Below are 105,730 nucleotides of genomic sequence, written 5' to 3' on the forward strand. Positions count from 1 at the left end.
AAAGCTCTTCCTGCGCCTCGCCGAGCAAGCCGTAGCGGTGGGACCAGCGCCGTACAAGTCGATGGTGAAGGGCTTCGCTAAGGCGACGACGGCCAACCACAACCTATAGGGGCTACCTGAGTGAAGTAGATACCCCATTATGTTCGATTCTCGCCAGGACTCGATTGCAAGCCCCAACAACAACTGGCCAAGCCCATCTCCAGGTGGCACTACCACTGGCGGCTACGATTCTGATGCCGCAAAGTTCAAGGATGGATTCTGTGCTGCTGACTCTAGCCTCAATCCGGCGTCATTCACCCCGTTTGCCGGGAGTTCACAACTGGTGTTCACTATTCATCAGACGTGGTACTCCGGAAGTGCAACCCCTGGACAAGGTGGTGTCATTGTCAACTACGAGAATATTCAGTACTTCAACAACTATGCAACCGTTAGTCAAACAAGCCATTAAGCTTGTCACATTCACCGTTCGTTTCTGGTCGTGCCTTCTGCTGTGCGTCGTCGTTTCGTTTGGCACAGTTGCTGGATGTGCGGACATCGTCAGGCCGCGGTTTCCGCAAGACATCTCTCGGAGTTTTGATGCCTCTGACGTTGTTTGCAGCGGAAAGGTTCTGCGAGTAACCGTGAAGGCCACTGCGTTCGAGGAACGGTACGGCCAGCGAATTCGGCACCGAACCTTAGTAATGGATCTCAACGTTCAAAGAGTATACAAGGGACCGCCGTTACAGAGTATTGCGCTCGAATGGACTATACAAGACATCGCGCCGGCAAATCTCTCTGGTGCTTTGGGTGTCAACGCAGGCGAATATGTTCTGGTGTTTCTGCAGCAAACAAAGGAGGGATATGTCTCCACCGCCAATACCGATCATTATTTCTCGGTATCTCCTATTCTGTCCCGGTCGCAAGCGTCAGGGTCGGAACTATTAGAGGCAGATCTACGGGCCGGATTGCAGGACAGAGAGAATCGTTACGCACAAGCTAATCTTGAACTTCTCATGAGCTATCCACTATTAACATCAACGGCCGAAGTCGCTGGATTGATCAAGCGGAGCGACCCTTCGATCGATGCGATGGTGTTTCCAATTCTGTTGAACAACCGGGATTTTTCCCATTTACGAGAGATGCTGGATTTTGCCAGTCGCATACCCGACGACGCCGTGTTGAGCTTCGATGATTCTCCGTTCTTGTCGGCAATATCCAATATTCGCGATGTGAATGCTACTACATTTCTAACCGACTTCTTGCGGGTACAGAATCGTTATTTCCGGCGCAGTGCATTGCAAGCGCTGCGTGCGATTAGAAACGAAAGGAGTATTCCCGCACTCGTGAACAGCCTGAACGACGGCGATCAGTTTGTTCGTTTCCAAGCAGTGAAGACACTCGCCGAGATAACGGGTATCACTGATGCAACGCATTCCCCTTCGCTTCCTGAATTCGAGAAGTCCGGAGCTCAGTACACTCAGAACTGGGAGGACTGGTGGCGCGATGAGGGAAAGGCCAAGTATGCCCCGACAACCGGTAAATAGGAGACCGAGCAGGTTTAAAGACCGCCTTTGACGACCCCGAGTCCCCTTGCTCCTGAAATGGGGGGAGGGGGGTGGGTAAACACCAACTTGACGCTAACTACTCACTCCTGACTCCTTCAAAGCAGCGACAGAGCGTCCACGTCCACAACCACATTGGTGCGCGGGATTTTCTGCGCGACGGCGTAGGCCAGCATGGCCCGCAGCAGGCCATTGAGCTTGGCGCGGCTGGCGGATTTCAGGACAAAATGATAGCGGTACTCGGTCATGAGGCGCGAAAGCGGCGCCGCGGCCGGGCCGAGTGCGCGGATGCTTTCGTGCGGCGTCTTCTCCAGCCATTGCCCGAGCGTTCCCGCCCATTGAAGCGCGTCGTCCAGGCAGTCGCTACGCACCAGCACGTTGGCGAGCGCGCTGAAGGGCGGATAGCGCATCCAGTTCCGGTAGCGGAGTTCCTTGTCGTAAAACGCCGAGTAGTTGTGCTGCGCGGCGAACTGCACGGCGTAGTGCTCGGGGAAATAGGTTTGCAGGATCACCTTGCCGGGAGCGCTGCCGCGTCCGGCGCGTCCAGCGACCTGTGCGAGTAACTGAAAGGTGCGCTCGGCGGCGCGGAAGTCGGGGAAGACGAGAGCGAGGTCGGCGCCCACCACGCCCACCAGCGTGACGCCGTGAATGTCGTGGCCCTTGGCGATCATCTGCGTGCCGACAACCATGTCCAACTCGCCGGCGTGCAGGGCGGAGAGCACGCGCTCGAAGTCGCCGCGGGCGCGGACGGTGTCGCGATCGAGCCGCGCGATGCGCGCCTGCGGATACATGGCGTGGAGCTGCTCTTCCAGCTTCTCCGAGCCGGAGCCCAGGAATTGCACGTACTCGCTGCCGCACTTGGGGCAGGTCTGCGGCACCGGGCGGGTGTAGCCGCAGTAGTGGCATTCGAGCGCGCGGCGGCGCTTGTGGTGGGTCATGGCGATGGCGCAGTTCTTGCACTGCACCGTGTCGCCGCAGGTACGGCAGAGGACGAAGGCGGAGTAGCCGCGCCGATTGAGCAGCAGCATGACCTGCTCGTTGCGAGCCAAGCGGTCGCCGATTTCCGCCGCGAGCTTGCGGGAGACGATCTGCTGGTGGCCGGTTTCGCGGAACTCTTCACGCATGTCGAGGATTTCGACCTCGGGCAGCGGGCGGCTCTCGACGCGATCGGGAAGTTCGATCAGCGTGGACTTGCCGGTGCGCGCGTTGTGGTAAGACTCCAGCGACGGCGTTGCCGAACCCAGGACGATCGCCGCGCCCGCCATTTTCGCGCGCATGATGGCCACATCGCGCGCGTGGTAGCGCGGCGTTTCCTCCTGCTTGTAGGAGTGATCGTGTTCTTCGTCAACCACGATCAACGCGAGATCAGTCACCGGCGCGAACACCGCCGAGCGCGTGCCCACCACCATGCGCGCCTCGCCACGCCGGATGCGATGCCACTGCTCAGCCCTTTCCGAGTCGCTCAGAGCGGAATGCAGGATGGCAACCTGTTCGCCGAATACCTGGTGCAGGTGCGCGGCGGCGGCGGGGGTGAGGCCGATCTCCGGGACCAGCATGATCGCCGAGCGTCCTGCATTCAGCACCTCCTGCATGGCGGCGAGATAGACCACGGTCTTGCCCGAGCCGGTCACACCGTGCAGCAACGTAACCGAAAATTTCCTGGCGGCGACGGCGGCGTTGATGTGCTGCAGCCCGGAATTCTGCTTGGGGCTGAAGATGAAGTCGAGGCCGCGCGTTTTCAGCGACGACCTGCGAAGCTCCGCCGGCTGGTTTTCGATCATCACCAAGCCACGTTTGAGCAGCGTGCTGAGCGTGGTGCGCGGGATCGGTAATTGGTTGAGCTGTGCGACGGCGAGGCTTCCGCCGGCCTCTTTGATGGCGCGCAGTAAGGCGCTTTGATTGGCGTTGAGGGCGCGGCCTTTGGTGGCCTCGGCGCAGCGCGGCTCGAGGGATTCGTTCAGCACGGCGACGCGGATGGTGCGAGTGGCGTCGCGAACGGCGGAGAGGTCGAGGCGTTCGATCCATTTCTTGCGGACGAGCGCATTCAGGGTTGTTCGCGTGGCGTGCGTTGCGGAGCGCAGCGATTCCTCGCGTACGAGGTCGCGGTCGAGAAGATGATTTATAACTGCGATCTCCGATGCCTGGTCCTCGGCCGATTTCGGGGAACGCAATGACGAGCCGAGCGTCGCTGACTGGTGCAGTGCTTCCATGCCGCGGTCGGTGAGGCGATAGCCGCGCGCGCGGCGGAATTCGGCGCCCAGCGGCAGCATGGTGCGAAAGACCTCGCCCAGCGGCGCGACGTAGTAATCGGCAATCCACTGGCCGAGCTTGAGCAGATCGGAATCGAGCACAGGCGCGGAATCGAGAACGGTGAGGACGTTCTTGGCCGTCATCCTTGGCGGCGTGTCGTGGAGTGCGACCACAATGCCCGGCAGGCGCTGCTCGCGAAAGGGCACGATAACGCGCCCACCGATGACCGGAGCGGCGCCATTGAGCCGGTAGGTAAAGTTCGCCTCCAGCGGCACGGGCAGCGCGACGTCGCAGAATTCAGGCATCGTGTGGGACTTCAACGTTTGTGGTTGCGACATTCCTTTTGCAGCACATTCTCATTATTTACGGTCATAATTTTGAGTGGATACTTATTCCCCGGAATCTCCTCACCGCGAGCAATCTTGTCGGTATCCTTCTTCGGAATTCTTGCGTCCCACCACACGGCACCGCGGCCGATCATGAAACCGGAATAATTGCCCCACACATCCGCCGTGTCGGCGTGGAGGATGGCGCAACGAATTGGGCCCGTGAAGATGTTGTTGTACTCTCGGACAAATTGAAGCCGATTGCCGATTAGCGTTCTGCGTCCGTGGAGACTCGTGCTCAGGGGATACGAGACAAGGATTGCGACTCGGTCTGGCGAGCCGGACTTGACGGCGACTTGAAGTTTTTTCAAGAACGCGATGGCTTGGGAACAATCGGGCCTGGATGAAATGTCAGGCGTGGTGCAGTTACCATCACCATGTTGGCCGAATGAGGCGGAGGCCATCCAACATCCGAGCAGCAAAATGGTTATCGCGCGCATTGTCGGTCAACTGCTTGTCCTTTGCGAAACCTTCAGTCCCATGAACTTCATCACCTGCTGCAGGTCCTTCCACGCTTCCGACTTCTGGCGCGGGTCGCGCAAGAGAAACGCGGGGTGGTAGGTGACGAAGAGTTTCGAGCCGCGGAAATCGTAGGAGCGTGAACGCAGTTCGCCCATGGACGAATTCATCTGCAGCAGGTTTTTGGCGGCGACGGCGCCGAGGGCGACAATCACCCTGGGATTGATGGTTTCGACCTGGCGCAGCAGAAACGGCATGCAGGTTTCGCATTCGTCGCGCTCCGGCGTGCGGTTCCCCGGCGGCCGGCACTTGACTACGTTGGCGATGTACACGTCGGAACGCTTCAGGCCCATGGCCTCGATCATCTTGTTGAGCAACTGCCCGGCGCGGCCGACAAAGGGCTCGCCTTGCTGATCTTCGTCGGCGCCGGGGCCCTCACCGATGAACATCAACTCGGCGCGCGGGTTGCCGACGCCGAAGACGATTTGCTTGCGGCCTTGCTTGTGGAGCTTGCAGCGAGTGCAATCGCCCAGATCTTCACGGATGATGCGCAAGGCGTCGGCGGGATCGGCGGCAACTTTCTCCGGCAGCTCGGGGGCAAACATACTGGGTGCGGGAGTGTTGACGACGACACCGATGTCGTGGTCGGCGAGCGCTTCGGGCACACGCGAAGGCGCGTGTGCCGCAGCTTCCGCGGGCGAGGGCGGCCGCGCCACGTCGGATTCGCGGCGGTAGAAATCGTAAATGCCCAGCTCGCGGTAGTAATTCACGCGAGCAGCGAGGGCGCGCTTCTGGTCAGGCGTAAGGTTTAAGGGCATGGAGCTGAGATTATCGCAGACAATTTCAATTTCATCACAGAGGCACAAAGGAATAAAGAATGAAGAATGAAGTATCAAGAAAGCAGAATTAAGAATTTAGCTTCTTGTGGCGGGAGAAGTGCGCTTAGCGCGCAGGCGGAGGATGACGTCGAGAATGCGCTGCGCGACTTCCGCCTTGCTCGCCTCCGGCACGTCCACGACCTCGGAGGCGGTGATGATGGTCACAGCGTTGCGGTCGGAATCCATGCCGATGCCAGGCTGCGAAACGTCGTTGGCGACGATCGCATCCAGCCCTTTGCCAACCAGCTTCTTGCGCGCGTTCTCCAGGACATTTTCAGTTTCCGCGGCGAAGCCGACGATAATTTGGTCCTTCTTGCGCGCGCCCAGTTCGGCGGCAATGTCGGGCGTGGGCTCCAACTCGATCTCGGCATAGCCGGGCACGCCCTCGCGCAGGAAATCGTGCCGCTTGATTTTCTGCAGAGAAACCTTTTTCGGGCGGTAGTCCGCCACGGCGGCAGCCTTGATGATGATGTTGGCCTCGCCGGCACGGGCCATCACCGCTTGGTGCATCTCAGCCGCGCTTTCGATGAAGACGATCTCCGCACCATCCGGCGGCTTGAGCGCAGTCGGGCCGCCGATCAGCAACACGCGGGCGCCGCGCCGCAGGGCCGCTTCCGCCAGCGCATACCCCATCTTCCCGCTGGAACGATTGCTGATGTAGCGCACCGGGTCAATGGCCTCGCGCGTGGGTCCGGCAGTGATGAGCACGGTTTCACCGACAAAGTCCTGTGCGGCGCCCAGCAGCTCGAGCACGGCCGCGACAATGGCCTCGTTCTCCGCCAGGCGGCCCGGCCCAATCATGCCGCAGGCCAAATATCCGCTGCCGGGCTCGACGATGCGGACGCGGCGGCTGCGCAGAGTTGCCAAGTTCGCCTGCGTGGCCGGGTTGTGCCACATGTTGGCATTCATGGCCGGCGCGACGATCACCGGCGCGGTGGTAGCGAGGAAGAGCGTGGAGAGGAAATCGTCGGCGATGCCATTGGCGAATTTGGCGAGGATGTCGGCCGTAGCCGGCGCGACCAGCAGGGCGTCAATGCGCTCGGCGACGGCGATGTGCTCGATGGCGGATTCGAGGTTGGGCTCGCCGTCCGCGCGTGCGAAAATCTCGGTGATAACCTTTTCGCCGGAAAGAGCAGCAAAGGTCAGGGGACGTACAAATTCCTGGGCGGCGCGGGTCATGACGACCTGCACCTTGACGCCGCGGTCTTGCAGGAGGCGGAGGATTTCCGCCGCCTTGTAGGCTGCAATTCCGCCGCTGACACCCAGCGCGATTCGCATGGCCGCATTCAGCTTTCAGCCGTCAGCTATCAGCCCAAGCCGACTCACTGCGGCAACTGGCTCGCTTACTTCGATGCGCAAGCAGGAGAAGCCGATCCTTGGCTGCGCTCCGGTGATCGCGTGCGGCCCAGACGCCGTGCGAATGCGATCACTTTTCCGCTGCCATCGCCTTATTGAGGAGTTCTTCCGCCACGGTTACAGGCGACTTCGGCGTTTCCGGGATGAACCACTTCACTTTCCCCGCCTTGATCTCGTCCTGAGCGATGCGGCAGGGCTTGCGCGAATGGGTGCTGATGATCGGCCGGGCGCCGGACTGGATTTGGCGCGCGCGGCGCGCCGCCACCAGGATGAACCGATAGTTACTGTCGAACCCGTCCATCAACTTCATTGTACTTTCTCCTCGTGTCCACGCCCGGCCGTTTCGAAGGAAGCCAAAATCTGCTCGGCACGCTGACGAGTGCTGGGCAGCAAGCATTGCTCGGCTGCGGCCAACACTCCAACGTCCTCCGCGGAAGGCTTCGCACCCGAGCGCCTCAGGCGCTCAGCCGCCACGATGGCCTTCAGCAGGGCGATGGATGGTTCCAACCGGTCGTTTACAAGTATATAGTCATAGTTCCCGTAAGTTTCAATCTCTTTGCGCGCGCCCTCCAGGCGGCGACGGATCACCTCCTCAGAATCCATATGTTCCGATTGGCTGCGATTGCGGAGCCGGAACTCCAGAACCTCCCGCGAGGGCGGCAAGATGAAAATGCTGACCGCCTCCGGCATTTTCTCCTTCACCTGCGCCGCGCCCTGCACGTCAATGTCGAGCACCAGGTCGCGTCCGGTCTTGCGCGCGTCTTCCAGGAAGCGCTTGGCCGTGCCGTAGTACTGGCCGAAGACGCAAGCGTGCTCCAGGAACTCGCCGCGTGCGATCATGGCATCGAATTCCCGCTGGGAGATGAAGAAGTAATGGCGGCCATGCTGCTCGCTGCCGCGCGGCGGGCGCGTGGTGTAGGAGATGGAGAATTCCAGCCCGGGAACCAGGGTCAGCAGTTCGTTGGTGAGCGTGGTTTTGCCGGAACCGGATGGCGCCGAAATGATGAACAGGATGCCGCTCATGCCGCACCCCAGCACGCGCAAAACCGGCGCGCGCCGGGAATCCCGGCGGAACCATAGCTGGGCAATAAAAGGCTATTCGACCCCGGTAATTTGCCGCTGCTCAAGGTCATTCGACGTTCTGCACCTGTTCCCGCGACTTTTCGATTTCCGCCTTCATACCCAGCCCGACCTCGGTAATGCGCAGGGCTTCGCCGGCCACGCCGGAAGTTTTCGACAGCAGCGTGTTGGCCTCGCGTCCCATCTCCTGCAGCAGGAAATCCAGCTTTTTCCCGACCTCGCCGCCCTGGTCGAGCAGCCCGAGGAAATGCTGGACGTGGGTATCCATGCGCACCAGTTCTTCGCGGATGTCGCTGCGCTCGGCCAGCAGCGCGGCTTCCTGCAGGATACGGTCGCGGTCGGCGTGGGCCCCGATCAGCTCTTGCATGCGCAACTGCACTTTCTCCAGATAGGCGCGCGAGACCGCGGCGCGATGCTTTGCGATTTCCTGCGTGGCCTCAAGCAGGCGCTGCATGTGCCCGCGCAACTGGCGGTCAATGCCCTTGCCCTCTTCCGCGCGCATGACGTCCAGGCGCTTGACAGCCTCGTCGAGCTTAGCCAGCACTGCCTGTTCCGCCTCTTCGCCGAACTCGCCGCCGGCGCCGTCCAGCGCGCCGGGAATCTTCAAGATGGCGTTCAGATCGGGCTCGCCGGTCAGGCCGAATTCCTTGGCGGCGCCACGAAACGCCTTGATGTAGCCGCCGACCAGTTCGCGATTGATGGCGATCCCCGGCGCGTCGGCACGCTCGATGGAGAGCGTCAGCTCGACGTGCCCGCGCGCCAGCTTGCTCTTGAGCGCGCGCCGGAGTTGCATCTCCAGCGCATCCATTTCCGCCGGCATGCGCAGGTGCAGATCGAGAAAGCGGTGGTTCACCGCCTTCAGCGACAAGGTAAACCCGAGGCGGTCGTGTACCTGCCCTCTCACCTGCGCGTAGCCGGTCATGGAACGGATGGCCATGGGAATTGGTGGTTTGGTACTTAAGTAAGTTGGTAATTTGCGGATCGTGAGTCCGAGCAGCGACTCTGCGATCACGCGGACGCAAGGATTACGAAATTACCAAGTTACGAAATTACCAGTCATTTCGTCTCGCTCGCCGATTCGGCCGCCACCTTGGGCGACTCCAAGTCCACGAACTGCAAATCATACAACCTGCGGTAGGTTCCGAGGCGCGTCATCAAGTCGTCGTGCGAGCCGACATCGCTGATGGTTCCATTTTCGAGCACCACGATGCGGTCGGCGCGGCGTACGGTGGAAAGCCGGTGGGCGATGACGACGGTGGTGCGGCCGGCCATCAGGTTCTGCAGCGCCGACGCAACCAAGGCCTCGCTTTCGGTGTCGAGCGCCGAGGTGGCCTCGTCGAGAATCAGGATCGGCGCGTTCTTCAGCAGGGCGCGCGCAATCGCAATGCGCTGGCGCTCGCCGCCGGAAAGCCGCACCCCGCGCTCGCCGATGATGGTGCTGTAGCCGTCCGGCAGTTCGCTGATGAAGGCGTTGGCCAGCGCCGCTTCCGCCGCCGCCTTGACCACGGCCAGCGGCACGTTAGGCTGGCCGTAGGCAATGTTATTGCGCACGGTGTCGTTGAACAGGATGGTGTCCTGGGTAACGATGCCGATCTGCGCCCGCAGCGACGCCAAGCTGAGCTCGCGCACGTCGCGGCCATCAATGGACAGACGGCCGCCGCTCACGTCGAAAAAGCGCGGGACCAGGTGCACCATGGTGGTCTTGCCGGCGCCGCTGGAGCCGACGATGGCGACGACTTCGCCGGCTTTGACCTCGAGATGAATGTCCTGCAACACCGGACGCGGCGTGCCGTCGCCGTTTTCGTAGGCAAAGCTGACGTGCTCGAAGCGAATGGCATCGTGGAATTTCGGCAACTGCACCGGTTTAGGCTGCTCCTTGACGTCGTCCTCCGCGTCCATGAAGCTGAAGATCGCCGACGACGCCCCGATCGCCTGCTGGAAATTGTTGTAGAAAAGCGCGAACTTGCGCACCGGGTCATACAGCTTGAACACGGCGACGATGAAGGCCAGGAAGGTGCCGGCCGTGAACGCGCCAGTCTTGATGCGGTCGCGGCCCATCAGCAGCAGGAGCGCGATGGCGATGGCGCCGATGGCGTCCATCAAGGGCGAGCTGAGCGCGGCGGCGCGCACCGAGCGCAGGTTGGCGCGGAACAGGCGCTTGGCGGCGCCGCGGAAGCGGACCGCCTCCCATAACTCCATGCCAAAAGCCTTGACGATGCGGTTGCCGGTAATGGTCTCGTGCAGGATGTTGTGGATCTCGGCCAGCTTGTCTTGCCCGCGGCGCGTGGTGCGCCGCACGCGCCGCCCGATGCGATGCATCGACACGGCAATAAACGGTATGAACAGCAGCAGCACCCACGCCAGCTTCCCGCCCAGCAGGACGACCACAAACGCGGTGAAGATCAGGGCGAAGAACTGTTGCAGGAATTCCGCCAGCACCGCCGACATGGCCATCTGCACGCGCTCGATGTCGTTGATGAGGGTGGAGAGCAGCGTGCCCGTCGCGTGCTTGTGGAAGAAAGCCACCGAGCGGCGCAGGACGGCATTGTAGAGGTCGTCACGCAGGTCGGTGATTAGCCCGAACCCGGCGTAGTTCACCAGGTAGGTGCCGGCATAATCGAACAGCCCCTTGGCAACGGTGGAGGCGACGAGCGCGAAGGCCACGATCGTCCACGCGTTGTGGAAATGCTCGGGAACAAGTTGCTGGAGGTAAATTGACCGGTGTGACCACGGAATGGTAAAGAGCAAAAGGTTGCTCGACTGCGACGCCGGATGCAGCACCCGGTCGAAAATCGGCCCAACGAGCAGCACCCGGAAGGCGTCCAGCAGTCCCACCAGCGCCAGCAGCACCACGGCGGCGAGCAGTTGCAGGGCGTAGGGGCGGATGTAGCGCACCAGGCGCCAGGCGTGACGCATCAGCGCACCGCCCCGCGCGGCCGAGAAGTTGCTGCGCTGGTCGAGGTTATGGCCGGGAAAGGCAACATGCCTATTCTAAAGGAAATTGCCGAATTGCCGAATTTGAGAATTGCCGAATTGTTGCGGTGGGCTCGTCATCGCGGGGAATCGCGATGGATGATCTTGACCTGGTACCCGCCCTTGCGCAGACGCTTGCCGACGTCCTCGGCGATCATCACCGAGCGATGTTGTCCGCCTGTGCAGCCGAAGCCGATGGTCAGATAGCTCTTGCCTTCCTTTACGTAGTGCGGCAGCAGGTATACCAGCAAATCTGAAATGCGGTTGATGAACTCCTGCGTCTGCGGGAACGAGCGGATGAACTTCGCCACCTTGGGATGACGCCCGGTATAAGGCCGGAACTCGGGCACGAAATGCGGGTTGGGCAGGAAGCGGACGTCAAACAGCAGGTCGGCATCGTAGGGGACGCCGTGGCCATATCCGAAGCAGACACACGACACCAGAATATTCTTCTCGGAGCGCTCGCGCTGGAAGCGACGCATGATGTGGTCGCGCAGCTCGTGCACATTAAACTTCGTGGTGTCCAAGATCACGTCGGCGACCGCGGAAATGGGGCGCAGGCGGCGCCGCTCGGCGGCGATCGAGGACTTCACCGGGGCCGAAATGCCGAGCGGATGGGGCCGGCGGGTCTCGCTGAAGCGCCGCAGTAGCGCCTCGTCGCTGGCCTCGAGGAACAATACGGTGGTGTGCAGCAGGCGCTTGATCTGCTTCAGCACGCCGGGCAGGCGCTCGAGTTGGGCGCCTTCGCGCACGTCCATAACCAACGCCGTGCGCTCGACATCCGAGGAGCGTGCCAGTTCGGCAAAGCGCGGCAGCAGTTCCATCGGCAGGTTGTCCACGGCGTAGTAGCCGAGGTCTTCGAAGACCTTGAGCACCGAGGCCTTGCCCGAGCCGCTCATGCCGGTGATGATCACCAACTCCGGCCGGCGGTCAGCATCGCGCACACCCAAGGCCTTGCGATGCAGATTGGTGCGGCGTACGCGACCGTTGCTGGCGCGGGTAACGGGCATAGTTGAATCGTAACGTCAGTAGCTCAGTTTGTCAGCATGTCAGTTTGCCAGGCTTCGCTCGGTCTGTCAGTATCGGTCATTCAGTCGCTCGGTCGTTGGCCTGCCAGTATTTACGCGGCCGACGGACCGATACAGTCATGCAAAAGGGGCACATCGGCTGTGCCCCTCTCCAACCAGACAATTGAATCCAGAAACTGAGAACCGGTTTTACGGCGCTTCGATCAACTCCATCTTCCCGTCTTTGGTGCGGTGCAGGACTTTGACTTTGCCCTGCTTATCGCGGAAGACGAACACGTCGCGATCGCGGAATTCGGCTTCCTTGACGGCCTCCTCCACTGTCATTGGGTGCAGCGCGACGGCATCGCTGGACGGCACCACGTGCGCCTCCAGCGAGCGCGACGCGGCGGGGTAGGCGTGCACCACCACGGGAACCGCAGAGGTAACGCTGGCGCCCACTGCCATGCGGTACTTCTCCACCTGCACTTCCGCCGCGCTGGCAGGCTGCTTTTTGCGGGCCTTCTGCTTAATGGAGCGCCAGCGGGTGCGGTGCTTGATCGCCTGCCGCTCGATGCGCTCCAGCGCCTCGCCGACGGCGGCGATCATGTCGCCCGCTTCGGCCAGGCCGACAATCGGGTGGCTGCGCACCGTCACTGTGATCTCGGCCTTGCAGCGTCGCTTCTCCACTGCCAGGATCACCTTCGATTCAAAATTTTCGCCCAGGATTTTGATCAGCTTTGCGAGCCCGCGTTCGACCTGCTTGCGGTCTTTGGGAGTGATTTCGTACTGCCTGCCGGTGTATTCCACGTTCATCGAACGCCCCCTTTTTTGCCAGGATGCCCGCCGTCCGTGTCCCGAACGTCCCGGAGACCATCCTAGTGCGTTCCCATACGGAAACCGCGCGTCTCAAATCTGCCCACGCGGTTGATCCCCGGCCCTGGCCGGGAAAACCTTGCGCACCGCGGCGACTACGACGTCAGTTTTTCACTCTGCGTTGGTGGGTGCTCGGGATGTGCATATCCTCCCGGTACTTCGCGACCGTGCGGCGAGTGACCTGGATGCCCTGCGACTGGAGGATGCGGGTGATCTGCTCGTCGGTCAACGGCCTGGTGGGATCTTCTTCCTCGATCAGCTTCTTGACGCGCCGCTTCAGGATCAGCAACGAAGTGCTGCCGCCCTCGGGCCCGTTTACGCTTTCGCTGAAGAAGTAGCGGAGTTCGAATACGCCCTGCGGAGTATGCGCGTACTTGTTGGCCACGGCGCGGCTGACCGTGGAAGGATGCACGCCGATCTCTTCCGCCACTTCCTTGATCATCATCGGCTTCAAGTGGTCGATGCCGTGGTCCAGGAAATCCCTTTGCCGTCCAAGAATCGCATAGCAGACCTTCAAGATAGTCTGCTTGCGCTGCTCGATGTTCTTGATCAACTGGATGGCGGACTTATACCGCTCTTTCACGTAGTTGCGAACATCTTTTTCCGCCGTCTCGCGGCTCAGCAGCTTCTTGTAGGTGGTGTTGAGGCGCAATTGCGGGACATCGTCGTCGTTGAGGACGGCGAGGTATTCGTCGCCATGCTTGATGAAGGCCACGTCGGGCTCGATCAGCCGCGCCTCGACCTTGTTGTACCTGAGCCCGGGACGCGGATCGAGGGTCTTCACCAGGTCCAGGGCCGCCTGCACCGCCTCCACCGGACGCCCGATGGCCTTGGCGATCTCTTTCAACTGCTTGTTCTGCACCGCCCGCAAGTGGTCGCTGATGATGGCGATCGCATCCGCCAAGGCTGCGCCGGTTCCGTTGCCATTGGCGCCCTGGGCTTTATGTGTATGCTGCAGGAACTGCAACTGCGCCAGGAGGCATTCGCGAAGATCACGCGCCGCCACGCCCACGGGGTCCATCTGCCGTACCAGCAGCAGTGCTTCTTGCAGATCGTCGCTGGTAAACAGCGGTTTGACTCCCGAAGATGGCACCAGTTGCGGCCCGCGCTCCCGAGCGTGTTCTTGAACCGCCGCCGGCATCTCCGGCTGTGCCGCAGGCGGCAGAGCGACCTCGGAGGTTCCCAGGTCCCCCACCGGCTCGGCAATCGCGACCGACCCTTCTGGCTCCGCCGCCGCCCGCGCTGCTTCTTCCCTCAGGTCGGGCATCTGACCCAGAATGTCGTCCACGGCATCGAAGTTTGCCGTTTGCCCGTCAACGTGGTTGAGCAGCGCCTCAACTTCACCTGGCGTCTCTGGCTCAGGTCCGGGCTCAGCCGCCACTTCCGGACGAACACCGCTGACCGGGGGATACGCAGCCGCCATCAGCTCTTCGTCGCTGGCGGTAAGATAGCCGTCTTCGCTCAGGTTGCCAATGATCAGTTCGGCCGCCTCGCGCACTCCCGGCGAAACGCTCATTGCGCCCAGTTGCCACATCAGGTGGTCGGTAAGCGTGCTCGCCTTGCTGAGGAAGTTCTCGAAGGAAGGCTTTTCCACCGTCTCGGCTTCCGGGCTGCGGTACCCGGGGTCGAGGTAGTCCTGAAAGAACGAACCGAAATCGATTTCGTCGAACGGGTCCTTGGCGTCCGGGGCGGCGGCGGGATCGGCTTCCACATTCGCCAGCCGCTCACGCTCCTCTTCCTTGCCGGCGACTTCGTCCAGCAGCGGAACGGTGCCGTCTAACTCCTCCAAGACGGGGTTTTCCACCATCTCGGCGTTAATCATGTCCTTCAGCTCAATCCGGTTCAACGCCAGAACGCTGACCATCTGCACCAGACCTGGTGTCAGAATCTGCTTCTGCGTGACTTTCAGGTGGAGCCGCGGTGAAAGCAATGCCATGGATGCCTTACAAACACTTAGCGATTTGGTGATTGAACTGCATCAACCAATCGGCAAATCGCTAAATCAGCGAATCACTATCCGAAGTGTCTCTCCGAACTCGCCCCAAAAGCAAGTTACTGGTGTGCAAAAACGCACTAAACCAAAGAGAAACTCTCCCCCAAGTAAACGCGCTTGACTTCCGGGTCGTTGCCGAGCTGTGCCGGAGTGCCCGCGCGGAAGATGCGGCCTTCGTTAATGATGTACGCCCGGTCCGTAACGGACAACGTCTCGCGCACGTTATGGTCGGTGATCAGCACCCCGATGCCGCTCGCCTTAAGGTCGGAAATGATCTTCTGCAAGTCCAACACGGCGATCGGGTCAATTCCTGAAAAGGGCTCGTCCAAGAGAATAAATCGCGGCTGGATGCATAGCGCCCGAGCAATCTCCACCCGGCGCCGCTCGCCGCCGGAGAGCGCGTACCCGCGGTTCTTGCGGATGACCCCCAAGCCCAACTGGCCGATCAGCCTTTCCATCCGCTCGCGGCGCTCGTGCCAGGATAGCGGCTGCGCTTCCAGCACCGCCAGGATGTTTTCCTCGACCGTCAACTTGCGGAAAACCGACGGCTCCTGCGGCAGGTAGCTGATGCCGAAGTTCCTTGCCCGCAAGTACATAGGCGTGGAGGTGATGTCCTGGCCGTCAAAGGTCACTTTGCCGGAATCGGGAGGCGCGAGGCCCACGATCATGTAAAACGTGGTCGTCTTGCCGGCGCCGTTGGGTCCCAGCAAACCTACGACTTCTCCCTGCTTGACTTGGAGGCTGACAGCATTTACGACCCGACGCCCGCGATAAGATTTGCCAATTTCGTCTGTCGCCAGGGTCTGCATCTACTTGGCTACCCGCGTTTGGGTTACGGTCGGGGAGGCGGTGTTGGCTTCAACCACGACCCTATCATCGCGATTATAGAAAGTCAACGAAGCGCCGGTAATCTTGCCCCGTTCGGCATCAAAAATGCTGGGCGACCCGCCGGTCAGCACGAATTTGCCCTCAGACCCCGTATATACAAGCCTTTCGCCGGTCGCCCGCCGGTTCGGCTCCTGGATGTTCACATGGCCATCCGCCACAATCCTGTCAATTTGACTTGGCCCCGGCTGCCCGGCTGAACTGGCGCTTTGGCCCCTGGCTTGCAGATATACGTCCGCCTTGTCCGCGGTTAGCGTCGTGTCCGCACCGCGCACCACCACCCCACCCTCAAAGCTCCCTCGGCGTTCGCCATCCAGGTAGGTCAGCAGCGCTGAACGCACGCTCACCGGGGTCAGTTTTCCCTTTTGGTCCCGCTGGACAAACGTTGTCGTCACGGCGCCCGCGGCATTGCTCGTCAAGGACCTCGCCACCAGCTTGCGTGCATCGCGGTTGAACTCAATCACCGGCGCCCCCACGATGCTTGACCCCTGCCACAGCCTCGCGCCACCGGAATACACCGCCGTGCCGCCGCCGCGCACCGCGCGCATGGTCGGGGCGGTGACGTGGACAGGATCCCCCGACGCCAGCAGCGCCCCGCCGGCCTGCGGTTTCAATTCGCTGTACGTGCTCTTGACGTCGCCATTGGCCATTACATCGCCACTGCGGCGATCCAGGCGGATGGTCTCCGCTGTGGTGGTCAACCCGCCATCCACCACGCGCGGCGAACCAGTCAGCGTCAGCGCCTCTTCGCCGGGCGCGTAGCGCGCATGATCGGCCCACGCGGCGCGGTCATTGCTATTTCCGCCCGGCGGCGCCGGTTCCGAATAGTGAAATTGCCCATCCTGGAAAATGGTGGCGATTCCGCCCGCGGCATTGAACGTAACGTCCAGCCGGTCGCTGGTGCTGGTCTTCCGCGGCTGACCTGGCGCCAACGACACCACCTTGGCCTCTGGCGCTCCCGTCAGATGATCAATCCGGTTCTGCCGGTTGAAACGCGCCTCAAATCGTCCGGCGGTCGCCACCGTCTGTGCCGCGTCCTGCCCCAATGCTCCCGGCAGCGGCAGCACGGTGACCTGGGCCGGCCCACCGGTTACCGCCTGCTGCAGCGTCCGCCCGCTCTGGATCAGGAAATCGATGGTCGTCGCCGCGATTTCCACCGGATGAGCCGATCTTCCAGGGCGCGGCGGTTGCAGCAGTTTCACTCCCTCGCTCGCTACCACCTTGTCCGCCAGGTTCCGCGCCGCGAAGCTGACTGTTACCTTGCCCGCTGTTCCCTGCAGCGGATGCTCGCCGGCGGTATTCAGCGCCACGCCGCCGCTGAAAGCGGCCGTTCGCAGAGCGTTCTTTTCCGTAATCCAGGCTTCCGCCCGCGCCGAGCGTACTTCGGTCGCACTCTGCCCCGTGGTTTGCGCGCGCACGTCACCGTTGGCAGCGATGTGCGCGATGGTGTTGTCGTCCCGCAGGTACACCGTAAGTTCGTTCGACACCAAGCTGTCCGCGTCACGCGTGATACGAACGCCCTGCAGCACCGCCCGGTTCGGGCCCTTGGTGATCACACCGTGCTGCGCCGTGATGTTGGTCGCGCTGGGGTCGGTGGAATGGACCTGGATGTTGGAAGCGAGGGTCAGCGTCGCGCCCGTCGAGTCGTATACCGCGCCCAAGGCGGACCCGTTCGCCTGCGGCACGCGAAACTCGATGAGCTCCCTGGTGCCGGCCAGCCCGGTCTTGGCGTTGAACATCAGCCCGCTGGTCTTGAGATGGATGGGGTTCTTCAACTCCGCCGGCGCCGCCTGGTCGGGGTTGAGCGGCCCTTCGGCATTGCCCTCCAGGTCAATGCGTACCTCGCCTTTTGCGGTGACGTCGCCGGTGCGCGGGTCATACTCGAAATCCGCGCCGTAGATCTGATCGTAGCGGTTCGACTGCCGCCCGTACACAATGATGGTAACGTCCCGCAACTCCGCCTTGCCGCTCTCCTTGTACTGCACCGCCCGCGCCGCGTGCACCGTGAACAAGGTGCGCCCGCCTTCCGACTTGGAAAACGTGAACCCCTGCGTGCTCTGCTGGATGTTGACCCCAAGCTGTTGCGGAACTTCCTTGATGGCGCGCCGCATCCGCATCCGGCCGTAGAAATAAAATCCCGCGACCACGACGGCAAGCACGATGGTCGCGGTCGCAAACCACACCCTCAGCCGGGAAATATTGACGGGCATTGCTTTTGATTGTATCGCGAGCAGAAGTCAGTCCCGGTTCGCGAGTCCCCAGCATCGAACCATGCCGCGACTCGGGGTTCGGGACGATTCCCTGCTATTCTGTCTGACGCAGAATCTAAGAAACATGCCGCCCGCGAACTCCATCAACACTGCGATTCCCGCCGTCCGCGGCAAACTTTCGCAGGCGTTCAGCTCGCTTCGCCACCGCAATTTCCAGCTCTTCTTCGGCGGACAGCTCATCTCCCTGGTCGGCACCTGGATGCAGTCCGTGGCTCAGGCCTGGCTGGTCTATCGCTTGACCGGATCGTCGCTGCTGCTGGGCGCGGTCGGTTTCGCCTCGCAATTCCCGGTCTTTCTGGTGGCCCCGATCGGCGGCACCGTGGTGGACCGCCACAACCGGCATCGTCTGATCATCGCTACCCAAACTGCGTCCATGGCGCTCGCCTTCGTTCTCGCCTGGCTGACGCTCAGCCATCGCGTGCAGGTATGGCACATCTTCGTGCTCGCGGCACTGCTGGGAGTGGTCAACGCTTTCGACATTCCGGGCCGCCAGGCATTCCTGGTAGACATGGTCGGCCGCGAAAACCTGATGAACGCGATCGCCCTGAACTCCTCGATGTTCAACGGCGCGCGCATCGTCGGCCCAGCGGTGGCCGGCATAATGGTCGCCGCAGTGGGCGAAGGCTGGTGCTTTTTCGCCAACGCGGTCAGCTACCTTGCCGTGATCGCCGGTTTGCTGATGATGGACGTGCGCGGCTACGAGGCGCCCACGCGCACTGCTTCCGCGTTTCAAACCATGTGCGAGGGGTTCCAGTACGTCCGCCGGACTGCGCCCATCCGCGCCTTGCTCTTGCTGCTCGGCCTGGTCAGCCTGGTCGGCATGCCCTATAGCGTGCTCATGCCGATCTTCGCCGACCGGATCCTGCATTCCGGCGCGCGCGGGCTCGGCCTGCTGATGGGCGCCACCGGCGTGGGCGCTCTGCTCGGCGCGCTGACCCTGGCCGCCAAGCAAGGTCTGAAAGGTCTGGGCAAATGGGTGGCGGTCTGTGCCATCGGATTCGGCGCCAGCCTCATCTTGTTTGCGTTCTCGCGCACGCTCTGGCTCTCGATGGTGCTGCTGCTGCCGGTGGGATTCACCATGATGGTGGAGATGGCGTCCTCCAACACGCTCATCCAGTCCATGGTACCGGACCAGCTTCGCGGCCGCGTGATGGCCGTTTACTCGATGATGTTCATGGGGATGGCGCCCTTCGGCGCGTTCTTCGCCGGCGCGATCGCGGAACACCTGGGCGCGCCGCTCACTGTCGCCATCGGCGGCATCGCCTGCATCGCGGGATCGGCCATTTTTGCCGCCCGCCTGCCCGGATGGCGCACCGAAGCCCGCCAACTCATCATCGCCCAGGGCGTTGCCGGCGGGAATCCGGCGCAGGAAATGACGGTCAGGGGAATCTCGCAGCGGTAGCTGGTGGCTAGTAGTTGGTAGCTGGGCGTTCTTTCCGAGCTACCAGCTACGAACTGGCAGCTACCGGTTATTTCAACCCAGCCCTCTCTGCCGCCATTTTTGCCAGCGCGGCCCAGTCCTGCTCGCCCATGCCGCGCGCCACCGCCGAGAGAAAGCTGTCGTGGATAAAGCTGGCCACCGGCATGGGGACCGCCTCGCTATCCGCCGCCGCCAGCGCCAGACGCACGTCTTTCAGTCCCAGCCGCAGCCGGAACCCCGCCGGCTCCCACTGCTGCTGCGCGATGATCGTCCCGTAGGTCTTATACACTGGCGCTGCGAACAGCGAATTGGTGAACACGTCCAGCATCTTCTCCGCCTCCAGCCCGTACTTGCGGCCCAGCGCAAAGGCCTCGCCTAGGCATTCGATTACCGACGCGATCATGAAATTCCCGGCCAGTTTGGCGACGTTGGCCATCACCGGCTCCTCGCCCACCACGAATGTCCTTTGTCCCATGGCATCAAACAGCGGCCGGCAGCGCTCGATCGCCTGCTGCGGCCCGGCGGCCACAATGTACAGCTTCGCGGCTTCCGCGGCTTCCGGTCGCCCGAACACCGGCGCCGATACCATCATCTGGCCGCGCTCCTGGTGCATCTCCGACAGCCGCCGCGACAGCGCCGCGCTGATCGTGCTCATGGAAACGTGAACCCCGCCCTTCGCCAATCCCGCCAATAAACCCTGCTGCCCAAGCACAATCTGCTCCAGCGCGGCGTCGTCAGCCACCATGGTGATCGCCGCCTCCGCCGCGATCCCCGCCGGATGCTCGGCCACGAGCGCGCCCTCCTTCGCCAACTCCTCCGCCCGCGCACGCGTCCGGTTGTACACCACCACGTCATGGCCAGCCTTCAGCAGGTTGCGCGCCATCGCCCGTCCCATCGACCCCAGCCCCAGAAATGCCACCCTCATGGACTCTTCCCCTCTCGGAAAAACTCTAGACTACAACAAGCATCAGGCAAACACGGGTGTATCGCGCGCCCTCCGGGTGTCGGAGGACGCGCGCTGGGGATGCTGGGCTTGTTGGTTGAGGCTATTTGTCCGGTTCCGGCAACGGGATGGTTGCGCTGCTGTGAGCGTCGCTGTACTGCAGAATGTACTTCACCTTCTTCGCGCCGCTGACCGGGAAGTAAAGGTATCCAGCAACGGGTTTCTCGAATGTCCCGCTGGGCAGAGCCTTGTCCTTCAACTCGGTCTCCATGACGTGCCGGTCGGCGTCGGACTTCGGCTGCTTGGGATCAAGACCGACACCGATCCCGGCGCCGGTCGTCACGCCACTCTGGCGCTGGCCATAGATGTCGCGTCCCGATTCGTACCCGATGGTCGCCACCGGATAGAGGGTTACGTCGCGGCCTCCGGGCTTTTGCAGGACAGCGGCGATGGCCTGCGGGTTGGCAGCGTGGAGCACGGTCTTAGTGCCTTCGATGGCGAGGGTGAAATTGGCCGGATCGAGTTTGAGCTCGCCATTCTTCGGAAACAGGGCGATCTCGACGACGATATAGCCCTTACCGAGTTCGGGTGAGGCAAAGGTATGTCCCACTTGGGAAGCGGAGAGCTGTGCCGCGCCGATGTCTAGGGTTTCGGTTTGCGCCGAGGCGGGAAAGGCGGCGGAGTTGGCGCGCGGCTTGATTCCCTTCGACTGCGCCAAAGCAGAAGCAGCAAGCAACAGCACACAGGCAAACAACGCACGAGGCTTCATGGCTGTGAACTCCGCGTATCAATCTTCAGCGTCTTGCCGCTGAGCACGTAGATACGCCGCTCGAAATTGCCGCTGGCGGAACGCACTTCCAGGTTGTACACGCCGGGTTGCAGATGCAGTGACTTCAGCTTGCCGGCCTCCCCGGCATAAGCGCCTTCGATGTACACCTGCGCGTCGGCAGCAGCGTTTCGCAGCACGACTTTTCCGGCCTCGGGAACGTTCGCGTATCCCGGATAGATTGCCGGATAGGGTCCCCAGAAGGGGTCGTAGAACGGACCGTAGCCGTAATAGGGTGGATAGAACAAACCGCGGGCGTATCCGCCGCCAATGCCGATCCCGCCCAGCCGAACCCCTGCCGCAGCTTGCGGTGGCACGACGGCGATCACCGCCAGGATAAAGACCAAGCAGAGCAGCGCGCGTGGATGGCAGGTCATCGTTCCACCTCGAAACCTATTCTCTGATTCTGCCAACCGCAGCGCCAGGCAAAAGTTGCGGATAAATGGCGCGGCTCGCAAGGAAGTTTCTCAAAACGGGAGCAACTTTGGCCCTGCGCTGCCAGTTATTCGGCAAAACCGGGAGACTAAGTCGGCGCAGGCGCCGGCGTAACAACAATCCGGCAGCACGCAGGCAGCGGGAAGCTTCAACCCGACGGGCTCGGCGCGGGCGTTTTTCTCGCGTCACCGGATTGCAGAATATCGATTGAAGACTGAAGATGAAGTATCCACGGGAGATTCGACTGGCGGACATAGGGCAGGTCACGGCGGGCTGGAAGGCGCGAGTGGACAAAACCATGGCGGCAGTCATGCTCGCCGGCATGTGCACCTTCCTGAATGTTTATCCGACGCAGCCGCTGCTGCCGTTTTTTCGGCACCTGTTCCATGCTTCGGAGCTGGAAGTCAGCCTGACGGTGAGCGTGACGATCTTCGCGGTCGCGCTGGTGGCGCCGTTTGTAGGCGTGATCGCCGAACGCAAGGGGCGGAAGAACGTCATTGTTCCCTCTCTGCTGCTGCTGAGCCTGCCCACCGCGCTTTGCGGAACCGCCGGCAGCCTGGGTGCGCTCATCTGCTGGCGCTTTCTGCAAGGCGTGTTCGTGCCGGGCGTGATCACGGTGATGCTGGCCTACATCGTGGAGGAGTGGGAAGGGCGCGGCGTCGGCGGTGCGATGGCGGCCTACGTTAGCGGCACGGTCATGGGCGGATTTCTCGGACGATTCATCTCCGGACTGATTACCACGCATTGGAACTGGCGCGCCGCCTTCCTGGTTCTGGCGGGGTTGAACCTGCTGGGAGCGCTGCTGGTGCGCGCCTGGCTGCCGCCGGCGACCCGGTTCGTGAAGGCCGAGCACATGTCGCACGCCCTCGCCGATGCGCGCCGGCATTTGCGCAATCCGCGGCTGTTGGCAAATTTCGGCACCGGCGCGGCGGTTCTGTTTTGCCTCGTCGGCTGCTTCACCTATACCAACTTTTATCTGGCGGCGCCGCCCTATCATCTCAATGCGGCGCAACTGGGCAGCATTTTCTTCGTCTACCTGGTCGGGGTGGTGATCACGCCCCTGTCTGGCAAGTTTCTCGACCGCCACGGTTTCCGCCGCACCGCGTTTCTGTACTGCGCGATGATGATCGCCGGCCTGCTGCTGACCCTGGCTCCGTCGCTGCCCGTGGTGATAGCCGGACTGGCGATCTTTTCCTCCGGCGTATTCATCGCGCAAGCAGCAGCCACAGTCGAGACCGGCGCGATCGCTGGCCGCGCGCGCTCTTCGGCCGCGGGTCTGTACGTCACCTTCTACTACCTCGGCGGCGGTTTAGGCGCCACCGTGACCGGGTGGGTTTGGGAGTGGAAACGATGGCACGGGTGCGTGACGCTGCTGGCGTCAGTGGCGGTGCTGAGCCTGGCGCTGGCGCTCGTGAGCAGCCGACCGGGAGAGCAGTTGCATCCGGAAGAGGCGGAGATAGTGGCTGACTGACCTGGCAATTTGGTAGGTTGGTACTTGGTAATTTGCGATTTTCGATTGGTGCTTTTTCGGATGCGATTTGAAGTCGTCGTCCGCAAGTGCGGGCGTCGGTGTCCAGGATTTTATGAAACGCGTAATTGTCGCCGCGTCGTGGTTGCTGATCGGCGCGATGGCGTGCGCGCAGACGCCGCGGCTGAGCAAGCGCGACAAGCTGGCCATCGAGCGCGCAAAAAACGTGCTGGTCTCGGCCTTCGACCAACGCCTGCCGAAGGTCACACTGGAATATTTCCTGAAAAGTGAGAGCCATGACGGACGGATCGAGTGGGAGGTCAACGACTGCGGAGAGCAGACCGGCAGTCCCGCTACGGACCGCGGACGCGACTTCCCCATCTGTGCGCAGGCGACGGTGAGCGGGCGCGAACTGCGCACCGTCACGGTCATGGTCGGCGTGGGCACGCACAAGAAAGGCGTCACCGGCACCCCGGAGCTTGCCGGCGTGACAGTCAGCGACGAGAACGGCGACCGTTCCGTGCATCTGTTCGACGTGCCGGCGGAAATGCATCGCGGGCGGCTGAAGCCGAGGCAAAGCCCGCGCGACCCGCCCGACCGCAGTACCGGGAATCAGGTGCAATAGCGAAACCCTGCCGATGTTCAACTCGACAGGGTACGCGCGTTCCATTGTACTTCTGCCGTGGCTGGCTATAATACGCGAGCCAGGGGACTCGCGCGTGGATTCATGCTTTAAACCGTCCGTGGTGAGAGTCCGGATTCCTGCCGAGATCATTGGACCGTCGGCAGGAGTCGTTTATAGAATGCCGGCACGGCAATGGGCGGAGCAGCATGAATCCCTTTCTCCTTGGTCGAGCATCTCAGTCAAAGACTCCATGAATGTCGAGAAGACCATCGCCGAGATCGAGTATCTGGAACGCACCTACACCCTTCCCGACACCAGGCCACTCAAGCTGACTGACCGCTACGCGGCCAATCAAAGACACGACGAACGCTACGCGGACAACCCGTGGTTCAGGCTTTGGCAGCGGTATGGCATTCCCCGGTAGGCGGCAGTGATTACGAGGCATGGGACAAGCCAAGCCGTTGGCATCGAACTTGTGATCAAGCGAGCGTAATATCTGGACGGGCCACAGAACTTTGAAGGAGCGCGCTATGGTGCAGAAAGTAATCGAAGTCGTCGGCATCTCGAACGAGAGCTTTGCCAAGGCCGCGGCCAACGCGGTGGCGGAGGCTGCCAAGACGGTAAAAGGCCTGAAATGGGCGCGGGTGACAGAATTTGAAATGCAAATCGAAGACCAGAAAATCACTGAATACCGCGCCACCACCAAGATTTACTTCGACGTCAAACACTAGAATCCTCGCCGGTTGCTGCCAGAGAGACTCTACACATCGAAAAGGGAGAAGCCCCGCAACTATCGGCGGGGCTTTGATTTCCCACAAAAAGAGGAAAATCTCTCTGGACCTGGTGCCGAAGAAGGGACTCGGTACCGTGGCTCTGGTTCCAAGCACTTACGTCGATTCTAATGGACTTCCCGGTATCAGCGGATTTTCTTCCCAGTCTTAGTGGGGTTTTTCGTGCCCGTGTCGGGTAGCCGGTCGGGTAGCCGGGTTGCATTTTAACGTCCTCGATGCCGAGGTTGAGCGTAGTGGCGAAGAATGCGACGCACGATTGCCGACTGGGGAACGTTCCCAACCAGAAGGAGCCGTGCTCCGCACGGGCAAAGGCGACCGTCACGGGACGGCGGTCGCCTGAGAGATTATTTGGTTGCGGAGAAGTCACTATCTCACTTCTTCCTTCGCAGCCGGGGCGACGCACTTGCCAGACTTCAGAGCCTCTTGGAAGTGCTCCGCATCGACACCCAGAGCCGCACGCTCGGGCCAGGTTAGGTCCGGTCCCTTGGGGCCGTAGACCGCGACGATCTGTTCCTTGGTGGGGTTGCCCGCCAGTTTACGGAGCGCGGTGCCCGCAACCCGCTTCGCCATCGCTTCGTCAGCGGACATCGGCGCAACCACAGCCTTGGGAGCCTTCTTCGCCTTGACCACCTTGCCACCCGCCGCTTCGACGTTCGCTTCGGCGTGGGCTTCGGGGGTAGCGGGCTTCGGCTCTTCGGCCTTAGGTTTGTCGGCAACAAACTTCTCCACCTGCTCTTCGGTGACCAGGGGCTTGCCGTTTCCGCCGTGCGCTTCGCAGAACTGCCCGTGGTCCACAGCGTTTCCTTTGCAGCCGGGCATCCCGCACTTGCGACCGGCCTTGATAGCAGCCGCCGCAGCGATAACCGGGGCCGGGGCCGCTGCGGTCGGTGCTTCGGCTGCGCGTTCGCGGTTGAGGAACTTCAGAGCGGAGCTGCGGGCGATGCCGCGCTCCTTCATGCAATTGGTGATCTGCTTCTCGGTAAATTGCGATTTCATTTGCTTCTCTCCTGTGTACTAAGTAGTAACGAGCGAACCATACCGCTCGGAGGAGAGAAGTAAAGCGATATTCTTGGTAGCTGTGAAACTTCAGTAACCCACACCATCCCCTCCCCGTTCTGGGGCCGTAGAGAAGTCGGCTAGTACCGGCCCGAAACCGGGGCCGCTTGGAGTATTGAAGAGCCTAGAGTGCCGCTGATGGAAACGTCGTTTTACATGCAGAAGATCACTGCCGACCGCTCCCTCCTCTTGGAAGAGCAGGAAGCCTTGGAAGGCCAGACCCTGCTCTCCATCGAAACCTGTGATGACCTTTCCCAAGACGACTTCTACGTCTACTCATTGGAACATCCCGCAGAATGGCTCACTGTGCTCCGCTCTCTGTCCCTGGAGCAGCAAGAGATGCTTCTCAGCTACTACTGCCTGAGCAAGACACAGCTTATTCTCGGCAGAATCCTGGGCAGTACGCAGACCGTCTGCTCCTTCCGTATCCGGATGGCCATCAAAGTCGCCGGTTGCTTCGTGATGTTAGGCGGACCGCCCACGGTGGAATGGATGCACAAGATTCTGCTCAAGGCCGGATACGAGAACAAACTGAAGAAGGCACCCCTGTCAGAGATGATTGCGCTGTATGCCCAGTGCCAGTCATTTGAGCAGGTCGCTGGGAAATTCAAGGTCAAGAACAGACCAGACGTTCGCCGCACGATGAGCCGGGCCGCCAAGTACCTGATGCGTGGGGATAGCCTAGCGAAGAACAATTTCTTTGCTGATGGTGCACAGTTTGATGAAGGGATAGCTTTGCCGGAGGAGATAGCCTTGGGTGCTTACATCTTCACGCTAATAGACCGGGCCAACCCAAATGGGCAGGGCATAAGCAAGCGACAGCGGGCCAAGACAGCCCGGTTCGTCATGTTCCGCGATCCAAAGTGTGTGGGAGAATTCCGCTTGAGGGTTGAAGACCCCGGCTTTGACGCGATGTTCGTGAGCCAAGCGAATTGCTGATTACTTGCGGAGTGTGATGAGAGTGTCCACAACCCGGTTCGTGCCCGCGTTGACCGCTTCCACGATCTCTTTGTGGCCCTGCGTTTCCAGGTCCACGCCCTTCTGAACTTCCGTGATGATGTCCTGCTTGAAATGTGCCAGGTGGTTGTTGACGAGCCGGTCGAAGAAGCCGCGTGCCCGCCATGCCAGAATGAGAAGAGTCGGAGGGGTGACCAGCGGGAGGTAGGGTGTTATGAGTTGTGAGAATGTGACCGTCGTCTGAGGATTCATTATCGGCTCCGCACCTATCTACCTTTCGATCCGAAAGTTTAACCTTTGTCTGAGGAAGTGTCGGGAGCCGGGGCCGCGCTGTCCGTCTTGGTGGCGAAGTGGTCCTCTTTCGCGCTGTGGCCCAGGACGAAGCCCATAAGAGTGCCCATGAACGCGATGTAGGTGGCGTCCAGCCGGTGCAGGTAGTGGAGCACGTTGCCGCTGACAAAGAAGCCCAGGCAGAACGCGGTGGTCCTGCCCTGTGCCCATGCGAAGATTTTGCCCAGGTCCAGCCTCATTAGAATGTTGCCTCGGAATAGTGCAGAAGTACATCCACCGTGCCATTGCCTAGAGTGGCCACTGCACTGAGTCCGACGTAGAGTCCCACGCCGGTTCCATCACCCATGACGCCGAAGCCGGAAGACCCGTTGACGACGGAGTTCTGGTTGGTTGCTTGCGTGATGAAGCCATCTGCTGGGAAGTAGCCGATGTTGACGGTTCCACTCGCGGTCGAAGGACCGAAGACGAAGAAGGCTCCGGCTCCGATGGTGTAGGGTGTCGCCCCAGCCCGGTAGTACGCGGCCCCTCCCAGCGGAGTTAGGATCTTCCCGGATACCGCAGGCACGATCAACTTCGGCGTCGTGCCGATGGCGAGGATGTCGGCGGAACTCAGCGTGAACTTGATGGTCTTGACCACGAAGTCGGTTTCAACAACCGGGGTGAACTGGACTACGTTCGTGCCGTCGCTGTAGATGGCCATGACCGTTCCCTGGGGAATGATGACGCCCGTGGACCCGCCCGCCGTCGTCTTGACAGTGATCGTGTAGGTTCCGGTCGTCTGGTTGCGTACAAAGTAGGGCCGCTTGACGGCTGGGAGCTTCAGGTTGATGTTGCCGGTCAGCAACCCAGTTAGCTGGAGCACCATCCCGTTGACGACCGTGGACGCCGGGGTGACATCCGCGCTACCCGCGCAGTTGATGCCCAGTTGGTCCGTCAGCGCGGTATCCAGCGTGTCGAAGGCAGCGTTGGCCGTGACCTCCTTTGAGGTCTGGCTTGCAGCAATGTGTGAAATGCCCAGGTTAGGTGTTGACATGATTTCTCCTTAGTTTCTTCCCGTGGGATAAATCTGTCCCACCTTGTTGATACCGCCTCCGCTTGAACTTGCGCCCATAGGGTCGGTGTTAATTGAAAACCGCGTAGCCGTTGCCGCTAACAGCGGGCCTTGGGCAGCCGTTGCTGCCACTGTCGGGACACCCGCTGTCGTGCCGATTGACTGCACCTGAAAGGCAATCGCTCCGGCTTCCCAGGGGTTGCTGGCAATCGTAAAACCCGCCACCGCCGCGAAAGCAGTGGTATTGAACGCATCCTCAAAACCCGCTCTAGCCTGATTAGGACTACCCGCCGCCGTAGTGCGCATCGTATAGCCCGTTCCGGCTGTTACGGATGTGAGCGCCGCGCCACAATCAAAATAGCCGATCCACAATTCATTCTCATAGTTTGTTGCAAGTGCTGCGGACGAAGGCGTCGTGCTGGTTCCTGTGGCCGTGTGAATGTCTGTGTCTACAAGCACCACCATCCCCTGCGTAAGCGGCCCCGTGACCGGGTATTCGGCATCGAATAATTGGACGTTCGTGACGCTGCCCGTGAAATTTGCCGTCAACGTAGTAGCGACGTTGTGGCCATCCAGGCAATACCAGATTTGACAATGGTTTGAACCATTGTCGATCTGAATTTTACTGACCCAGGTGTTACCCGTGCCGCCTGATACTGAGACGGTTTGGGCACCAGCCCAAGCCACAAGACAGATCAACACCGAGTGCACAGCCGGGGTGCCCAGCGTGAGCGTCTTTGCGGATATTGGTCCGGCGTCAATCTGCGTCTGCTGCTTGTTAGTCGGTGCCGCCCATGTCGCCATTAGCTATACCTTGCCATATACCCCGATGATTGGCCGTTACTGGGAATCGCGCTACTGTTCACGTCGTTGGTGATGTATGTCTGCTGCACCCCGTAGATCGTGATATAGACCACCTGGTCGTCGGAAAAGTCATGTCCTCTGTAAACCATGATTCCGGTCAGCGGGTTGCCTATGCCTCCGATAAGAGGGAATATCGGGCTAACACACGTTGTTGAACCCACATTTCCCGTGGTTGCTGTCTTCACAACGATAGCCGCGAATCCACCCGTCTCAGTGGTTGTGCCTGCCCCTGTGGGAAAGAGGGATTGCTGTATGCCCGAGCCACCGTTTGGCCCGATGTGAGCATAGTTGTAGTACGACCCTGTTGGTGTCCCAGAATTGTCATAACTGCGCTCTAGGTTGAAGACGAAGACCTGATTGGTGTTCGCCTGGAACATCAGCAGCGTCATGCGCCCCGAATCTCCCGACAAGTGGCAAGGCAACACAGTAGTGACCGACGAGTTGGACTGTGTGGTCTGCCGGGTGCTGGAGTTTGTGAGGGAGCCGGAGCCGTTTGCACCCGTGCCGACGCTGAGGGCTATGGAAGCACGAGTGGCGAAACTGCCGTTCGTGCCGTACTCGACCTTCGCGTACACGTCAAAGCCGACGCTGTCCCCGGTCTTCCAGATTTCGTACACGTATGCGCCTGTTCCTGGCACAGCCGCTAGTGCCGTGGTAGTGCCGGAGCCAGAGTGGGTTTCGTTGGATTGCGTACTCAGCGCGACGGTGACCGTGCCGCTCGCCCCACCCGATACGGCGGTGAGTGTAGCGGTGACGTTGTTGCCGCCCGTACCGAATCCGGTTACAGTGACGGACATCCCGATACGCGGGTCCGGCCCGGTATACGATGAATAGGAATAGACCGCAGTTGCACCGACAGTCACCTGAGTTAGAGTGAGTACGGTTGCCGTCCAAACTACCTGCCCGGTGTCGCTGGTCTGTATCCAGCCGCAAGTAGCGAAGAAGGCGCTAATGGGAGTGGCCCAGGCTTTGAAGGTAGTTAGGGTTGTGTTGTCGGGTGCCAAAGAGCTTGTGTATGTTGCCATTATGCTTCCTCGATTTTCGTTACCAGAGTCACCGTCACAGTGCTTGGTGAGGCCGTGTTATTAGTGATCGTGTAATAGATACTGCTGGTTGGTGAGCCGTCACCATTCGCCCCGTATACCTCTGGCGAACAAATGAAGCCACTCAACGGCGCAGATGCGCTGCCATCTAGGACGAAGTCCATGATGACGCCATGGCTGGTGTTGATAGCCGGAAGCGAGTAGGTGCCTCGCGAGATGTCGGCATTCCTCTGGGCAGCCGTGCTATACAGCCGCACACGACAAGACCTATCCACCGTCACCGCGACGATGGCGAAACTCTTGGCGATCGTCATGCTGCCGGTCTCGTATGCGCCCGCCGCGATAGTGCCAGTGGTGTAGACGACGTTGGCCCGCGAAGCCACTGTGCCGTTCGTGCCGTTCGTGCCGTTGGCCCCGGTTGCGCCCGTTGCGCCCGTCGGACCAATCAGCGCAGTACCGGCTGGCCAGGTGCCCGATGCCTTTGGACCGAAGAGGTAATGTGAAGTTGTGTTGATGTAGAAGTCGCCGTTGTTGCCCTCCGTAGTGGGGTCAACTGTCCCGTACAGCACCAGGCTTCCGCCTGAATCAGCGTATGCCGAGACGGGTACTGGCTGGCTTGGGTCAGCAGGAACCGCACCCTTTTGCCACTTGACGTTCGCTTTGCCGGCTGGAGGGGCCGGATTGGTGTCGTTCAGGTTGATTATGTAAGCCATCCCTTAACTCCCGTTCACCACGAAGCCACCCGAAGACAGGTCAACTGTGTCAATAGGAGGTAGAGTCCCTATCGCGACTGACTTCAGCGTTGCGGTAGCCTTGAAACCACGGTCAACAATCGCGGAGACTTGATACACGTTCACGTATAGCGTGCTCTGGTGCGAACCGAAGTCTGTAACCTGGTCAGCCGCCGCGTATGTGGCGCGATTCACGGTAGCCGTTATGGTGCGCTTCACCGTCCCGCCCAGGCCGGAGAGAATCTCTACCACGTAGCTCTGCGAAGCCTCGTTCAGCGGTACATCACCTGTGCTATCCAGCCATGCGCCGCCGTACCGCGTGCGCCGGAGCCAACCGATGGTCCAGTCGTACGAGCTTCCGTCCTGGCTCCCGACAATCTGGCAAGGCGCGAAAGGCTTCAGGTCGTTGCCGCCTTGCGTGTAAGGGACGTTGCCGCTACTCGCGATGACGTTGCCCAGCGTGACGGCCTGGTAGTACCGAGGCGAGCCGATTGCGCTTGTCGCCATCGTTATCCGACCCGTGCTGCCATCCGACTCGAGCAGGATGAAGGCGTCGCCAGTTGCGTGATCCCCGCAATGAGTCTCCGTACCGTTGCGCCCGCGCATCAGGTATCTCAATGTGTAGCTGCCTCCGCCGTTGTCTACCACGTCGCGGAAGTTGACGGCCTCCCAGCGCCCCTCCGCTCCAATTAGGGCGAAATTCTTGCCGTTCAGGAAGTCAAGGTCGGAGACCGCCGCGAGCGTACCGTTCGCCATCTTCACCGTGATGGTGTTGGCGGTGTCTAGGGTCCAGGCATCTAGGGCCGGGGCCGCTAGGCTTGCCGTGAGGAAGCCGAACGTCGGCTCCACGACGGAGGCACCAATCTGTGTGTTGGAGATACCGTCAGGGGATTGTTCAAGCACAGCACCTGGCCAGGTTCCCGTGCCGCTAGGCGTCAACGAGAAGTAGAAGCCGGACAGCGTATCGTTCTCGTCGCTATCCTGAAGCAACGGAGTGTCCAAGACGTAGAGCGTGGTGCCGGGTGTATAGGCTAGCGTGCTGCTGTGGTCTACCAGCCCGCCGCTCGAAGTCGCAGTGCTCGTGAAGACCGTACTGTCCTCCGTCACCGCCGCTAGCTGTATCTGGAAGCCGAGTCCCAGCGTTGCCTTCACCAGCCGAACCGTGAAGGTGTATCCCTTGTAGGAGATCGTTCCCACGTCCAGCGGGTCGGCTAGCAGGTACTTCTGCGCGGTCTGGAGCGTGTAGCTGTTGCGCTGCGTCCAGAGCATGTAGAGCACCTTCTGCGCGATCTGCCGAGCTTCGGTAGCCGTTAGAACGACGGGAATTTCAATACTGAGCTTGTCGGCAGCCTTGGTGGTGCCGAACCGCTGCTCAAACTGGTTGCCTTGCTGGAAATCGTTGTTAACGTCCAGGTAGGTAATGTTCACCTGAGCCGGTAGATTGATTTCCTGCGTGCGGTCCTCTACGAACCGGACACCCTTCTCCACATCCATCAGGTCTTGTTCGGCTACCGCGAATGTGGCCGATTGGCCAGATGGTACAAACTTGAGTTTGAAGTCCGACTCTACTCCGCCGAACAGGAATGCCTGGGTTAGCTTGTCCAGCGCGGCGCGGCCCGTAGTCTGGTTGCCGACCAGGTAGCCACGAACGTCAATCCCGGCCAACTGGCTAACATCGATGTTGCCCACGTCAACCGTGGAGCGGGTGCAGATGTCCTGGACAATAGCATCCAAGCTAGCCGCTGTGCCTTGTTTGTTGATCCTGATAAAACTCCAACGATTGATCCCGTCGCTATGCTTGCCCGTGACCAGCGTTCGGCACCCGACGGCTGGCAGGTAGCGTCCGAGGTTATACGTCGTCGCGCCATGGGTGGTCACATCGTAACTTGCGATATAGTCCAGGCCCGCCACCTGAAAGACGTGGAACGATTTGCCGTCGTGACCCTGGAGCCACATTTGCCCGTTCTCGTCTACTCCGTCGTGAGCACATTCCATCATGGCAACGTCGGAAGCCGGGTTGCCCACATAGGAGCTAATATCTACCGCACTTGTGATGGTCTGGGTGCCGCAGTCCCACTTGATCAGGTAGCCGTAGCAAGTCACAAAGACTAGCGAGTTGTCGGTGTCCGATCGCCAGATGCCGAGAGGCTGCCCGTAGGTTGAGCAATCCATCTCGTAATTGTTGCTGCTCATGTACCAGCCCGTGATGTTGGAAGCTCCGGCGAGCAAATTGACACGAGTAATGTAAGCAACATCCGTGTTGCTAGAACCGACAGCAACACCTAGTGCCCAGAGCACCTGATCGCTACCAACTACAATGCCGAGACGGCTATGACCCATCGGAACCGAAGCACCATAGGCAGACAGCCAGGCTGAGCCATCCCCATCTAGCTTTGTTCTTCCAGCATAAAAGCCAGCCACCTTGTCGTCACTGATGGTGTAGACGCGACGGTTGCCCGCGTCATCGTGAAAGACGATTGTGTAGTTGGTCTCGTACGGGTACGGCGGCCACGAACTCATTTGGCAAACGGTGAAATCCGGGTTGTACTTCGTCAAAGTGTAATAGCCGTTGCCGGGGCCGTAGATGTAGCCATCCTCGTCAACGGCGAAACTGCCCGGACGCGCAGCATTGAAGGTGGGCTGCGTGACGGGGAAGGACGCATCTTGCACATCATAGGCGTGGGTGTTGATGTTGTACTTGGAGAACTTTGAAACGCCCGAACTTTTCTCTTCAAGGAAAATCTGCCCCAGGTTGGAGGCGTATCCTATGATAGTGTCGATGTTGACGTTGTCGTTTAAACAAACCGCAGGTGTGGGTGGAGCAGCAACAAACGCTACCTCCGCCGTGAAGTTTGGCAGCCGGTTGCCGAAGTTTGTCAGGTCGAAATCTTCGAGAACGACATAGATCAGACCACGATAGGCCGGGACGTTGGCAGCCCCGTGAAGCGCACAGAGGGCAGAGTCCGGTAGCTGGTCTTCGTCGCCCCGGTAGCAGCGCAGCATGAGACCCTTGACCGCCGTGACAGCCGAGGCTCCGCTCTCGTCATAGATGAGCTTGCCGTCCGCCCATAGCTTGATGATGTTGCCGACACCTTCGCACAGCGCAACAGCTGCTGTAGTCGTGTAGGTGTAGGTGATCTGCTTGCCCGAAGGCGCACCTTTGGCGCTGACCTCCTTGACGTTCTTGTGCTCTTGTAGACCGCTAGAGTCTATGACGTTGCCCGCTAGCCGAACTGTCCCGTAGCCGATGGGAATCGGGACACCATAGGTGCTGACTTGTACGCGGAGGTCGTTAAGGCGCGGCCCCTCCTGCGTTGGTAGGTGCCCAGGGAAAGCGATACCACCGATGATGCTGCCAGCCGTCATGCCCAGGCTGAAGCCGGTCATCGCGGAAGACAGGCCACCAGCGAAGCCAAGCCACCCTAGACCACCCGTGAATGCTCCTAGGATGCCAAAGCCGATCGCGATTGCAAATCTGGCCATTACTCAACTCCCTTGAAGGTGAAGCACGCTGCAATGTGTCGCCGCCAATACTGGTCGATGTAGTTCTCTACTACTTCGTTGTTGATCCGGTTGTAGGCATGGATCATGGTCAGGTGCCCGTTCAGCGAGGCAACCAGCGCGGTATGGCAGGGACTGTGGGGCAGTCGCAGGATGATTACGTCGCCCGGCTGCATCTGCGCGATAGGCTTCTCTACCATCCGTTCGCGTGCGCCATCCAGGACACGAGTACCCTCCGGCTCCCGTGTGTAGTTGGTCTCGTCCTCAACGGCGATGCCGAGTTCTTTGGCGACCATGATAGGCAGCCCGACGCAATCGCAAGCCTGTCCTTTCACCCGTCCTTGATGGACGAAGGGAGTGCCGATCCAGGACCGGCCCGCTGCCACGATTTGTTCGCGTGTGGGCATAGGTTAGGTCTTCGCATTCGGGTACTGGAGCATTGCGTCCATACCGGGCACGAACGGTTCGCTCCTGTTGTTAAGAACGTTGTTGAACTTGTTAAGGCAATCGCCCACCACGCCAAGCCCATTCGGGTACAGATACGCTGTGTCCCCGATGTTGATAGTGTCCGGCATGGCGTTGTACAGGACGATGTTCCCGCTGCCGTCCTGGGTGACGACGTACTCCACGACGCCCGCGTTGGTGCCAGTAACCCATACGAACTTGCCATTGTCCGACCAGTCGGCAGCCGGGGCCGGGGTGACGCGGAAGTGCTGGTTGTCCGGCGGTGATGCGTAGGAGACATCACTAACCGTGACCAGAACCTTCTGCGACTCTACATTTACCGCACCAACAATTAGCTTGTCGCAGCCGGGGTAGGCATAGAACGTATCGCCCACCTGTACCGGAAAGCCCATGGGCAGGAATAGGACCAGGTTGCCGCTCGCATCCTGCGACTTCACTTCCATCGCTAGGCCGGAGTTGTTGCCGCTCGTCCAAACGATCTTGCCGTCGCGTGCCCAGTTCTCCGGCTTGGCGAGTGTGGTCGCGAACGTCCGGTTGTCTGTTAGCGACGTGACCGAGGCAGCCATTTTCATGGCTTCAATGTTCACCTTGCAGCGGGAGTCTCCCAGGGTGGCCCGACACGAAGGCGAATACATCTGCTGGATGTGGCCGTTCAGGAGGTCGCTCATGCCGCGCAACTCCGCTTTCGCAACCACGTCCTTACAGGACACCTGACCCAGCAATCCTTTGGCTTGCTTGATCTCGCCCTGGGTCAAATCGGTCCAATTGACCATCCGGATTTCTACTTCGGCATAGTCGTACTTGCCTTCGCGCAGATCGTTGTCGGTTATAGCCGCGCTGTCCAGCAGGATGTCTACTTCCAGGTTGGCGACGGATAGGTCCGAGTTCTGCTCCATAGCGGTCCTGGTGAAGCCGGTAGCCGCTAGGTAGGTGCAGCCGCCGTAGGTAACGTCTTCATCGTGATCGGTGAAGGCGAGGACCGTGCCGTCCTGGCGAGTGATCTTCCACAAGGTGGCCAGAGTAGTGACCTCCTGAGCCAAGTGGTTCGTCAAATCTGTACTAGCTGTTTTCATTACTGGCGAACCTCGATCAGTTGAATTGAAGGCCAGGTAATCAGCGGGTCCGCGATGGTTGACTCTTCGATGGTTGGTTTGAACTCATCGCTGGCAAACCGTACCGGGTAGTGAAACTGGAAATCCGCGGTGATGATGTGGCCCGTGACCGGGGCCGTAACAAAAGAGATCACCCCAGTAGCCGAGGTCACCGCGTAGTGGGTCGTCAGCGTCTTCAGTGTCCCGTTGTCGTAAACCTTGACGGTGTTCGTCAGGTAGTTGCCGTCAAAATCCTTCACGTCTGCCTGTATGGGCTTCTTGATGGTCCGGTTGTAGGTGCGTCCGCCGATGACGTAGGATTTGATTAGCTGGAAGTCTTTGTTGCTCCCGTTGCCCGTGCCGATGGCTTGCGCTGTCGCGGAATTGTCTACCGTCCACCACAGCCGGAAGCCGTCCGCCTGGCCACCCGCAGCTAGGAAGAAAGCATGTAGCCGTTCCCAGTCGCCCGTACCGGGCCGGGCCTGAAAGTCTACCGTCCACTGGCCCCGACTCTGCGACCAGTTCTTGTTGCGCTGCTCATAGCCGCTGTATGCCTGGTTGACCGTCGTGTTAAACGAAGGCCCGCCCGACATACCAAACCGAACGTTGCGCGGAAACTCAATTTCCCAAAAGGACATAGGATTGCCTGCCTTATCCGTTGCGCCGGTACGCAGCCATCATGTGCCGCTGCGCGTCCGCCATGATTTGCGTCTCCGACTTCCGGAAACTATCTGCGTCCGAAACACCATTGACCTGGAAGATCAGCGTCGGAGAGAACGTCTTGTTATTACTGTCTATTGGTGCAAGAGCACGATTTGGGAAGACCGTGCCGCCACTGGCTCCCATCTTGAGGACTTCCGGCCCCTCTTCACCGACCATGTAAGTGCTGCCAGGCAGAGCCGAACCGCCGTCTGCTAGACCGCCCCAGTCACCCAAGCCGCTGCCTACGCTTCCCGTTGCGCCCGATCCCGCAGCAGCCGATCCCGTACCTCCGCCCATGCCGAAGAGACCACCCAGGAAGCTAAGGAAGCCTCCGCCGCCGCTACCCTCGCCACCCGTCAGGCCATTGAACAGCTGCTGAAAGAGCCGCTTCTCTATCAACTTCAGCATGTCGGTCTCGATAGATTGAAAGAAGGACGTCCAGTTGGCCTTGCCGGTCACCAGCATCTGGTTTAGCTGGTCACTAAACTGGCCCGTGATCTTTTCGTATGACTGCTGTAGCTTTTTGGAGTTGTCGTCTATCGTCTTTTGGTTGTCGCCTTCGAGTTTGGCCTTGGCCTTCAGGTACTCGCTGTCCAGGTTCTTGCGAGCCTTCACGAGTGCCTCATCCATGGTTAGAATTTGCCCGTTCTTGTTGGCCTCAATGACTAGCTCGGCAGCTGCGTTCTGTACCTTGGTGTTCAGCCGGTCGAGCTCCGCGTCGTACTCCTTCTTGTGTAGGTCTAGGAGCATGTCTAGCTCCTGCTTAGAGTCGATCTTGTGTAGGTCATACAAGACCTTGACGTGCGCTTCCGCGTTCTTGATGTCTTCCTGGGCCAGCGCGAGCTTGTCCTGGGCGATCTTCTCGCTTTCACGGATGGCTTGCTGCTGTGCCTGTAGCCGGGCCGCCATCTCCTGCTTGATAACCTCAAGCCGTTTGTTGGCCCCTTCTATGTCGGCCTTGACCAGCGCATCCTGGTGCTTGATGCCGAGCAGTTCTATCTGTGTGTTCGCGTTCGCCCGTATCTTCTTGTCCTCTTCGGTGTTCAGGGTGTGGTTGGCAATGATCTGGTTCCAGTAGTCAACGTCCTCTCTGTACTTTGCGTCCGCCGCGTCCTTGGCGGTCTTTACCTGCTCCGCGACATCGGCTAATGTGAGGTTGCGCACCTCATCCTGCCCGGTACGGATGGTTGCTTGTTGGAGCTTCTGCTGATCCTGTATCAGCGTGATCTTGGCGTCACCGATCTCCCTGCTAGCCTTGAGCGCAGCGTCCTTGTCGTTCTCGCCCCGCTGCGCCTCTCCGGTCTTTACGATGGTTTTCTTGTCTTTCGCGAGTTCGTTGCTCTTAGTCTCTAGCTGTACCTGTAGTTGAAGCAGTTCAACGAACTTCTGCTGCGCTTCCACTGCCTCCTTAGTGTAGGTGGTTGCGTACTGAGCAGCAGCCCCGGCCACATCACCAGAAAGAGCTTGTGCGGCGATGTCTTGCTTGCTCATGGGGTTTTGAGCCATGCGACCGTAACCCTGCGTGGCGGAGATCAGGGTCTTGTGGAGCAGGGCGGAGGCTTCGTCGCCCTTGCCCAGCATGAGGAGCTTGTTGTACTCATCGCGGAACTTCTCCAACTGCTTGGCAACGTCAGGAGCGGAACCGGCTGCGAAGACCTGTAGCCACGCGGTCTGCATCTTCAGCAGGTTGGTCAGGACGCCCTGGGAGAGCTTGTCGAACTCCGTGCGCAAGTGGTCCAGGGTCTGGTTGTCGATCTGCTGGAGAGCCTTCATCATGGCTCCCAGGTGGTTGCCGGTTAGTTCGTCAATCTTCTTCTGCGCGTCCAGGATCTCTTCACCGACTGAGCGCAGGGCCGCTTGGCCTTCGGTGTCTATCTTCTTCCAGGCGTCTGCTAGTTCCTGGGCCTTCTTTTGCCATTCCGTGATCTTCTCTATGCCCTTGACGATGACCTCGATCAGAGCGAGGACCGCGATGCTGGAGAACGCTGCCGACATGACCTTGGCGACGCCGGGTAGCTGTACGACGAAAGCCTGCAAGTGCCGCGGCATACGAACGCCAACCTCTTCACCGAGCAGCATGAGGGAGCCGCGAGCCTCTTGGGTCTCGCTGCGCATGGCCTGGGACATAGCACGGGTCTCGCGGGTAGCTACATCGGTGCCCTCGCGCATACCTTCCTTGAACTTGGCGAGGCCAGCTACTAGATCAATTTGGATTGCGCCAACGGTTGTGGCCATACTTACTCTCCCTGTGGCAGCTTACTTAGGCTGCGAACTGCCGAAATCAACTTGTCCATCCTGCGGGCTATGCCTTGCCCGAAAGCCTCCACCGCTGCTGTTTTGGCTGCCTGAAACGCGGGCCGCATGAACGGGTGGGCATCCATAAGACGGGTGCCGTACTCCACGAACTTCGCGTAGACGCCGGGGCTATGCGTGCGGGTCTTCTTGCTGTACCGGCCCTTGTCGTACTCCGGCCCGATGTGGGCAATGCCGTAGTTCTTGTCGGAGTAGACGCGAGCCGCGACTATGATGCTGTCGCGTAACTCGCCCGGCTCGCCTTCCAAGTGGGACTGCTGGGCTGCTACCGGGGCCGCTGCGCGAACCGCGTCCGCGACCACCTCACCGCCGTCCACAAGAGACTCGCGCAGGATGAGGTTGCTTAACTGAATCGGTATGATGTCTAGCGTTTCCGCCAGTTCTGGCAGCCCGGTGACCACTACATCGATGTCTTCAGCCATCCAAGTCCTCGTTGTGCAGCGCGAACCACAAATCCACTAGGAACTTCTTCTGTTCCTCTGCCGACATACGCGGGCCGCATTGGAAGAACTCGCGTAATTCCTCGCGCAAGGCCAGCCGGTGTCTCTCTAGCAGCCGTTCGGCTTCGTGTATCGCAGCCGCGATTTCAAGCACTTTTGAGCTTTGACTTGCCACGTTTGCCCTTCTTCCTCTTCTTCGGGTCGTACCCGAACATGTTGTTCAGGAAGTCCCTCTGTTTATCGGGCGATAGTGTCTTCACATCCGTGTGGGCGACGTTCCCAGCCTCATCGAACTGTGGCACCCGCTTGCGCGATCCCTTGGGGACCAGGTACGGCGGGATGAAATCCAGTTCGCTGAAGCCTTCGGGACACGTCTTAGAGTCACGATTGACGTTGGCCAGAATCATGGCTATCTTCGCGGATGGGTGGTACTTCTGGAACTCGTGATGCTCCAGCCGCTTAATCAGCAAATCCAAAGTCCTAGGTGTCTGCGCGAGGAAATCCTCGTCGCTGAGCCGTAGGTCAAATCTCGCTACCGACCAGTAGAAGTCGAGAAGGTCTACCGTTATGCCTGAACCGACGCTGGCTCCGCTGTCGGTTCCGTCTTGGGGTCCGCTTTAGGCCGGGCCGCTTGCCATGCCTCCAGAATCTTCCCTAGGACATCACCCCAAGTTGCGCCGAACGTCATCCCCTTGACCTCATCTAGCGTTATCGCTGGCTGGTATAGCTTCAGCCCGGCCCACACGATGGCCACAAATAGCTCGGGGTCTTCCTCAATGCCGTCCCACAGCTTGGCGTTTAACATGCTCTTGCCGGTGGCTGCCTTGACGTTGCAGATGGCCGCGAAGTCATAGGCCAGGAGATATGGTTTGTAGACCAGGTTGCCTTGGTCGTCTTTGTCCGCTGGGAGGCTGACCTCAACCGGCGGAGCGAGTACCTTTCTGAGTGTGTTTTGCATATAAGATGTCCTCGGAACTTGATACTGCGGGCGGGCGGTATTGCGAGGCACTACGGGCGGACAGGCTGTCACCGTTGATAGGTGCTCAAGGAGCCTGTCCGCCGCCTAGGAGAGAAATGACCCCCGATTACGGGGTGTCTACGAACGTGTACTTGCCGCTGATCTTCAGCTTGAAGGTCACGCTGATGCCCTTGTCCGGGGTCAGCGTCGCGTCACCGTATGCGTTCACGATCGCTTTAAACGACCAGTAGCCGGGGCTGCTGATCTCACTCGCAGCCGGAGGAACAACAATCTTCCAGTTGCGCCGTTCGCCGGAGTTGAAGAGACCCTCAACCTGACTCGCGACCGCATCGTCAACTACGAAGTTGACCGTGCAGCTTACTTCGCCAGCGTCACGGAGGCCGGAGATGAACTCGCGGAAGCCGTCGGGCGACTGCATGTTGGTAACGTCAACGGTGTCGGCCTTCGCGCCGGATTTGCCCAGCGACGTGATTTCACCGACTTGCTTGAAGGTTTCGGGAGATATGGGCGATAGGACCGCGTCATCCTGGCCAAGTTCTAGCGATAGGCCGAGACCTAGACGGGCTGCTGATTCTGTGTAACTCATGTTGTGTTTCCCTCGTAGGAGAAATGTGTTCCTGTAGAGGGGTAGAAAGTCGGCATACCGGGGGACGGTAGCGGGTGGGGTACTTGAGTAACTAGCTTTTTTCGTCCGGCTAGGTTATGAGGTACGACTAAGAGGCAATACCGATGAAACGCATCCTGCTAGTGCTCGCGATGTTGCTCCTGACCTCGTTGTATGGCTGGACTGACGAGCGTTCTGCTGCAATCGAACACGTAAAGATTCTTGTGGCAGAACTCAAGGATCAAATGCGTGACCCCGATAGCTTCGTCACGGAACGTGTACAGGCTCGCAAGAACAACAAGGAGCGTGGGGGGCTTTGTATTTGGTACCGGGCGAAGAACGGCATGGGAGGCTATAACCGGGCCGTGGCGTTCGTTTGGGAAGACAAGAAGGGGAACATGAAGTTCGTGTCGTCCACAAATCCGAACACATCATTCTGGGATTCTGCTCCCTTCGGGGAGTATATGGACAACCATATAGTGGGAGAGTGGTGTGGTGCCAAGTTCAAGGGGGACGTGCTCGACCTAACTAAAGACGTTCTCAGTCCTGTATACCCGGCTCCCGACGCATCGACCCCATTGACCCCTGTGCTCAGTGCGACGCCGATTCCCAACCCGCTGCCCAAGGCAGCTACATCATCGCCCGCTTCCACGTTGGCTCCGGCCCCGGTTGTTATACCGGCCCCGGCTCAAGAGGAGACTTTGGGTGAAGTTGCAAAGCGCAACAAGCAGCACAAGGCTTGTCTGGAGTTAGCGAAAGACAATCCCAGCGTAATGTGCAAGTGAGGAGGCTCACCCGAAGGAGGCGAAATGATGAAACGACTGAGCACGATTATGCTATTTAGCATCACGCTGATGACTTGTTCTTGCGCAACTCCGCAGACCCGGGAGCAAGCCGTCGCAGCACCTGTAAGACTAACAGCGGTGCAGCAGGAACAGGTCGCGACGTTCGTGACGTGGGCTCGCACTCTCGACATCGAGCGCCGGGCTTTGATGGACTCGCCGTACAAGAATGACGTGAAGATTCAGAGCTTGGCTGTGACGTCGGACAATTACGTGTGTGCTACCGTCTGGTTTCGTGGTTACAGTCAGTATCACCCAGAGAAGGAATACACGCACCGATACGTGTTGCCTCCAGACATGGCAAGGCCGCTTTTGCAACAAGACGACCATGGCTGGGAAGTATTCGGATGCAATACTGCCACGCAGGTAAAGGAAATGAAGTGATGGAACGGGAGAAGCTGATCGAGAAGGGTTAGACCGGAGGCGACAGGAACTCGCCCGGTGTGTACCAGACGTTGAAATCTACGGCTAGGCCCGCCAACTGTAGCTCTTCGTCTAAGAGGTCAACATCCCCGGCTGGCAAGCAACTGGCAACAAAAGTACCCTCGCTCAGCGTGCCCTTGTAGCTGTCAAGGAGATTGTGAACAGCCTGAGCCAAGTTATCCACTTCTTCAGGTGTATTGCCCCAACAGTCGATCTGCACGCGACGCATCTGTGTGGCGTTCGTGCCCTCCAGCGCATTAATGAACTCGCTGGCTACAAACTTGATGACCACGGTAGGGTAATCGCTCCCCTGGGGGATACGGCCCACGCGCACGCGGTTGCCCACGAGAGCCTGTATGCCCGTGTCTGCCTTCAACAGTGCCTTGAGTCCCTTCTTCAGCATTACTTGGCCTCGATTTCGTAGCAGAGCAGGTTCATCCAAACGCCATGCGTGGGCTTGTTGGGGTCCGTCACGGACTGGATGTAGAACGTCTTGCCTTCGGAGATCACCCGCATCTTTGATTGAATCGCTGCGTTGTAGCGCACGGTGACCACGTGCGTAGCCTTGTCCGCGATCATCTGCGCCCGGATAATGTCGAAGCCAGCCAGGTCGCTGACGTTAGCCGCGACGTTGGCGAGGACCGTCGTGGGCGAGCCGGAGTCATACCCATCGTCGGCATCTACGTTCGGCATAATGATGTCTACCCGGTGGCGGAGATCACCTGCCTTTGGTCCTTCATTTGCGCGAGAGAGCATCCGTTCTCCTTACTTGGGGATGTACAGCGTGCGGAAGCCGGTTAGCAGCCGACGCCAAGTGTGGGCGACTTCCGAAGTCGGGCTAAGAGCCACCAGACTGCGGTTCTCAAACCAGTGACCGGCCAGGAACTTGATGGCGGTCTTAGCGCGGGCCGGTACGCTGGCAGCCCTATCGCCGAAGCCGGTGGTGTACTCGATACGCACGCAGTTCGGGACAGGCATACAAGTGGGCCAGAAGTAGCCGTGGTTTAGGTTGATGGTATTGTTAAACAGATTGTAGCTCTCCGGGCCCAGAGTCTGCTCTTCGCCAGTAGGGTCAACATACTTGATAGAGAGCACTTCCTGTACCGGACGGCGGAGCAAGTCAATAGATGAGTTGCTGGGGTCTACCTGGTAAAAGGATGGCTCATAGAACGGCATGTAGTAGGGCACTGAAGGCAGCAATTCGCTGACGCCCGTGCTGTTAATCGGGAAGCCGGGGAAGCGATCCAGGCTAAGACGCCACGTCTGCGTGATCAGCGCGAACCGCGTGTCGTATTCAAACTGCTCGCGGGCCGCGAGTAAGAACGATTCTACCAGGTTGTATTCCTCGTTCTCCGTCAATGGCGACAGACTGACATACTGCTCCGGTGCGTCAAACCGACTGAAGGCAGCCAGTTGCGCGACCGTAACAGGCTCTACAGCCGGGCCTAGTACCGGAGGCGACCCTCCTAGGATTAGCTCTTCAAACATTATTTGCTCCTCGCGACTGCAATCCTCTTACGGTAGATGTCAATCAGCGGGTCTGCCTCTGCCTCTACTATCGGGGCCGGGGCCACCTCTGGTTCAGTCTTCGGTTCCGGTTCGGTCTTCGATAGTTCTGCCGGAGCGTTCTTGAACACCGACAGATCAAAGGACCGGGTTGACGCCATTGCCTGTGTCTTGGAGCAGGCATCGGCGAAGCCTTTCGTGCAGGCTTCCTCTGACCCCATCCACGTTTCAGCGGCCATCATGGCGAGGATCTTGTCCTTGGCCATTCCCGTCTTGGCGACGTAGATGTCCGCAGCAGAGTTGGTCACGGAGTCCAGCGTATCGGCCATCTTGCGCATGTCCGCGGCATAGCCCGCTTCTATGGCCATGGCCTCATGAAGCATGTACTGTGTCCCCAGACCCATGGTGACCTCGTCGCCAGCGCAAGCGATGAGCGATGCGGCTGACGCTGCCAAGCCGATAACTTTGGCGCTAACCGGCTTGCCGCAACCCTTGAGGATGTTGTAAATCGCGACACCTTCAAATAGGTCTCCACCAGGAGAGTTGATAGACAGGGTCACCCGGTCGAAGTTACCCGCCGCTGCGATGGCTTCGGATACCTGCTTGGCGCAGATGCCCTGACCAAAGCAGTCTTCGCCAATGATGTCGTATACCTCCAGCACCAGTTCACCTGCGTTTGCCTGTGCCGAGAACGACGTGTTGAGCAGCTGTTTGCGAAGCGATAGTGGTTTCATTAGTTGTCTCCTGTGGCGAGTGCTTCTAGTTCGGCGACCGCCCCTGTAAGGTCTTGAAATAGTTGTTCGGGTGGTACGGTGTTGAGCTTCTCTAACCGGACCGCGCAGTACCGCTTGGCTTCCTCTGCTGTAATCTTCAGATTGCCCGCGATGAAGTCTGCGTGGTCGGTGTAGAAGGCTGCAACAGCGTCTTTGCCCTTGGCCCAGAGCTTGGTGACCTGAGTCGATTCCTTCCGGACGCAGCGTTCCGCTTCGCCACGGACGATGGCCTTGAACCGGGCCAGCGTCTCCGCCTTGGGGCCAGCCGGAGCCGGGGCGTTTACCTGGGGCTGAGCAGCGGGTTGCTTCTCGGTCTTCTGTGCCGGCATGAACATCTCGCCCGTATCCGGGTCAAAGACGCCGGAATTGGCCGGGAAGAACAGCTTGTCCCAGCCGTCAACAGGGTCTACGTCGTCAGCCTCGCGACACTCGTTGGGGCTGCGCTGACCGTCTTTGATCAGGAAGCCGTTGGTCTCCGCCCGCTCCTTGGGTGAACCGCGTAGCGTGATGTCCGCGTTGTGCTTCGCGTAGACATAGGCCCGTTCTTCGGGTGGAATCAGGTCTCGCGTAATGGTCTGTTCAAACAGGGTAGTGATGGGCAGCAGAGACGTGCTGAAATAGGTTTCCAGGAAGGCTGAAGTAGCAGCAAACGTGCTGTTCTTCTCGCCGTAGCCGAGCTTCACCATCAAGGGTGCTCCGCCTAGAAGCCTGATGACTTCCTCTGCGTTCCACTTGCGCGACTCTAGCAACTGCGACTCTACAGCCGTGAACATCATCTTCTCGTACTTGATCGAACCGGGTAGGTAGGTGAAGCCACCACGGTTGATGCGGTTCTGGTCACGCAGCCGGTCTACGATCTTCTGTGCCTCAACGTCGGTGACCTCCATTTCCGGGTCGGTAGAGGTCAGGAAGCCCGACATGTTCAACCCGTTGGCGAAGAACTTAGCCGCCGTGCTGTCGGAAGCGATCAGGATACCGATGGCTTCTTTGCCCAGCGTGATGATGGCCTGTCCCTGAATGCTGCTAGCCGAAAGGATTGATCCCCACCAGAGTTCGTCCTTGGTGAAAGTCCTCTTGGAGTGCCCATCTTGGTAGTCAAAGAACAGTTTCGGGGCTTCCCGCCCCTGGGCATCCTTCCTGCGGTAGTCCCAACGCTGCGAAACGCACCAGGGGTTGAGCATGTAGAGACCGAGCACGTCACCCTTCTGGTTTTCAATCTTCTGCACGTAGTAGTTGCCGTTGGTCAGGAGCGACATCACCATGGCCCAGCGGAGTTGAAACGAAGTCGTGTAGGGATTCGGGACGTCCTTCAGCACGCTGTAAAGCGCGTGGTCCAAGGCCCGCTTGGTACGCTGACGCCCATCCGCCATGCGCCGCTCGTAGGTGATGAGAGGCATCACAGCGATGTCGTCGGCTAGCCGCTTCACGCCGGACAGGAAGGTGACGCAGCGCATGGCCGAGTCTTTGGTTACGATGGCGCCCGAAGCCGAAGGGAAGCCAATGAGGGACTGGACTAGGGCCGGGCTGGGTGAATCAAAGGTACTAGGATCGCCGTCGCCGAACTGGTTCTTGAACTTGATGTCCGAGAGACCGAGGGTTATCAATTCCATTTAGTCTTCCTCGCTTGAACTGACCATGAAGAACTTCTTTTTCGGCTTGGCCATGTTTTCCGAAGCCAACGCAAACGCCATAATCATTGCAACCACTCCGTCAATCTTCTCTCGGTTCCTACCCTTGTCCGGCATGATCAGGTTGCCAGCCGGGTAATACTTCCACCGAAGGTTTGCCACCTGCCAGCGGAGTACCGGGTTGTGGTCGTGCGCGATCTCTTTCCGGTCAACTTTCAACATCCAGTCACGACAGGGGCCGCTCATCTTGACGGGCCGCTGCGGAAAGACTTCGCCCTTCTTGTCGTTGGGAAATCCCTCTTCTTCCAAGACTCCCCACAGGGCCGCGCAGTGACTTTCGTCGTATGCAATCTTCTGGAGGTCAAACTGCTTGTTGATTTCCACGATCCGCCGCGCTATGTAGCGATGGTCAACAAAGTCCCCTGGTGTCTTCTCCAGGAAGCCCGCCTCTGCCCATCGATCGTACGGAACACGGTCCCGCTTCACCCGCTGGGCAATGTTCGTCTCCGGAACCCAGAAAAAGGGGAGAACGCGATACCTTTCGCCCTGTAATGAAGGTGGAAATACTAGAAACAAGGCAGACGTGTCATTCCTGAAGGCAGGGTCTAGGGCCGCGTAGCAGCGAAGGCCCGCCATTTCCGTGATGGTTTGCTCGCGAAGCGTCTTCGGATTCGGGTACTTTTCAATCGGTACACGACAGTTCTGATCCCAAATCTCGATGTCTATGGCCGGATCGTCGGCCTCTTGCGACCAGAGATTCAGGCAAAACCGCTTGAAAATGCCGATTTCGCCCGGTTTTCCCTGACTTTCCTTGAACTCCGAGCGTAATTTGTCAATTCCGAACAACCCACCTAGCGACGGATTGCTCTTAGGCCAGTTAGCCTCGTCCTTCCAGTCATCGTCTTGGTCCAGGACATACAGGAAAGGTAGGAACTCGTCATCCGTGGTGTCGTTAGCCGGGTCCAAGCACTTTAGGCCGTGCTCATACTCTTCCCAGCAAGGCAGAGTGCTGTTAGCAGAGTCGCCCGCCGTGCTGATTTCAATCATCAGGGGTTGCTTGCGGGTCCGCCCGCCGTACCGGAGGACTGAGTACAGGCCCGATTTTGTCTTCCAACGGTGTAGCTCATCTATGATGCAGTGGGAGACGATGGCACCATCTTCCGAGTCCGCATCGCGGGCCATTACGCTTAGGCGCGAGCCGGTCTCGCCCACATACAAGGCCAGGACTTGCTTGTCGTCGGTCTTCCCGCCCGATTGCCCGATAGCTCCCTTGAGTTCGGGACTCTTTTTGCGCATCAGCACAGCCTCGGTGAAGCAGACGCGGGCTTGCTTCTTCGTCGTGGCTGCCATAAACACGCGGGCCGACAATTCGCCATCCGCGACCAGGCAGTACAAGGCGAGAGCCGCTGCCAGGGCCGTTTTCCCGTTCTTCTTGGCCACTAACAGCAGAGTTCTCCTGTATCTCCTGGTGCCATCCTTCCTTTTCCAGCCAAAAAGCAGTGCTAGCCAGGTCTGTTCCCAGGGAAGCAGCACAATCGGATCATCGGATTCGGAGGCTACAATGAAGGTTTCTATGAAGCGGATGGGGTTTAGGGCAGCCTCTAGGTCGAAATAGAACGGGAAGTCTGGCTCTCCGACACGCCCTAGGTCAGCTAAATGACGCTGCAAGACACGTTTTATCTGCCTAGAGGCAGCGATCTGGCCAGACAGAATGCCTTCGATGTAGGAATCTACTGCGGGGTTGATGGCCATAAAACCTGATACTGCAAAAGGAAAAGGCCGCCCGGTTTAGAGCGGCCCTTTGTTAGTTGTGGTGAAGGTCTTAGCCAGTGATGGTCCAGATCTTCACAGCCTCCGACACGCGGATGCGCGAGTCGGTACGGCGGTATCCCAGGACGTCCAGGATGCCGTTCTTGATGGAGGTCTGGTCAAGCACCTTCACGTTGATGGCCGGGCCGCCACGGTCCCCGATTACCATGCACGTCTTGAAGTCGCCGAAAGCGACCGCGCCTTCTACCGCAGGAGATGCGCTGTAAACAGGCATCGCGCTGGAGTAGTAGACTTTGAATCCGTGCAGGAAATCTTCACGCCCGGTGGAGACCCAGTAGGGGTTGAACTGGTTGGCAGCGAGTTGCTTTTTGCGCATCGCGATACCAGTTTGGCGGTTCATCAGCCAGTTGGCGTTCGGGTAGTAAGCCGCACGCAGTTCGCCGGTCAGGTCCAGAGCCGCCTCACCGTACTCATCCATCGCGACAGACTGACCTGCGTCAGCGCCGTTCAGGATGCCCATCGGCTCGCCAGAACCGGAACCGTTGATGAACTTGTCCTCTTCGTAGTTCTGGATGCCGCGAGACAAATCGGCAGTCAAGAACGGCTGAAGGGCAGGCACATCCTGCGCCAGTTCCAGGGTTACGGGGACAACCACGCCCGCCATGTAGGCGGTCAGGGTGACCTGCGTGAAGCTAGGAGCTACGCCCGCGAAGGCGTGATCCGTACCACGCGATTCGGCCTTGGCAGCAGCCTGGGTCTTGGTCAACTGAGCAGGCAACTTGATGTCGTTGTCGGTCGGGATGACCAGGGCCAGCTGGCGAATTGCCAGTTCCTGCGGGGCCAGGGGCACGATGGTGCCGTCAACAGTGATAGGAACTAGGTAGCCACCGTCGGTGGTGCCACCCTCGCCTAGTGCGCTGTTGGACGTGTTCTTGAAGCCACCATTCTTGAAGGAGCCGTAGAAAGCCTCGGCATACTCTTCGGAGAAAGTCTGCTTGGAGCCGAACTTCTTCTTGGAGCCGTCGTTGACTACGGGCTGGCTGGTGGGTGTGTTGAGTTCCGCCTTGCCCTTGGCAATGGCGTCGATGCGAGCGACCGTCTGGTCGAGGTCAGCGATTTCGGCAGTGGCTGCCTTGAAATCGGCTTCCTCACCGTCGGTGAGCTTGCGCTTTGCAGTCTCGGCTGTGTTGAGGATGGCTTCCTGCTTGTTCAACAGGTGGGCCTTGCGTTGCTGGAGTTCTTTGCGATCCATATGAGCCTCTAAGTGAGAATTTGTTTGCCCAGTCCTGGATCGCTCGAAAGAGTGTGATTGCGGACGGACGCGCCTCGCGCACCTGTCCTCGAAAGAGTCAGGCTTGTTTGGCCAATCTACTTAGGGGTAGGAAGTCGGTTAATTAGCGAACCACCTGGAGCCGATGGTCACCACTGTTCCAGACTGTCTTCATAGGCCACATGGAAGAGGGGCGGATAGAGGTTTTAGCTGTCTTACGGGTTGGTGGGGTATAATGAGGACATGGCACGCCTAAAAGCAAGTGAAGTGGTCGTTAAGTTGGCAGAATTGATTAACCTGTATGGTAACTGGCCGGTAGTCACTGGCTCTGTAAATCCGGTTACTGACTGTGTAAGGTGGGTCGAAGACGTCATTGCAGCTAATGATCCCTCTGATCAGCGGTCGTTCATTGACGCTAATAAGGTGTTTTACGTCAAGTTTGTCGATTAACCGGCCCGGCCCTAGTTAGCTAGGTGCGCGGGCAGGGGCGGGCCGGGCTTCTTCTTTAGGAACTCCGCGAGCCTGTCTTTTGGCTTCGCATCAACGGCAATCTTGGCCCGGTCGCTCGGTGTCATACCGAACTTAGCACCCAGGGCAATCATCTGTGTGCGCTCTGCGGTCTTGATGGTGCCCTCCGCCTCCTTGGCAAAGAGCCGCACCAGGGCCAGGACATAAGGGAGGTCCCAGGCCGTGGCGACGTCGGGCGGACAGTGCTTCAGGAACCACCTGTACCACTTCTTCTGGAGCTTGGTGAAGTCTTCGGGTGGCTCGGCAGGGAGCGAGCCTTCGGGCTTTAGCTCGTTAGTGCGCTCACGCTCGGGATGGTTCAAGAATGCGCCGCGAGCTTCCAAGATTGCTGTCGGTGTTGATGGTCGGCCCATATAAGTACATTAGAAAGTGGCTTTTTTCGGCGGCATACGCAAAAATGAGCAGCGTAGGCTCTGAAGACAATCACTTACAAGGAATTGACCCCACGCCGGGTACACGTGCCAAGTGCCGCTCCTCCTTGGCAGTCTTGGCATTGTGGTCACTGACGCACATCCCCTGTAGGTTCGCTTCGTCGTAGAATGAGTTCACGTCTCCGTTGTGCAAGGAGACCCAGACCTTGGCAGCGATCTTGTGGTCCGCCACTGTACTGGCCCGGTAGCCGCACGCTACACACAGGGGATCACGAGCGAAGACGCGCTGCCGAGTCCTTGCCCAGCGTTCGGTCTGGTACTCCGCCCGGTAGGGATCGTTCACTCTGCGGTCCTTGTCGTATCCTCGACTATGCGCGACGCTCTCCCGGTCCCTGACCTCTTGGTGGCGAGGACAATATGGACCGGCAGATGTTGTGGAGCATCCTGCACGCAGGCATCGTCTTGCTGGTGCCTTAGGCATCACTTCTTGTCCTTGCGAGTGTCGTCTACCTTGAACTGCTTAGCAGAGTCCGCCAGCAGTTGCGCCCGGACCTCATGGTCGCCCGGCTTCTGCTTGGGCATCTTCTTGAACTCTGCCTCTGTGCGTATGACGAAGTTGCCTTCGCCATCGTCGTCCAGGACTAGACCCTTGCCAACGGATAGCGTCTTAACGACCACCATGTGGCTGGTCTTTTGAGAATAGGCGTGTGGGTTTGTCTCCAGCGCGGTTAGGGCCGCGTCTATAACATCCAGGTTGTGGTCGTTAACGACGCGGACGCATGTTCGTCCTTTGACCAGCCCGTAGTTCTGGCTCTTGTTTGGGTTATCCCCTACGATGTCCTGGGGCTGTCTACCGTATGCCATTGCTCTCCTCCTCTCGGAGTGCTGCTAGGAAGGCCGGTGGCAGTTGGTCGTGTGGCATCGCCGGGAAGCCTTTGTTTCCCAGGGGTGGTTGCCACGTGTTGTACTGGTGCGCCCGCGCTACCAGCAGCCCGCCATCGTGATAGGTCACCAGGCAGCCTTGCTTGGCAGCTGCGGAAGCGAAGGCGGTATCCGCTCCACGGCATACCTCCGCAAAGCGATTCTTCCGCCAGAACTCGCGACGGAAGAACTGCGACGATCCGCAGGCATACTCGCCTTTGCCCGAGTAGGTGTAGCGGTACGTTCTGCCATCACGCATGTCGTAGTAGGGGATGGTGTGGAAGCCGGTTACGCTAGCCGTACCTAATTGACGCAACTGCTCCTCTAGCCGGTTTTCGGCTGACCAATCGTCGTCATCCCAGGCACACAGGAACTCTCCCACGGACTGCTCGCAAGCGAAGTTCATAAGCCAGCCGTGGCCCGGTGTTGGCGTCCGGAAGTAGCGGATGTGGGGATGGAATGGCACAAGATGCTTGATAGGCTCGCGACCGTTGTCCACGACGATCAGTTCGCGGTTCTCGTAGGTCTGCCGCGTGAAGCAATTGATGGCCATCCCGATCAGCGCGGGCCGTTCCTTTGTGGGCATGATGCACGAGATAATAGGATTGCTCATTTCTGTATACCGTGTTCCGGATTTCTCCAAGCAACCAGGGGAACGTCGGTCTTGCGTCGGGCTATCGCCTTGCAAACGTCGCACACGGTCTGCATGAATAAGTGGCCAGGCGAGTTACTTCGGATGGGGTCATGGGGATAGATACCGGGCCAGGTAGGAGAATCGGGGTTGGCGGGAAACTTTATTTTTGGTGTTCGGGCCGCTCGGGGAGGAGACGGGACATGGCGTTCCCGTGAAAGACCCTAGCGGCCCGGACATGACGTGGATGCCCAATAACAGGCAAGGGAGTTAACCCTGCGCGGACGTCCTTGCGGATAGTCCCATCCACGAGTCAGCGCCATGAGTTGTATGAGTACCGGAAAGTCTTTTTCTTTGGAGCGGTCGGGAGGACTTGAACCTCCATCTCCGGGGTGGTGCCCCAGTATCCGACTTAGACGACGTCCGCAATATTGCCCACCATGTTGAACGGTGGCTTCAAGAGAATGGCGTATAGTTCGTCCCTGCCCAGCACGTGCGGGTCAAGCGCAGCGCGGGCCTTCTTGGGGATGCCCTCGGGCCAGTTGCGCGTGATCAACGGCTCGTCAACCACCAGGTGCCCTTGCTTCTCCACTCCCCAGAACTTGTGGCCGAGACCCCGGTGTAGGTAGTAGCCCAGGTCGCTCTGTACCAGGCTCTTCACGCGAAACATGCCGGCCATCAGTGCCTCTTGCATTACGTGGTTGTATAACAGCGTCGCGTAGCCGTTGCGCCGGTACGCTGGCAGAGTGTAGGCCAGATAGAAATTGGCATACTTTCCCCAGCCATCTGCCTTCTTGCCTTTGGCGAAGTAGGTTGCGTGAAAACTGACCGGCTCGCCATCTACGGCTAGCTGGTGCAGCCCGTCCTCGGCATACAGAGCGTAGATGCCCCAGTTCTTAGCCCACTCGCGGTCTTGCCGTGGTGATACCGCGTACCACTGTTCCTTGTTTAGCTGCGTGATTGCGATCATAGTAAGTTGACCAGTTGGCCCGTCCGCTTGTAGTGGTCTAGCCACTCCTCGCGGATGCCCTTCCTCGATAGATACTGTGCCGGGAACACTTCGTCGCGAATCTGCCATAGCGTTTCCCAGTGAACTCCGCACGACAACGGAAAGGCAGCGATCTTGTTAATCTCCTCCGCTTGGCGGTCTAAGTAGAAGCCGGGGTAGACGCGGCCCTCCACCAGTTTGCGGAAGGCGCAGCCGACGGTCTCCATATACATCGCATCAACCGGGACGTCCGGATACCGGGTACGCAGCACGGGCATTAAATTTCCAACTATCTCTGCTGCCTCCTTTGCCGAGACGGCATCCTTGCCTATTAGGTAGGCGTATCCTGTGTGCGATTCCTCCTCCGCGATGTTGATATAGGCATCCGGCTCTAATTTCAACCCGACGCAGCGGACCAGGGTTTCCACGTAGGCTAGGCCCGCGTGCCGCCCGATTCCTTTGACGCGGCGGATCCGCTTGAATGCTTCGCGGGCCGTAGTTGCCCCAGCCAGGTACTCCGCTTGAGGCCGGGGATGTTGCATAGTCTGTAGGTAGGACTCCACAAGAACCTCGAACTGGAACTTGGCCGGGTCGTACTTGGAGGTACGGGCATTCCAGCGTCGGTCTTTTTGAAACAGCGCAAGCCGCTGCTCTGGCGTGAAGTGACGAAACCAGCGCGACAGCCGTTCCCGGTCCACCTTCTCGTAATCAGGGAACTCCTGCATCACGAGAAACACTGAGCCAATGTGGTAGAACGCGGTGTAAAGGAACGTTGCCCACAGTTGCTGCTCGTGGCTTAGTTCGTACCGGCGGAAGATTTCGCGCAGCACAGGGAAGGCCGGGTCTATATCCACCCGCATGTAGGTGTTGTAGTAGGCGAAGAATGCGTCTTGGCGGTTCATAGGCTGTATGTCCTCAATGGGTTAAGCGGACCACAGGCTCCCTCAACGTCGGCAGCAAGAGCCGCCCGCCGAAAGATGTCCGCAGTAGAGCAGAAGCCGGTTAGCCCCAGTGAGGGGACCGAGAATTTGTAGAGCGGGCGAACGTCGTCACGGATTCCCACCAGGTGCCTTTGGTGGTCTAGGATGACCAGGGCGAAGACGGGGGTGGCGATCTGGTCCGTTTCCGTAAGACCCTTGCGAACGGCTCCGGCCAGGTCGTTGCCGAGATACTTGGCGATTTTGAGCAGCAGAATCTCGCTGTCGTTTGCCGTTGCTAAGTTGGACAGCCCATACTGTGGCCCATATTGTGCCGGGGTAGCTTGCGAGATGATGCCGTTGTGGGCTATGGCGATCAGCCCGTTTTCTAGGGGCTGGTTATTCCGCTTGTCGGTGTGGTCCCCGCTGGTGGAGTAGCGGTTATGGAACAGGCCAACCGAGCTAGGCTCCTCGAAGATGCTAGGGTAGCGGGCGATGAACTCCGCGGCAGAGACCGATTCCTTCACCGTGCGCAAGGTGTCGCTGTCCGGGCTGATGTCGGTGTAGCCGGTAGCGTGAAGCCCGCGTATGCTGCTCTCTAGAAGCATCTGCCGCAGGAAGGCTCCTACCAGGCCAGGTTGTTCCCCGTTATATCGGTATCCGATGATTCCACACATTGCTTATGCCTCGTGATCGCTTCCGCGCAGGATGATGTCCGTGGTAGGGACGCCCTCAACCACATAGACGTTGGGTTCGCCCGGCTCTACTTCGCCCGCGCACAGCGGGCACTCCGGGCTTAGGGCCGCCACTACCTGGTCCTGATCGGCGTCCATCTCGTCGTCAGGACAAGCGAACAGAATCTCGCCCTGGTGACCACAATCGAATAAGACGTTCATAGAACCTCCGTATCCGGCATGGTTGCCTGTTCGTTTTCTGCACGTTTCAGCCAGTAGTAACAGCGAATCCAGGCTCGCGAACGGCTGCTGGTCCACCCGTTCCACATGTTCTGGCAATAGCTGCGCAGTTCCAGTGGTAAGGCCCACCAGTGGTTCATGCAGAAGGCATGTGCCCGCTGCTTGCTATTGCCACAGATTTGACAGGTGGTGCTGCGGGCCACGTTATCCGCCATGCGTTGCAATTCTTGTTCGGTCATACCGCTCCTCCAGGGGCGGGGTTAGCCCGCCCGTCTTCAATACGACACATTAAGCAATCGCAGCTGGGCACGTAGCCACAGCGGCAAGGCTGTCCACAGGTGCACAAAGGCTTACGCGGTTTAGGGTTAGGGTTAGTAGTTGCCATGATTTTTGGCCTCCTAGCCCTTATTACTGACCGCCCCCCCGTTTTCCGAATATCCCAGCAAATTTATTTTTGCCCGGTTCAGGGCCGGGCCGTAGCAACCAGGTGGGTGGCTGTTGGGTCTGGTGCTGCGTTACGGCAGGTCCGCTGGCCCGATGGACTGCCGTACCCGCAGCCGCATAGCCCGCAGAAAAACCTGCCGTTGCTCGCCTTGATAGACCAGTCGTGACCGTTGGCTGGAACGGGGGGCTGCGGAATGGGGGGGAGCAGCGTAGCTGCGACGGGTAAACAGGAAATAGCTGCCGGGGGGTCCGGGGGCGAGAAGTCCCCGGTGGGGGGTTCGGGGGGCAAAGCCCCCTGAGGGGGTTCGGGGGTTTCCCCCGTCTGTCCTTCTGTGTCTCGGTCGTCGTCTTTCACAGTAGGCAGTACACTACGTGGGGCAGAAAAGGCAGTATCGGGCTTGTGGACGCCCGATATAGCATCGGAGACGCCCGATTTGGATACACTGCACGCCCGATTAAGCCCCTCGGGGGCGGGCAACCCGCTGGCTACCCGCTGGCAACCCGCGTCACTTGGGAAGATGTCTTCGATATCGGGCGCGTCGGGCTTCTGGACGCCCGATTTGGAAATATCCAGGGTCACGAAGTACTCCTTGGCGAGACCCTTCCCGTTGCTCCTCTTGCCCCGGTCCCAGTCCACGATCTCTAGGTTTTGGAGCCGCACCAGACGCCGGTATGCGCCCTTGGCGTCGGACAGGTGGCAATAGGCCGCTAGCTGATCTTGGGAGGCTACAGTGGTGAACTGAACCCAGCCGTTCCGCACGTCATCCGCCTCAAGGAACGTGTTGCTGTGAACGTATAGGGCGAGCACCATCTCGCGCAGATCGGACGGGACGCCGGTGAGGTTGGCAGAGATTCGCCGGAGCAACCACTTGGTGTTGACGTGTTCACGGGGTTTCTTCTTGGGTGCCATTGTGCCTCTCCTAAGGCAGTTGCGGTCGGGGAGCGGTGTAGGAGCACCGCTCCCCAAGCCCGCATTGAAGTGTCAGCCCGCGTAGCCGACACAACCTAATACCGCCCCGGACAGATTCCTCCGGTTTAATCTACCGGGGCCGGGTTCAGCTAACCTTGGAATTTCTTCCGCCGCGCTGGCCTCGGTTCTCCTGTTCCACCCTTCTCCAGCCTCCGCCGCGCCTTCCGCTCTTTCAGTGTTGCCTTCGCTATCCAGAGGACGGCACCAGCGTCCACTGCTGTCGTCGGGTGTCGCGGGATGTTCAATGTGTATCGGTCTCTGGCAGACGTGATACCTATTGGAGCAGGCACCGTTGCGGTTATTCGGCGGATCAACCCCTTCAACTTCGCGTCGGACTTCGCGTTGAAGTAGGAGCAAACGGCATCGTAATCCTCCTGTCCGATCCACGTGGTTCCACGGGCCAATCGCATGTGGTCATTCCGCTTGGGTCGGATGTTTTGTTTCCAATTCCAGCTCCACTCCTTTTCAGTTATCTGTGCCATATTCTTTTCAGTTATCTGTGTCATTTTCAAAGAGCCTCCTTTGGCCCCGGCATGCAAATACCGAGAGCCGAAGGTTTCCCGGAATTCGCAGTCGAAATTATTTTCGTGGACAGCCGAAAGGTAGAAGTCTTGGGGGGGAGACTTCTAAGACTAAGGGTGAGGAAGAGCGCGTCAGCTTTTCGGCTCTTGCTGGACAGTCTGTTCCCAGCGCGACCTGACAAAGTCTGAAGGAAGTAGGGTATGATCGACACATGGCACGCAAGCAATGTGGGGAGGAGGAGGGGTATGAACAGTGTTTTGAAGATTGGGGACATCGTGCAGTACGGGACGGATTGGTACAAAGTGGTCGGTTTTGACGAAAAAACCAAGCAATGGATTTTGGAGCCTGAAGACACCGCTGATCCTGTGCAAGCACTCGCGGACCGAATCTGGGTAGATCCGAAAGACCTCGCTTCAAGCACGCGGAGGTAGCGTGCTACAATTCCGCGCCATGCTAATCGAAAAGATCGCTAAAGAGATTCGCGCAGAAATCGACCGCCTACATGCGGCCCTCGCAGCATTAACCGGGAACAGCACGAAGCCAAGAGGCAGGCGCAAGTGGACCATGTCCGCAGCCGCCCGCAAGAAGATTAGTCTCGCGCAGAAGGCACGGTGGGCGAAGAGAGCGGCGAGACCGAAGCACAGAATGTCGGCAGCGGCCCGCAAAAAGATCGCGGCTGCGATGCGGGCAAGGTGGGCAAAGGTCAAGGCTGGGAAGAAGTAGCTTGGTGAATCCGAGGCGGTGTCATCCGCTAACTACAGCCCCTTCACATTAGAGCTGATCCCAAGACCGAAACCCGCCCGTTGTCAGATCATCTTCGAGCGCCTGGAATGCACCCCTGAGCGTCAGGGCTCGCTTCGCGCCGGGCCACCTAGCCACACACCACGCTATATCATGTTGATAATTATACAGTTAAAATGCTATGTGCCTTATGTAATGTAAGTTATATTACATACGTGCCAATCGGAGAGTCCGGGCGGGTCGTGCTGGAGATTGATCCCCTGCTAAAGAGGAAGCTCTATTCCGCGCTCGCTCTGGAGCATATGAGCCTGAAGGCCTGGTTCATAGGAAAAGCTGAGGAGTATGTGCAAGCTCAGCAGCAACCGACCCTGTTCGGCTCCGCGGCACCGAATGCTCAGGTCGACACGAAAGCATGAACTTGAAAATGAACAAGGTTGCAAAACGGATTCGCAAGGATGCAAGTAAAGCAAAAGTCATGTTCTTCGATACTGAAACGACGGCCAGCGTCGCGGCGAGGCCAGCGTACAAGACCCTCCGTGGTGTGATGTTCCATGGCGTGGCCGAGACCGTTCTGAGTTCGCGACGCGCCAAGAAGTATCAAGGGAAAGTTCAACTCATCTTTACGTCGCCGCCGTTCCCACTCAATCGCAAGAAAAAGTATGGCAATGCGCAGGGCGATGCGTACCTGAAATGGCTCACTAGCTTTGCCCCGATTTTCAAGAAGCTCCTCAAGAAGGACGGTTCCATCGTGATGGAAATGGGGAACGCTTGGGAGCCAGGATCTCCGGTCATGTCGCCGTTGGCCCTGAAAGCTCTGCTTGCTTTCCTCGAGGCGGGAAAGTTCCACCTGTGCCAGCAGTTCGTTTGTTACAACCCCGCCCGGCTACCAAGCCCGGCGCAATGGGTCAATGTGGAACGCATCCGAGTAAAGGATTCGTACACTCACGTATGGTGGATGTCCTCAACGAAGCGACCCAAGGCGGACAATCGTAAAGTCCTCAAGCCTTATAGCGCAGCAATGCTCGAATTGTTGAGCACGAAACGGTACAACGCCGGGAAGCGGCCATCAGAGCATAAGATCGGTAAGAAATCTTTCTTCAAGAACAACAATGGTGCGATCCCCTCCAACGTTCTTCTGGAAGACGACCAGATTCCAACGAACTTTTTGAAGCTGTCCAACACGGCGTCCATTGACGATTACCTGCGGTATTGCCGTGACCGCGAACTCGTACCGCACCCGGCCCGTATGCCGATCGGCTTGCCGGAGTTCTTCATCAAGTTCTTGACGGAGTCGAGGGATTTGGTGCTTGATCCGTTCGCTGGCAGCAACACCACGGGTGCGGCAGCTGAGCGTCTGAAACGACGGTGGATGTCGGTTGAAGCCCGGCTAGACTACATAACGGCTTCCAAAGGTCGCTTCCCTCAATTCTCCTCCGGGAAGAAGAAACGCCGAGCCGCTTAGCCATCAGCGCAAGAAACAGAGGCTAGGTCTTCCTTTCGTCGCCTCTTTGCCGAATGACTGCGAGTTCAACCTTGAATTTCTCCAACAAGACATTATGAACTTCCATCAAGCGTTTCAGGTCGTCCAGTCCGAAACCCGGCCCACCGTGCCCAAAGCTGCTTGTTGCCTTTCCTCGCAGTGCACCGCGAGCGGTGTCCACGATCCTTTCAAGATTCGCGGTTCGGCCTTCGAGTTCAATGGCTGAACTCATCGGCGAGATTCCCCAGAAAGCACACGCATCGTAGAACGTAATGTCGTCAACTCTATTGTTCTTTGCCTTCTCAACTGCCTTCGATGCGAGGAGCTTCTTGAGTGCCTCGATGGTCGGCCTGGCAAGTCCAGCCTTAGTCACGCGGCTTTCACTTGGCACGGCGGTGGTGGCGTTGAGAGACAGAGCGTGCTCTCGCCCTGCATCCGTGATCTGGTACATCTTGTTCCCGACCTTTGTGAGAAGACCCCGCTCCCGTATCGGCTTTGAACCCATAATCTCGGCAAAGACTCTATTGGAGTCCGGATACACGGGTTGGCCTTTCTCATCTAGATAGCCAGATAAGCCAAACACATCCGGAAACTTTCTCCACGCCGCAACAACTAGATCCTCTGCCGAAAAACTCTTTCGTCCGGCTTGCTCCAAATCATTTGCGGCGAGCAACAGCTTGTCCGCCACACTCAACTTGCCGTAGTGGCCCATGCGTCCTCCGGCGGTAGTTCACCTGTGGCAATGAACTCGCCCAAGTCGGCAGCTGCTGCTGCCTGAATCTCGGCTTCTTGCATTCCACCCTTCAGTATCCACTCTTGCGGCGATCCGGTATCGCCGTCGCTCGGACCTTGCGTCAGAGCAATTTGTACCATTACGTCTATGATTCGTTCGATGTGGTACATCCTCCACTCGCGAGATTCGTGACCATATCCCTTAGAGACCGCCAGGTACAGCTTCGCGAGGGGTGCAGAGCTATTGATCCACCAGACATTCCTGTCAACATCTTGAGGACGCTGAGCAACGGGTGGGTCTTCGTGGCTGAAGTTCACAAACTCGCTTGTGTCCGGGTCACGGTCAAATTCGCCGGATACCAAGACTCGCGGATAACCTTTCCCTCCGGACTTATCGCCCTTACCCCTGCCCTCACCGGGAGTAACGATCACAACAGCCGGGTTTTTCGCCATGCTCTTGTCATCCCCCGCTGAGACCTTCGTCTGACCAGGAGCGAAGCCATACACCAGCCCAGCGGAGCTAACGCTGGCTACGGCGGGAGTGTCCTCGGTCCATACTAAATAGACATCAGAGGTCTCTTCACCGTTTGCCAAGCGGCATACTGCGGTAAGCCTATCCCGTGTGCCAGCAGCCATCGTTACTTCGCTAGGTGAAATGTTGATCTCCACAATCCGGGCTACTTCCAGCGGCACCTCGTTGGACTTCAATTTTCCCTTCAAGGTCTCCGCGCGAATTGACGTCTCGCCGTATGTGAACGTGGTGATCACACCCAAGTCTTCATCTACCATTGCCACGTTGTTGTCGTCACTCACCCACCGGAACGGCACTGGACGGATGCGCTTACCTTCTGCATCAAAAAACTTTAACGATGGACGAAATGAAACTCCAAGTCCTGCTTTCCGGTGACTCAGCGTCAACTCGATCCGCACTGGAGTGCCCGTTGGTAGGATCTCGCGCTTCGGCTTACTCGTGCCCTCACCAGATCCCCAAAGCCCCTTCATTACTTCCGTCAGAAGGCGGTTCTTCCAACGATCTAAGGCTTCATTCATTTTGCTGATGGCATTCTTTTCCTCCTGGTCGTAGCGTCGTCTTTCTTTAGCCTCAAACTCTTTGGCGTACAGTTGAACCTGCTCCGAGATAAAGTGTTCAACTGCTCTTGGCAGCGGAGCCTTTGCCAACGGCCCTCGATCGTTTTGCTTGAAGGGCTCTAGACTGTCCAACTGGCATTCGCCGTAGATGCGATCCCTGTAAGGAGACTGAACATCCAATTGAAACATCGGAGTGAAGCCGATGTAACCGGACTGAGCTTTGTAGATGATGTTGTGCCGCCCCTTCCTGCTCCAGCGCATGCTGACGTCCGATGTACGCAGAGTCAGAGAACCAGCCGGCAACTTCCCGGCGTCAGTAGTTGACGCTTGCTGGCCTGAGACCGGGTCTTTGAGTGTCGCGGGTATCGCGATGACACGCGGGGTCTCCGCACCCTCCATTGGTTTAATGTCCGGTAGCGATAGCGGCTTTCCATTGTCCGCCACTTCACCGTTTGCGACTACGAACACCTTGCACAATTCAAGGGTGCGAATCATTTGGGCATTCTCTTGCAGATTAGAGATGAGATGCTGCACGTTGATTCGATTCCCGTAACCCTTCGGATCTACGCCCGTGATGAGGGTAAACCCGTCTGTCGCCTTCAACGCTGTGAGGGCGGCTGGGGGCAGAGACTTCATTGGACAATGGACAAAAAGCAATGCCTTCTCCAGTTCAGCCCGCATGTCCTTGACCAGGTAATCACGCCCCTCGTCGCGGTCGGGTATGTAACCAAATTTGATCGAACCTGCCACGACACCGTAGCAGCTTCCCTTCTTTTGCTTAACGGTCTTGATCATCGCGTAGCGATCAAACATCTGGGTCATGTAGCACTTTCCACCATTTCCATGACCGCCCTGGACACCAGCGGTGACGCCGCCACGTGTCGCCGCTTCGGGATCCGCCCAGATTCGAAAGTTCTTCTCGATAACGGCGGATGTCATGCCGACAAAATCAAGACATGAGATTGAACTGGGCGCGTTCCTGCGCCCGTGATCGAAAATGATCACGATCACTCGCCCGGATTCTGGCGTATTCTCTCGTGCATAAGCGTCCGCACCATTCTTCACCCATTCCGGCATCCCGTTCTCATGAGACTGAAAGGGTTTGCAGATGAGCTTGATAGCTCCTTCCTCGTGCACCCGAAGATCAGCATCCGGTGTATAGACAAGTTCCGGCATCTCGGCCTCCAAAGATTGCGTCGTTGAATTTCGCAGCCTCAACCGGGGGAAGGGCAACTTCATACCAACAGCAACTTCAGATCATTTCCTACAGACTCGAACTCCTTTTCTGCCGTAACAAACGTGGCCTTATGCGTCTTGGCGGTTGCTGCTCCTATGCAGCTCAGATAGGGTAATTTGTACTGGGCACTCAGTTCTGCTGCCAACTTGGTCACGGCACTGTCCACGTCTACAAGTTCAATGGGCAATTGCTCGAGTTCTTCGATCTTTCGATTGGCAGCCTCGCGCCCGGTAACGCGACAGATGGCCGAATATATTTCTCCCCAGTTAACAACTGACACTTGTAAGAACTGTTGGCTGCTGGCAGCTTTTCCGAGGAGATCCTCGACCACTTCCGCTCCGCCACGATCTTCCAGAAAGGCGATAACCGCAGATGCGTCCAGCATGTATCGCTTCATGCGACCTGTTCTCGCTTTCGCTCCTCGGCTAGACTCGTCAGAGCGGAGGGTTCTCGTTTCAAGGAGCCTCTTAGCCCGCGAATGAACTCAGCCGTAATCGGCTGCATCACCAGTCGCCCTTTCTCTTCCGTGATGACTACCGTCGTGCCCTCCTCGATGCCTAGAAGACGTCGGAGGCGGGCGGGTATAACCATCTGACCCCTTGTCGTCACAACCGCTGTGTCACGTTTCATCTCAATTTGGTCCGTCGTGTACTGGACTAGCGTACCGATGGACACGTAGTAAGTCAAGACCATAGATGACTTACTTTTTGTTGATTGGCGGAACAGCTCAGGGGGTCAGCCCATGGCGGGAAGTCTGAGGACGATCAAAAGGCGAAAATTATATTGCGTGCTAACGATTGTGGCGGGAATTCTTGTGGTGCGGCACCTGAAGACTGCCGATGACGGAAGCACCTTCCCTAATATTCTGACGGAAGAAGCACACAGGTACTGCTTCGGTCAGCCTCGGTGATAATCCAGAATCGCGTTCCGTTGCTCAAGCGGTAGGCCGACAGAATTCGCCAATCGTGTTCCAGACTGAGTTCGTTCTCACGGCGGTCGTGCTCGTCTAGTTCGCCCCAGTCGCCCGCAAGGTGCCGCCGTAGAAACGGGAGCGGCTCCTCACCCGATGCCCTGAACGCTTCCAAAGCAGCGGGTGTGGCGACGATCTGACCGGGACTGAACTTAACGCCGGACATAGGGCTACCGTTTACTCATACCTTGTTATTGACTGGATAGTAAACACTTAATTTAGTGACCGGATTGGCAAAACAAAAAGGCCCCCTGAGGAATTGCGAGGCCAAGGAAATTTTCTTGCTCAGACAGGCCAGAACGACAATCGGGGCCGGTCGAGGATTCTTACTGCACAGCCGCCATCACCAACACATCCTCGCCTAGATTGACGTTGAATGTCTGGTTGATGCCGTCCTGCGCGTAAGCGCCCTGACCCGGTGCCAAGTACCGTTCGGTCATCGTGATGCTGCTGTGACCCATCCAGTGCTGTAGGGTGCGCAGGTCCACCTTGCCCGCTCGGCAAGTCCAGGTGCCGAACGTATCCCGGAATTTGTGAAGCCAGAAGTTCGCCGGGTCCATGCCAGCCTGTTTCGCCGTCTCCACGCAAACCCGGTAGAAGTGCGAGTCCTCCTTGTCCGACGCGGTCCCGAACAGGAGCCGGGTGCCAGGGTACTTCATCTTCCACGCTGCCAGCTTGAGTGCCAGATTCTTCTCCAGTGGAATGGCCCGGCCCTTGCCAGTCTTGGTCCGAAACTTCAGATGGGGTTTCCGTGACTGGACAGTGACGGTGGGGCTGGCCCCTAGATTCAAGTCGGCCCACTCCAACGTCGTCATCTCTCGTTCCCGCAATCCGGTCTTGAGCAAAACCTCGAACGCCAGACGATCGCGCTCTCGCGTCAAGGCCGCGAAGAACCGCCGCATTTCCGCTTCCTCGTACGCTTCCGGCGTCCCGTCATCCGGGGTGGGCCTCTCGCTGTACGGCAGCAAATTCTTGTGGTCTACTCCGCAGAATTTCAGGAAGCACGCGATGCTGGTGTAGTTGTTACAGACTGAGCGATGCGTCAATCCGCGTTGCCGTAGAGCCGCCATGTACCGCCGTAGGTCCATCGCGTCCACATCAGCTGGGTACTCGTGCTGGCAAGCCTTCAGGAACTCCGTCACCTGCTGCTCGTAGGCGTCCACAGTTTCTTCGTCCAGCGGGGTGCCATCCTTCTTACAAGTGGTGCGCTTGAACTCCAGGAACCGCTCCTTGAGGTCGGACAGGGGCGGGTGGGGGTTCTGGGCCGGCTTCGGCTCAACCGTCGCTGGCAGTACGCCCATATCGATGTTCGCCTGCTCCACCAGGAGCGCGATCTGCTTCTTCTTGGCTTGGATTACAGCCTGATCGTAATTGGGGACGTCCAAGGTCTGCCAGACCCGTTTCCCGCGCTGCTTGTAGCGCAGGACGAAGATGGTGTCGGCTGAGTAGGTCTTGCGTGGGTTGGCCCGTTCGTAATCGCGGCTGCCGTGGCAGCGGACGTAGATGCTGACGGTGATTTTCTGCATGGCATTAGCTCCTTCGAGCTAATACCGGGTTGCGCCAAGAATCGCGGATTCGGGTAGCCGGGGCGGGTAGCCGCCCCGGAAGTTACTGGAACTAAAAGATTGGTGCCGAAGAAGGGACTCGAACCCCCACACCCTTGCGGGTACATGGACCTGAACCATGCGCGTCTGCCAATTCCGCCACTTCGGCGTGGCGCGGCTGCCGAGCGGCGCCGCGAAGGCTACACCGCAATCTATTTTACAGGCGTAAACGGGAGCATGGCAAACCGGCGCGGGCGTCGGTTTACGATGTCGATGCCGGATTGAGGTCGGCCAAGGCGATGTGAAAAGATGTGGTGGGCCAAACAACGTTACGTGCTGGAAACAACTCCAACTGAACACGGCACCAGTCGGTCACGTGTGCCAGGCGCCGTGGGCAAGGCAGGAGCATCGAATGCCGCCGCAGACGGGTGGGGAACAACCGAAAATGTCCCTGGAAGCGAGCACGAAGCTGCGCTCCCTGGCGCATGATCTGAGCAACTCGATCGAGACGGTGATGCAGGCATCGTACCTGCTGGCGCAGGCCAAACTCGACGATACCAACAAAAGATGGCTGGAGTTGATTGATAACGCCGCGCGCGATGCGGCGCGCATCAATCGCGAGATCCGCGAAGTGCTGAAGTCGCAGACGAAGTAGTTAGGCTCCAGGCTCCAGGTTTTGGGCTACGGCTTCAGGCGAACCCGCCGCGGAAGGTGCGCGGTTTTATTGTGTGGACGTCTATCAGTCCGTCGCTCTAAGCGCATCGGCCTTGCGCGCTGAGACGTATGGCACGAAGGAAGGTCGGAGTCAGAGACGGGCGACAGGAAAACCCTACTTCACCGCTCCCACCGTGAATCCGGCAATAAAGCGGTCGAGGAACAGGTTGTAGAGGATGGCGATGGGGACGCTGGCGATGAGGCAGGCGGCCATCAGCGAGCCCCAGTAGTAGACGTCGCCGCGGACCAGGAAGGTGGGCACGCCGACGCTGATGAGCTGGCTGTTTTCGGTCGAGATGAAGGTTAGGGCATAGACAAATTCCTGCGTCACCAGGGTAAAGGTGAAGATCACCACGGTCAGGATGCCGGACAGCGAAATGGGTACCACCAGCTTGACGAACGCGCCGAGGCGCGAAAGACCGTCCACCATGGCGGCGTCTTCCAGTTCGCGCGGGATGGACTTGAAAAAGCCCATCAGCAGCCAAACGGAAAACGGCACGGTAAAGGTCGGGTACACCAGCACGACCGCCCAGATGGTGTCCTGCAGCCCAAGGATGGCGACCACGCGCGACAACGGGATGAACAGCAGTGTCGGCGGCACCAGGTAAGTAAGAAAGATGGCGATGCCGATGCGCTGGCCCCAGCGTCCGGTCAACCGGGTGAGCGCGTAGGCTGCCGGAAGCGCCAGAACGAGCGTGATGGCGACCACGATTCCACCCACCAGCACCGTGTTCATCACCCACACCATGTACTTGGTCTCGTGGAACAACAGCTTGAGGTGCTCCAGCGTCGGCGCCATGTTGAACTTAAACGGGTTGTTCTGCAGCGTGTAGAGGTCGGCCGTCTGCTTGAAGGTGGTGATCAACATCCAGTAGAAGGGGAACGCCAGCAGAACGGCGAACACCACCAAAACAGCCCAGCGGGTAATTTTGTAGCCGACGGTGCGAGCGGCGCCGCGCTGCATCAGGCCACCTCCGACTTATACGCCAGACGCAACATCACGTAGGTCACCGCCACCATGATCGGCACCAGGAAGAGCGAGATGGCCGCGCCTTGCGAGAGGTCGCCGGCCAGAATGCCGGTGAAGAACGCCAGCGACGGCAGCACCTGTGTCGAATCGTATGGCCCACCGGCGGTGAGGACGTATACCACCGTCATGTCGGTAAAGGTGAAAATGATGCCGAACAGCACCGCCACCATGATGATGGGCAGCATCATGGGGATGGTGATCTGGAACAGGGTGCGCCAGAAGCCGGCGCCGTCTACCTCGGCGGCTTCCGGGATGTCTTGGGGAATGGCGGTCAGGCCGGCGAGCATGATGACGGTGGAAAACGGCAGCAGGCGCCAGGTGTGGACCAGGATGACGGAGGCCATTGCCAGTTGCGGTTCGCCCAGCCACATGGGCGCGCTATAAGGTTTATAGAAATGCAGCGCGACCAGCACCCAGTTGATGACGCTGTAGAGCGAATCCAGAATCCATTTCCAGCCAATGGCGCCCAGCGAGATGGGCGCCACCCACGGCAGCAGAATCAGAAAACGGACAAAGCCGCGCCCGCGGAAGCGGTCCTTCAGGGCGACGGAAAGAATGGTCGAGCCCACAATCACCAGCACCTGCGAAGTGATGGTGAAGATAAAGGAATTCACCAGCGCTTTTCTGAAGCTCGGGCTCTGCAGGATGCTGCGAAAATTCTCCAGGCCGACATAGTGCGACGCGATGCTGCCGACCTTTACGTCGGTGAAGGCGTAAACGAACGCCATCACGAACGGCACGCCAATGAGTACGACGATGAACAACACCGCCGGCGTGAACATGGCAACACCGAGCAGTTTGGCGCGGTTCTCCGGCGTGCGATACCAGGGAACGGTGACCGCTCCTTCATCGTGCTTCGGCGGCAGAACGCCGGCCGTCTCCGGTGGAAGCTTGGTGTTGATCGGCGAGTCGGCCTTCATTGCCACGCCAGCACCTTGGCCTGGGTCCGCTTCTCGGAGGTGCGATCAAAAAAGTGCAGGTCGGCTTCGCGCACGCCGAAGTCGTAGACCTCGTCGGCCTGAAACGAGACCGCCGACGCCAGCCGCGAGATCACTTCCTTGCCGTCGAATTTACCGCCGTTTACGGAACCGTAGAGGATCCACTCCGCACCCAAATACTCGGTAACCTTGACCTTCAGCCGGAACATGATCGCCGGATTCGGCGCCAGTTCGGTGGGCAGCAGGTGTTCCGGACGGAAGCCGACGATGAAGTCGCCGTTCTCCAGCAGGTTCATGGGCGGTGAGCCGAGGAAGGTGGCGACGAAGGTGTCGGCGGGCGTGTCGTAGACCTCACGCGGCGTGCCGAGCTGGCGCATGTAGCCCTTGTGCAGGACCATGACGCGGTCGCCCATGGCCATGGCTTCCACCTGGTCGTGGGTGACATAAATGGTGGTCGTGCCGACGCGCTTGTGGAACAGCTCCAATTCCTCGCGGGCGCTGGCACGCAGCTTGGCGTCGAGGTTCGACAGCGGCTCGTCCAGCAAGAACACCGAGGGCTCGCGCACGATGGCCCTGGCCAGGGCAACGCGCTGGCGTTCGCCGCCGGACAACTCGCGCGGCTTGCGCTGCAGGAGTGCGCCGATTCCCAGCAGCGACGAAGCCCACTCCACCTTCTGCTTGTGCAGTTGCTTGGGAACCTTTTGCGCCTTCAGCGGAAAGGCGATGTTGTTGTAAACGGAGAGGTGGGGATACAGGGCATAGCTCTGGAACACCATGGCGATACCGCGCTCGCGTGGCGTGAGGTGGTTGACCACCTGCCCGCCAATGCGAATTTCGCCAGCCGTGGGAATCTCCAGGCCGGCGATCATGCGCAACAGGGTGGTCTTCCCCGATCCGGACGGACCGAGGAAGACCAGGAACTCGCCCTCGCGAGTTTCCAGATTCACATCGTTAACTGCGCCGAGTTCTCCCTCTTTGAATACCTTGGTTAGTTTTCTGGTTTCGACTACTGCCATCGATCCCTCAACCCCTCAAACGGTTATTTCCATCTCTCGAAGATACGCTTGTACTCCTGCTCGGCCGCCTTGGCAGCATTTTCGGGAGTCTCGTCGCCGCGAGCGACCTTGGCGAACATGGTCGGGATGACCCAAGTGCGAAAAGCCTCGTCAATGGCGGCGGTGGCGTAACCCGGATAACCTACGTTGGTGGCCCAATCCAGCACGTCGGCCAGGACCTTATATTTGTCGTGCGGATCGGCCGCGGGGTCGTTCTGCACGATCTTCTTGATGTCCGGAACGGTGCTCGGGAAGCAGGGAAAGTTGTACCACTTGCCCGCTTCGAAGCCTTGCCTGAAGTTATCAATGTAGTCGATCAGGAACTGCTGCGCCCCTTCCTTGTTCTCGGCGAAGTTCCAGATCACGTAGCAGTCCATCACGTGCTCGGCGGCAATCCGCCGCACCGGCCCCTTGGGCGCCCGGCAGATCATGATGTGGCTGGAAATCGGCGAGTGCTCGCGCTCCGCCTGGCGCGTGACCGAGATGGCGTTGGCCACGTACGAGAGTTTGCCGGCCAGCATACCGCGGTTGTTGTTTGAGGGGTCCCAGGTAAACACTTCCGAGGTCTCCGACTCCTGGTACAGGGCCTTCATGTACTTGAGGGCCTCGATGGTGGCCTTGGAATTGATGGTGACGTTGCCGTGCTCATCCTGCTCGGCGCCGCCAAACGACCACAACAGGGCGCGCATCGCCATGCTGGTGTCGAGTTCCTGTGATAGCCCGATCCCGCAAGGGTTGCCGCGCTTGTCTTTGATCTTTTTGGCGCCGGTGCGGAGGTCGTCGTAGGTGTCGGGGCCGTTGGGGAAGCCCGCCTCCGCCCACCATTCCTTGTAATAGTTGCCCGGATCGGGAACGTAGGAATCGGAGAAGGCGAAGTATTTCTTCGTCTTCGGGTTGTAAGTGGACTTGTGCGCCAGGTCGATCTTCTTGCCGTGCTTCTTTTCGATTTCCTGGTACACATGAGTCATGTCCAGCGTTTGCTGCTCGTATGCCGCCGGCGGCGAGAGGAACATGAAAAGATCGTGGCCCTTCTTGGCCGAAACTTCGGCCGCCGCACGAGCGGGGATCTCGGTGAGATTGATGTGATCAACGATCACGTTCAGGTTGTGCTTCTGGCCCCATTGTTTGGTGTATTCGTTGTCGAACCACTTGTCGTACTCGGGAACGAAATGGCTCCACTGCGCGATCTTCAGCGTTTTCTGCTGGGCTTGCGCTCGCTCCGGAAAAAGGAAGTACGGTCCCGCTCCCGCCACCACCGCGGCAGCGCCGGTGGTTTTCAGGAAATCTCTCCGGGTAAAGCTCCCACTGCGCTTCTTGGCCATGGAAATTCCTCCTTGAAAGCCGAACAGCGATGAAGTTTGGACCGGCCGCGTGCCCCCACGAGCCACGAGAATTCGGCGCGCACATAATACTCATCGTGACGCGATGGGTCAAAACGAGGCGGCTCAAAACCAGCCGCCCGTGGCTACTTTGATAACGTCATGGGTGCTATGTACCGTTGGGGACCGCAGAATCAGCCGAACGGGTGCTCCATGGACGGGCTCGGAGTGGTGAACATCTCGGCGCCGTTCTCGCTGATGAAAATGTCGTCTTCCAGGCGGACGCCGAATTCGCCGCGGATGTAGATGCCGGGCTCGTCGCTGAAAGTCATGCCCGGCGCCAGCGGCAGCGCGTTGCCGCGCACCAGGTACGGCCACTCGTGACCGTCCATGCCGATGCCGTGACCCACGCGGTGTCCGAAGAACTTGTAGCCCGGACCATAGCCGGCGTCGGTAATCACCTGGCGCGCGGCCGCGTCCACCGCTTGGCACGCGACACCGGGCTTGGCCGCCGCCAGGGCCGCCCTCTGTGCCCGCTGCACGATCTCGAACACGCGTTTCTGCTGGTCGCCGGCCTTGCCGAGAACCCAGGTGCGCGTGATATCGGAGTTGTAGCCCTCGACGGTGCATCCGTCGTCAATCATGATGGGCGTGCCTTCGTGGATCACCTGCGGCGTTCGTGAGCCATGGGGGAGTGCGGTATATTCGCCGACCTGCACGCTGGCGCCGCCGCGAAACCCCACTTTTTCGTAGGCCGCGCTGATCAACGCGCCCACATCGTGCTGCGTCATGCCTGGGCTCATGGCCTGATATACGGCACGATAGACCGTCCACGTCGCCTGGTTCGCCAGCTTCATCAGTTCCAGTTCGTGCGCCGACTTCACCATGCGACAGCCGGCGGTGGCGGGTGTCGCGCTCACCATCTTCAAGGCCGGGACGGCCTGCGCCACGCCGTTGCTGAACACGAACGCCACCCGCTCTTCCATGCCCAGCGTACCGCTGGAGATGCCGCGGTCTTTGAGGCCCTGCGCGACCAGGCGGTACGGGTCCTCATCCTCCTGCCAGACGCGCACGTCGGCCGAGCTGTCGAAGGGCCCGTTCGCCAGTTGCTCTCGTAGCCGCTCTTCTTCAAATGCGGGCACGACAAAAAATGGTTCTCCCTTGGCCGGGAGAATGAGGGCACCCAGGCGCTCGCTGTTCCACCAAGACACGTTCGCGAAGTAAACGAGCGAGCTGCCGCCGATCATGAAGATGGCGTCCAGCTTGTTAACCGTCATCAACTGGCGGGCACGCTCGATGCGCTGCCGGCGTTCCTCGGCAGTGATGGGGCGCGCCAGCTCGCGCAGGGATTTGAGCGCCTGGATGGATGCCGGGAGCGTCGGTTCGGCATCGGCAGCCGCCGGCAAACATGCGGCGCCAGCGGCGGCGGCCGCGCCTGTCTTGAGGACTTCGCGGCGAGTAACCATGGGGTCAATGTATAGGAGTGGTTGAGCAGAACACAACCGCGACATGGACCCATTTGTCTTGTCATAATCAGCGGGATGAAATCTCCCGCCTATATCGCCGACCATGTCCGTCGCGTCATCAAGGATGGCGCCTCGGCGCCGCACGCGGAGGAAGTCCAGCGCTTTTTCAAGGAGGAGGTCGCCTCGCGCGGCTGGTGCACCGCCGAGCTGCGCAAGGTAGCCTATCGATTCCACCGCGTGCTGCTCAACGAACACGGGCTCGATTACCTGGTCTCCGTCGCCGACCAGCTTTTCCGTAACCGCGTCCTGGAAGAAAAGAGCATGGCCGTGATGCTGCTGGAAAAATCGGCGCACGACTTCGGCCCCAGGCAATTCCGCCTTTTTGACGACTGGCTCGACCGCGTGTCAAGTTGGGCGGACCACGATGCGCTCGTCTACTACCTGATCGGCCCGATGGTGGTTGATGATCCCGCCCACGTGCGCGTGGTCTTCCGATGGGCACGCTCGCGCAATCGCTGGCGGCGGCGCGCGGCCTGTGTTTCGCTTATCCGGGGCGCGCGGCAGCAGATGTTTCGCGGCGAAATCGCGCGTTTGTCGGAAATGCTGCTGCCCGATAGTGACGACATGGTGCAGAAAGGCCTCGGCTGGCTGTTGCGCGAGTATGCCAAGGCCGACGCCGCTTCCGCGATCAAGTTGCTCATGAAGCTACGCACGCGTGCCCCGCGCCTGGTATTGCGCACCGCTTGCGAAACGCTGGAGCCGAAAACGAGAGCGAAGGTGTTGGCGAAAGAAACTGGCAGCCGGTAGCCCGTAGTTCGTAATCCGGCACACCCGGGCTACGGACTACCGACCACGGACTACGACCATGAATGAAACTGCGATTTACGCACTCCTCCTCTCCCAACAAAGACAAATCCGCGAACTCCAGCTTCACCTGGAAGCGCTGAAGCGCATGATGTTCGAACACCGGCCGCCGTTCGTGCCCGCATTCGAGCACCAGATCGGGGCAGTCGAATCGTCGGGATTTCTACGCGATGCGGATGAGGCGATTCATCGCCTGGAGCGGGGCGCACAGGGGAAATCGTAGTTGTAGCATGGTAGCTGGAGACATCGGGCTACGAGCTGCCAACTATCAGCTACGCTTCCGAGGTCGCGAAAAATGTAACTCGTCCGCTACAATGGAGTTTTGCCCATGAATCTCTCTGCCATTCAGGCCGCGCTGCGCGAGCACAACCTCGACGCCTGGTTCTTTTACGACCACCATCACCGCGACGCGATTGCCTATCGCGTGCTCGGCCTGCCCGAGAACCTGATGGTCACGCGCCGCTGGTATTACGTCGTCCCGGCGCGGGGCGAGCCGCTGAAGCTGGTGCACCGCATCGAGGCCGGGCACTTGGATTCCCTGCCCGGCGCCAAGCGCGAATACTCCGCGTGGCAGGAGCTGTTCGACAGCCTGAAAGCGATCCTGGCGCCTTACAGCAAGGTCGCCATGCAGTACTCGCCCAACAACATCGTGTTCACCGTCTCGCTGGTGGACGCGGGCACGGTGGAACTGGTGCGCAGCTTCGGCAAGCAGATCGTCAGCTCCGCCGACCTGGTGTCGCAATTCGAAGCCACGCTGACCGACGAGCAGATCGAGACGCACTTCGCTGCCGGCAAGAAAGTGGATGCCATCACCGCCGCCGCCTTCCAGGAGATCGGGCGGCGCGTGCGCAACGGCGGCACCAACGAGTTCGATATCCAGAAGTTTTTTGCCCAGTGCTTCGAGCGTGAGGGTCTGGTCACCGATGACCTGCCCATCGTCGCCGTCAACGCCAACGCCAGCAGCCCGCATTACGGGCCGTCGGCGGAGCAACACTCGCCGATCCGGGAAGGCGACCTTGTGCTGCTCGATGTCTGGGCGAAGCTCGACCAGCCCGGCGCGGTCTATTACGACATTACCTGGATGGGCATCGTGGGCAAGTCGCCATCGGACAAACAGCGCGAGGTCTTCGAAGTCGCCCGGCGCGCGCGCGATGCCGGCGTCGAGAAAGTGAAATCCGCAATTACCGCCGGGCAGCAACTCGCCGGCTGGGAAGTGGACAAGGCGACGCGCGACGTCATCGAGAAAGCCGGATACGGCCAGTACTTCATTCACCGCACCGGCCACTCCATCGCCACCGAAGTCCACGGCAACGGCGCCAACATGGACAACCTGGAAATCCACGACGAGCGCAGGATTCTGCCCAACACCTGCTTCTCGGTCGAGCCGGGAATTTATCTGCCGGAGTTCGGCGTGCGCAGCGAGGTCAACGTAATGGTGCGCAAGGGCACGGCCGACACCACGGGCCGCGTGCAACGGGAGTTGGTGATCATCTGATGGCAGCTACGAAACCTCGTGTCGAGCGCGCCGAAGCCGCCGGCGAACCCAACGCGGTGATGGCCGTGGTGGCGCCCGCCGTCGGCTGGCTCATTCCCGGCGCCGGGCACCTCATCCAGAGGCGCTGGATTCGCGGCTTGCTGCTAATGCTTTCGGTGGTAGTCATGTTCGTGCTCGGGCTGCTGATGGAAGGCAAGCTGTACTCGCCCAATACCGGCGACATCCTCGACATCCTCGGCTTCATCGGCGACGTCGGCGCGGGAGCTCTCTACATCGTCAGCAAGGCGCTGAACGCGGGCACCGGCAACATCGCGCGCGCCACCGCCGACTACGGCACCAAGTACCTGATCGTCGCCGGGCTGCTCAATATCATCAGCGCGGTGGATGCTTACCACATCGCCATCGGGAAAAAGCAATGACTCCGCTGCACCTGTCCCACTTCACCTCCGCGCTGTTGTTCGCCGTCTTCGCCTCGGTGGTGTTCGGCATCACCCAGCGCAACCATCCGCGCGACATGCTCCGCTACGGCGCTTATTGCTTCACCTTGTTTGTGGTGGGCGTGATTGCGGCAGGCTGGGCCATGTGGCTGCTTAGACATTGACGGATTGCCGAATCGACGAATTGCAGAATTGAATTTCACAATTCGACAATCCTGAATTTCTACGATTCGACAATCGCTTCATCCTTCCCAGACGAACGCGTCGAACACTCGGGCCACGTGATAACCCAGGCGCTTGTAGAGGTCCACGGCGGAGCGGTTCGCTTCCGTCACGGTCAGCGACAGCATGGAAAAGCGCCGCCGCTGCAGCTCCTGCAGGTTGGCCGCCAGCAGCCCCTCGCCGATTCCTTTGCCGCGATGTTCCGGCAGCACGCACACCTGGGTGATGTGGCCAACGTCGTTCTTCACGCGCGAGCAGAGAATCAGCCCGACCGCGGTACGCGAGGCGCGGTGGTACGCGATGAAGGACGACGCCGCGTCGAACTGCCCGCATCCGGGAAAGCGCACGATGTTGTTGAGGAAGCGCAACGAGCCCGCGATGGTGCGGTACTGGTCGTTGATCTCGGAATCGATGTGGCCGCGATAGGCGGCGGTGATCACCGCGGCCGCTGCCTGGTAGTCCTGTTCGCTCCAGCGCCGGATTTCGATTCCCTCGGGAACGGCCGGAGTCTTGGAGCCATTCTTGCCGTTGGCCGCCAGCGGCAGCGCCATGAACAGCCGCGGATGGCGGTGGAATCCATCTTCCAAGAACGGCCGCACCACCGCGCCCGTGGGATGCATCAGCAGTTGCGCCTCGATGCGATGGATTCCCGGCGACTGCTGCAGCGTTTCGATGACGTGCGTCAGCAGGCGCGTTTCCACGGGGTGCTCGGCGGGGCTGGCGTATCGCCCGTTGTCGCCCTCGACGAAGAGATCTCCGATCACGCCTTTGCTGCCTTCGTACACGAAAAACGAGTAGCCGCAGATGCGGCCTTTCTCCATCGCCGCATAACCGGGCAGGATGCGCGCGTCAATGTAGCGCAGGATCATCTCCGCCGAGCTGCTGTAATCCCACGACAGCAGCTTCGACCACACCTGTGCCTCTTCGTCCAGCAGCGGACGCAGGTCCAACGACGAAAAGTGCCTGAGATCGAGGATCTCCACGCGTTCAGTCCGGTACTGGCTGCGATGCAACCCGCGTCAGCCGCGTTGGGCGCAACGTGGAAGTCTAGACGCGGGGCGCGGCGGAAGCAAACCGGAGGAATACTTGGCGTCACTGCGTGCGGTGCTGGTGCGCCGATCCCGACGACACCCAGTAAAACTCCAGCCGCTGCGGGGCAAAGCTGCCGACATGCGACAATCGCCGGCCGCCGAGGAATGGGTCCAGTTGCGGCTCCGATCCGGAGCGGGCGATCAGCAGGTGATCGCCCGCGGGGACCTCGCCGCGCTCATAGCGCAACAGGGGCTGGTTGCGGTAGAAATCCAAGCCGTACTCCAGCTCGCGTGAGACGTTGAATGCCGCCAACGGCGCGTGGCCCGTGTCCAGTCGCGAAAGCTCGTTGGCGACCGGGCGCGCCGATTGTGCGCGATCGATCACCGGCGCACTCACCCGCAGCACGAACGCCAATCCCAGCACGACCGGCACCAGCGTCACAAAGCGCAGGATGCGCAGCCCTTGCCAGCGCAGGCTGATTGCCATCGCCATGGCAATCACCGCGCCGGCGACAGCAGCGATCGCCGCCGCTTGGGACGGCGGATGCAGGCGTACGATGAAGTAAGGCGCTAGTAGCGCACCGCCGAGCAGCAAGCCGCAAACCAGCGCGTGCGCAATCGCTTTTGCCCTACTTGCGCGCTCTGCAATTCTTGTCCGCAGCCAGCCGGCAAGCAGCAGCGCGCACGGCGGAATTGCCGGCAGGATGTATCCCGGAAGCTTGGACCGCGAAATGGTGAACAATACCAGCGGCACCGCAATCCAGAGCAAAAGAAAGGCGCGCCAGGAACCATCCTGAGTGACGCCAGGTTGTGTGGCGCCGGTCTCCGACGCGCCGTTCTGCTGCACGGCTGTCTGATCCGTCTCTCCGCGCAGCGTCGCCGCAATCGACGAGATCACGTACACCGTCCACGGCAGAACGCTGAGCACGAAAACCGGCAGGTAAAACCAGAACGGCTGCTGGTGGCGGTAGAGGTTCGTCCCAAAACGCTCCAGGTTGTGCTGCAGGATGAACACCTGGAAAAACTGGTGCGTCTTCAATTGCACCGCGATGTACCACGGCAACGCGACTACAAGAAACAGCAGCACGCCGGGAACCCATAGCGTTTGCGCGATCAATCGCCAGCGTGTGGCGCGCGTCTCTGACCTGACCGTCAAGGCGAAGATCGCGGTGATCAGTCCCGCGAGCGCGGGCGCAACCGGACCTTTGGCCAACGTGCCCAGCGCCATCATCAGGTAGAAACCGGCGAGCCACAGTTTGCGTCCGGTATCCAGCCACGCGTACCAGGCAAGCATTGCCATGGTGAAGGTCGCCGCCAGCGGCATGTCGGTGGAGGCGCCGCGCGCGAAACCGATGATTGCTGCCGAAGACGCCGCCATCAGCGCGGCATCGAGGTGCATGCCGTGGAAGCGGCGCATGAAAAAGTAGATGGCCATGACCATCGCTGTGGCAAACACGGCAGAAGGCAGGCGCGCGGCCCAGTCGCTGACGCCGAAGACTCTGTACGAAAGGATCGCGCTCCAGTAGTACAGCGCCGGCTTTTCCAGCCACGGGACGCCGTTGAGCAGAGGAGTGATCCAGTCGCGGCGGGCGAACATTTCGCGCGCGATCTGGGCGTAGCGCGGCTCGTCGGCGCCGACCAGCCCGAAGCTCCCCAGACCGTAAAAGAACAGGTACGCGCAGAATCCCGCCAGGGTCGCGAGTTCGCTCCACACGACGTACTTGGCGCGGGTGGCGGGAGTGGCGACGGCCGTGTCGATCACCACCTCCTCGTCCTTCTCACAATGGGAAGCATGGAACCATTTTACCCATCGCGGCAGCGGCATCGCTGCGAGCGGGCCAGAAAGCATCCAAGTATCAGCGTGTCACGACGGGGAGAAATGCGCGTGCAAGCCGCTGTTTTGTGCGCGGCGGTGGAAAGCTGAGGTCGGCTTCCGTGACCCGGGATACGGCGTCGCCGGCGAGCAGTCGCTTGCAGAGTGCGCATTAGCTCCCTGGGCGATTTGGACAAGTATTTTAGGCAGCTTTCCCGGCGCTCACTTGCGGGGCTAGGTTCTGTCCGCCAATGTTTCCCGGAGGGCGCTAGATAGTCTTGCGTTCGAGGCGGAGTTGAGCCAGCACGCGTTCGGCAGCCAGGGAGACGGGACCGTCGAGGGCGCAGCCGGAGGCACAGAAGTGGCCCCCTCCGCCGAAGCGGGCGGCGACGTGCGAAACATCCACCGCGCCCTTGCTGCGCAGGCTGACGCGCCAGCGCCGGTCGGCGAGTTCGCGGAAAAAGACGGCGACCTCGACGCCTTCGATGCCGAGCGCATAGTTCACCAGGCCTTCGCAGTCTTCGTCGCGGGCGCCGCAGCGCTCCATCTGCTCGCGGTTGACCGCCATCCACGCCAGGTCGCCGTCGCGATGCAGGCTGGAGAGAGCGGCGCCAAGCAGGCGCATCTTGGAAATCGGATACGAGAAGTACACGCTCTGGGCGATGCGCGCGGGATCGGCGCCGGCGCGCACCAATTCCTGGGCGAGGGCGAAGGTGCGCTCGGTGGTCCCGACAAAGCCGAACGAGCCGGTGTCGGTAATGACAGCGGTGTAGAGGCAGGTGGCGACATTGCAACAGATAGACACGCCGGCGGCGCGCGCCAGGCGGTAGATCATCTCGGCGGTGGCGCAGGCACTGGGATCAATCCAGTTGAGGTGAGCGAAAGGGCGGCCGCTGACGTGGTGGTCAATGTTGATGAGGAACTGGCGCTCCAGTCCCTGCAGATTGGTGCGCTGGATGCTGTCGCACTCCAGCACGATGGCGGCTTCGTAGTGGCCGTTGATGCTGGGCGCGTCAATGACGGAGTCGGCAAACGGGAGCGGGCGGTAGACGCGCGGCATGGGGCCGTTGAGCACAACCTCGGCCTGCTTGCCCATTTTCCTGAGGATTTCGCGGCAAGCGAGCACGGAGCCGATGGCGTCGCCGTCGGGGCGTGCGTGGGAGGTGAGGACGAAGCGGTCGCGCCGTCCGATCTCGCCGAGAATCGTGTTCAGCATCTCTGCCACCGGCCGAATCTGCCTTGCATCCCGCCACGGCGCGGGTTACTTGCTCCGTTTCTTCACGCGCCGGAGTAGCTGGTCAATTCTAGTCTCGTACTGTTGCGACCTGTCCAGATGAAAAAACAGATCGGGCACATGACGAATCCGCAAACGGTCCAAAAGTTCGTGGCGGATGTAGCTGCGAGCGGCGTCCAGGCCGGCGAGGGTGTTTTCCGCGTCTTGCTCGTTGCCCGATACATGGATGGAGATGTGGGCGGACTTGCCGTCAGGCGACATCTTGACCTCGGTGACGGTGGCCAGGCCGATGCGGGGATCGGTGAGCTCGCCCTCGATCAGGGCGGCGATCTCCTCGCGCAGGACTTCGCCCAGGCGCTGATAGTGATGTTGTACGTTGCGACGTTCCATGGCAGCCATTAGCTATTGGCTCTTAGCAACTAGCTAAACCGGAGTTGTAAAGGGCGTCAGCCTTATGTGCGCGTTTTCACCGTGCCAATTCAGCCATTTCGCACTTGGCCGTCAGGCGAATTGCCAAGAACTAAAAGTATTCGATGAAGGAATCGGTAATCTCCGCTCCGGCATTATTGGCGATCCGGGTGGCCGAGCGCTCCACGTTTTCCATCAGACCGCGCAGGTAATCGCGGGAACCGGAAATACTTACCACACCGACCGTGGCGCGCTGCCACAAGTCGGCAGCGTCAAGTTCCGCCACCGAGACATTGAAGTTGGCGCGCAGCTTGTCCTTGAGGCTGCGCACGACCTGGCGCTTGTCCTTGAGGGAATGCGCCGCTTCGATGCGGAGTTCGAGGGTCAGAAAAGCGATCACGAAAGTTTCAGTTTCAGTTTCAGTTTCAATTGCTGAAACCCCAAGACTGAAACTGAAACTGTTTCTTACGCCATCATCTCGGCGGCGACGCGCTCGGTGGCGAAGGCCTCGATCACGTCGCCGACCTTGATGTCGCCATAGTTTTGGATGGCGATACCGCACTCCAAGCCGTTGCGCACTTCCGCCACGTCTTCCTTGAAGCGGCGCAGCGAGGAGATTTTGCCCTTGAATACGACGACGCTATCGCGCAGCAAGCGGACCTCGGAATCGCGCTTGATGGTGCCGTCCTGCACGTAGCTGCCGGCGATCGTGCCCACCTTCGGAATGCGGAAGGTGTCGCGAACTTCGGCGCGCCCGTGGTAGGTCTCCTTGATCACGGGCTCGAGCAGACCCGTAATGGCTTTGCGGATTTCGTCCTGCAACTCGTAGATGATGGAGTGCAGGCGGATGTCCACTTTCTCCTGTTCGGCCAGTTCGGTGGCCTTGCGCTCGGGGCGCACGTTGAAACCGATGATGATGGCATTCGACGCCGACGCCAGCAGCACGTCGGTTTCGGTGATGGCGCCGACCCCGCTGTGCAGGATCTTGACCTTCACTTTGTCGGTGGACTGCTTGGCGAGCAGGTCGCCCAAGACTTCCACGGAACCCTGCACGTCGCCCTTGAGAATGACGTTGAGTTCCTTCATGCCAGCGGTCTTGAGCTGCTCGGCCAGGCCTTCCAGCGAAACGCGGGAGCTCTTAGCCAACGTGGCTTCGCGGGCCTTCTGCTCGCGGTAATCGGAGATGCCGCGCGCCTTTTCGCGGTCGGCGACGACGACGAACTGATCGCCCGCCTGCGGCAAGCCTTCCAGTCCGAGCAATTCGACCGGTGTCGAGGGCGGCGCTTCGTCGAGCGCATTGCCATGCTCGTCGAACATGGCGCGTACCTTGCCGAAGGTGTTGCCGACCACGAAGTTGTCTCCCGTGCGCAGAGTGCCATCGGCCACCAGCACGGTCGCCACGCTGCCGCGGCCACGGTCGAGTTTGGCTTCCAGTACGGTACCGGTGGCGGAGCGCTCGGGACTCGCCTTGAGCTCTTGCAGGTCGGCCACCAGGCAGATCATCTCCATCAGCAGGTTGAGATTCTTCTTCTGCTTGGCGGAGACATCGACAAAAACGGTGTTGCCGCCCCAATCCTCCGGCATCAGGCCGCGATCGGCGAGTTGCTTCTTGACCCGGTCGGGCAAGGCGTCCGGCTTGTCAATCTTGTTGACCGCGACGATGATTGGCACGTTGGCGGCCTTGGCGTGGTCAATGGCTTCGAGCGTCTGCGGCATGACCCCGTCATCGGCGGCGACCACCAGCACGACGATGTCGGTGACCTTGGCCCCACGCGCGCGCATGCGGGTGAACGCCTCGTGGCCGGGCGTGTCGATGAACACGATCTGCCGGCCATAGGCGGGCGAGTTGGTGTCTGTGACGGTGACCTTGTAGGCGCCGATGTGCTGCGTGATGCCGCCGGCCTCACCCTCGGCGACGTTGGCGTGGCGGATGGAGTCCAGCAGCGTGGTCTTGCCGTGGTCCACGTGGCCCATGATGGTGACCACCGGGGGACGCGACACGGCGCCGACGCCTCCCTCTTCGGCGGTGGCCGCTTCGGCCTGCTCCATTTCCTTTTCGGCTTGCTGCTCGAAAGTGATGACGCTGGTCTCGGCGCCGAACTGGCGCGCCATCTCGGTGGCGAGGTTGGCGTCGAGCGTCTGGTTGACGGTGGCGAAGACGCCGCGCGCCAACAGACGTGTGATTAGATCCTTGGCGCGGACGCCCAGCTTTTCCGCCAGGTCCTTCACGCTGATGCCTTCCGTGATCGTGATCTCGCGCGTGATGGGAAGCGGCTCGTTGGTAATGCTGAGCCTCGGGGGGGGGACGAAGCCCTTCATCGGGCCTTCCTTCACGCCACGTGGAATGTAACGCTGGCCGGGACGGCGCGAGGGCGCGGGACGGCCGGTGGGACGTCCGCTCGGCGTCGCGGTCGGGGCTCCAGGACCGACCCCCAGCGGACGCGAGCCGGTCGGCGACTGACGCGTCGGGTGCATCGGGCGGCGTTCGCCCGGACGAAGCGGGGGACGCGCTCCCGGCGCGGCGGCCGGACGCGGGCGCTGGAAAATCGGCTGACCGGGCACCGGCCGGCCGGGCGCCGGACGCGGTGTGCTGGCCGCGGGACGCGCCATATGCGGCGGCGCCGTGTACACCGGGCGCGGGCCGGTCTGCGGAACTATCACGCGACGCGGCGGGGCCGCAGGCGGACGATGTTGCGCGGGCGGCGCAGCTTTTTCGGGCGTGGCAGGCGCGGCGTGCACGATCGGCGAAGGTATTGCAGGCGGAGCTGCCGGCGGCGGCGGCAGCACTATCGGCATGGGCACAGGTTCCTCGGCTACAGCTTGGATAGGCTCGGACGCAACTTCGGGAATATCGACCACCGGGGGAGTAGGAACCTCCGGCTCGGGTTCAGGTGGAGTCGGCTCCGGAACCTTGTACACGGGACGTACCGGTGCTTCGACGGGTTTCACCAGCCGCGGCGGCGCAATCGGCTCAGGCGGCGCTGCCGGCTTCGGCGGAGGAGGAACGGCGACCGGAGCTTTGGCGGCCGGCGTTTGGATGGCAGGCTTGGGCAGCTCAGGCGCGCGCGGCGGCGCCACCGTCGGACGCGGCGGAGCCGGAGCGGCCGCCTGCTGCTTCTGGTGCAACGCCTTCAGCACATCGCCGGGCTTGGAGATGTGCGAGAGATCGATCTTAGTCTTGATTTCGTCCGGCCGGGGGCGCACGGCACGGGCAGCACCACCCTGGCCGCCGTGGTCGGCTTGAAAGTGCTGGCGCACTCTCTCTGCTTCTTCCACGGTGATGGAACTGGAATGCGTTTTCTTTTCGGTGACGCCAGCCTTCGGCAGAACATCGAGGATCGCCTTGCTCTTGACTTCCAGTTCCCTAGCCAGATCGTTGATTCGAATCTTAGACGTGTCTAGCATCCAGCTCTTTTTTCCTCCGTGTGTCGCGCTATGTCTACATAGCTACCTCACGGTTTGAATTTGGTTCGTTCGTTCGTCGTTGATCGTTAGCCGAAGCTGTTCGCAAACCCATTCTGCGAACGACTAACGACGACCGGCTAACGATGCTGCTACTGCTCTTCCTTCCGAATCCCGTCTTCCTCGTGCTGTTTGTCCTGCGTCGTGCCTTCGGCTTCGTCGGCGGGCGCCGCGAGCTCGGTCCCGCTGACAACTCCCGATTCCAGGTTCTGGCCTTCTTTCTCCGGTGCGCTGGCGGTTTGCGTCGTGTCGGAAACCTGCGGCACGCCCTCGCTGTCACCGGACTCGCCGGCCGAATCAGGAATTGCACCCGGCTCGGCATCCACTGGCTGGTCTTCGGCAACGTCGAAGGCCGGGGCGGCCGACGTGGCTTCCCCGCCTTCCAGGCTGGAGAAATAATTATTGACCGCAATGCTGATTTTTTCCACCGTCTTGGGGCCGATGCCGGGTATGGCTTCCAGTTGCTCGGGGGTCATGTCGGCCAGTTGCTCGACCGTGGTGACCCCGGCGGCGGTCAGCTTCTCGACTAGGCCCTCGCCCAGATCGGGCACGCTGGCCAGCGGCGTAGCCTGGCTGCTGACCAGTGCGGACATCTGCTGCTCGACCTCCTGCCGCTTCTCTTCCTCGCTCTTGATGTCGATTTTCCAGCCCATCAACTTGGCGGCGAGACGCACGTTCTGGCCCTTCTTGCCGATGGCAAGCGAAAGCTGGCTGTCGTCGACAATGACTTCCAGGTGCTTCTCGGAGGAATCGAGGATGCTGACGCGGCTGACCTTGGCGGGCTGCAGCGCCTTCTCGGCGAAGGTGACCGCGTCCTCGTGCCACTCGATGATGTCGATTTTTTCACCGCGCAGTTCGCGAATGATGGATTGCACGCGCATGCCCTTCATGCCGACGCAGGCGCCGACCGCGTCCACGTCCTTGTCCTTGGACATGACGGCGATCTTGGTGCGCTCGCCGGCTTCGCGGGCGATGGCGCGGATGACCACCGTGCCGTCATAGATTTCCGGCACTTCGGTCTGGAACAGGTGCTGCACCAGCTTCGGCGCGGCCCGCGAGACGATGACCTGCGGGCCCTTGGCGGCTTTTTCTACCCGCGTGATCACCACCCGCACGCGCTCGCTGGGAGCAAAGGATTCCAGCCGCGACTGTTCCTTGCGCGGCATGCGGGCTTCGGTCTTGCCCACGTCAAAGATCAGGTCCGGACCCTCAATGCGCTTGACGGTGGCGTTGACGACCTCATCGACGCGGCCGATGTACTCGTTGTAAACCGTGTCGCGCTCGGCCTCGCGTACTTTCTGGAAGATCACTTGCTTGGCGAGTTGCGCCGCGATGCGCCCGAGCACATCGGTGGCCTTCGGGATGCGTAGTTCGCCGCCGACTTCGGCGCTGGCATCAAGGCGGCGGGCCTCGTCAATCGTGATTTGGTTGGTCGGATCTTCGATCTGGTCGCGGCCTTCTACTACCTGCTTGACCACGAACGCCCGGATCTGGCCGGACTCCTTGTCCAACTCGGCGCGCAGGTTTTCCTGCGTCTTATAGTACTTGCGGGTGGCGACAACGATCGCGTCTTCTACGGCGCTGACCACAATCTGCGGATCAATGCCCTTTTCGCGGCTGAGTGCGTCAATCGTGTTGTAAAGCTCGCTCGCCATAAAACATCCTGTCGTTCGTCGTTGGTCGGTGGCCAGAAAAGCCCGGTTGATCGAAGCCGCCTGCGACCAACGACTAGCGACTAACGACCAACGACCTCTTCAAAACTCGGGGACCAGGTTGGCCCGTTCGACGTTGCCCAAATCGATCTCGACCGTGTGGGCCGGAATTTTCCCGCTGCCGACTTCCAGCGCGACGCGTCCAGCCTGCAGGCCCTGCAACCGGCCCTCGAAGTGACGGCTGCCCTCCACCGGCTGGCGCGTGATCAGGCGAACCCGGCTGCCGGCGAAACGCTCGAAATCCGAGGGCTTCATCAGCTTGCGATCCAGCCCAGGCGAGCTGACCTCGAGCGTATACGACCCGCCCGGAACCGCGTCCTCGACATCCAGGATGGTGCCCACCTCGCGGCTGACGAAGGCGCAATCCTCGTGGGTGACACCGCCCGGCTTGTCAATGAACAGCCGGAGCAGGCGCGCCTTGCCGCCGCCCCGGAACTCGACATCCACCAGTTCGAGACCTTGGGATGCGGTGACGCGCTCGGCAATTTGCCGCACGTGCTCGTCGATCGCCATTCTCCTGCTCTGCCCTGGCGCGGTGCGGACAGCTCAAATAAAAAGTGGGCTCACGCCCACTGGATATCGTCGCCGAAGCTGTCCGACACAGCAGTCGCTCCTAAGTATACGCCTCGACAGGAAAAAGACCAAGACTCGGCGGGCATTCCAAACTGCGGCCTCCAAGCTAGGATGCGGCAGGCCGCGGGGAGGATTCAGGATTCAGGCTTCAGGCGCAAGGCACAAGGCGAAAAGGGACAAGACTGAGCCGGGCACATCGGCGCAAGTCCTGGAAGTCGGCAATGCAACTCTCGTCCCAAGGGACATTGCGGCGCTGAGATCGACCTTTCTTCTACGTGTCTCCGCGGTGGGCACAATGGCGCGTGCGGCGTTCGCGTGCCGAGCGAGCACCCGAAGCCAGAAGCCTGATTTTAGGGTTGACACCGTCCGCCTATAATGCATAAATATTCATTGGATGCATAATTATTCTTCCGCGAAGTTGCCCGCTTGCTCATGAGCGCAGAATTACAATCCGCCGTGGTCGGCGCGACCGGGTACTCCGGACAGGAGCTGACCCGCATCCTGTTCCAGCACCCGCGCATGAAGCCGCCGCTGCTGCTGTCGCGCGAGACCGACGACGGCAACGCGCCCGGCGAAATCATTTCTCCGGTGGACGGCACCGCCGTGCCCATCCACCCGTTCTCCTGGCGGCTGTTGCACCAGCGCGGGGTTGACCTGCTGTATCTGGCCACGCCGCACGAAGTCTCGCGCGAGTGGGTACCGCAAGCCATCGCGCGCGGGCTGCGCGTCATTGACCTGAGCGGCGCGTGGCGACTGCGCACGCACCAGTATGCCGCCGCGTACGGTTTCAAGGACATCGGCTCGCCTGCGTCCGACGCGCTGATGGAAAAGGCGCTCTACGGTTTGCCGGAACTGTGCCGCAACCGGCTGCCGGATGCGCAACTGGTTGCCAACCCGGGCTGCTATCCGACCTCGGCGATCCTGGCGCTGGCGCCGCTGCTGCAGGCCGGCTTGCTCGACGTGGAGCACGGCGTGGTGTGCGATGCCAAGTCCGGGGTGTCGGGCGCGGGCAAGTCGCCAACCCCGCAAACCCATTTCGTCGAGACCGCGGAGAATTTCCGGGCGTACTCGGCGTTCACCCATCGCCACACCGGCGAGATCCTGGAGCAGTTGCAACTGGCGCCCGCGCAGTTGGCGTTCAGTACGCACCTGCTGCCCATCCGGCGTGGGATTTTGTCGAGCATCTATGCCCACCTGCAACGCCCGGTCACGGCGTCGGAATTGGAAGAACTGATCCGCGACTTCTACGCGCGCAGCCCGTTCGTGCGCATTTTCGCGCCGCCGCGCCTGCCCGAGGTGCAACACTCGCAGCACTCGAACTTCTGCGATATCGGTTGGGTACTGGCGCCCGACGGCAAGCGGCTGATGCTGGTGTCGTGTCTGGACAACCTGATCAAGGGCGCGGCCGGCCAGGCGGTGCAGAACATGAACCTGATGTACGGCTGGGACGAGCGCGAGGGACTGGTGCCCGTGCCGGCGACGCGCAGCCGCTTCCCGCGCGCGGCCTACGTTTCGGCGGCCACGCAGGCCAGCTATGCCGCCGGAGCGATCCATTGAGGCTGGTGATCAAAATCGGGGGCGCGTTGCTGGACGACGCCACGCTGGTGGAGCGTTGCGCGCGCTGCATTCTCGAACTGGTTGCAGGCGGAGACCAGGTGGCCGTGGTGCACGGGGGCGGCATCGCTCTGACGCGGATGCTGGAACGGCTCGGCAAGCAGAGCGAATTCGTGGGTGGATTGCGCGTCACCGATGCGGAAACGCGCGACACGGCGCTGATGGTGCTCGCCGGCGGCATCAACAAGAAGTTGGTTGGGGCGCTGGGCAAGCTGGGCCAGCCGGCGATCGGCATCTGCGGCGGCGACGGTCTCAGCTTCCGCGCGCGCAAGCGCGTCAACGGCGGCGCGGACCTGGGATATGTCGGAGAGATTTCCTCGGTCGATCCGCGCTGGCTGCACGCCATCTGGACCGCCGGCGCGGTGCCGGTGATCGCCAGCCTGGCGCTCGGACAGGACGGCGAGTACTACAACATTAATGCCGACCAGATGGCGGCGGCGTGCGCGGTGGCGTGCCAGGCCGAGCGGCTCGCGTTCCTCACCGATGTGAACGGCGTGTGGGACGCATACCGCTGCGTCATTCGTGTGCTGCCGGCGAAAAATATCGCGGTGCTGCGGGAAGCGGGGATCATCCACGGCGGCATGCTGCCCAAGCTGGAAGCATGCGAGCGCGCTCTGGCCGGCGGCGTCGGGTCGGTCCACATTTTGCCGGGCGTCGAGATGGAAGCGCTCACGCGGAGTGAAATCCGAGTAGGAACGGAGTTGGTATCGTGAATCTCGAGGCGGTGGCGCAGGCGGAAGCCAGACTTCTGCTGCCCACCTACGACCGCAAGCGGGTGCTGTTTCGCCGCGGCCAGGGCTGCTATCTGTGGGACGACTGTGGCCGCCGCTATCTCGACTGGCTGAGCGGGATCGGCGTGTGCGCGCTCGGCTACAACCATCCCGCGATTGTGGCGGCGATTCGCAAGCAGGCGCCCCGCCTGGTGCACATTTCCAACCTCTTCTATCACGATTACCAGAGCGCGCTGGCGGAGCGGCTGACCAAGCTCTCCGGGCTGGAGCGCGCATTTTTCTGCAACAGCGGCAGCGAGGCGATCGAGGGCTCGATCAAGCTGGCGCGGGCCTACGCGCGTTTGCACGGCAAGAACGGAAGCAAACCGGCGTGGCGGATTCTCGCCATGGAGAATTCGTTTCACGGACGCACCGCCGGCGCGCTGGCGGCGACGGCGACGAAAAAATATCGCGAGCCGTTCGAACCGCTGCTGCCGGGCGTGCGCTTTGTGAAGTTCAACAGCGTCGCCGACCTGGAAAAGAAATTTGACGGCAGTGTGTGCGCCGTTCTCCTTGAGCCGGTGCAGGGCGAGGGCGGGATCAATCCGGTGACGCCGGAATTTTTCGCCGCCGCGCGCAGGCTTGCCGATAAGCACGGCGCGCTGCTGATCGCCGACGAGATTCAGTGCGGGCTGGGGCGGACGGGCGACTACTTCGCGTTTCAGAAGTTCGGCGTCATGCCGGATGTGCTGGCGCTGGCCAAGCCGCTGGCGTCCGGACTGCCGCTGGGCGCGATCCTGACCCGCGAGCACGTGGCAGCGGCGATGAAGCCCGGGCTGCACGGCACCACCTTCGGCGGCGGGCCGCTGGCGTGCGCCGTGGCCATAACTTTTATCGATACTTTGCGGCGCCAGAAGCTGCTGTCGAACGTGCGCCGCGTGGGCAAGTATTTTCGCGAGAAGCTGGACGCGCTGAAGGCGAAACATCCGTCGGTGGCGGAAGCGCGCGGTATCGGCCTGATGCTGGCGCTGCAACTGAGTGTCCCCGGCAAGGACGTGGTGGATGCGGCGCTGGCGCAGGGCCTGATCATCAACTGCACTCACGACACTGTGCTGCGTTTCCTGCCGCCGTTCATCATCAACGAAAAGCAGGTGGATGAAGGCGTGAAGCTGCTCGACCGCGCACTGAGCGAAGTCGAATCGAAGGTGAAGTCGCAACCTGCGGCGGTGGCACAGAAACCCTGATGGCATTCGGCAAAGGAAACATTCGGACCCGCAAAGCGACCCTGCCGGACGCGCCGGCGATCCACGCGCTGATCGAGGCATACGCGGGCTCGGGCATCCTGCTGGCGCGCACGATGGGCGACATTTGCGAAAACGTGCGCGACTTTACCGTGGTCGAGCAGAAGGGCAACGTGATCGGCTGCGGCGCGCTGCATCTTTATGGGCAGCACCTGGCGGAGGTGCGCTCGATCGCCGTCGCGCGGGCTGCGCAGGGACAGGGCGCGGGAAGCAAATTGGTGTCCGCGCTGCTGCAGGAGGCGCGCCAGCATCGGGTCGCGCAGGTGTGCCTGTTCACGCGCTCGCCGCAATATTTCGGGCGGCTCGGATTTGTCGAGGTACCGCACGCCGTGCTGCCCGACAAAATTTTCAAGGACTGCCGCAACTGTCCGATGTTCACCCGCTGTGACGAAACCGCGATGATCCACGCCGGCGCGGAGGCGCGTGCCGAGGCTTCCGAGAGCACGTGCGAAGTTGACCTCGTACTGCGTCCAGAGCGTCAGTCGGCCATCGCCACCCTGGTGCAGATCGGCCGCGCTGAATCATGAGGCTCGCCTCGGAAATCCTCGTTCCGCGGGGATTTGAATTTTCCGCTACCACCGCCGGCATCAAGGTTTCGGGATCGCCCGACCTGGCGCTGGCGCTCGCACCCAGCGGCGCCAACGCGGCGGCGATGTTCACCACCAACCGCGTGGTCGCTGTCCCCTTGCAATGCGGACGAGAACACCTGCGCCAGACTGGCGGGCGCGTGCGCGCGGTGGTGGTCAATTCCGGAAACGCAAATTGCGCCACCGGCGAAGCGGGCCGGCGCGCGTGCGACCAGGTGTGCCGCGCCGCCGCCAAGGCGATTGGCTGCGCACCAGAGGAAATCTTCCCGGCTTCGACGGGCATTATCGGCGTGCCGTTGCCGGCCGAAAAACTGGTCAGCGCCATACCACGACTGTTCGCCGCTCGTTCAGCCACCGTCGCCGGGGCAGAAAACTTCGCGCGCGCCATCATGACCACCGACACGCGCATGAAGACCGCCTCCGCTCGCTTCGGAAAGGCCACGTTGTTGGGCGCGTGCAAGGGCGCGGGAATGATTCATCCGCGGCTGGCAACCATGCTGGTGTACCTGTTCACCGATGCCGAGGCCGCTCCGCGCGAATTGGACCTACTGCTGCACGACGCGGTGCACGTCACCTTCAACCGCATCAATGTCGATACCGACACCTCGACCAACGACACCGTGCTGCTGCTGGCGAGTGGAGCGGCCGGCCCGACCAAGCGCAAGGATTTTGCCGCGGCGCTGCAGGCGGTCTGCGAGTCATTGGCGAAACAGATCGTCGCCGACGGCGAAGGCGTGAAGCACGTGGTGAACTTGCGCATCGATGGCGCGCGTTCGGACGCCGAGGCGTCGCAGGTGGCGAAGGCGATCGCGAATTCCATGCTGGTGAAGACGGCCTGGGCGGGCGCCGACCCTAACTGGGGACGCGTGCTGGCCGCAGTCGGCTACTCCGGGGTGGCGATTGATCCGGCGAAGGTGGACATTTTCTTCGGGAAACACCGCGTCTGCCGCAAGGGCGTGGCCGTGCGGTTCGACGAAAATATGCTGCACACCTATCTCAACCAGCCGGTGGTCGATGTTCGCGTCACATTGGGCCGCGGAAGAGTGGGCGCGACGTTCTGGACCTGCGACCTGACCAGCGAATACGTGCGCATCAATGCGGACTACCACACTTAAGATGGTTGGAAATCATTGAAGCTGCCAGAGACCGAACCCGCAGGGCTCCAGAACCTAGCCCGGCACGTCAGTGCCGGGAAAGCTCAGACAATATCTCAGAGTCCCGCAGGGACGACACGAATGCCCTAACGTGCGATAGGGCGATTTCACAACATCTATTGCTTTGACGGCTGTTGGGATGCTGACTTGACGCGCCGCAAGTGGACAAATGCCGCCCCGTCCTCCTTCGTCGTGATCTCAATTACAAAGGCGGAGTCCTCGATGTTGAAGAAGATCTGCTGCTTGTTTTCCGCGCCGAGATTGATCTGCTGTAAGCCAACTGTTAGGACTGCCCATTTCTGGTTAATTAAGGAACTGACTTTGTCCGGATTCTTCGGCGGTTCAGCAACAATAGACAGTCGGGAGAACAGTTCTTTTGCCAGCCGGACGGCATCTCCGTACAGCATTGGCCGCACATGAGCGTTGATCGAATCAACCTTGTTCTTAGAAAAACCAATTTCGTACCACGTACTGTCGGCCTTCGGTGTCTTCTCTTCCACGACCCCAACTTCTCTGTCCGGTGCTGGCAAGTCTTCTTTCTCCAACGTGTAGTCCACAGCAAGACCTACCAACACTTCGTTCTTGTCCATCCCAAGGTTGAGTAGCTCAACGCGAATCGGTTTAATCACGGCTGGCCGCGATTGAGCCGATGCCGAAAAGCTACCGACGGCTAGGACGACTATGATGATAATAAGCGGGATTCTGCCCAGACCAGTCATGACTGCCTCCACAAATGTATTGTTTCATCGGGGAACGCATTATGCGCCGATCTGATTGGTGTGAACAGGGCTGATCGTAACCGATCTCGAATCGGAACTCCCGGTGTGTCACTCTGCCGGAAGCGGGGTAATGAATGCTATGCTCGCTCGTAGGAGGGCGCACATATGCCAACGCAAGCGCCAACGATGGCGGATGAGGTTAGAAAGCTGGCTCGTGACCGTTACGTGGCTCCCGCGCGCACTGCTGGTAACCCCACAGTTGAGATAAACGTCGGAGCAGTCCACAAGGCGATGGGCTACAAGGATAGAATTCCACTTGTAGCAACGGCACTTTCGGCTATGAGGTTTAGGAAAGAAAATAGGCTTACCCTGGTGCGGACTGACGGGCCGGGACAAAGCACTACAACGACGTTTGTCTTCGCTCTAAATTGACGATAACGCCGATATCGTAAATTATTTTTTTTGCAGGGGATGTGATGCAACTCCAGCAGCCTAAATCACGGTGGAGGCTACTCCCCGCCCGCCGTTGCCGCTGCCTTCGCTGCTTCGCCCTTCACCAGCAGCGCCAGTCTCGGAAAAGCAAATGTCCCCGCCGCGTCGTCAATCACCGTTACCTGGCAGGTGTACAGCCCCGGCTTTAGCTGGTTGAGCGGCACGTCGAACTGGAACACCGCCGCTTTGCGTTCGGGCGCGCTGAGTTGGCGCGCTTCCACCAGCGGCGTCTCGAAGGCCTTCACCTTGCCCTGGAAAAACTGAATGCTGGTGAGCAGGCGGATCTGCTTCGACTTATCGGCGGCGCGCGTGTCTTTCACCGGCTCATACACTTCGTAATAGAAATAGAGGTGCTGGCCGGGCGAGAAGACGTGCAGCACGTTGGGAATCAACTCTGCGCCATCTTTCGCCAGAACGTTGTCCGATTTGCGCTTGCCGGCGTTTTGAATCTGCGTGCCCATCACCACCGAGCTGAGCTTGATGGGAACTTTTTCTTTCTTGTAATCCGGAATGACGACGTCGGTCTCAAACGAGCCCAGCCGTCCGCTCTGGTTTTCGCGTAGTACAAACTTCAGGTGGAACTTGCCCGGCGGCAAAGTGAATCCGGCCTGATACTGCACGTTCTTGCGGCGCACCTGCTGCGATTCGTCGAGGTTCAGCTTGACCGTGTCGCGCACGTTGCCCACGGGGCGTTGCAGTTCGTCGCGCACCACGCCGATGATGTCGAGCGAGGCCTTGTCCTTGTCGCCGGCTTGCGTAAACGGAATTTCCGAACCGGGCACCACCAGCGAAACCGGCACGTAGAAGCGATCTTGGCTTAGCCGGAAGTACGCCGCCGAGAGGAACACGTCGAGATCTGTCGAGGAGAGCTCGGAACTGAGTTCATCCACCAGTTGTTGCTCGCGGTCGTCCTTGTTGGAGTGGGCGAAATCTCGCGGCGCGTAGTAGCCCTTGCGAAATTCGATTTTGATGTTCGGCGCCGAGGTCCTGACGGTGATCTTGCGGAAGTGGCCGTCGCGCGCGGGATTGGTGCTGCGGTAGCCGAGCACGTAATACGCCGAAGTGTCTTCCTGCACTTTCTTGAAGACGGCATTGAAGTCGTTGGAATCGAGAAAGGCGCGCCCGCCGGTATCGGCCGCCAGCGTGACCAGCGTCTCCTGGCTGGAAAAGTTGGAATCAAACGCGTTGCGCACCGACGCGCCCGAATACGGAGAGGTGCCGCGCAGGCTGGCCTGCTGCGCTTCGCCGCCGGGGATGATCGCCTGCAGGCCGCGCATGTCCATGGGGTAAATGGCGACGTTGCTGCGCACGGCGCGATTGATGGCATTGCGCAACTGCGACTGGTTCTCGATCCCGGTCTTGTCCATGCCGCTGCTGAAATAGATGACCGATTTCTTCTGCTCGATGCGCGCCAGCGATTCGGCCAGCGACTGCAGCGCTTCCAAACGCCGGTCGGTGTTGAAGATGTTGTACTCGGTGTCGTCGGGCGTGAAGGGTTGCGCGGTATCGGCGGTGCCTTCGGTATCGCCAGTCATTCCAGCATCGAATCCCCCGCTGCTCGATGGGTTCAGCCGCGCCAGGGCCTTGTTCAATAAGTCATGGTCCGATGTAAGGTCCTGGTTGACCTGCAGCGAGGTTGACAGCGACATCACGGCGACCATGTCCGCGGGCGTCATCTGCCGGTCCACGAATTTCTGCCCCGCCTGCACCGCCCGCTCGATCTCTTCCGGCTGCATCGAGGTGACATCGAAGAAAAGCACCATGATGCGGCGGTCGCGGAATTCGAGTTTGTCGGTGGGCTTGACCGCGGGCACGGTTGGCCCGGTGTGCGGCGCCACCAGCACCGCCTGCGCGGGCTGCGGCACGGCCTGCGTCTCGGCCTGCTCGAAGTCGAAGCTGGCGATACGCTGCGGCTTGCCGTCTTCCAGCACGGTGAAATCTTCCTTCTTCAGGCCGCGCACGATGTCGCCGTTCTTGTCGCGAGCCACCACGTTCACCAGCACCACGTCGGTTTCGACGCGGAAGCGGTACAACGCGCCGCTCTGCTGTTGGGCGGGCAGCGAAGGCGCGAGCATGGCCGCGATCAGCATAACAACTGCAATTCGGGATGTGCGCTCTTGAACCAATTCTCTCGCCTCTCGGGTGGCGCTGGGCTTCAGCCCGGCGGTTGTTTAGCCCCTGGAGTACATCGGGACAGGTACCTCAGCGGCTAAAGCCGAGCCGTGCCAAACCCTTTCTGCAGGGCTAAAGCCCTGCTCCACCCGTTCGCTAAATCCCCGCTCCACCCACTCGCGCCCAATCGCAAATCCCAAATCACTCAATCACAAATATCTAGAACCGATACCTCGCCAGAACTTGCATTTTCCTCATGCCGCCCACGCCGACTACCCGCCCGAAGGTCGGCGAATTCACGATCGCATCAATGGTCGTGAACTGCGGCGCGTTAAACACGTTGGTGGCTTGCAGGCGCACTTCCAGGCCCTTGGTGTCGCCCATGGTAAACGTCTTGGCGATGGCCATATTCATGGAGAACGTGTGCGGTCCTTCAATCGTGTTGCGCCCCGCGTTGCCGAAACTTCCCGCCGCCGGAGTGGTAAACGCGGCGGTATTGAACCACTCCGCGACCGTGGGATCAGGCATTGAAATCGGCTGGCCGGTAACATTGGCGCGCAGCGTGCCATTGACCCCGCTGGCGACATCGCTGAAGCTGCCCAGCACGCGCGCGGTGAACGGCAACCCGGTGGCGAAGCTCAGATTACCGCTCCACTGCCAGTCGCCGAAGATGCGCGACGCCAGCGTGGTGGTCGAAAGCCAGCGTTTGTTGGTGCCAAACGGAAACTCGTAAACGTAATCCGCGGTCAGCCGATGTCGCTGATCGAAGCTGGAGAGCCCGCGCTCGGCGGCGAGATCGAGATCGTTCTGCGCCACCACCACGGCCCCGCCGCCGATCGACGACGCGTTATCAATCGACTTCGAATACGTGTAGCTGCCGCCAATCGACAGGCCGCTAGACATCCGCTTGCGCAGGCGAACCGTGCCGCCGTGCATGATTGAATCCGCGTCCGAAGTCTCCCACAGAAACGGCTGCACGCCCGCGATGCGCAACCCGCCCCCCGGCAGGCGGTTGGGCGCCCGCAGCATGTCGAGGTGCGTACCCTTGCTCCCGTTGTAGTCCAGATTCAGCACCATGGTGCGCGTCAGTTCGCGCTGGATGTCGAGGTTCCAGATCTGCACGTACCCCAAGCGGTAGTTGCGTGCCACGCCGTAATTGTTGGTGGTGGCATTGGGCGGCACGCCGCTGAACGCGTTCTGCAGCAGGAGCGGGCTGGTCACGGTGCCGATGTTGGTCTGCGTGACATCGAACGGCGGCTGGAACGACAGGTTCTGCACCATGGCGGCGTACTGCGTGGTGTTGTAGTTGATGCCGTAACCGGCGCGCACCACCGTCTTGGTCATCGGCTTCCAGGCGATGCCGAGGCGCGGCGCCAGATTGTTGCGATCGGGATTGACCAGCGTCGCCGGAAACGCCCCGCTGTACGGTCCTACCGCGGTGCAGGCGCCGAACGTGGCCGCGCACACCGGCGCCGCGGCGACAAACCCGGGCGCCACGTCGAGGTTGGCGAGTTGATGATTTTCTTCCGTAAACGGCGACACGTATTCATATCGCAAGCCGACATTAATCGTCAGGTTGCCTCGCACGCGCCAATCATCCTGGACGAAGAGGTCCCAGGAATTCGCCGCGAAGTGGTAGTCGTTGACGCCGTATTGGACCGACGCCTGTTGCGGCAGGCCCAGCAGGAAGTCGGCAAGATCGAAGCCCGTCCCCGGTACCGCAACGCCATTGACGTATTGCGCGGTGTACAGGCCGGTGAAGATGAAACTGCCGCGCGCGTTCTTGTCGGTCCGCGGGTTCTGGTGAATGCGCCGGAAATCGCCGCCCCAGCGCACGTTGTGCTTGCCGTGGCGCCAGATCGCCGAATCGGAGAGCGACCAGGTGCTGTCGCGGCGCGCCAGCGGAGTGATGTCGTTCACGCCGACGAAATTGGTGAATGAGAGCCCCGGCAAGCCCCAATCAAACGGATTTCGCGACACGCCGGTAATTCCCGCCTGGGCCGCGATGTTCTCCACCCCGGCGTAGAGGTTGTTAGTGGAGAAATTGCGGCGGTTGAAATCGAAACGCAGGATGTTGGTCAGGCGGCCTTTGCCGTAAATCCAGCCCACCGGCACGTCGAGTGCGCTCGACTTGGAACGTCCGCCGATCGTCGGCAGCGGATTGTTCTGCACCGCGTCGGAACGCTGCCAGTGGATTCCGAAGTTCAGGTTATTGCGCGGCCCGCGGGCTCCGCGCCCGCCGCCGCCTGGTCCCATCATGAAGGGCCCTCCCGAAGCTCCGAAATTGTGGATCAGGCGCAGATTCACATTGTCATTACTGTTCGCGGTGGAGGTGACGTAATGAAAATTCTGGAAATCGCCGGGCTCGTTGGGCAGCGGAATGAACTTGAGCAGCGCTTGCGCGGCGGAATTGATGACGGGCACCTGATTGTTGGGCAACGGCAGGTGCGTCACCGGGTCGAAAATCTGCACCGGGGCGCCGTTGCGCGTGGTCACGCCGGAAAAATCACCGGCGCGTTCCGCCGGCGTGGGTACGGTGGAGAAGACGTCGTAAGGATTGTCCGAGCGGTTGCCAAAATAATTGAGGAAGAAAAACGTCTTGGTCCCGCCGTCGTAGATGTGCGGAATCTTCAACGGCCCGCCCAGGGTACCGCCGAATCGTTGCTGCAGGTAATCCGGCTTGACCGTGGGCTGACCGGTCAGCGAGTACGGCTTGGCATCGAACACGCCATCGCTGGCGGAGTAGAACAGCGCGCCGTGCGGCTTGTTGAAGTTGAATCCGCGCCGCCCACCGAGGCGAATGATTTGCCCGCCGCCGGGACCTCCAAATCCGCCCGGTCCTCCGCCGGGACCGCCCATGCCGGGAGCCCCGCCCGGTCCGCCCATCAGGATCGGACCTCCTTCGCCGCGGGCCGCGCGTTCGCGCATTTCCTGGATGCGTTCGCGCAACTGCTCATCGTTGCCGCCGAACATCATCTCGTTGGTCTGCGCGGCGTTGTTGGAGGACGCAATTGCCACCGACTCGGTGGCCGTATCCGGATTCAGCGCCTGCGACGGCATCCCGCTCAGGTCGGTGGCATTGCCGATGTTGCCCTCACCGCCGGCTTGCTCCATGGCGGAGGCCGGATCCGCCGCCAACGAAAGATTCTGGAATCCGCGTGTTGCCAAGCCTGCGACCTGCTGCTGCGTTTGGCGCTGCTGCCGCTGCTCTTCGGCCTGCGCGCGCGACTGCAACATCATTTCCAGGTCGGCGCGCGGATGACAGTTCGCCGCGTTCACCACCAATTCCTTGGTCACGGGCGCGAAACCGGCAAGCTCGCCCCGGATCACGTATCGGCCATTGGACGGCGCCACCAGAATGTAGGCGCCGCTCACATCGGTTGACGTGGCTGCCTTCTTGCCGGTAAGCGAATTGGAGGCCGAGATGGAAACGCCGGGCAGGGGAACGCCGCCGGCAAGGACGCGTCCCGCCAGATCGCAGTTAGCGGGCGCCTGCGCCAAGGCGGACGCTGTCGCCAACAACACCAGCGCGCCCACTTGTGCAAGCCCCCGGGCCGGAGACGCGGACCACACAGTTTGGCGCCATCGTAGTGGTCGCCGAATGTTTGGAAAAAACTTCATCGGTGAAACAGCAGACTTGTGTACTAACCCGAAGGTAAGCGATTCGGCTGCGTTCGCGGCGTAAAAAGTAGGTAAAGTTTTGTCAATTCAGTTAGTTCGGCGGCGGCTGATGGGGCGGCGTTTGCCCACGCTGGCCTTCGCCCGGACCCATCATCATCATCCGCATCTCGCCGACGTTGAGCATGGTCGGCACGAATACCCCGGCCGAATTCACCGCGCCTCGGCCAAACACCTTGTCGCCGGCCTTGATATCGGGCAGCGTGATGCTCTCGCGCCCCTTGCGGAACGACGTATTCTCGTCCACCTGGATGGTCTGCGTCTCGCCGTCCACGCGCGCGATGGTCAGCTTGGTGCCATCAATCGCCTTTACCTCGCCGGCGATGAACTGCTTGCCCATGCCCTCGCGCAGCGCCTGCATGTTGCCTTGGCCCATGCCTTGCCGTGACCCGACGAAGCGCGCCGTCCACGTGTCAGTGCCCGCCGGTTCGCCGCCGACCATGACCACATCTCCGGGCTTGAAGTCCGCCAGCTTCGCCGGCTGCCGATCCTTGCTGAAGCGCGTATCGGCGGTGACCTTCACGGTCACCGTCTTGCCGTCCATGGTTTTCACGGTAAACCCATCGGGCTTGATCTCGGCGATGGCGCCGGCCACGCCCTGGCGCATGCCGCGGCCCTCACGACGCGGTTGAGTTTCCGGCCTGGCGGGCTTGTCGTTGTTGGCCGGTTGATCGCCGGATTGCGCGGCGCACCATAGCGGCGTGACCAGCAGGAGGAGCACGGTGAATCTGCGTTTCATGAAAACCTCTCGTTTCGGGCGGGTATCCGAGCAGCATACCGACGACCGAAAACCGACAACCGATCACCCTGTATGTAGACTCTCGCCCCTGTAAAAAGTTTTTACGGCGCGGGCAAAATACTGCGCTCGCGTGCAGGGCTGCTGTATTCTTTCCGGTCGTTTCATCATGATTCGTCCCTCGCTGGTTGCCCTCACCGTCGCGCTGGTGTCACTTGCCGTGGTACCGGTTCACGCCGGCGCCCAATTGGCCGGTAACTCCGAGAGCTACAAAATCCGCGTGCGCCGCATCAACGGCGCCCACATCAAGATTGACGGCAAGCTCGACGAGCCCATCTGGGCGACCCTGGAGCCAATCACCAACTTCACGCAAACCTCGCCCACCGAAGGCGCGCCCGTCAGCCGGCACACCGAGGCGCGCATTTTTTACGACGACAACAACATCTACTTCGGCTTCCGCTTTGAGGACGATCCCGCCAGAATCAACTACCACTTCGTGGCCCGCGACGTCTCCAGCGGCTCCGACTCCGCCGACATTCTGCTCGACACTTTCCACGACCGCCGCACCGGCTATTTCTTCAGCGTCACCGCCGCCGGCGTGCAGTTTGACGGCACCTTCGACGAATCGCGCGGCGGCCAGGGCTTCGGCACCATCGACCTGACCTGGGACGGCATCTGGTCCAGCGCGGTCTCGCGCGAATCGTGGGGGTGGTCGGCGGAGGTGATGATTCCCTTCAAGTCCATCCGCATCGCGCAGGCGTCTTCGCAGGAGTGGGGCATCAACCTGGGACGCGAGCGGCTGCGCGATAACGAGTTCGCCTTCTGGGTGCCGGTGCCGCGCTTCGAAGGGTTCATGAAGCCATCGCGCGCCGGCGTGTTGACAGGATTGGAGGATATTCACGTCGGACGCAATCTCGAACTCGTGCCTTTCGCCGGCGGCGCCGACCGCACCGACGGGCGCCAGCCGCAACTCAACAAGTTCACGTTCAACGGAGGCCTCAACGCGCGTTACGGCCTTAAGCAAAACCTGACCGCCAACCTCGCCCTCAATCCCGATTTCGGTGAAACCGAGGCCGACCAGTTCACCTCCGAGGTCTCGCGCTTTGAAATCTTCTTCCCCGAGAAGCGCCAGTTCTTCACCGAGGGGGCCAACTACTTCCAGACTCCGCTGCAACTGTTCTTCTCGCGGCGCATTGGGGCGCCCATGCCGGACGGCGAACCGCAGCGCATTCTCGAAGGTGGCAAGATCACCGGCAAATCGGGCGCGTGGACCATCGGCGCGCTCGAGGCGCTCACCCAGGCCCAGGATTACGTGGATCCCGCAACCCAGACCTTGCAGCAAGCGCCGGGAACCTTTTACGGCGTGCTCCGCCTGCAACACGATCTGCTCCAGAAATCCGCGTTCGGCTTCATGACCGTGAACCGCCGGCAGCAGGCGGGCAGTATCGGACAGAACGAGAGCACGCACGCGGTGGACCTGAGCATTCTCTCCGGGCAGCACATCCGCTGGGTTTCGCAGGCCATGGTCAACACCAACGACGCCCATCCCGGCGTGGACGCGCAGCACTTGGGATGGACCTCGGAGTTCATCTACGACTCCGACCGCTTCACCTACGACACGGGCGGCAAGTTCCTGGGGGACAAGACCGACCTCAGCCACACCGGCTTCGAGCCCGAGGTGGACCGCTGGATCGGCTGGGAGAACGTGACCTGGAAGCCGTTCATCAATCGCTATGGCGTCCGCCAGCTCTTCTTCAATTTGAATTACGACGAAAGCAACGGCACTCATGGCGAACTGGAGGATTCCAATGCCTATTTCGATTTCAAAGCCCAGTTCAAGAATTTTTGGCAGGCGCACTTTCGCGGCTCCTATGACCGCACGCGCTTTTTCATCTTCACTCCCGACTTCCTGCGGCTGGCCAATACCCGCGATTATTCGGAGCCCATCTACCTCGTGGAACTTTCCTCGAACCAAAGCCGGCGCGTGTACTTCGATTTGCTGTTCCAGACCCAGAAGATGGTGCAGTTTAACGAGAACTTTTACGGCTCGATGAAGGGGCTGCAACTGCAGTCCACGGCCCGCCTGGGCCGCCACTTGCGTTGGGAGCTCAACGCCATCCACATTGACGAGCACCTGCTGGACGGCCGCCATTTCCAGTACCGTCGCTTCTTCATCTCGCGCCTGACCTACCAGTTCACCACCAAGGCGCGCGCCCGCGTGTTCGCGCAATATGCCAAAGATCGCCACGGCAACGATCTCAGCATCAACTCGCTTTTCGCCTACGATTTCACCGCCCGCAGCGCGCTCTATGTCGGCTACAACCGCCAGCGCCGCGCGCCGTTCGCCGTCACCGACCTCGGCAACCAGGTGTTCGTGAAACTCTCCTATCTGTTCGCGTTCTAGCCCGGCGGCGGGTAGTTCGTCGCTGATGGCTGGTTCAGAAGCCGGGCTACCAGCTACCCACCACCAGCTTCCAATCGCAAATCCCCAATCCCAAATCACAAATCGCTTGCTATCCTGTGTTTCCCACATGCACCACGCCTTCTCGGACGCGCAATTCATCGCCGGATACCTGATCTTCCTCGCCAGCTACCTGGTGTTCGCCATCGGCAAATTTCCCGGCTGGAAAATCGACCGGCCCGGAATGGCAATCATCGGCGCCGTGCTGATGTTCGCCTTCCGCATTCTTGGTCCCGGCGACGCGCTGCACTACATCAACCTCGCCACCATCGTGCTGCTGTTCTCGATGATGCTCATCGTCGGGAACCTGCACCTGGCGGGCTTCTTCGACCGCGTTGCTGAGTTGGCGGTCGCCCGCATGGGACGCCGCCATCTGCTGCCGGCCGTCATCTTCACCAGCGGAATCCTATCCGCGTTTTTTGTGAACGACATCATTTGCCTGGTTATGGTGCCGTTCGTGCTGACCGTTACGCGCCGCATGAATGTTCCGCCGGTACGTTACTTGCTTGCGGTCGCGACCGCGTCGAACATCGGTAGCGTGGCTACCATAACCGGCAATCCGCAGAACATTCTCATCGGATCGTTCTCCGGAATTTCTTACCGCTCGTTCATCGCGCATCTCGGCCCGATCGCCATCATTGGCCTGCTGCTCGATTGGCTGGTGCTTCACATGCTCGGCGATGGTGAACGCGCAAACGCCGGCGGAGGTGTTGTAGTGGAAATCACGCACGAACCCGCGCGCTCGCTTGGCAAACCCGTTCTCGTGACCGCCGGCGTGCTCATCTGCTTCATCGCCGGAGCGCCGCCCGCGCTGGTGGCGGCCGTCGGTGCGGCTATCCTGCTTATCACCCGCTCGCTGGAGCCGCGCCTGGTTTACGACGAGGTAGACTGGGGACTGCTGGTATTTTTCGTCGGGCTGTTTCTCATCGTCGGCGGCGCCGAGCGCGTGGGGCTTACGACGCTGCTGCTGGAAGTGACCCAGCGCTGGAATCTGCACAATGCCGGCCTGCTGACCGTGGTCACCGCGGCACTGTCCAACATCGTGAGCAACGTGCCCGCCGTCATGCTGCTGAAATCCCTCGCCCCAGGACTTCAGAATCCCCACCACGCCTGGCTCGTGCTCGCCATGGCCAGCACGCTGGCCGGCAACCTCACCATCACCGGCTCCATCGCCAACATCATCGTGGTCGAGCGTTCGCGTCCGGCGGTGCACATCGGCTTCTGGGACTACTTCCGCGTCGGATTGCCGGTCACCGTAGCCACGCTGCTGTTTGGCTGGCTGTGGCTAAGCTGGCTGCCGTGACGAGTAGTCGGTCCGAGGGACAGGATCAAGTTCGCGGCCGGTCAAATGCCGACTTGCCAGCTTAACTGCCAGCTACTCGCTTTTGTTACACTCCCGCTCATGATGCGCGCCATGGTGCTCGATCGACCGCTTCCCGCCGAGCAGAACCCGCTCCAACTGCGCGAGCTTCCCGTGCCCGAGCCGCGCACCGGCGAGATTCGCGTGCGCGTGCGCTGCTGCGGGGTGTGCCGCACCGACCTCCACATCGTGGAGGGCGATCTGAAACTGCCGAAGCTGCCCCTGGTTCCCGGCCACCAAGTTGTGGGAGTGGTGGACGCGACCGGTCCCGAGGCAAAGCTCTTCCGCGAGGGTGATCGCGTCGGCGTTCCCTGGCTGTATTCCACCGATGGAGATTGCCCGTACTGCCGCCGTGGCCAGGAAAATCTCTGCGACAATGCGCACTTCACCGGCTTTCACGTCGATGGCGGTTATGCCGAGGCGGTAATCGTTCGCCAGGATTTCGCTTACTCCATTCCTCCGCAATTCGACGACGAGCACGCCGCGCCCCTGCTCTGCGCCGGCGTGATCGGCTGCCGTTCCTTGCGGCTGACCAATGTGCGTCCCGGAGAGCGGCTCGGGATGTATGGCTTCGGAGGTTCGGCGCACATCGTGCTGCAAATCGCGCGCCATCTCGGATGCGAGGTGCTGGTATTCACCCGCGGCGCGGCGCATCGCCAGTTGGCGATCAAGCTCGGCGCCTCCTGGGTTGGAACGGCGGAAGAACCCCCGCCCGCGGCACTCGATTCCGCGATTATCTTTGCTCCCGCCGGTTCGCTCGTTCCCGAGGCCTTGCGCCACCTTCGTAAGGGTGGGACAGTGGCGCTCGCGGGTATCTCCATGAGCCAGATTCCGGCGATGAATTACGATCTGCTCTACCACGAACACGTGCTGCGCTCCGCCGCCAACAGCACGCGCGACGATGTGCGCGACTGCCTGCGTCTGGCCGCCGAGGTGCCGGTGAAAACCGAGGTGCAGTCGTTCCCGCTCCAGCAGGCGAATCAGGCACTGCAGGCGCTGAAACACAGCCGCATCGACGGCGCCGCCGTGCTGCGCATTTCCGAAGACTGAAGCCTGACGCCTATCTCAGCAGCTCCGCCTTGCGCCGGCGATGGTAGTCGTTCAACTGCCGATTAGCTTCGACGATCGTGTCCAGTTCGCCGGCGATTTTTTCCATGTCGGCGCCCGGAACCATGACGTAAAGCTCGTCGTCGGCAAGATCGGTATAGACGCGATTGCCCACGCACCCGCTGGACGCGGTGATGCCGCCCGACAGAGCCGCGGGAATCGCCATGCACGTCGGCCGCGCGAACAGCGACGGCTGCGTCTTTACGCCGGCGCGCGCGGCGGCTTCCTGCAGCAGCATCAGCCTGCCCGGCTTGCCGACCAGGATGACGACTTCGGGCGCAAACGTCGCATCGCCGAGCGGCGCATAGGCCAGGTACGACGGTGAGGCAGCCAGGCGCGCGATCATGGGCACGTCCTCAGGCCGGATGTACCCGATCGAGGTCATGAACTGCACGGTCGTTCCCAGTTCGGCTTCGCGCTCCGGCGGCAACGGGATGTTGTGCGTGTAGCACCCGATGGCGCAGTTGTAATGGTCGCTGGCCGCGGTGTAGAACGACCGGCCGTCGGCGGCCATCCGCCAAAAGCTGCAGCCCGAGGGCACGCTGCCGGAAAATTTCGTCATGTCCGCGGGCGGTTGCTGCGCGGACATGACCGCCACCGGACGGCGGCTCAGGCCCAGGGCCTGCTTGAAGAGCGATTCCAAGGATGAGTAGCGCGTCATAACTTGAAGCAAGATGTTACGCACTCCGCTCCGGATGCACCAAAACGCACGTTGGACAAGCCTTCCCGCTTCACATACACTGCGCACAAACGATTCTATGCGTCTTGTTCCTCTGGAGAATCCTCTGCGGAAGTGCTTCCTGCACCAGTGGTTGGTGAGCTACATCATATTGTCGGGTGGGCGCGGCAACAATGGCGTCGAGCTGGTGCTCGGTCATGAGGGCGCGACGCGGTCGAGCTTGGCGGTGTCATTGGGGTACGGCATGGGTTCCACATTCAGGTCCGTTGCGTGGCTTTCTTGCGCTTTTCCTGCCACGAAAGTTCGAGACTCCTGATCAGGCGCCACATGGAGGAGTGCAGCGGCGCGCTGACGCCGGCGCGCCCGGCTTCGCGCGCGATGGCGCCGCACAGGTAATCCACCTCCGTCGGCAGTTCGTGGTCCACGTCGAACAGCATGGACGTGGGATGGTTTGTCGGCGCGCCGATCTTGTTCATTTCCCACGGATCTTCGTGCAGCGGGACGCCGCACGCCGCCGCCACGCGCTTGCCCTCATCAATCAGGTCGCGCAGCAGGTGGCCGAGCGCATCGGGCGAACGCTGGTCGGCAAATTCGGGCGAGTGCGGCAAACGCGTGAGCGCGGAGACAGCGTTAACCGATGCATTGAAAATCAGCTTGGACCACTGTGCGGGGCGCGCGTCTTCCAGCGCCACCGCCTTCAGGCCGCCGGCGACAATCAGGCCGGCGGATTCTTTCACCAGCGAAAACGGTGTGGCGCAGGGCTCGAATGGGCCCAGCCAGGTGTATTGGTCGAGTTCGAATTCGACGTCGCAATCGCTGTGGCGGGTGCCGCTCATGAAAGTGGTGCCGCGGATGACGAACCCGCGCGTGAGTTCCGCCAGCACTTCTTCGCTGCCCAGGCCGTTCTGCGCAGAGATGACGGCGGCGCGATCGCAGAGGCGCGCCACCGGAGCAAACGCCTGGCGCGTGTGCGTGGCCTTGGTGGCGACGATGGCGAGATCGAACTCGGGAAGTTGCTGCGGGTCGCCAGTGGCGCGGACGTGCGCCACGAAGCTGTCATAGCCGGTGACGCGAATGCCGCGGTCATTGAGGACGCGCGCATGCTCCTCGCGGCGCACCAGCGCCCACACTTCGGCGACGCGCGCCAGGTGCGCGGCGTAGAGCGAGCCGATGGCGCCACAGCCGACGATGAGAACTTTTTTCATCGCGCGATCGCGTGATCGGGTCCTGCGAAGAGTCGTCCTCACAGAGCCCTTGGGGAACGGACACCGAGTGAGTTCGATTGTCAGATCGCTGTTGGAGGCGATCTGACAGGCCCACAGACCGCCGGAGACTCACCTTGAAGGTGTAACAGAAAAAGGGGACCGCTCAAAGCTAGGATTCTCGTAGTTGAAGCCGTGCGGAATTTGGGGGCAGGTCATGACCACCGAGCAAACATTGTATCCCCGTCGCCACCCCTCGATAATTCAACCGCCTCGACCACGTTGACTTTTGTGACAACAAAAATGCTGCGTCATATCGCCCTCTAAGATTACCTTCGCAGTACATACTCCAACTTCTCGGCAACCGTGAGTTACCGCCGGGATACCGTGCGTATGTTATTGACTCTGCATTGATGGAGGGGGTGGCTCACAACAGTAACGAGCCGGAGGCATTACTAAATTGGTTATCAAGCCGGGACCGAGCGCCAAAAGCCAACCGCCAATGGCCAAAGGCTATTCCCAGTGCTATATTTCCCGGTTTGCGAATTGCGCTGCGAGGCACACATGACTCGAGACGAAATCATTGCCAAATACAAACAGTACCTCTTTCCGTCGGTCACCACTTACTTCACCGATCCGCTGGTCACCGATCACGCCTCCATGCAGTACTTGTGGGACACCGAGGGCAACAAGTACCTGGACTTCTTTGGTGGCATCGTGACCATCTCCGTAGGACACGCCAACCCGCGCGTCACCTCCAAGATCAAGGCGCAGATTGACAAGCTGCAGCATGCCTCGACCGTGCTGCCCAACGAAGCCATCGTCGTTCTGGCGGAGAAGCTGGCGCAGATCGCTCCGGGCGAGATCAGCAAATCCTATTTCACCAACAGCGGCACGGAGGCGAATGAAACCGCCGTGCAGGCCGCGCGCACCCACACCGGGCGGTTCGAAATTATTGCGCTGCGCCACGGCTACAGCGGGCGTTCGCAGACGGCGCAGTCGCTCACCGGCATCCAGAGCTGGCGCGCGTCGCTGCCGGGCGCATTCGGCGTGGTGCACGCCATCAATCCGTACTGCTACCGCTGCCCCTTTGGTCTCAGCTATCCCGATTGCGGGGTCAAATGCGCGCAAGACGTGGAGAACGTGATCCAGACCTCAACTTCGGGCGCGATCGCGGGTTTCTTTGCCGAGCCCATCCAGGGACTCGGCGGATTCATCACCCCTCCGCCGGAGTATTTCAAGATCGTATTCAACATCGTGAAGAGGTACGGCGGCGACTTCATCAGCGACGAAGTCCAGACTGGCTGGGGCCGCACCGGTAAGAAATGGTTTGGCATCGAGCACTGGGAGGTCACTCCCGACATCATTACCGCCGCCAAGGGGCTGGGCAACGGCGTGCCCATCGGCCTGACCATGACCCGATCGGATATCGCCGGCAGTTTCAAGGGACTGCAAATCTCCACCTTCGGCGGCAATCCGGTTACCTCGGTCGCGGCCAAGGCGGTGATTGACGTGATCGAGGAAGATCGCCTGATGGACAACGCCCACACCGTCGGCAAGCATTTCCGCGAGGGGCTGGAAGGCCTAAAGGACAAATACGATCTCATCGGCGACGTGCGCGGCATGGGCCTGATGCAGGCCCTCGAACTGGTGAAAGACCGCAAGAGCAAGGAACCGGCGGCGGCGGAAGTCAACCGGGTGCTGGAGGAGGCGCGCCGCGCCGGCCTGATCATCGGCAAAGGCGGGCTTTATGGCAACGTGATCCGCATGTCGCCGCCGCTGAACATCAGCAAGGCGGACGTGGATGAGGCAATCCACATGCTGGATCAGGCGTTCGCCGCGGTCACTGCCGCGCAGCCGGCGACGGCGGCAACGAGGTGAACAAGCTTTTAGCTTTTAGCTTTTAGCTTTTAGCCAAGAACGAGACGGCCACGCCCGAACCTGTGGCCGGTTTCTCGCGGCGCTTTTTCCCTGGCCGGCAGCTAACAACAGCTAAGAGCTAAGAGCTGGTGTTGTCGCTCCGAGACTTTTCGGACGGATCATGGGGATGGCATAGCGCACGATCATCACCGGGCAGGAAGCGTGGCGCACCACCTGCGACAGCAGTGACCCCAGGCCCGGCGCCAGCATGACGAGATCGGCGGATTCCCTCTCCGTCAACATCAGCGTGACCTGCTCCACCGAACCGATTTCGAGCACGCGCTCCACTCCGGGCTGATCGGGCACGATTTTCTTCATCCACGCGCCGACCGCGTCACTCCGCATCCGGTCATCGCCCGGGCGCAGA

At 60.4% G+C, this 105,730-nt stretch carries 102 protein-coding genes and 2 tRNA genes; 28 read left to right on the forward strand and 76 right to left on the reverse strand.

Annotated features, from left to right (window positions below; translation table 11 throughout):
* The first annotated feature begins 139 nt into the window (after positions 1 to 139).
* The gene (locus LAN64_01635) at positions 140 to 448 is read left to right on the forward strand and encodes a hypothetical protein (protein ID MBZ5566530.1); all 309 of its coding nucleotides are present in this window, start codon (positions 140 to 142) and stop codon (positions 446 to 448) included.
* A 232-nt stretch (positions 449 to 680) separates the two neighbouring features.
* Complete coding sequence (locus LAN64_01640) at positions 681 to 1,523, forward strand: HEAT repeat domain-containing protein (protein MBZ5566531.1); 843 nt, start codon at positions 681 to 683, stop codon at positions 1,521 to 1,523.
* Positions 1,524 to 1,639: 116 nt separating this feature from the next.
* Here LAN64_01640 and priA read toward each other — a convergent pair whose 3' ends face one another.
* The 13 genes from priA to lptC form a co-directional block, all read right to left on the reverse strand.
* On the reverse strand, positions 1,640 to 4,096 hold the full coding sequence (gene priA / locus LAN64_01645) for a primosomal protein N' (GenBank protein ID MBZ5566532.1): 2,457 nt from the start codon (positions 4,094 to 4,096) through the stop codon (positions 1,640 to 1,642).
* An 11-nt stretch (positions 4,097 to 4,107) separates the two neighbouring features.
* Entirely contained in the window at positions 4,108 to 4,581 is a 474-nt protein-coding gene (locus LAN64_01650) for a hypothetical protein (protein MBZ5566533.1), read from the reverse strand.
* 42 nt (positions 4,582 to 4,623) lie between these two features.
* Entirely contained in the window at positions 4,624 to 5,454 is an 831-nt protein-coding gene (locus LAN64_01655; protein ID MBZ5566534.1) for a uracil-DNA glycosylase, read from the reverse strand.
* A gap of 96 nt (positions 5,455 to 5,550) precedes the next feature.
* Complete coding sequence (gene coaBC / locus LAN64_01660) at positions 5,551 to 6,792, reverse strand: bifunctional phosphopantothenoylcysteine decarboxylase/phosphopantothenate--cysteine ligase CoaBC (protein ID MBZ5566535.1); 1,242 nt, start codon at positions 6,790 to 6,792, stop codon at positions 5,551 to 5,553.
* Between the two features lie 148 nt (positions 6,793 to 6,940).
* Positions 6,941 to 7,180: a DNA-directed RNA polymerase subunit omega gene (rpoZ, locus tag LAN64_01665; GenBank protein MBZ5566536.1), complete on the reverse strand. Its 240-nt coding sequence runs from the start codon at positions 7,178 to 7,180 to the stop codon at positions 6,941 to 6,943.
* The gene (gene gmk / locus LAN64_01670) at positions 7,177 to 7,893 is read right to left on the reverse strand and encodes a guanylate kinase (GenBank protein MBZ5566537.1); all 717 of its coding nucleotides are present in this window, start codon (positions 7,891 to 7,893) and stop codon (positions 7,177 to 7,179) included. Before gmk ends, rpoZ begins: the two co-directional genes overlap by 4 nt.
* Before the next feature lie 106 nt (positions 7,894 to 7,999).
* Complete coding sequence (locus tag LAN64_01675; protein ID MBZ5566538.1) at positions 8,000 to 8,887, reverse strand: YicC family protein; 888 nt, start codon at positions 8,885 to 8,887, stop codon at positions 8,000 to 8,002.
* Between the two features lie 119 nt (positions 8,888 to 9,006).
* Entirely contained in the window at positions 9,007 to 10,866 is a 1,860-nt protein-coding gene (locus tag LAN64_01680; GenBank protein ID MBZ5566539.1) for an ABC transporter ATP-binding protein/permease, read from the reverse strand.
* A 134-nt stretch (positions 10,867 to 11,000) separates the two neighbouring features.
* Positions 11,001 to 11,933 carry an RNase adapter RapZ gene (gene rapZ / locus LAN64_01685; GenBank protein ID MBZ5566540.1) on the reverse strand — a complete coding sequence of 311 codons (933 nt, stop codon included), beginning with the start codon at positions 11,931 to 11,933 and terminating at the stop codon, positions 11,001 to 11,003.
* A gap of 207 nt (positions 11,934 to 12,140) precedes the next feature.
* Positions 12,141 to 12,743 carry a ribosome-associated translation inhibitor RaiA gene (gene raiA / locus LAN64_01690; protein MBZ5566541.1) on the reverse strand — a complete coding sequence of 201 codons (603 nt, stop codon included), beginning with the start codon at positions 12,741 to 12,743 and terminating at the stop codon, positions 12,141 to 12,143.
* A gap of 163 nt (positions 12,744 to 12,906) precedes the next feature.
* Complete coding sequence (gene rpoN, locus LAN64_01695; GenBank protein ID MBZ5566542.1) at positions 12,907 to 14,739, reverse strand: RNA polymerase factor sigma-54; 1,833 nt, start codon at positions 14,737 to 14,739, stop codon at positions 12,907 to 12,909.
* A 137-nt stretch (positions 14,740 to 14,876) separates the two neighbouring features.
* The gene (lptB, locus tag LAN64_01700; GenBank protein MBZ5566543.1) at positions 14,877 to 15,605 is read right to left on the reverse strand and encodes an LPS export ABC transporter ATP-binding protein; all 729 of its coding nucleotides are present in this window, start codon (positions 15,603 to 15,605) and stop codon (positions 14,877 to 14,879) included.
* Positions 15,606 to 17,891, reverse strand: coding sequence for an LPS export ABC transporter periplasmic protein LptC (gene lptC, locus LAN64_01705; GenBank protein ID MBZ5566544.1), 2,286 nt, complete (start codon positions 17,889 to 17,891; stop codon positions 15,606 to 15,608).
* A gap of 124 nt (positions 17,892 to 18,015) precedes the next feature.
* Here lptC and LAN64_01710 point away from each other — a divergent pair, with 124 nt between their 5' ends.
* On the forward strand, positions 18,016 to 19,353 hold the full coding sequence (locus LAN64_01710; protein MBZ5566545.1) for an MFS transporter: 1,338 nt from the start codon (positions 18,016 to 18,018) through the stop codon (positions 19,351 to 19,353).
* 67 nt (positions 19,354 to 19,420) lie between these two features.
* Here the strand turns inward: LAN64_01710 and LAN64_01715 are convergent, their stop codons facing one another.
* The 3 genes from LAN64_01715 to LAN64_01725 form a co-directional block, all read right to left on the reverse strand.
* Positions 19,421 to 20,296 carry an NAD(P)-dependent oxidoreductase gene (locus LAN64_01715; protein MBZ5566546.1) on the reverse strand — a complete coding sequence of 292 codons (876 nt, stop codon included), beginning with the start codon at positions 20,294 to 20,296 and terminating at the stop codon, positions 19,421 to 19,423.
* 121 nt (positions 20,297 to 20,417) lie between these two features.
* A complete protein-coding gene (locus LAN64_01720; protein ID MBZ5566547.1) occupies positions 20,418 to 21,083 on the reverse strand; it encodes a hypothetical protein in 666 nt (221 codons plus the stop codon).
* A complete protein-coding gene (locus tag LAN64_01725; protein ID MBZ5566548.1) occupies positions 21,080 to 21,517 on the reverse strand; it encodes a hypothetical protein in 438 nt (145 codons plus the stop codon). Before LAN64_01725 ends, LAN64_01720 begins: the two co-directional genes overlap by 4 nt.
* 278 nt (positions 21,518 to 21,795) lie before the next feature.
* On the opposite strand from LAN64_01725, the gene LAN64_01730 reads away from it, so the two are divergent.
* The 4 genes from LAN64_01730 (at position 21,796) to LAN64_01745 (ending at position 24,399) form a co-directional block, all read left to right on the forward strand.
* Positions 21,796 to 23,046 carry an MFS transporter gene (locus tag LAN64_01730; protein ID MBZ5566549.1) on the forward strand — a complete coding sequence of 417 codons (1,251 nt, stop codon included), beginning with the start codon at positions 21,796 to 21,798 and terminating at the stop codon, positions 23,044 to 23,046.
* Between the two features lie 112 nt (positions 23,047 to 23,158).
* Positions 23,159 to 23,668: a hypothetical protein gene (locus LAN64_01735; protein MBZ5566550.1), complete on the forward strand. Its 510-nt coding sequence runs from the start codon at positions 23,159 to 23,161 to the stop codon at positions 23,666 to 23,668.
* A 250-nt stretch (positions 23,669 to 23,918) separates the two neighbouring features.
* Complete coding sequence (locus LAN64_01740) at positions 23,919 to 24,092, forward strand: hypothetical protein (GenBank protein MBZ5566551.1); 174 nt, start codon at positions 23,919 to 23,921, stop codon at positions 24,090 to 24,092.
* A gap of 106 nt (positions 24,093 to 24,198) precedes the next feature.
* Complete coding sequence (locus tag LAN64_01745) at positions 24,199 to 24,399, forward strand: dodecin family protein (GenBank protein ID MBZ5566552.1); 201 nt, start codon at positions 24,199 to 24,201, stop codon at positions 24,397 to 24,399.
* A gap of 426 nt (positions 24,400 to 24,825) precedes the next feature.
* Here the strand turns inward: LAN64_01745 and LAN64_01750 are convergent, their stop codons facing one another.
* Positions 24,826 to 25,455 (reverse strand): hypothetical protein, encoded by a 630-nt coding sequence (locus tag LAN64_01750; GenBank protein MBZ5566553.1) that lies wholly within the window; start codon positions 25,453 to 25,455, stop codon positions 24,826 to 24,828.
* Positions 25,456 to 25,644: 189 nt separating this feature from the next.
* On the opposite strand from LAN64_01750, the gene LAN64_01755 reads away from it, so the two are divergent.
* Positions 25,645 to 26,454 (forward strand): hypothetical protein, encoded by an 810-nt coding sequence (locus tag LAN64_01755; protein MBZ5566554.1) that lies wholly within the window; start codon positions 25,645 to 25,647, stop codon positions 26,452 to 26,454.
* Here the strand turns inward: LAN64_01755 and LAN64_01760 are convergent, their stop codons facing one another.
* The 16 genes from LAN64_01760 to LAN64_01835 form a co-directional block, all read right to left on the reverse strand.
* A complete protein-coding gene (locus tag LAN64_01760) occupies positions 26,455 to 26,724 on the reverse strand; it encodes a hypothetical protein (GenBank protein ID MBZ5566555.1) in 270 nt (89 codons plus the stop codon).
* A gap of 38 nt (positions 26,725 to 26,762) precedes the next feature.
* Positions 26,763 to 27,002: a hypothetical protein gene (locus tag LAN64_01765; GenBank protein ID MBZ5566556.1), complete on the reverse strand. Its 240-nt coding sequence runs from the start codon at positions 27,000 to 27,002 to the stop codon at positions 26,763 to 26,765.
* Positions 27,002 to 27,796, reverse strand: coding sequence for a hypothetical protein (locus LAN64_01770; GenBank protein ID MBZ5566557.1), 795 nt, complete (start codon positions 27,794 to 27,796; stop codon positions 27,002 to 27,004). Before LAN64_01770 ends, LAN64_01765 begins: the two co-directional genes overlap by 1 nt.
* 9 nt (positions 27,797 to 27,805) lie before the next feature.
* Complete coding sequence (locus LAN64_01775) at positions 27,806 to 28,618, reverse strand: hypothetical protein (GenBank protein MBZ5566558.1); 813 nt, start codon at positions 28,616 to 28,618, stop codon at positions 27,806 to 27,808.
* A complete protein-coding gene (locus tag LAN64_01780; GenBank protein MBZ5566559.1) occupies positions 28,618 to 29,703 on the reverse strand; it encodes a hypothetical protein in 1,086 nt (361 codons plus the stop codon). The genes LAN64_01775 and LAN64_01780 overlap by 1 nt, the downstream gene beginning before the upstream one ends.
* Complete coding sequence (locus tag LAN64_01785; protein MBZ5566560.1) at positions 29,703 to 30,434, reverse strand: hypothetical protein; 732 nt, start codon at positions 30,432 to 30,434, stop codon at positions 29,703 to 29,705. The genes LAN64_01780 and LAN64_01785 overlap by 1 nt, the downstream gene beginning before the upstream one ends.
* Before the next feature lie 3 nt (positions 30,435 to 30,437).
* The gene (locus LAN64_01790; protein MBZ5566561.1) at positions 30,438 to 33,935 is read right to left on the reverse strand and encodes a phage tail protein; all 3,498 of its coding nucleotides are present in this window, start codon (positions 33,933 to 33,935) and stop codon (positions 30,438 to 30,440) included.
* Positions 33,935 to 34,360, reverse strand: coding sequence for a C40 family peptidase (locus tag LAN64_01795; protein MBZ5566562.1), 426 nt, complete (start codon positions 34,358 to 34,360; stop codon positions 33,935 to 33,937). The genes LAN64_01790 and LAN64_01795 overlap by 1 nt, the downstream gene beginning before the upstream one ends.
* A 3-nt stretch (positions 34,361 to 34,363) precedes the next feature.
* The gene (locus LAN64_01800) at positions 34,364 to 35,491 is read right to left on the reverse strand and encodes a DUF2163 domain-containing protein (protein ID MBZ5566563.1); all 1,128 of its coding nucleotides are present in this window, start codon (positions 35,489 to 35,491) and stop codon (positions 34,364 to 34,366) included.
* Positions 35,491 to 36,147, reverse strand: coding sequence for a DUF2460 domain-containing protein (locus LAN64_01805; GenBank protein MBZ5566564.1), 657 nt, complete (start codon positions 36,145 to 36,147; stop codon positions 35,491 to 35,493). The genes LAN64_01800 and LAN64_01805 overlap by 1 nt, the downstream gene beginning before the upstream one ends.
* Positions 36,148 to 36,160: 13 nt before the next feature.
* Positions 36,161 to 38,446 carry a hypothetical protein gene (locus tag LAN64_01810; GenBank protein MBZ5566565.1) on the reverse strand — a complete coding sequence of 762 codons (2,286 nt, stop codon included), beginning with the start codon at positions 38,444 to 38,446 and terminating at the stop codon, positions 36,161 to 36,163.
* 2 nt (positions 38,447 to 38,448) lie between these two features.
* Complete coding sequence (locus LAN64_01815) at positions 38,449 to 38,946, reverse strand: HK97 gp10 family phage protein (protein ID MBZ5566566.1); 498 nt, start codon at positions 38,944 to 38,946, stop codon at positions 38,449 to 38,451.
* On the reverse strand, positions 38,939 to 39,118 hold the full coding sequence (locus LAN64_01820; protein ID MBZ5566567.1) for a hypothetical protein: 180 nt from the start codon (positions 39,116 to 39,118) through the stop codon (positions 38,939 to 38,941). The genes LAN64_01815 and LAN64_01820 overlap by 8 nt, the downstream gene beginning before the upstream one ends.
* Positions 39,111 to 39,371 carry a hypothetical protein gene (locus LAN64_01825; GenBank protein ID MBZ5566568.1) on the reverse strand — a complete coding sequence of 87 codons (261 nt, stop codon included), beginning with the start codon at positions 39,369 to 39,371 and terminating at the stop codon, positions 39,111 to 39,113. Before LAN64_01825 ends, LAN64_01820 begins: the two co-directional genes overlap by 8 nt.
* 158 nt (positions 39,372 to 39,529) lie before the next feature.
* Positions 39,530 to 39,922 carry a hypothetical protein gene (locus LAN64_01830; GenBank protein ID MBZ5566569.1) on the reverse strand — a complete coding sequence of 131 codons (393 nt, stop codon included), beginning with the start codon at positions 39,920 to 39,922 and terminating at the stop codon, positions 39,530 to 39,532.
* Positions 39,923 to 40,049: 127 nt separating this feature from the next.
* Positions 40,050 to 40,529, reverse strand: a complete 480-nt coding sequence (locus tag LAN64_01835) for a hypothetical protein (GenBank protein MBZ5566570.1) — start codon at positions 40,527 to 40,529, stop codon at positions 40,050 to 40,052.
* A gap of 143 nt (positions 40,530 to 40,672) precedes the next feature.
* Between LAN64_01835 and LAN64_01840 the strand changes: the two genes are divergently transcribed.
* Together LAN64_01840 and LAN64_01845 are read left to right on the forward strand one after the other, a co-directional pair.
* Positions 40,673 to 41,332, forward strand: coding sequence for a hypothetical protein (locus LAN64_01840; GenBank protein MBZ5566571.1), 660 nt, complete (start codon positions 40,673 to 40,675; stop codon positions 41,330 to 41,332).
* 24 nt (positions 41,333 to 41,356) lie between these two features.
* A complete protein-coding gene (locus tag LAN64_01845; protein ID MBZ5566572.1) occupies positions 41,357 to 41,773 on the forward strand; it encodes a hypothetical protein in 417 nt (138 codons plus the stop codon).
* A 28-nt stretch (positions 41,774 to 41,801) separates the two neighbouring features.
* Here LAN64_01845 and LAN64_01850 read toward each other — a convergent pair whose 3' ends face one another.
* From LAN64_01850 to LAN64_01930, 17 genes are all read right to left on the reverse strand, one after another.
* Entirely contained in the window at positions 41,802 to 42,215 is a 414-nt protein-coding gene (locus LAN64_01850) for a DUF3168 domain-containing protein (protein ID MBZ5566573.1), read from the reverse strand.
* Positions 42,215 to 42,505, reverse strand: coding sequence for a phage head closure protein (locus LAN64_01855; protein MBZ5566574.1), 291 nt, complete (start codon positions 42,503 to 42,505; stop codon positions 42,215 to 42,217). Before LAN64_01855 ends, LAN64_01850 begins: the two co-directional genes overlap by 1 nt.
* Before the next feature lie 72 nt (positions 42,506 to 42,577).
* Positions 42,578 to 43,300: a head-tail connector protein gene (locus LAN64_01860; protein ID MBZ5566575.1), complete on the reverse strand. Its 723-nt coding sequence runs from the start codon at positions 43,298 to 43,300 to the stop codon at positions 42,578 to 42,580.
* Entirely contained in the window at positions 43,300 to 44,052 is a 753-nt protein-coding gene (locus tag LAN64_01865) for a Clp protease ClpP (protein MBZ5566576.1), read from the reverse strand. Before LAN64_01865 ends, LAN64_01860 begins: the two co-directional genes overlap by 1 nt.
* Positions 44,052 to 45,701, reverse strand: coding sequence for a phage portal protein (locus LAN64_01870; protein ID MBZ5566577.1), 1,650 nt, complete (start codon positions 45,699 to 45,701; stop codon positions 44,052 to 44,054). Before LAN64_01870 ends, LAN64_01865 begins: the two co-directional genes overlap by 1 nt.
* Positions 45,702 to 47,471, reverse strand: coding sequence for a hypothetical protein (locus LAN64_01875; protein MBZ5566578.1), 1,770 nt, complete (start codon positions 47,469 to 47,471; stop codon positions 45,702 to 45,704). It lies immediately after the preceding gene.
* 70 nt (positions 47,472 to 47,541) lie between these two features.
* Positions 47,542 to 48,702 (reverse strand): phage major capsid protein, encoded by a 1,161-nt coding sequence (locus tag LAN64_01880; protein ID MBZ5566579.1) that lies wholly within the window; start codon positions 48,700 to 48,702, stop codon positions 47,542 to 47,544.
* A 518-nt stretch (positions 48,703 to 49,220) separates the two neighbouring features.
* Positions 49,221 to 49,589 carry a P27 family phage terminase small subunit gene (locus LAN64_01885; protein ID MBZ5566580.1) on the reverse strand — a complete coding sequence of 123 codons (369 nt, stop codon included), beginning with the start codon at positions 49,587 to 49,589 and terminating at the stop codon, positions 49,221 to 49,223.
* Between the two features lie 549 nt (positions 49,590 to 50,138).
* Positions 50,139 to 50,522, reverse strand: coding sequence for a hypothetical protein (locus LAN64_01890; protein ID MBZ5566581.1), 384 nt, complete (start codon positions 50,520 to 50,522; stop codon positions 50,139 to 50,141).
* Positions 50,509 to 51,192 carry a glycosyltransferase gene (locus tag LAN64_01895; GenBank protein ID MBZ5566582.1) on the reverse strand — a complete coding sequence of 228 codons (684 nt, stop codon included), beginning with the start codon at positions 51,190 to 51,192 and terminating at the stop codon, positions 50,509 to 50,511. Before LAN64_01895 ends, LAN64_01890 begins: the two co-directional genes overlap by 14 nt.
* A gap of 373 nt (positions 51,193 to 51,565) precedes the next feature.
* A tRNA-Gly gene (locus tag LAN64_01900) sits at positions 51,566 to 51,637 on the reverse strand.
* Positions 51,623 to 52,180, reverse strand: a complete 558-nt coding sequence (locus tag LAN64_01905) for a GNAT family N-acetyltransferase (protein ID MBZ5566583.1) — start codon at positions 52,178 to 52,180, stop codon at positions 51,623 to 51,625. Before LAN64_01905 ends, LAN64_01900 begins: the two co-directional genes overlap by 15 nt.
* Positions 52,177 to 53,100, reverse strand: coding sequence for a hypothetical protein (locus LAN64_01910; GenBank protein ID MBZ5566584.1), 924 nt, complete (start codon positions 53,098 to 53,100; stop codon positions 52,177 to 52,179). Before LAN64_01910 ends, LAN64_01905 begins: the two co-directional genes overlap by 4 nt.
* On the reverse strand, positions 53,097 to 53,723 hold the full coding sequence (locus LAN64_01915) for a hypothetical protein (protein ID MBZ5566585.1): 627 nt from the start codon (positions 53,721 to 53,723) through the stop codon (positions 53,097 to 53,099). Before LAN64_01915 ends, LAN64_01910 begins: the two co-directional genes overlap by 4 nt.
* A 72-nt stretch (positions 53,724 to 53,795) precedes the next feature.
* A complete protein-coding gene (locus tag LAN64_01920; GenBank protein MBZ5566586.1) occupies positions 53,796 to 54,011 on the reverse strand; it encodes a hypothetical protein in 216 nt (71 codons plus the stop codon).
* Complete coding sequence (locus LAN64_01925; protein MBZ5566587.1) at positions 54,008 to 54,268, reverse strand: hypothetical protein; 261 nt, start codon at positions 54,266 to 54,268, stop codon at positions 54,008 to 54,010. The genes LAN64_01920 and LAN64_01925 overlap by 4 nt, the downstream gene beginning before the upstream one ends.
* Positions 54,269 to 54,492: 224 nt before the next feature.
* Complete coding sequence (locus tag LAN64_01930; GenBank protein ID MBZ5566588.1) at positions 54,493 to 55,383, reverse strand: hypothetical protein; 891 nt, start codon at positions 55,381 to 55,383, stop codon at positions 54,493 to 54,495.
* An 827-nt stretch (positions 55,384 to 56,210) separates the two neighbouring features.
* On the opposite strand from LAN64_01930, the gene LAN64_01935 reads away from it, so the two are divergent.
* From LAN64_01935 to LAN64_01945, 3 genes are all read left to right on the forward strand, one after another.
* A complete protein-coding gene (locus tag LAN64_01935) occupies positions 56,211 to 56,396 on the forward strand; it encodes a hypothetical protein (protein ID MBZ5566589.1) in 186 nt (61 codons plus the stop codon).
* 525 nt (positions 56,397 to 56,921) lie between these two features.
* Positions 56,922 to 57,122: a hypothetical protein gene (locus LAN64_01940; GenBank protein MBZ5566590.1), complete on the forward strand. Its 201-nt coding sequence runs from the start codon at positions 56,922 to 56,924 to the stop codon at positions 57,120 to 57,122.
* Between the two features lie 59 nt (positions 57,123 to 57,181).
* Complete coding sequence (locus LAN64_01945; protein MBZ5566591.1) at positions 57,182 to 58,168, forward strand: site-specific DNA-methyltransferase; 987 nt, start codon at positions 57,182 to 57,184, stop codon at positions 58,166 to 58,168.
* Between the two features lie 22 nt (positions 58,169 to 58,190).
* Here LAN64_01945 and LAN64_01950 read toward each other — a convergent pair whose 3' ends face one another.
* The 6 genes from LAN64_01950 to LAN64_01975 all read right to left on the reverse strand — a co-directional run bounded on the left by LAN64_01950 (position 58,191) and on the right by LAN64_01975 (position 63,927).
* A complete protein-coding gene (locus tag LAN64_01950) occupies positions 58,191 to 58,898 on the reverse strand; it encodes a hypothetical protein (protein MBZ5566592.1) in 708 nt (235 codons plus the stop codon).
* Positions 58,877 to 61,183, reverse strand: a complete 2,307-nt coding sequence (locus LAN64_01955) for an Ig-like domain-containing protein (protein ID MBZ5566593.1) — start codon at positions 61,181 to 61,183, stop codon at positions 58,877 to 58,879. The genes LAN64_01950 and LAN64_01955 overlap by 22 nt, the downstream gene beginning before the upstream one ends.
* A gap of 59 nt (positions 61,184 to 61,242) precedes the next feature.
* Complete coding sequence (locus LAN64_01960) at positions 61,243 to 61,641, reverse strand: type II toxin-antitoxin system VapC family toxin (GenBank protein ID MBZ5566594.1); 399 nt, start codon at positions 61,639 to 61,641, stop codon at positions 61,243 to 61,245.
* Entirely contained in the window at positions 61,638 to 61,835 is a 198-nt protein-coding gene (locus LAN64_01965) for an AbrB/MazE/SpoVT family DNA-binding domain-containing protein (GenBank protein MBZ5566595.1), read from the reverse strand. The genes LAN64_01960 and LAN64_01965 overlap by 4 nt, the downstream gene beginning before the upstream one ends.
* 705 nt (positions 61,836 to 62,540) lie before the next feature.
* Positions 62,541 to 63,740 (reverse strand): site-specific integrase, encoded by a 1,200-nt coding sequence (locus LAN64_01970; protein MBZ5566596.1) that lies wholly within the window; start codon positions 63,738 to 63,740, stop codon positions 62,541 to 62,543.
* A 100-nt stretch (positions 63,741 to 63,840) separates the two neighbouring features.
* Positions 63,841 to 63,927: transfer RNA gene (locus LAN64_01975), tRNA-Leu, on the reverse strand.
* 243 nt (positions 63,928 to 64,170) lie between these two features.
* Here LAN64_01975 and LAN64_01980 point away from each other — a divergent pair.
* On the forward strand, positions 64,171 to 64,413 hold the full coding sequence (locus tag LAN64_01980; GenBank protein MBZ5566597.1) for a hypothetical protein: 243 nt from the start codon (positions 64,171 to 64,173) through the stop codon (positions 64,411 to 64,413).
* Between the two features lie 174 nt (positions 64,414 to 64,587).
* Here LAN64_01980 and LAN64_01985 read toward each other — a convergent pair whose 3' ends face one another.
* The 5 genes from LAN64_01985 to LAN64_02005 all read right to left on the reverse strand — a co-directional run bounded on the left by LAN64_01985 (position 64,588) and on the right by LAN64_02005 (position 70,280).
* Entirely contained in the window at positions 64,588 to 65,436 is an 849-nt protein-coding gene (locus LAN64_01985; protein MBZ5566598.1) for a carbohydrate ABC transporter permease, read from the reverse strand.
* Positions 65,436 to 66,284 carry a sugar ABC transporter permease gene (locus tag LAN64_01990; protein ID MBZ5566599.1) on the reverse strand — a complete coding sequence of 283 codons (849 nt, stop codon included), beginning with the start codon at positions 66,282 to 66,284 and terminating at the stop codon, positions 65,436 to 65,438. The genes LAN64_01985 and LAN64_01990 overlap by 1 nt, the downstream gene beginning before the upstream one ends.
* A gap of 134 nt (positions 66,285 to 66,418) precedes the next feature.
* Positions 66,419 to 67,456 carry an ATP-binding cassette domain-containing protein gene (locus LAN64_01995; protein MBZ5566600.1) on the reverse strand — a complete coding sequence of 346 codons (1,038 nt, stop codon included), beginning with the start codon at positions 67,454 to 67,456 and terminating at the stop codon, positions 66,419 to 66,421.
* Positions 67,457 to 67,479: 23 nt separating this feature from the next.
* A complete protein-coding gene (locus LAN64_02000; GenBank protein ID MBZ5566601.1) occupies positions 67,480 to 68,817 on the reverse strand; it encodes an extracellular solute-binding protein in 1,338 nt (445 codons plus the stop codon).
* A 191-nt stretch (positions 68,818 to 69,008) separates the two neighbouring features.
* Entirely contained in the window at positions 69,009 to 70,280 is a 1,272-nt protein-coding gene (locus tag LAN64_02005) for a Xaa-Pro peptidase family protein (protein ID MBZ5566602.1), read from the reverse strand.
* 75 nt (positions 70,281 to 70,355) lie between these two features.
* Here LAN64_02005 and LAN64_02010 point away from each other — a divergent pair, with 75 nt between their 5' ends.
* From LAN64_02010 to LAN64_02030, 5 genes are all read left to right on the forward strand, one after another.
* The gene (locus LAN64_02010; protein ID MBZ5566603.1) at positions 70,356 to 71,087 is read left to right on the forward strand and encodes a DNA alkylation repair protein; all 732 of its coding nucleotides are present in this window, start codon (positions 70,356 to 70,358) and stop codon (positions 71,085 to 71,087) included.
* A gap of 58 nt (positions 71,088 to 71,145) precedes the next feature.
* On the forward strand, positions 71,146 to 71,367 hold the full coding sequence (locus LAN64_02015) for a hypothetical protein (GenBank protein ID MBZ5566604.1): 222 nt from the start codon (positions 71,146 to 71,148) through the stop codon (positions 71,365 to 71,367).
* 105 nt (positions 71,368 to 71,472) lie between these two features.
* Complete coding sequence (locus LAN64_02020; protein MBZ5566605.1) at positions 71,473 to 72,639, forward strand: Xaa-Pro peptidase family protein; 1,167 nt, start codon at positions 71,473 to 71,475, stop codon at positions 72,637 to 72,639.
* 59 nt (positions 72,640 to 72,698) lie between these two features.
* Positions 72,699 to 73,058, forward strand: a complete 360-nt coding sequence (locus LAN64_02025; GenBank protein MBZ5566606.1) for a hypothetical protein — start codon at positions 72,699 to 72,701, stop codon at positions 73,056 to 73,058.
* Positions 73,055 to 73,240 carry a hypothetical protein gene (locus LAN64_02030; protein ID MBZ5566607.1) on the forward strand — a complete coding sequence of 62 codons (186 nt, stop codon included), beginning with the start codon at positions 73,055 to 73,057 and terminating at the stop codon, positions 73,238 to 73,240. The genes LAN64_02025 and LAN64_02030 overlap by 4 nt, the downstream gene beginning before the upstream one ends.
* A gap of 78 nt (positions 73,241 to 73,318) precedes the next feature.
* On the opposite strand, the gene LAN64_02035 is transcribed toward LAN64_02030, so the two are convergent.
* From LAN64_02035 to LAN64_02070, 8 genes are all read right to left on the reverse strand, one after another.
* Complete coding sequence (locus LAN64_02035; GenBank protein MBZ5566608.1) at positions 73,319 to 74,281, reverse strand: GNAT family N-acetyltransferase; 963 nt, start codon at positions 74,279 to 74,281, stop codon at positions 73,319 to 73,321.
* A 109-nt stretch (positions 74,282 to 74,390) separates the two neighbouring features.
* Complete coding sequence (locus LAN64_02040) at positions 74,391 to 76,091, reverse strand: glycosyltransferase family 39 protein (GenBank protein ID MBZ5566609.1); 1,701 nt, start codon at positions 76,089 to 76,091, stop codon at positions 74,391 to 74,393.
* 319 nt (positions 76,092 to 76,410) lie between these two features.
* Positions 76,411 to 77,358: a bifunctional oligoribonuclease/PAP phosphatase NrnA gene (locus LAN64_02045; GenBank protein ID MBZ5566610.1), complete on the reverse strand. Its 948-nt coding sequence runs from the start codon at positions 77,356 to 77,358 to the stop codon at positions 76,411 to 76,413.
* Positions 77,359 to 77,403: 45 nt separating this feature from the next.
* The gene (gene rbfA, locus LAN64_02050) at positions 77,404 to 77,766 is read right to left on the reverse strand and encodes a 30S ribosome-binding factor RbfA (protein MBZ5566611.1); all 363 of its coding nucleotides are present in this window, start codon (positions 77,764 to 77,766) and stop codon (positions 77,404 to 77,406) included.
* A 130-nt stretch (positions 77,767 to 77,896) separates the two neighbouring features.
* Complete coding sequence (locus tag LAN64_02055; protein ID MBZ5566612.1) at positions 77,897 to 78,184, reverse strand: DUF503 domain-containing protein; 288 nt, start codon at positions 78,182 to 78,184, stop codon at positions 77,897 to 77,899.
* 65 nt (positions 78,185 to 78,249) lie between these two features.
* Positions 78,250 to 81,189 (reverse strand): translation initiation factor IF-2, encoded by a 2,940-nt coding sequence (gene infB, locus LAN64_02060; protein ID MBZ5566613.1) that lies wholly within the window; start codon positions 81,187 to 81,189, stop codon positions 78,250 to 78,252.
* Between the two features lie 149 nt (positions 81,190 to 81,338).
* A complete protein-coding gene (gene nusA, locus LAN64_02065; GenBank protein MBZ5566614.1) occupies positions 81,339 to 82,901 on the reverse strand; it encodes a transcription termination factor NusA in 1,563 nt (520 codons plus the stop codon).
* A gap of 99 nt (positions 82,902 to 83,000) precedes the next feature.
* Positions 83,001 to 83,471 carry a ribosome maturation factor RimP gene (locus tag LAN64_02070; GenBank protein ID MBZ5566615.1) on the reverse strand — a complete coding sequence of 157 codons (471 nt, stop codon included), beginning with the start codon at positions 83,469 to 83,471 and terminating at the stop codon, positions 83,001 to 83,003.
* 492 nt (positions 83,472 to 83,963) lie between these two features.
* On the opposite strand from LAN64_02070, the gene argC reads away from it, so the two are divergent.
* The 5 genes from argC to argJ are packed head-to-tail and all read left to right on the forward strand — an operon-like array spanning position 83,964 to position 88,858.
* Positions 83,964 to 85,088: an N-acetyl-gamma-glutamyl-phosphate reductase gene (gene argC, locus LAN64_02075; protein MBZ5566616.1), complete on the forward strand. Its 1,125-nt coding sequence runs from the start codon at positions 83,964 to 83,966 to the stop codon at positions 85,086 to 85,088.
* Positions 85,085 to 85,858, forward strand: a complete 774-nt coding sequence (gene argB, locus LAN64_02080; protein MBZ5566617.1) for an acetylglutamate kinase — start codon at positions 85,085 to 85,087, stop codon at positions 85,856 to 85,858. The genes argC and argB overlap by 4 nt, the downstream gene beginning before the upstream one ends.
* A complete protein-coding gene (locus LAN64_02085; GenBank protein ID MBZ5566618.1) occupies positions 85,855 to 87,099 on the forward strand; it encodes an aspartate aminotransferase family protein in 1,245 nt (414 codons plus the stop codon). Before argB ends, LAN64_02085 begins: the two co-directional genes overlap by 4 nt.
* Positions 87,099 to 87,683 (forward strand): N-acetyltransferase, encoded by a 585-nt coding sequence (locus LAN64_02090; protein MBZ5566619.1) that lies wholly within the window; start codon positions 87,099 to 87,101, stop codon positions 87,681 to 87,683. Before LAN64_02085 ends, LAN64_02090 begins: the two co-directional genes overlap by 1 nt.
* Entirely contained in the window at positions 87,680 to 88,858 is a 1,179-nt protein-coding gene (gene argJ / locus LAN64_02095) for a bifunctional glutamate N-acetyltransferase/amino-acid acetyltransferase ArgJ (GenBank protein MBZ5566620.1), read from the forward strand. The genes LAN64_02090 and argJ overlap by 4 nt, the downstream gene beginning before the upstream one ends.
* A gap of 155 nt (positions 88,859 to 89,013) precedes the next feature.
* Here argJ and LAN64_02100 read toward each other — a convergent pair whose 3' ends face one another.
* The 4 genes from LAN64_02100 to LAN64_02115 form a co-directional block, all read right to left on the reverse strand.
* On the reverse strand, positions 89,014 to 89,616 hold the full coding sequence (locus tag LAN64_02100; protein MBZ5566621.1) for a hypothetical protein: 603 nt from the start codon (positions 89,614 to 89,616) through the stop codon (positions 89,014 to 89,016).
* A 509-nt stretch (positions 89,617 to 90,125) separates the two neighbouring features.
* On the reverse strand, positions 90,126 to 92,198 hold the full coding sequence (locus LAN64_02105) for a VWA domain-containing protein (GenBank protein ID MBZ5566622.1): 2,073 nt from the start codon (positions 92,196 to 92,198) through the stop codon (positions 90,126 to 90,128).
* 241 nt (positions 92,199 to 92,439) lie between these two features.
* Positions 92,440 to 95,757: a TonB-dependent receptor gene (locus LAN64_02110; GenBank protein MBZ5566623.1), complete on the reverse strand. Its 3,318-nt coding sequence runs from the start codon at positions 95,755 to 95,757 to the stop codon at positions 92,440 to 92,442.
* A 175-nt stretch (positions 95,758 to 95,932) separates the two neighbouring features.
* On the reverse strand, positions 95,933 to 96,637 hold the full coding sequence (locus LAN64_02115; GenBank protein ID MBZ5566624.1) for a DUF5666 domain-containing protein: 705 nt from the start codon (positions 96,635 to 96,637) through the stop codon (positions 95,933 to 95,935).
* 166 nt (positions 96,638 to 96,803) lie between these two features.
* On the opposite strand from LAN64_02115, the gene LAN64_02120 reads away from it, so the two are divergent.
* The 3 genes from LAN64_02120 to LAN64_02130 all read left to right on the forward strand — a co-directional run bounded on the left by LAN64_02120 (position 96,804) and on the right by LAN64_02130 (position 101,505).
* Positions 96,804 to 99,038, forward strand: coding sequence for a carbohydrate binding family 9 domain-containing protein (locus tag LAN64_02120; protein ID MBZ5566625.1), 2,235 nt, complete (start codon positions 96,804 to 96,806; stop codon positions 99,036 to 99,038).
* A 127-nt stretch (positions 99,039 to 99,165) separates the two neighbouring features.
* The gene (locus LAN64_02125) at positions 99,166 to 100,398 is read left to right on the forward strand and encodes an anion transporter (GenBank protein MBZ5566626.1); all 1,233 of its coding nucleotides are present in this window, start codon (positions 99,166 to 99,168) and stop codon (positions 100,396 to 100,398) included.
* 102 nt (positions 100,399 to 100,500) lie between these two features.
* The gene (locus tag LAN64_02130) at positions 100,501 to 101,505 is read left to right on the forward strand and encodes a zinc-dependent alcohol dehydrogenase family protein (protein MBZ5566627.1); all 1,005 of its coding nucleotides are present in this window, start codon (positions 100,501 to 100,503) and stop codon (positions 101,503 to 101,505) included.
* Positions 101,506 to 101,515: 10 nt separating this feature from the next.
* Here the strand turns inward: LAN64_02130 and LAN64_02135 are convergent, their stop codons facing one another.
* Positions 101,516 to 102,205, reverse strand: coding sequence for a DUF169 domain-containing protein (locus LAN64_02135; protein MBZ5566628.1), 690 nt, complete (start codon positions 102,203 to 102,205; stop codon positions 101,516 to 101,518).
* 293 nt (positions 102,206 to 102,498) lie between these two features.
* A complete protein-coding gene (locus LAN64_02140; protein MBZ5566629.1) occupies positions 102,499 to 103,446 on the reverse strand; it encodes a ketopantoate reductase family protein in 948 nt (315 codons plus the stop codon).
* A 561-nt stretch (positions 103,447 to 104,007) separates the two neighbouring features.
* On the opposite strand from LAN64_02140, the gene LAN64_02145 reads away from it, so the two are divergent.
* Positions 104,008 to 105,324, forward strand: coding sequence for an aspartate aminotransferase family protein (locus tag LAN64_02145; GenBank protein ID MBZ5566630.1), 1,317 nt, complete (start codon positions 104,008 to 104,010; stop codon positions 105,322 to 105,324).
* Between the two features lie 111 nt (positions 105,325 to 105,435).
* On the opposite strand, the gene LAN64_02150 is transcribed toward LAN64_02145, so the two are convergent.
* The coding region (locus LAN64_02150) for a universal stress protein (protein MBZ5566631.1) at positions 105,436 to 105,730 on the reverse strand (295 nt) is incomplete at its 5' end.

The sequence above is a fragment of the Terriglobia bacterium genome (genome assembly GCA_020073185.1).
Classification (GTDB): Bacteria; Acidobacteriota; Terriglobia; order Terriglobales; family Acidobacteriaceae; genus JAIQGF01.

Excerpts from the sequence above, each read along its gene's own strand:
- LAN64_01635 (MBZ5566530.1), top strand. The coding sequence starts at position 140 with ATGTTCGATTCTCGCCAGGACTCGATTGCAAGCCCCAACAACAACTGG.
- LAN64_01640 (MBZ5566531.1), top strand. The coding sequence starts at position 681 with ATGGATCTCAACGTTCAAAGAGTATACAAGGGACCGCCGTTACAGAGT.
- priA (MBZ5566532.1), bottom strand. The coding sequence starts at position 4,096 with ATGCCTGAATTCTGCGACGTCGCGCTGCCCGTGCCGCTGGAGGCGAAC.
- LAN64_01650 (MBZ5566533.1), bottom strand. The coding sequence starts at position 4,581 with ATGGCCTCCGCCTCATTCGGCCAACATGGTGATGGTAACTGCACCACG.
- LAN64_01655 (MBZ5566534.1), bottom strand. The coding sequence starts at position 5,454 with ATGCCCTTAAACCTTACGCCTGACCAGAAGCGCGCCCTCGCTGCTCGC.
- coaBC (MBZ5566535.1), bottom strand. The coding sequence starts at position 6,792 with ATGCGAATCGCGCTGGGTGTCAGCGGCGGAATTGCAGCCTACAAGGCG.
- rpoZ (MBZ5566536.1), bottom strand. The coding sequence starts at position 7,180 with ATGAAGTTGATGGACGGGTTCGACAGTAACTATCGGTTCATCCTGGTG.
- gmk (MBZ5566537.1), bottom strand. The coding sequence starts at position 7,893 with ATGAGCGGCATCCTGTTCATCATTTCGGCGCCATCCGGTTCCGGCAAA.
- LAN64_01675 (MBZ5566538.1), bottom strand. The coding sequence starts at position 8,887 with ATGGCCATCCGTTCCATGACCGGCTACGCGCAGGTGAGAGGGCAGGTA.
- LAN64_01680 (MBZ5566539.1), bottom strand. The coding sequence starts at position 10,866 with ATGCGTCACGCCTGGCGCCTGGTGCGCTACATCCGCCCCTACGCCCTG.
- rapZ (MBZ5566540.1), bottom strand. The coding sequence starts at position 11,933 with ATGCCCGTTACCCGCGCCAGCAACGGTCGCGTACGCCGCACCAATCTG.
- raiA (MBZ5566541.1), bottom strand. The coding sequence starts at position 12,743 with ATGAACGTGGAATACACCGGCAGGCAGTACGAAATCACTCCCAAAGAC.
- rpoN (MBZ5566542.1), bottom strand. The coding sequence starts at position 14,739 with ATGGCATTGCTTTCACCGCGGCTCCACCTGAAAGTCACGCAGAAGCAG.
- lptB (MBZ5566543.1), bottom strand. The coding sequence starts at position 15,605 with ATGCAGACCCTGGCGACAGACGAAATTGGCAAATCTTATCGCGGGCGT.
- lptC (MBZ5566544.1), bottom strand. The coding sequence starts at position 17,891 with ATGCCCGTCAATATTTCCCGGCTGAGGGTGTGGTTTGCGACCGCGACC.
- LAN64_01710 (MBZ5566545.1), top strand. The coding sequence starts at position 18,016 with ATGCCGCCCGCGAACTCCATCAACACTGCGATTCCCGCCGTCCGCGGC.
- LAN64_01715 (MBZ5566546.1), bottom strand. The coding sequence starts at position 20,296 with ATGAGGGTGGCATTTCTGGGGCTGGGGTCGATGGGACGGGCGATGGCG.
- LAN64_01720 (MBZ5566547.1), bottom strand. The coding sequence starts at position 21,083 with ATGAAGCCTCGTGCGTTGTTTGCCTGTGTGCTGTTGCTTGCTGCTTCT.
- LAN64_01725 (MBZ5566548.1), bottom strand. The coding sequence starts at position 21,517 with ATGACCTGCCATCCACGCGCGCTGCTCTGCTTGGTCTTTATCCTGGCG.
- LAN64_01730 (MBZ5566549.1), top strand. The coding sequence starts at position 21,796 with ATGAAGTATCCACGGGAGATTCGACTGGCGGACATAGGGCAGGTCACG.
- LAN64_01735 (MBZ5566550.1), top strand. The coding sequence starts at position 23,159 with ATGAAACGCGTAATTGTCGCCGCGTCGTGGTTGCTGATCGGCGCGATG.
- LAN64_01740 (MBZ5566551.1), top strand. The coding sequence starts at position 23,919 with ATGAATGTCGAGAAGACCATCGCCGAGATCGAGTATCTGGAACGCACC.
- LAN64_01745 (MBZ5566552.1), top strand. The coding sequence starts at position 24,199 with ATGGTGCAGAAAGTAATCGAAGTCGTCGGCATCTCGAACGAGAGCTTT.
- LAN64_01750 (MBZ5566553.1), bottom strand. The coding sequence starts at position 25,455 with ATGAAATCGCAATTTACCGAGAAGCAGATCACCAATTGCATGAAGGAG.
- LAN64_01760 (MBZ5566555.1), bottom strand. The coding sequence starts at position 26,724 with ATGAATCCTCAGACGACGGTCACATTCTCACAACTCATAACACCCTAC.
- LAN64_01765 (MBZ5566556.1), bottom strand. The coding sequence starts at position 27,002 with ATGAGGCTGGACCTGGGCAAAATCTTCGCATGGGCACAGGGCAGGACC.
- LAN64_01770 (MBZ5566557.1), bottom strand. The coding sequence starts at position 27,796 with ATGTCAACACCTAACCTGGGCATTTCACACATTGCTGCAAGCCAGACC.
- LAN64_01775 (MBZ5566558.1), bottom strand. The coding sequence starts at position 28,618 with ATGGCGACATGGGCGGCACCGACTAACAAGCAGCAGACGCAGATTGAC.
- LAN64_01780 (MBZ5566559.1), bottom strand. The coding sequence starts at position 29,703 with ATGGCAACATACACAAGCTCTTTGGCACCCGACAACACAACCCTAACT.
- LAN64_01785 (MBZ5566560.1), bottom strand. The coding sequence starts at position 30,434 with ATGGCTTACATAATCAACCTGAACGACACCAATCCGGCCCCTCCAGCC.
- LAN64_01790 (MBZ5566561.1), bottom strand. The coding sequence starts at position 33,935 with ATGGCCAGATTTGCAATCGCGATCGGCTTTGGCATCCTAGGAGCATTC.
- LAN64_01795 (MBZ5566562.1), bottom strand. The coding sequence starts at position 34,360 with ATGCCCACACGCGAACAAATCGTGGCAGCGGGCCGGTCCTGGATCGGC.
- LAN64_01800 (MBZ5566563.1), bottom strand. The coding sequence starts at position 35,491 with ATGAAAACAGCTAGTACAGATTTGACGAACCACTTGGCTCAGGAGGTC.
- LAN64_01805 (MBZ5566564.1), bottom strand. The coding sequence starts at position 36,147 with ATGTCCTTTTGGGAAATTGAGTTTCCGCGCAACGTTCGGTTTGGTATG.
- LAN64_01810 (MBZ5566565.1), bottom strand. The coding sequence starts at position 38,446 with ATGGCCACAACCGTTGGCGCAATCCAAATTGATCTAGTAGCTGGCCTC.
- LAN64_01815 (MBZ5566566.1), bottom strand. The coding sequence starts at position 38,946 with ATGGCTGAAGACATCGATGTAGTGGTCACCGGGCTGCCAGAACTGGCG.
- LAN64_01825 (MBZ5566568.1), bottom strand. The coding sequence starts at position 39,371 with ATGATTCTGGCCAACGTCAATCGTGACTCTAAGACGTGTCCCGAAGGC.
- LAN64_01830 (MBZ5566569.1), bottom strand. The coding sequence starts at position 39,922 with ATGCAAAACACACTCAGAAAGGTACTCGCTCCGCCGGTTGAGGTCAGC.
- LAN64_01835 (MBZ5566570.1), bottom strand. The coding sequence starts at position 40,529 with ATGAGTTACACAGAATCAGCAGCCCGTCTAGGTCTCGGCCTATCGCTA.
- LAN64_01840 (MBZ5566571.1), top strand. The coding sequence starts at position 40,673 with ATGAAACGCATCCTGCTAGTGCTCGCGATGTTGCTCCTGACCTCGTTG.
- LAN64_01845 (MBZ5566572.1), top strand. The coding sequence starts at position 41,357 with ATGATGAAACGACTGAGCACGATTATGCTATTTAGCATCACGCTGATG.
- LAN64_01850 (MBZ5566573.1), bottom strand. The coding sequence starts at position 42,215 with ATGCTGAAGAAGGGACTCAAGGCACTGTTGAAGGCAGACACGGGCATA.
- LAN64_01855 (MBZ5566574.1), bottom strand. The coding sequence starts at position 42,505 with ATGCCGAACGTAGATGCCGACGATGGGTATGACTCCGGCTCGCCCACG.
- LAN64_01860 (MBZ5566575.1), bottom strand. The coding sequence starts at position 43,300 with ATGTTTGAAGAGCTAATCCTAGGAGGGTCGCCTCCGGTACTAGGCCCG.
- LAN64_01865 (MBZ5566576.1), bottom strand. The coding sequence starts at position 44,052 with ATGAAACCACTATCGCTTCGCAAACAGCTGCTCAACACGTCGTTCTCG.
- LAN64_01870 (MBZ5566577.1), bottom strand. The coding sequence starts at position 45,701 with ATGGAATTGATAACCCTCGGTCTCTCGGACATCAAGTTCAAGAACCAG.
- LAN64_01875 (MBZ5566578.1), bottom strand. The coding sequence starts at position 47,471 with ATGGCCATCAACCCCGCAGTAGATTCCTACATCGAAGGCATTCTGTCT.
- LAN64_01890 (MBZ5566581.1), bottom strand. The coding sequence starts at position 50,522 with ATGGCATACGGTAGACAGCCCCAGGACATCGTAGGGGATAACCCAAAC.
- LAN64_01895 (MBZ5566582.1), bottom strand. The coding sequence starts at position 51,192 with ATGAGCAATCCTATTATCTCGTGCATCATGCCCACAAAGGAACGGCCC.
- LAN64_01905 (MBZ5566583.1), bottom strand. The coding sequence starts at position 52,180 with ATGATCGCAATCACGCAGCTAAACAAGGAACAGTGGTACGCGGTATCA.
- LAN64_01910 (MBZ5566584.1), bottom strand. The coding sequence starts at position 53,100 with ATGAACCGCCAAGACGCATTCTTCGCCTACTACAACACCTACATGCGG.
- LAN64_01915 (MBZ5566585.1), bottom strand. The coding sequence starts at position 53,723 with ATGCTTCTAGAGAGCAGCATACGCGGGCTTCACGCTACCGGCTACACC.
- LAN64_01920 (MBZ5566586.1), bottom strand. The coding sequence starts at position 54,011 with ATGAACGTCTTATTCGATTGTGGTCACCAGGGCGAGATTCTGTTCGCT.
- LAN64_01925 (MBZ5566587.1), bottom strand. The coding sequence starts at position 54,268 with ATGACCGAACAAGAATTGCAACGCATGGCGGATAACGTGGCCCGCAGC.
- LAN64_01930 (MBZ5566588.1), bottom strand. The coding sequence starts at position 55,383 with ATGGCACCCAAGAAGAAACCCCGTGAACACGTCAACACCAAGTGGTTG.
- LAN64_01935 (MBZ5566589.1), top strand. The coding sequence starts at position 56,211 with ATGAACAGTGTTTTGAAGATTGGGGACATCGTGCAGTACGGGACGGAT.
- LAN64_01945 (MBZ5566591.1), top strand. The coding sequence starts at position 57,182 with ATGTTCTTCGATACTGAAACGACGGCCAGCGTCGCGGCGAGGCCAGCG.
- LAN64_01950 (MBZ5566592.1), bottom strand. The coding sequence starts at position 58,898 with ATGGGCCACTACGGCAAGTTGAGTGTGGCGGACAAGCTGTTGCTCGCC.
- LAN64_01955 (MBZ5566593.1), bottom strand. The coding sequence starts at position 61,183 with ATGCCGGAACTTGTCTATACACCGGATGCTGATCTTCGGGTGCACGAG.
- LAN64_01960 (MBZ5566594.1), bottom strand. The coding sequence starts at position 61,641 with ATGAAGCGATACATGCTGGACGCATCTGCGGTTATCGCCTTTCTGGAA.
- LAN64_01965 (MBZ5566595.1), bottom strand. The coding sequence starts at position 61,835 with ATGGTTATACCCGCCCGCCTCCGACGTCTTCTAGGCATCGAGGAGGGC.
- LAN64_01970 (MBZ5566596.1), bottom strand. The coding sequence starts at position 63,740 with ATGCAGAAAATCACCGTCAGCATCTACGTCCGCTGCCACGGCAGCCGC.
- LAN64_01980 (MBZ5566597.1), top strand. The coding sequence starts at position 64,171 with ATGCCGCCGCAGACGGGTGGGGAACAACCGAAAATGTCCCTGGAAGCG.
- LAN64_01985 (MBZ5566598.1), bottom strand. The coding sequence starts at position 65,436 with ATGCAGCGCGGCGCCGCTCGCACCGTCGGCTACAAAATTACCCGCTGG.
- LAN64_01990 (MBZ5566599.1), bottom strand. The coding sequence starts at position 66,284 with ATGTTCACGCCGGCGGTGTTGTTCATCGTCGTACTCATTGGCGTGCCG.
- LAN64_01995 (MBZ5566600.1), bottom strand. The coding sequence starts at position 67,456 with ATGGCAGTAGTCGAAACCAGAAAACTAACCAAGGTATTCAAAGAGGGA.
- LAN64_02000 (MBZ5566601.1), bottom strand. The coding sequence starts at position 68,817 with ATGGCCAAGAAGCGCAGTGGGAGCTTTACCCGGAGAGATTTCCTGAAA.
- LAN64_02005 (MBZ5566602.1), bottom strand. The coding sequence starts at position 70,280 with ATGGTTACTCGCCGCGAAGTCCTCAAGACAGGCGCGGCCGCCGCCGCT.
- LAN64_02010 (MBZ5566603.1), top strand. The coding sequence starts at position 70,356 with ATGAAATCTCCCGCCTATATCGCCGACCATGTCCGTCGCGTCATCAAG.
- LAN64_02015 (MBZ5566604.1), top strand. The coding sequence starts at position 71,146 with ATGAATGAAACTGCGATTTACGCACTCCTCCTCTCCCAACAAAGACAA.
- LAN64_02020 (MBZ5566605.1), top strand. The coding sequence starts at position 71,473 with ATGAATCTCTCTGCCATTCAGGCCGCGCTGCGCGAGCACAACCTCGAC.
- LAN64_02025 (MBZ5566606.1), top strand. The coding sequence starts at position 72,699 with ATGGCCGTGGTGGCGCCCGCCGTCGGCTGGCTCATTCCCGGCGCCGGG.
- LAN64_02030 (MBZ5566607.1), top strand. The coding sequence starts at position 73,055 with ATGACTCCGCTGCACCTGTCCCACTTCACCTCCGCGCTGTTGTTCGCC.
- LAN64_02045 (MBZ5566610.1), bottom strand. The coding sequence starts at position 77,358 with ATGCTGAACACGATTCTCGGCGAGATCGGACGGCGCGACCGCTTCGTC.
- rbfA (MBZ5566611.1), bottom strand. The coding sequence starts at position 77,766 with ATGGAACGTCGCAACGTACAACATCACTATCAGCGCCTGGGCGAAGTC.
- infB (MBZ5566613.1), bottom strand. The coding sequence starts at position 81,189 with ATGCTAGACACGTCTAAGATTCGAATCAACGATCTGGCTAGGGAACTG.
- nusA (MBZ5566614.1), bottom strand. The coding sequence starts at position 82,901 with ATGGCGAGCGAGCTTTACAACACGATTGACGCACTCAGCCGCGAAAAG.
- LAN64_02070 (MBZ5566615.1), bottom strand. The coding sequence starts at position 83,471 with ATGGCGATCGACGAGCACGTGCGGCAAATTGCCGAGCGCGTCACCGCA.
- argC (MBZ5566616.1), top strand. The coding sequence starts at position 83,964 with ATGAGCGCAGAATTACAATCCGCCGTGGTCGGCGCGACCGGGTACTCC.
- LAN64_02090 (MBZ5566619.1), top strand. The coding sequence starts at position 87,099 with ATGGCATTCGGCAAAGGAAACATTCGGACCCGCAAAGCGACCCTGCCG.
- argJ (MBZ5566620.1), top strand. The coding sequence starts at position 87,680 with ATGAGGCTCGCCTCGGAAATCCTCGTTCCGCGGGGATTTGAATTTTCC.
- LAN64_02100 (MBZ5566621.1), bottom strand. The coding sequence starts at position 89,616 with ATGACTGGTCTGGGCAGAATCCCGCTTATTATCATCATAGTCGTCCTA.
- LAN64_02105 (MBZ5566622.1), bottom strand. The coding sequence starts at position 92,198 with ATGCTGATCGCGGCCATGCTCGCGCCTTCGCTGCCCGCCCAACAGCAG.
- LAN64_02115 (MBZ5566624.1), bottom strand. The coding sequence starts at position 96,637 with ATGAAACGCAGATTCACCGTGCTCCTCCTGCTGGTCACGCCGCTATGG.
- LAN64_02120 (MBZ5566625.1), top strand. The coding sequence starts at position 96,804 with ATGATTCGTCCCTCGCTGGTTGCCCTCACCGTCGCGCTGGTGTCACTT.
- LAN64_02125 (MBZ5566626.1), top strand. The coding sequence starts at position 99,166 with ATGCACCACGCCTTCTCGGACGCGCAATTCATCGCCGGATACCTGATC.
- LAN64_02130 (MBZ5566627.1), top strand. The coding sequence starts at position 100,501 with ATGCGCGCCATGGTGCTCGATCGACCGCTTCCCGCCGAGCAGAACCCG.
- LAN64_02140 (MBZ5566629.1), bottom strand. The coding sequence starts at position 103,446 with ATGAAAAAAGTTCTCATCGTCGGCTGTGGCGCCATCGGCTCGCTCTAC.
- LAN64_02145 (MBZ5566630.1), top strand. The coding sequence starts at position 104,008 with ATGACTCGAGACGAAATCATTGCCAAATACAAACAGTACCTCTTTCCG.